Below are 115343 nucleotides of genomic sequence, written 5' to 3'. Positions count from 1 at the left end.
AGGTGAACAGGCGGGGGCCGAAGTCGCGGGCCGGATTGATCGCGTATCCGGCGTTGGTGCCGAAGGTGAGGCCGATCGCGACGACGACCAGCCCGATGAGGTACGGGTGCAGGTTGGACATCGGCGCCGTGTTGCGGGTGTCGATGAGCGCGCAGATCAGCAGGAGCAGGATCCCGGTGCCCACGATCTGGTCGAGCAGGGGACCCCACCAGGAGTCTCCGAAGTACTCTGCGGGGAACGTGGCGAAGATCGAGTACGTGTTCAGGGACGTCTCCCGTGTCTCGCCCGCCTTGGCGATGGCCGCGTCGATCGCCCACCGGTAGCAGGCGTACACGAGCGCGGCGGCGACGAACGCGCCCACGACCTGGGCGAGCCAGTAGGGCAGCACCTTCCGCCACGGGAAGTCCCGCCGTACCGCGAAGCCGAGGGTCACCGCGGGGTTGAGGTGTGCCCCGCTGATGCCCCCGGCCACGTACACGCCGAAGACGACGGCAAGACCCCACCCCCACGAGATGATGAGCCAGTTGGCGGGTCCGAAGTCAGCGGTCTGCCGGCCCGAGCCGGGCAGTCCGGCGACCGCGACGGCCACCGACCCGACGCCGAACAGGATCAGGACGAACGTCCCCAGGAACTCGGCGCACATCTCACCGCCGAGGCCCTTTCGATAACCGCGTCGATGAACAATGCGTTCGGCCACCGGCCCTCCTTCACTGGAAACGGAACAGACCAATCCGCTCCATACCCGCAAAGCGGTCCCTGGGCGGCTCAACCGGGTGAGACCGCGCCATGTCCCCGCGAGACTCCCCCTCGATGGAGCAACACGGGGACGCAAGGTGCAACCGCCAGGTTGCCAATAAACCCTCGACGTGCAACCATCCAATTGCAGTAAAGGTCAGCACTCAGCAGCACGGAGAAGGGACGATGGGACGACTCATGAACAAGTCGGCACATTCCGTGACCGAGACGACCGAGACGACCGAGACGGCCGAGCTCGACCGAATCTCCCGGCAGATCGACATCGACGCCCCGGCCGACCGGGTGTGGGAGCTGGTGGCCCGGCCCGGCTGGTACATCAACGACGGCGCGGTCGAGGCGGACCAGGACGTGCGGTACGAGGGCGACACGGCGGTGGTGCGCCATCCGTCCCTCGGCGAGTTCCGGTTCCGGACGGTGGAGCTGGACAGGCCGCGCTACGCGGCGTTCCGGTGGATCGGCACCCCCTCCCGCGACGAGTCGGCGCCTTCGACCCTGGTCGAGTTCTGGATCGACGAGCGGGACGGTGGCGGGGTGACCCTGCGGGTGGTGGAGAGCGGGTTCTCCGGCCTCGCCGACGACCCGGCGACCTGGCTCGAGCAGCGCGAGGGCAACGACAAGGGCTGGCTCACCGAACTGGCCGCGGCGAAGGCCTACGCGGAGCAGGCCACGCCCGTCACGCCCACCACGGGGCACCGGTGACCGCCCCCGCCCTGCCCGCCGTGTGCGCGGCGCTCGGCGACCCGACGCGCTGGGAGGTACTCGCCCGGCTCGGCGAGGCCCCGGTGTCGGCGTCCGAGCTGGCCAGGGCCCTGCCGGTGAGCCGGCAGGCGATCGTCAAGCACCTTGAGGTGCTGCGCGAGGTCGGCCTGGTCGAGTCCGAGCGGCGGGGACGCGAGGTGGTCCACGTCGCCGTCGGCGCCCGCCTCGGCGCACTGGCCCGCGAGCTCGACCGCATCGGCCGCTCCTGGGAGACCCGACTGCTCCGGATCAAGACACTGGCGGAACGCCCGGCAGCAAACCAACCCGAAGCGAACCGGCCCGAAGCGAACCGGCCCGAAGCAAACCCACCGGACTGAAGGCGCGCGCCTCTCACTCCGGCGAACACGTCGAAGGGCCCCTGTTTCCAGGGGGCCCGTCGACATCGTGCCCGGTGAGGCACTGGCGGAGGATACGAGATTCGAACTCGTGAGGGGTTGCCCCCAACACGCTTCCAAATGTTCGTACGTCCGTACGGTGGGAGCCGTATCTGTCCTGACCTGCGGCGGAGCCGCTTGGATGCCTCCGTGTGAACGGGCCCGGACGGAGGCGAATGCAACCAGAACTGCAACCACGGGAGCCCAGCCGCTGATCACGCCCTGCGCCAGGCGCCGAGCAGCTCTCTGGGCCCGTATGCCGCCTGGAGCCCGGAACAGGTGGTCCCGTTGCGCGAGACCGCTACGAGCGGTACCGGCTCATCGGTGATCGCGGCCCGGTGCTTCTGCAGCGCGACCAGGTCGTGGTTGTCGAACGCGGAGTTCTCCAGCCACTTGACCGACCCGAGGAAGAGCAGTTCCTTGGCCACCGGCTGCCGGTCCGCGCCCACCAGGTCGATCTCGACGTCGTTGCTGCGGGTCCAGTACCCGCCGATCGTGGGGGCGGCGGGCAGGAGCCCGTCCGGCAGGAGCCGGGCGAGGGATTCCCGGACGAGGGGTTCGATCGCACGCCCCCGCCAACTCGTCCACTGCTCCTTGATCCGGCTCAGCGTGAGGTCTCCCCGCATCCGCTCGATCTCCGCCATGTGCGGGTCCAGGAACGCGAGCCAGAACCGGAGGTAGGGGTCGGCCACGCGGTAGCGGCGTTCCTTCGACGGCCTCAGTGAGAGAGGCAGCTCGGCTGCCACCACCCGTTTCTCAGTGAGGACATCAGTGGCTCGGGTGAGGGTGGTGTGGGCGATGCCGCCCGAGGCGCGAGCGATGTTGGTGAAGGTTCTCTCCCCGCTTCCGATGGCCCGCAGGACCTCCCGGCTCATCGCCTGCGGCGGAAACTCGGCGGCCAGTGACCGCTCGGCGGAGACCAGCAGCGCGGAGATGGGGTTGTCCAGTGAGCCGCGGAGGAACTCCCAGACGTCGGCCCCGGGCCGCCACTCCGCGCAGATCAGCGGAAGTCCACCTGTGATCAGGGCGGCGTCGAAGGCCGCGGCCGGCGCGAGGTCGAGCATCTCACCGATGTCGGCCGGGTTCAGCGGCCCCACGACCATCTCCCGGCCCCGCTGGTGGAAGGGGCGGTCGTAGCTGTTCAGCGCCTCCATCATCGACAGGTCGGAGCCGACCAGGAGGAGGAGTACGGGTTTGCGGCTGAGCAGACGGTCCCACGCCCGCTGCAGCATGCCCTCGAAGGCGTCGATGCGGTCCATGAGGTACGGAATCTCGTCCATGACGACCACGCTTGGGCTGTCGTCGGGAAGGATCTCCGCGAGCAGTCTGAATGCCGCGTTCCACTGCTCTGGAGTCTCCTCGGAGAACAGTGCCCGCTCCGGCAGGGTGGATCTGGCGACGGCGTCGAGCAACTCCGTCAGCTCGTCCTCCGCCGTGCCGCCCGCCGCGGTGAAGAACAGATACGGCACCTCGGTGCGCCGGAGGAATTCCTCGACGAGGCTGGACTTGCCGACTCGCCTCCGCCCGCGCATGAGGATGCACTGTCCCGGCTTTGGCGAGCCGACGGCATCCAGGACCGACCGCAGAGCGCTGCCGAGCACGTGCAGCTCCCGGTCCCGACCGATGAAACGCCGCATGCAAGCCTCCCGCGAGCAATGGTATCGGCAGAGATACTATCGCTGTCGCTACCAAGCCCCCTCTTCGTGTGCGGCGCTCATGACGCCTTGGATGCGGGAGAGCGTGAAAACGCGCTCGGCGTCCCGAAGGTGGCACCAGGCTTCGAGACAGGGCGGGTCGAGCTCCAGACGGCTGAGGGTGCGCACGGTCCGGTTGCCTGAGGTGGCGACGTACTCGACGGTGATGGCCCGACCGGTGTCGATGGCGTGGGCGAGCTGGCGGATGTCGCTGTACGGCAGGCGCTTCGCCCACCCTGCGACGATCTCCTCGGTGTCCGTGGCGAAGGGCGCTCCTCCGTCGAACGGTGCCGGTTCGGGAGTCGTGGCCGGGGCGGCCAGCAGTTGGATCGCCAACGTGCTCGGGTCGAGGGCGTCGGATGGCTCCGCCTTGCTCGCGGCAGCGATCCGGCTGCCACTCCTTGCCCCTGAGCCGCGCGGAGCCGGAACGGCGGCGGCGGCGCGCCGAGGCCGGAACTTTTCGATGCGTACGGTTCCCTCGGCGGTCTCGGCGACGGGGGCGTACCCCTCGCCCCGGAGCGCGGCGAGGGTCGTGTCGAGAGGGCGGCGGCTGATCAGCACCGTCGGCGCCAGTTGCCGTAGTCCGAGCTTGGTCAGCTTGCGGTGGGCGGCAATTTCGGCCAGAAGCGCGGGCTCGTCGCCGTGGAGGACGCAGGAGGCGGGGGCGATGCGTACTCGCCCGTGGCCTCGCGCGGTGTCGGCGATCAGATACGACAGGGGCTGTGGCAGCGGTCCAGCGGCGACGGCGGCCAGGTCGGCCGGGATGTCCTCGCAGGTACGGCCGGCGTCGAGAGCCCGGCGGATGCTGCCGGCGCTGAACCGCCACACCGACGCCGTGCCGCTGGTCTCCCGGTCCGCGACGGAGTCCAGGAGTGCGGCCAGCCGCGCGGAAGGTGTGCCGGTGACGACGGCGGTGAGGTCGGCGCCGATCCGGGCTCTCGCGGTGGCCGGGGGCAGCAGCCGCCGGCACTCGGCGCCCAACACCTCCGCGTCGCCGGTCCGCAGGTGGATGCCGATGGCGGAAAGGGCGCCTCGTGCGAGTACGCCGAGGAGTTCGGCCTCGCGGATCACGGTGGCGAACGGCGGTCCGTCCGGCGACGAGTCGGCGAGGGGGCGGTACCAGGCGATCAGCGGCCCCAGATCCGACGCGACCCGCACGCCCCGCCCCGCCGGGATCCGCGCGGCCGCGTCGAGCAGCCCGTGGCGTACCTGCAGGCAGCCGCTGCAAGGCGGCGCGGCGGCGAGCGCGGGGAGCGCCTTGTTGTCCTCGTCGCGCGCCTGAGTGGGAGTGAGCGGCAGATTCCGCCATGCCTGGAGCAGTACGGCGAACTGCTCCGGGGGCTCCCGTTCCGTCCAGGCGTCGAACGCCTCGGTGGAGGCCACGCGATCGCCGTCCCGGGCCAGCAGCCCGGCGGCGTACGCCGTCTCCAGGGTGAGGCGTACGACGGCGTCGTCGGCCTGGGCGGCCTTGCCGATCCGGGCCAGTTCACGTGCACCGATCCCGCCGGACTTCAGCCGGGACGGCGCGGACGCGGAGCAGGCCGACAGGACCGAGGCGGCACCGGCGGCGAACGCCGAGGCGGCGGCCGACGCCTCGTGGTCGACCTCCGTCGGGGTGACGGGCGTCAGCCCCACGGAAGGCGGCGCGGGCTGGAACGGGGCGTGCCGGCCGGGCCCGCGCAACGCGAGCGCCACCTCCATGGGCATGCGGGCCGGGCCGTAGCGGTGACGGTCCTGGACCAGGAACCCCCGTTCCAGCGCCCATCGAGCGCCCGGTTCGGGATCGGGGCCCGGACTTCCGAACATGACGAACCGTGCGGGCTTCGCGGGCCCAGCCCCCGCTCGGTCTTCAAGCAGCTTCTCGGCCGCTGCAGGGGCCTTGGCGACCACGGAGAGGATCCGCTCCGGGGCGCTGTGGTGTTCCACCAGCGCGGCCAGCCGCTGCGCCTTGCTGCCCGGCGGCTTGACGCCCAGTGCCGCCAGCATTTCACGCAGTTCGTCGGAGGTCGTGCCGCGGAGAAGTTCCTCCAGCGGGGCATCCAGTCCCAGAGGCGCGTCCCACGCCTGCCGCAGCGGGCCGGCCATGCGGAGCTTGCCCGTGCTGTCCGGCCAGACCAGAGCATGATCGGCCAGAGCCTCCAGTACGGCCCCCAGTTCGCGGGCGGCTTCGCCGTCTGCCGCTCCCAACAGCTCCGCCAGTGCCTCGCGCGACGCAGGCGCACGCAGGGCCGCCAGCGCTTCGGCTACCTGGAGCTGCGGGAGCGTGAGCCGCGGCAGGGCAAGCGCCACAGATCCGGGGCGCTGAAGACGGTCGGCCAGTTCCCCCACCGAACGTGGCTCCGGAGGGGACGCCGCGTCCCTCCGCGCCTCGAGCACGCGTGCCAGACGACAGCCGTCGAGGCCGCCCAGCCAAGTCGCCAGCATCGATCGGGACTTCATGCCGGGGCACCTCACGAGATCAGGACCAGGGCAGCGGGGGACTCGCCGCGGGCTTTCAAGGATGTCGTACCCCTGTGATCCGCGGATGCCGTACGGGACAGGACTCCCCCGTTGGTGAGCGTCGGCATGCGCGGCGCGGCGGGAGCGGGGCAGCCCGGACTCTCGAAATGTCCGAATCGGGCGCGCGTAAACGCAACCAGAAATACACCCAGAGCATAACGAGAAGCCGAACCGCGTATCGCGGCTCGGCTTCTCGTTTCGCCTGTTCAGGCGGCTGCGGAGGATACGAGATTCGAACTCGTGAGGGGTTGCCCCCAACACGCTTTCCAAATGTTCGTCTGGGGGTTCGAGGATGTGCGTGAACGTCCTGACCTGCGGTGAAACGGATGTCGGTGGAGGTTCCGGATGGTGCTGAACGGAGGTGAATGCAACCAGAACTGCAACCAGAGATGGTCGCGTTCATCCTGGTCAGTAGCGGTGCCGAGGCGGTGCAAGGGTTGCACGGGCGGTGAGCTCTCGCATGGGGATCAGCTGGCGTTCTCCTCGCGGTCCAGGTGGCGCATCGCAAGGGGGAACTCGTCGGGGCGCCGTGCCAGTCGAGCCATTACCCAGGCGGTGCGGGTATCCATACCCGGACCGAACTCGACCGCGAGACGGCGGGCCTGCCACGTTGTTCGAGGTGCGAACACCCAGCGCCACATCTGGAGCCGTAGGCGGCTGGTGCGGGTGGCCGTCGCTCCTGCCGGATTAGCGGCGTTCTGTAGAGGAAGGCGGTTTTCGCCCGATGCATTCACTTTGTCGGCCACTCTGCGAGTGTTGCCGCACATCTGGTGACTGCGGAGTCGGTCAGCGCGGGAACCACCGTAAAGAGCTACGGAGGCTGCCGTCGTTGACGTCCTGGTCCTCGATCCGGCCATGGCCGACTCGCGCCCTACTCGTGCTGCCGTGGTCGACTCACACTACGGTTCACGGACCTTTGGGGGGGAGTGCTGCAGTCATGGCGAGGCGTGGGCGGAGTGTGGCTGCTCGCAGACGGCGAACGGCGCGGCTGAAGACGGTGGCGGTCGGCGGAGGCTTGGCGTTGGTCCTGCTCATCGTGTTCTGGTCGGTCGTGTGGCCGTACGTCATCGGGGCCGTGGTTCTCGGCGGCGTCGCAGCGGCGGGATGGTGGCTGTGGCGTACGGACCGGCTCGCGCGTGGACGGGACCGGCTCTGGCGGCAGGAAGAGGCGGTGAAGGCCGGCCACCGGACGCTCGCCGAGGTAGACGCGATGACCGGGACCGAGTTCGAGGACCTTGTCGCGAGCCTGTGCCGACGAGACGGGTGCACGGAGGTCCGGCGGGTGGGCGGTGCGAACGACAATGGCGCCGACGTCGTCGGCCGTCTCCCGGATGGCCGGAGTCTGGTGATCCAGTGCAAGCGCTATACGCCGACCAGCACGATCGCGAGCCGCGAACTGCGCGATCTGCTGGGCGCCAAGGTGCACTTCGGGGCCGACCTGGCCGTGTTCGTCACGACCACGCGGTTCAGCCGTCCCTCCGAGAAGTTCGCGCTGCAGCACGGAATCCTCGCCGTGCACCGGGACCACTTCGGGCTGTGGAACAACGGGGCCTCGCTGCTGTCCCTGAATGAAGTGAACGGCCGCGGCCAAGGCGACTCCAGGCACCAAGCACGCTGGAAGCGGGCGTACGGGAAGTGATCGGCTTCAAAGGACTCCCTGCCCGCCGCCGGGAAACCACGAAGTGGTGCACGGCGGTTTCCAGGGCCCAACCCCGTTGAGCCCTGGCTCCTGGCCAGCAGTTATTGGGCTCAGAGGTCGGCTGGATCAGGCGCGTCGTCCCACCAGTTCGGCTCTTCATCCTGGAGCTCATCTCGGACTTCCAACGGATGCGTACAGCGCGCCATGGTGATCACCTCGCTCTCCGGATGAACGGTTTCCTTAAGGCCGTTGCGGTCGCAGTGCGGACACGCGTCGATCACCTCACGGTTGTACACCCAGCGAATGTCTGCGGTCAGCCGTCGGAAACTGCTGAGCGCGAGGGGAGACCCGTGCCAGCGAGGAACGTCGTACTCCGGGATGGCATGGTGGAGTTCGATGGCTTTGTCGATCTTCCCATTCAAGGTAGTCACCGACGCGGATGCCGCCTCTGGCGGCCCCATCCGCTGGTTGCGCTCCTTCCAGGCTGCGGCGGAGTCTGCGGCCCGCCACGCGAAACAGAACATCTGTCCAGAGGTGTATCCGTGGCCGAAACCTCTGCGGATGACGTCCGTGAGCTCTTCGCGCCGCGCTTCTGGGACTTCGGGGTAGTCGTACTTCTTTGTGAGCAGGCCGTTGAGGTACGACGCGACGTCGGCGACCTCCATCTCGTCCGTCAACGAGGTGAAGACTTCGCGCTTTGCGGCTCCATGAGGGCCAGGCTGGGTCTTGAAACTGTTCGTGATCTTCTCGGCGCGTTCCTGCGCTGCTGTTCGGTCACCGATGAGACGCCACATGACGTCGTCGACCACGAACCTGACGTCGTCACCGTCCGCGGAGATACTGAAAGCCTGAGTCGAGGTCTCCTGGGAAATGGCGATCGCGTTCGCCTGGTAGAGCGCGCGCAGGAGATCTCTGTCCCGAGACGTGTCGCCAGTCCAACCCGTGGAGCCGATACCCGTAATACTGGGCAGTGGCTTCCCGGGGTTTCGGGTGGCGTAGCTGACCAACGCCACGTACAGGGCCAGAGCCAGCGGGTTGTCTTCGGGGAGGCAGCTGGGGGAGTCGTTCTTTGCCTCCTCGTCCTCGATGGCCTCAGCGATCAGACGTTTGAGTTCTTCGGCTTTCTCCTTCTCGCGCTCCAGCTCGACCCGCTTTTGCTCGGTTGCAATCCGCTGCTGCTCCGCCACCTCGCGCTTCTGGATCGCCGTACAGTCCCAGCAGAGGTAGGAGGGGGAGTCGACGTCGAGGTACTTCCCCCCGACCTTGTTTGCCCAGGACCGGTTGGTGACGGTGATTGGCTCAGAGCAGTTCGCGCAGGGGGTGCCGAGCAGGATGGCGTGAGAGTGCGCAGTTGCTATCGCTCCGATATTGCTGGCCACTCCAATGCTGCTGACGGTTCGGGCCCAGCTGCCGTCGTTCTTGATCTCCCAATACAGGAGGCTGATCCTCTGCGCATCCTCAGGTGCGTCGTGTTTGATCACGATGCGGATGCGGGGGTCAGCCTCCGGGTATTCCCGGATGATGGGCTGCGGAGCAGCGGGTTGCTGCTGCGGTTGGTGCTTCTTCTTGGCTCGTTCCTTCTTGCGACGGCGTTCGCGCTTACCCATAGGCCCCTCCCCAGTTCGTGTACAGATGGTGACGTACTTGCGCGGGGTTAGGGTGGGTTTTCGCCAATCACCGTGGGAGCTGGAGTGGACGCCGGGGTTGATCGCTAGGGCCACAGTCCCTGGGTGAAGCGTTTCACTCAGGGGGGCAGGACCTCATTCCTGACCGTGAGCCTTCAGGAGTTCCGTGGCTGCGTGCTCCGTACCCGCAGGCGGGCAGGGCTACGCGAGCGACCTTCGTACCGCGTTGACCAGCGAGGCCGCACGCACGTCGTCGGCTCCCCCGATGATTTGTTCATCGCGTAACCGAAGGCAATGCCGTGCTCCAAGTCGGCGAAGCCGAGCGAGCCGCCTTGTTCCGTGTGGCCGAAAGAGCCTGCCCCAATCATCGGGTTGGTCTCGGCAGGCAGTATGTATCCGGTGCTGAATCGGCTCGGGATCAGCATCACCTGGTCCTTCCCGCTGGCCTGCTCCTTGGTCGCTGACTCCAAGGTCTCGGGAGCAACCAGGCGCGTACCGTCCACCTCGCCGATCAGCGCGGCGTACATGCGTGCACCGGGACCACCTCGGGGTGTGGAACAACGGGGCCTCGCTGCTGTCCCTGAGTGAGGTGAACGGGCCGCGGGCAGGGCGACTTCCGGCACCAATCACGTTGGAAGCGGGCGTGCGGGAAGTGATCTCCCCCTAAGCAGCCGTCTCCGTCATCGGGTTGGCCGCGCGGCAGGCGTGGACAAACAGGGCCCACGAAGTGGCGCGGAAGACGATCACCCGTTGTTGAGGATCCTTCGAGTCACGGACAACGGCCTTGCCCAGCGGGGGGGGGGTGAGGAATTCCATGCAGTTGTTGTCGTGCCCGCTGTAGCTGCTCTTGACCCATATGCGGGTCGGCGCGGTATCCATCAACGCTGCACGTCCTTGTCATGTCCAGTCTGGGGCACTTCGTCATCGTGAAGGCTTGATCCGAAGGCGTCAAGGTGAGCCTGTCGGCAGGCGACTGCGTCGGGATGTTCCTCGCCGAGGACACGGATGCACGCTTCGAGGTTCAGTACGGCCAGGGGTTGCGCCGCTGCCAGATCGCCGGCGCCGGTGAGGATCCGGATCAGCCCCGTGCGCATGGCCAGAGTGTGCGGGTGCTCCGTGCCGAGCACCTCCTCACGGGCGGTGAGGACCGAGCGCGCTGCGGCTTCCGCCTCCGTCCAACGTTCCTGGGCACACAGGATGCCGGCGAGCAGATCTCGGACGACCAGAGTGCGCGGGTGCTCGGAACCGAGGGTGTGCTCCCGCTCCGCGAGCGTGGCGGAGGTAAGGGCCTCGGCCTCATCGAGGCGGCCCAGTCGGTACAGGGCCCAGGCCAGTGTGTGGCGTGCCGCGAGCGTGTACGGGCTGGTCGGGCCGTGGGCTGCTTCGCTGGTGGCGAGGTTGGTGCGGGCCAGAGCTTCAGCCTCGCCCCAGCGCTGCTGCTCACCGATGGCTTCGGCCAGGCAGGCGGCACTCATGATCGTGTCGGCGTGCTCGGGCCCGAGGGCCCGCCTGCGGCCGTCGACGGCGCGGCGCAGGTGCCGCTCGTCCTCCGCCCACTCGCCCAGCCCGTACAGGGCCAGGCCCAGCGCGTGGGCGCTGTCGAGCGTCTGGACGTGGTCGGGACCGAGCTGTGTCTCGCGGGTGTGCAGGACTTCGCGGTGCATCTCGGCGGCTTCTGCGTAACTTCCCAAGTCCGCCAAGGAACAAGCGAGTTCGTATCGGTCGTCGAGCAATTCGGCCTCCGTGGCGGCGGACACGGACGGGGGGACGCGTGCGGCGGACTCCGCGAGGAGGTGCGCCGAGGTGTAGTCGCCGCGTTCGCGGCTCTGGTCGCGAAGATAGCGGACAAGGCCGAGGGCCTTCGGCGCGGCGGCCGAGTGGGCGGCGGCAGTGCGGCCCAGCAGCGCCAGCGCGTGCGGCGTGAACAGCCGCAGGGTCTGCGCGTCGAGGCAGGTGCCCTCGGCTTCACCGTCGTGTAGCAGGTGGTCCAACAGGAGGGTGGCGGAGGCCAGGACGCCCTCTCGCTGGTCGAGGGGGATGCGGGCGGCCACGGTGTCCAGGAGGAGCGCGTGGGCCTGGAGGGAGGGGACGGTGGGCAGGCCGACGTCTCCCGGAACGTCGAGGTCCGCCACCATGGACTGCGACATCAGGCCCCGCAGGGCGGCGTCCGCCTTCCGAGTGGGGAGCGGCGGCTCGGCCTGGGCGAGGGGGGTGAGCCGAAGCCGCTGAGCGTGAAGCAGGCCGATGGGCAGAGGGTCGGGCGCGTAGCAGGACAGCAGCCACATCAGGGTGGTCGCCTCGGGGACGCCTCGCTCGGTCAGCGCGTCCAGCGAGATCTGCCACGTAGAGCTGATCAGCCGGCGCAGGTCACGTTCGTCCGGGTCGGCGGCTTCGTCCAGGGTGCCGCTCGGATCGTCGCGCAGGCGCTGAAGGAACTCGTCCACGGTGACGGGATCGAGTAGCCGCTGGCCGAGATAGGCGCCGGCGAGGGTGAGCGCGAGTGGATGGAAGCCGAGGCCGTTCGCGAGCCTCTCCAGCGCCGCTTGGTCATAGTTGCTCACGTTGAGGTCGCGCAGGACGCATACGGCGTCGTCCAGGCCCAGCACGTCGAGGCGGCGGCGGTCGGCGTCCTGCCACAGGGGCGCGCTGCCGTGGCGCGTGGTGACGAGCACGGTGCCGCGCCGAGAGCCGCGCAACCATCCGCCGTCGCCGAACACGCTCGGGTCGTCGGCGTTGTCCAGGACGAGCAGCCAGGGGTCGGCGGAGGCATCGAGGCACTGCCAGACGAGATCGGCGGCGGGGCGTTGTCCGACCCGAGCTGCCTCCACCTGGACCGGGTCGGCGCCACGGTCGAGGGCGACGGCCAGCATGCCGGCGCGGAACGCGACCTCGGTGGCCGCGTTCACCCACAGTCCCACCACGCCCCGTGCCGCGACCTCGTGGAACAGTTCCTTGGCGAGGACGGTCTTTCCGCTGCCTGCGGTGCCGTGGAAGACGAACTTCGCGGGCGCATCGCTGGGATGACCGATGGCGTGCAGCACGTCGCGGCGTATGTCGTGACGGTCCCGGACGGGGGAGGGCGATCGCGCGGCGAGCGGCACGCGCACCGAGTCCGGCCCTGACCGGTCGGACGCGGCGGGCCCGGGCCTCGCACCGTGGTGGACGACGTACTGCCCGATCTCCGCGATGTACTGGTCCCGCGAGGCGCTGTTCCAGCGGGCGTGATCCCTGATGACGATGTCGCTGTCCGACGGATCCGGTGTCGTCGGTCTCGATGGTTCGCCCATGGACTACCGCCGCGCCGTCTTGCCCGGAGCCGTGACCGGCCGCTGCGAACGGCCTGCGCTCATCGGGTGGCTACAGGTCATGGTCGGCGAACTCTCCTTGCTGGAGGGCTTGGACGAAGGACACCCACGAGCGATCCATGAAGTCGATCACTGGACCCTCGGGCACCTTTGAGTCGCGAACCGGAGCTCTCTGCGGCGGGGGGGGGTCTGTATCTCTACGCAGCCGTTGTCAGCACCGCTGTAGCTGCTCTTGCGCCAAACCCGTATCGGCCCGGTCACGACTCCTCGTCCTCCTGCTCAACTACTCGGGAATCAACCGATTTTGTCTGGACTGCTGCACCTGCTGCCTCGCACTCCGCACGGCAGGCCAGCGTATCCGGGTGATCGTCTCCGAGCACGCTCACGCAGGCGGCCAGCGTACGAGCAGACAGCTCCCCCGCCTTGTCGGCACGCCCGATGCCGCGCAGGATCCGTGACAGCACGATCTCGATGGAGAGGGTGTGCGGATGCTCCGGCCCGAGAATCTGCTGACGCACAGCTCGTACTGACTGCGCCGCTTTCAGTGCCTTGGGCCACTGACCGAGGTGGGACAGGACATCTGCCAGGCGCTGTCGCGCGGCGAGCGTGCGTGGGTGGTCCGCCCCGAGCACTCGCTCGCTGCCTGCCAGCGTGGCTCGGGTGTGGACTGCCGCCTCTTCCCACTCCCCGGTACCGGCGAGCACCCACGCGAGGGCGATACGACTCAGCAGGGTGTGCGGATGGTCGTCGCCGAGGGTCCGCTCGCTCACTTCGAGGTTCTCGGCCGCCAGCTGACGGGCTTCGGCCCAGCGCTTCTGCTGGCCTATGGCTTCGGCCAGCCGGCCTCGGCTGTCGATGGTGTCCGGATGCGTGGCCCCCAAGGCGAGGGCACGCCCGTCTGCGGCGCGGCGCATGGACCGTTCGTCCTCCGCCCAGCGGCCGAGGCCGTACAAAGCGATACCGAGGGCGTGCGCGCTGTCCAGGGTCTGCGGGTGCTCGCGGCCGAGCAGGGCCTCGCGTGCTTCGAGCGTGGCTCGGTGAACCGTCGCCGCCTCGTCGAAGTGGCCGAGGGCTGTCAGTACCCGGCCGCGCTCGTGGCGGTCGGTCAGGGCTTCTGGGGTTCCCTGGCCGTCGGAGACGTGGGCAGCGTCGTCTGCGAGAGTTCGGGCCGTGGCGTAGTCGCCGCGCACATACGACTGATCGCGAAGACCGCGGACAATGGCCAGGGCCGACGCGATTGCCGCGTCCGCGCGATGCGCGACAGCGTGCTTCAGCAGGGCGGTGGCATGGGGCGTGAACAGCCGCAGGGTGTGTGGATCGACGTATCGGCCCGAGTCCGTGGACAGGAGCCGCCGCAACAGAGCGGCGGCCGATTCCAGCAGCAGCGCACGCTGGTCGACCGGAATGCGCGACGCGACCGTCTCCAGGAGGAGCGGGTGAGCCTGCACGCTGGGCACGGCGGCGCGCTCGGTCCCGGCGTCAGCCTTGATGAGCGAGACCAAGGTGTGTGTTGCCAGCCCTTCGAGTGCGAGGTTGGCGCGTTCGCCGGTGAGCGGCGGGAGGGCGTGAAGCAGCCCTGTGCCCTCCAGGCCGGTCGGTGAGAGCACCCCGACAGGCAGGGGTGCCGCACCGAAGTACGACAGCAGCCTGAGCAACGTCGTCGCCTCGGGAATGCCCTGCTCGGTCAGGGTGTCCAGGGAGATCTGCCACGTACTGGTGATCAGTCGGCGCAGTTCCTGTTCCCCGGGTTCCGCACCGCGATCGAGCAGCGATGGGTCGGCATCAAGGCGCTTCAGGTATTCGTCCACTGAGACCGGCTCCAGGAATTGTCGGCCGAGGTAGGTGCCGGCGAGCGACAGTGCCAGCGGGTGGCCGCCCAGCCGCCGCGCCAGCAGTTCCAGCTTGGCGGTGTCCTCCGCGCTGACCAGGAGATCCCGCAGCACGTCGACAGCGTAGGAGATGTCGAGAACGTCGAGCCGATGCTTGGCGGCCCGGCGCCATACGGCGGCGTCCCGGAGCCGAGTCGTGATCAGTACGATGCCGCGGCTGCTCGATCGCAGCCAGGCGCCATGGCCGAACACGGACGGATCGTCCGCGTTGTCCAGGACGAGCAGCCAGGGCTCGGGCGAGCTGTGCAGATAGTGCCAGACGAAATCCGCGTCCGGACGGCGGCCCTCCCGCGCGGCGTCGACCTCCTGCTGCGAGGCACCCCGGTCGTGTGCCACGGCCAGCATCCCGGACCGGAACGACGAGCGGTCGGAGGCGTTGACCCACAGCCCCACGACTCCATGGTCGGCGACGGCTTCGTCGAACACCGTCTGGGACAACGCGGTCTTTCCGCTACCCGCCATGCCATGGACGACGTGCAGACCGTTTGCCGCGGTCGCAGGGGCGGCGATCGCTTTGAGGAGTGCCTGTCGCACATCGAGCCGGTCCCTCAGCGGCGAACTCAGCGGAGCAGCCAGGGGAGTACGTACCGACTCGGGGCTCGCCCATCCCAACCCGAAGCCTGGAACGGGTGGTTCGGACTGATGGACGGCGTACTCCACGATGATCTGGTTGCCGGCGGCTTGGTACACCCGGCCGTGCCCGTCCGTGACAGCCCGCAGGACGTGGCCCCCGTGAGGAGCGCCCGGGTACCCCGTCACCGCTCGACGATGTGCTGGTCCCGGCCGGCCTGGTAGACCCGTGCGTTCCCGGACGCGTGAGCATGCATCTGCACTGCGGGAATGGCGGGCCGTTCATCCTCGGGCAGGGAGGCACGCGCCTCAGCCAGGACCTCCTCAAGATCCTGAGCGATGGAGGGATCGGCGGCAAGAAGGCGCCTCAGCCTGCGGCGCCAGTCACGCTCCAGGTCCTCGGCGCCTTCGGAGTCGCCCTCGTGCCGGGCTGCGAGGATCTCCTCGCGCGTCTCCTCCAGCGCTGTTCCGATCTCGTCGGCTTGCACAGGGCGTGCCCGACGCCACAGAGCCACCACGCCGTCGCGTGTCCGCTGCCATGCATCGGTGGCCATCAGCCCGACGACGGTGATCCCCGCGGTCTGCGCCAGCAACTCTGGATCCATGACCGACTCCCCCGTACCTCTGGACACTTGACGACGATGATATGCAGCGGTTTGCCGAGCCAGTGGATGATCCGGGCCGTCATCGGCTGGACAGTGGCGTGTCTGGCCGAAACCCACCCCTGGCGTCACGACGCAACCTCACCGGACTCAAGCGGGAAGCCCCGCCTGATCCGTTTTGACGGGCACCCGGGATCACGGGTCCAGTCCCGGGAGGATGTCCGTCATGGAGAGCATGGGGAGATAGAAGCCTCGCCCTCGCCGTTCGTCCACGCTGTATGCAGCGTGTTCTCGGGCTCCGACTCCCACCAGTGGTCCGGGCAACCGTACGAGCTGTCCGGGTCCGCGCCGGCGGCGGATCCGGGAGGAAACTTTGCGCAGCTCAGCCCGGTGCCGTCCGGGGTGACATCGACCCGCCACCAACACGTGTTGGCGCCGAAGTTGACGATGTTGCCGCCGGCGTCCCGGAAGGCGGCGATGTGCCGGCGCGCATTGGTACTCCAGTACTCGTCGTGCCCGGCGGAGACCAGAAGGCCGTATCCGCCGTCCAGGTATCGGCCTTCGTGCAGGTCCAGGTCGGTGCAGAAGTCGCTTTCTATCCCGCTCTCACCCATCCACGCGATGAACGGGGCGTCCCAGTGTGCGAACGTCTGCCGGGGAGAAACGGAGTCGTAGGGGTCGGGCAGTCCCTTGACCGGGCCTCCCACCCCGCCTCCCGGGCGACGCAATGTCACCTTGGAGGCGCTGTACAGACTGCCGCCGCTGCGGTGTTGTACGCCTGGTAGGTGAAGGTCGGGATCTTGTAGAGGACCTTTCGGCCCGAGGGGGTGGCGGGTGTGACGACCAGCAGGATCCGTGCCTCGCGAGAATCCATCGTCGGTGTGCCGGAGTGGACCGTGCAAACGTGGCTTACCCACTGGGTCGAGAACATCGCCGCCGCGCATGTCTCGGAGAACACGATCGACGGTTACCGGGTGGCGGTCTTCCACCACCTCATCCCCGGCCTCGGCGCCCACCGCCTGGAAAGGCTGGAGCCCGAGCACTTGGAGCGCTTCTACAAGAAGATGCAGGACAACGGCAGCGCCGCCGGCACCGCCCACCAGGCTCACCGCACGATCCGCACGGCCCTGAACGAGGCTGTGCGCCGGCAGCACGTGAATGCGAACCCGGCCTCCATCGCCAAGGCCCCCAAGGTCGAAGAGGAGGAGGTCGAGCCATACACGGTCGAGGAGGTCCAGCACCTGCTCGCCGAAGCGGGAAAGCACCGCAACACCGCTCGCTGGGTCATCGCGCTCGCCCTGGGCCTGCGCCAGGGCGAGGTTCTCGGCATGCAGTGGGGCGACGTCGACTTCGAACTCGGAGTCATCCGCGTACGCCGTTGCCGGCTGCGGACCCGCTACAAGCACGGCTGCCGCGACCGTTGCGGACGCAAGCCCGGCTTCTGCCCCCAGAAGATCAACACCCGGCGCGAGACGAAGAGCGCCAAGTCCCGCGCTGGCCAGCGCCCTATCGGCGCTCCCGACGAGCTGCTTCGACTCCTCCGGCAGCACCGGGAGGAGCAGGCGCGCGAGCGAGAACGGGCCCGGGACATGTGGTCGGAGAAGGGGTACGTGTTCACCTCGCCCACCGGCGAGCCCCTGAACCCGAACACGGACTATCACAAGTGGAAGGAGCTGCTGAAGGCCGCGGGAGTCCGCGATGCCCGCCTCCAGGACGCCCGCCACACCGCGGCGACGGTTCTGCTCATCCTCGGTGTATCCGACGCGGTCGTCGACTCCATCATGGGCTGGGAACCCGGCAAGTCCGCCCGAATGCGCCGCCGCTACCAGCACCTGACCAGCCGCGTCCTCAAGGACACCGCCGCCAAGGTCAGCGGCCTCCTGTGGGGCACGGACCAAGTGGCGGGAAGCACCGCTCCGGAGGCCGGGCAGAGCCCCGTACCCGCCCAACTTATGGTCCACGTCGCCCGTCTCGGAGAGCGGCGCGTCGCCTTCTTCCACCGCGAGCACGCCGACGAGGTGGTCGCACGGTGGAGCGAGGACTGGCCTGACCACGCCGCCGAGGTCGAGGAATGGGACCGCTGGCGCTGGGAACACCAGGGCCCCGGCGGCGCGAGCGCCATCCGTGACCGCGTGCCGGAGCGGGGCGTGGATTTTCCACGCCCAAGCTCTGTTCCTCCCCGGCGGGGAACGCGCGGCGACCCGCGTCCCAGAGCAGTGGTCGGTGCCGGCCTGGGACTTCGAGACCGACCGCTACACCGACCGCGCCTCGGCCTGGCGCACGGCCCGGCGCCCCGGCTCGGGCCAGGAGGTCGAGGCCCAGGTGCGAGGCACGGACAAGGACGCCGTGGAGGCGACCTTCGCCGAGGCGCGTGCACAGGCTGTGGACCGCGCTCAGAACCCAGGAAAATACGGGGACACCGACGAGTGGTAGATGCCCTTGTGACACGTTCCTCGGGTTGAAGGTCGGCACAAGCGTGGGGGAGCGAGCGACACCGGTCGGCTGCCCCCACCTCACTTGAGCATCAGGAAGAGACCGACCAAGGATGCTCCGAGGGCCATGGCCCCGGCGAAGGCGATGCCCCCTCGACTGATAGCGGCGGGGACCGTGAGCCCCTCACAGCGCGCGAGGGCCACTGCTGCGCCACCTACTCCCATCGCCAGAAGGGTAATCACCAGCAAGGTGACGAGGAGCAGTCCAACTTGCGTGAGGTGCACGGGAAGTCTCCAAGTTCGGTTCGTGTAGGCGCATTCACGGTCGATGCGCCTACACGATCCACCTGCGCGCTGGCTGGTGATACCGCTTGGATGTTGTTCTGCTGACAATGGCGGGTTGTCGCGGAACAATACGGGGAGTGGCGGTGGGGGAGAGGAAGAAGCGTCCGGGGCGTCCTTGGGCGCCGCCGAAAGGAGCCAGCGCCGAAGCCAATGCGCTGGTGCTGATGATTCGATCGTGGATCGATGAGGCGGGTCTGAGCGTTCGAGACGTCCACAATCGCTTGACCCGGGAACACTTCGCGGCTGGGAGAGTCCCAGACCTCCGCCGTCTGCGCATCCATTTGTCAGGTGAAGACCTCACGTGGGATGTCGTGGAGGCCGTGGCAGATGTGTGCTTCCCTGAGGAGCCGGGCCAGCAGGCGCTGGGTCGTGTACGCGACGCCAAGGCCCTCTGGGACAAGGCACAGAACGCTCCGACCCTGGTTGGCATCGATGACCAGGTGGTCGTTTCGCCGCGCGAGCTCATCAAGGAGAAGGAACGTACAATCGAGGTCTACAGAGACCTCGTGCGTGCGCGCCAGGCATACGAGACGAGTGAGCAGGGGCGTCAGCAGGCACTCCGGATCGCCTCGATGCTCTTCCTTGTCCTCGGCCAGGCACAGGCCAAGGTCGCAGAGTTGTCGCGACGTATCGACGCACTCACCAGGGTCAGTGTGCACTCACGGGACCCGATGCGTTCGCTGCAGCCGAAGCTTGAACGCGCTCGCGATCAAGAGGCGCGCCTGAGCGTCCAGCTTGAGCGTGCGGTAAGGCAGCGCGACGAAGCCCAGCGCATCGCCGACCTCGCTGCTCGGCGCGTGCAGATGTTGGAGGCGTATCTGCTGGACATCGGCCAACAGCCGCTGGACAGCGATGCTGGAGACCTGCCCGCAATCCCCGCTGACGCCATCGCTCACGAAGTACCAGGTGAGGACAGTGCTCTTGACCAAATCGACGAGGTCCTGACGCGGACCGACGATGCCCTGGACCGTGAACAGGAGGCTGTGCAGGACGCCGCAGATGAACTGGGTGTCACCTCAGAGCGCCACGATTCCTCCGGAGTACGCGGCGTCCCCGGAAGCGTGGTTCCCCATCCCAGAGCGCCCGCACGAGACCCTAACCCCGAGTTGTTCCGAACAACCCTGAACAACTCTCACCGGCCGGACGGGGATGCTGGAGGACTTGAGTCTTCTTCAGACGAGATCGTTGCTGTGCTGCGCGAGGGACACAAGACGACGGCCGTTAGCCTCCAGCAGTCCTTGCTCCCGCAGGAGCTGGAGCAGCCCGATGACCTGCGGATCGCCGCCACCTATCAGCCCGGAGACTCTGACGCTGGGGTTGGCGGCGACTGGTACGACGTCATCACCCTCGGCGCCAGCCGCACGGCCTTTGTCATTGGCGACGTGATGGGTCGCGGCGTGCGCGCCGCCGCCGTCATGGGTCAGTTGCGCACCGCCGTCCGAGCCTACGCCCGGCTCGACCTGCCCCCGCACGAAGTGCTCCAGTTGCTCGACGGCCTTGCCGCCGAGATTGCAGCAAGCCAGATCGCCACCTGCGTCTACGCGGTCCACGATCCCAACGAGGGCAAGCTGCTCTACGCCTCCGCCGGCCACCTCCCGATCCTCGTACGGGACGAGGACGGCACCATCCGCCGTGCCGAGGACCCGACCGGCCCGCCCCTCGGTACCGGCGGTTGGCTGCACACCTCCGGCAGCATCGCCCTGCCGCCCGGTTCCACCGCCGTCCTCTACACCGACGGCCTTGTCGAACGCCGTGGTAAGGACATCGACGAAGGCGTGGCTGTACTGGAGCGCGCGCTCGTTGGCGCCCAGGGCACTCCTGCCGACGTCTGCGCCACGCTCCTGGGCGCTCTGGACGTCGACGCATATCTCGATGACGACATCGCCGTAATGGCCCTCCAGCATCCGACCCGCACCGGTGTGGATGCCGAGCTCTTCGGCAAGGCGGCGCTGGAACTCGTCGGCGGCACGGAAACCGCCCCACGCGCCAGGGCATTCACAAGGGACACGCTCACCTCCTGGCGCCTCCCGGTTGAGACGTGCAACCTTGGCATGCTGGCCGCGAGTGAGTTGGTGTCGAATGCTCTCCAACATGGCACCCCACCCATGGAGCTCCGTCTGCGCCGTACCGACCGTCGGCTGATCATCGAGGTCGCGGACGGGGACGATCATCTGCCGCACCGACGGCAAGCTGGACCAGCCGACGAAGCCGGTCGTGGCATCTCGGTCATTGCCGCGATTGCCTCGTCCTGGGGGTCTCGTCGCAGCCCAGGCGGGGGCAAGGCTGTCTGGTGCGAGCTGCCGTTGGGGTTCTAGGACACGCCACGGTTACGAGCACAGCTCTTCCGGATTTCGCCCATAAGGCCGTCCGCGCTACGTCGACGTTCAGAAGCTGTGCTCGAACTACCGTTCTGAATAGCGGTGTTGGTCCCTCATGTGCACTGTTGAGTGTCAGTGGTCGTTCCTATGGTGGAGGGATGGCTAATGGGGTGTGGCACACCGGATATGGCATAGAGATCAATCTGTCCCTGCCCGACCTCGGTCACCCGGACCGTCCCGATCTGCTCCAGGAGATCACCGCCAAGGTCTCTGAGCGCGACCCGCAGCTCCTCGAATGCCTCGCGCACCACGACAAGCGCGAGTGTCTCTCGGAGTCGGGCGGCAAGTCGCCCTGGATGTTCATCCGACGAGGGCGCGTGGGCGGTCAGCGACCGCTCGTCGCCTCGCACCTGCCGATCACGCACAAGGCGACGCCGGCGGAGAGTGCCCAGCACAAGGCCACCAAGGAGCGGATTGTCGAGACCGCCGGGCGGTACGGCCTGGAAGCCGAGGCCGAGGTTCCCGTGGCCAACCGGCGGAGCGTCTCGGACGCCGTCGTCACTGGTCCCGGTGGTCTCAGGATCGGCTGGGAAATCCAGTACCACCACCTTAGCCCCAGCAGCGTGCATCGGCGCTCGGTCAACGCTGTGGAGCATGGCATCACCCCGCTGTGGGTGGCGAAGGACCGGACGGCTTCCCTGATCGACCGGGCACCGTGGGCGCGCGTCGACGACATGCCGTGGAGGGACATCGCCGACGGCAAGGACATGGTGATCCGCGGTGGGTACCGGCACCTCGAAGTCTGGAAGTGCGTGCCGAGCAGCGAGCGCCACTGCCTCATCAGCGAGGGCGCGGGTCACTGTGGCGCGATTCACGCGGACTGGTTCGTGCCCGCTCTGTGCCTCCCGCAGCGGAAGCCTGTCCACATCGAGGACCTGGTCCTGCAGAGCGCGACGGGCGAGAGCGTCCCGGTCTGCGTGCCCAACCGAGGAAGCGGCCGTGCCGGCCGGCACATGTGGGTCTCGGCCGACGACCGCACGCTGTGGCAGGAGCTCATCGGCGAGAAGACTCCTCTCCCGGCGGCCCCAGCCGAAGACGAGGACGACGTGATCACCTTCGCCGAGCAGGAGATCGACCGGACCTGCCGAGCTGGTGAGGAGGGCTGGTTCGTCAGTGACGGCCGGCCCGTCCGCGATCTCGATCAGCCGACCGGCGGCTTCGCGCTTCCCCGTATGCCGGTCCAGCGCTCCCGCGACCCGATGCGGATCACCACCGTGGAACGCGCCGCAGCCTCCGCTGCGCTGGGATGCCCGCCGTGGGAGCTGGGGCTGTGCGCCGGCTGCGGCCAGATGATGCGGCGCTATGGGCGGAACGCCGCCATGTACTGCAACGTGTGCCGCACGATCCTCAATGGCAGCCAGAGACTTTGACAGCTGAGACGGCGTTGGTCAGCAGAAGTCACGCCTTGGCCCTAAGCGACATAGCGCGGTGGGCGATGAGCACTACGTATCAGCCCAGCGGGAGCGGTGCTGCCGGATGTACTCGAGGCGGATCCGGTGCTGAGCATGAACTGTCAGAGGCCCGAGATCATTGCCTGTGGCCGCGTCGATGATGCGGAGTTCATCTGTGAGCAAGCGGGCGCCCATGTCGAAGCGAACATGGCAATTCGGACAGAGGCAGAGCACGTTTTCGATTCGGTCGGGACCATTATGGGGTGCTCCAAGCGCCTGTATGTGTGCAGCTTCGCTGTACGCGAAGGGCGGCGTCGGTAGTTCGATCATCGTTCGGCAGAACTGACAGGTGTTGTTGTACCACGCCTTGACCTGGCGTTTGACCCGGGAATCTCGGTCTTGGGCCTGCACTACTGCGGTTCTCCGCTGGACAGGTGTATCGGGGCAGTCCTGGTCGGCGCTCTCTGCGTTCCACGAAGGCTCCACGCGAACGGCGACCGGGCCTGCGTCGGTCGGCACGGCTACGCTGGCCTCGGCAAGTGGGTCCTCAAGCGGGGCGTTGTCCGCCTGGGCGAGGTCGGCGACATCGCGAATGGAGCGCCACACCAGGGACCAAGCTGCCTCGATCATGTTCGGCTCGATGACGGGTGACATCTCTGCGGCGGCGAGGGCCGCTGCCACTCGAAGGGTGTGCTCCCCCACTCGGATCGTGAAGGCGGCGTCCCTTGGGGCTGGGCTGTCTAGCAGTGTCGAGTCCTCTAGAGCTCTGACCTCGCCCCACTTCTCTGCTGCGGCTCGACTCAGCTTCACTTCCCGTGGGCCTCCGATCGCCCATGCATACGCGTCGACCAACTCGGGAGTTGGCCCGGTGTGCACGGAGCGACCGTTGCGGGGCAGACCGCGGAGCTTGAACGGGAGGAAGCGGGAGTAGAAGGCGTCATCCCCTGGTGCGTACGGACGCTGCTTCCAGCCCACATCCGAGATTCCCCAGAGGACTCCCACCATGGGCGGTATATGGTCCAGCTCCCGCTGGGCAGGGGTCCGCTTCTTCACGTCGGCCCTCAAGAAGTTGCTGCCGTCCCACGCCTGACGCAACGCGTGGTTGAGCTCACTCTGGAGTCGCTGCTTGCCGGCCGGAGTCCTTCGGAACGGAGAACTTTCAAGCAACGTGCTCCGCGGTGCGGAGGTGTGCAGGGAGGGGTAGCGGCGCGCTGATTCCACTGCGCTGAAGAGATGAGCCACGCTGTTGACTGGGTGGCGCCCCGCCAGCGACGTGAAGGAGTCCCGCACGCGCAGTGCGCGTACCACGCTCTGCGCCATCCCCTCGGACGGATTCCAGCTGTCTCCGACAAACGCTGTCCACACCAGCGTCGGACGCGTTCCCGGAAGGTACGAGCGAACTCTCACGGTTGGCGCGATCGCCGTGGACCAGACCGAGACGGTCGCCGCATACATTTCTTCGGCGCTCAGGTCGTCGAATGGGCTCAGCTGACGCGCAAAGTCCCCGATGGGGCCGTGCAGGATGACTCTGTCGGCGGACACCGTCTCTCCTCTGTGACTGGGTATGCGCGGGCCTCGCAGGCGGCCGGCTGCGCAACATGATCTCGTGCGGACGGTGCGCCGATCATGGGAACTGCAACCAAAACTGCAACCACGGAACGACGAAGGCTCCGACCGAGATCCGGTCGGAGCCTTCGTTTGCCCAGGTGGGCGGTTGCGGAGGATACGAGATTCGAACTCGTGAGGGGTTGCCCCCAACACGCTTTCCAAGCGTGCGCCCTAGGCCTCTAGGCGAATCCTCCGCCGAGAACATTACATGACGCCAGGGAGTGCTTGCGAACTCGTTCTGAGGCCCCCACATCGGGTAACGTGTGGCCCAGCCCCTCACGCGGCGCTATCTGACTGAACTCCCCCAGGGCCGGAAGGCAGCAAGGGTAGGTCGGCTCTGGCGGGTGCGTGGGGGGCGTCTCCTTTGCGGGCGGTCCGGTTGTCGGTGGGCGCCTATAACCTCGTATGCGTGTCGTCTCTCGCGCTCTACCGCCGTTACCGCCCGGAGTCCTTCGCCGAGGTCATCGGGCAGGGGCATGTCACCGACCCGCTGCAGCAGGCGCTGCGGAACAACCGGGTCAATCACGCGTACCTGTTCAGCGGTCCGCGCGGCTGCGGCAAGACGACCAGCGCCCGAATCCTGGCGCGCTGCCTGAACTGCGAGCAGGGTCCGACGCCGACCCCGTGCGGCGAGTGCCAGTCCTGCCGCGACCTGGCCAGGAACGGGCCGGGTTCGATCGACGTCATCGAGATCGACGCCGCCTCGCACGGCGGTGTGGACGACGCCCGTGACCTGCGCGAGAAGGCCTTCTTCGGGCCCGCCTCCAGCCGGTACAAGATCTACATCATCGACGAGGCCCACATGGTCTCCCCGCAGGGCTTCAACGCCCTGCTGAAGGTCGTCGAGGAGCCCCCGGAGCACCTGAAGTTCATCTTCGCGACCACCGAGCCCGAGAAGGTCATCGGGACCATCCGGTCGCGGACCCACCACTATCCGTTCCGCCTCGTGCCGCCCGGCACCCTGCGCGACTACCTCTCCGAGGTGTGCGGCCGGGAGGGGATCGCGGTCGAGGAGGGTGTGCTCCCGCTCGTCGTGCGGGCCGGGGCGGGGTCGGTGCGTGACTCCATGTCCGTCATGGACCAGCTCCTCGCGGGCGCCGGAGCCGACGGTGTGACGTACGACATGACCACCGCCCTGCTCGGCTACACGGACGGCTCGCTGCTCGACTCCGTCGTCGAGTCCTTCGTCTCCGGGGACGGCTCCGCCGCCTTCGGGGTCGTGGACCGGGTGATCGAGGGGGGCAACGACCCGCGTCGCTTCGTCACCGACCTGCTGGAGCGCCTGCGTGACCTGGTGATCCTCGCCGCCGTGCCCGACGCCGCCGAGAAGGGGCTCATCGACGCCCCCGCCGACGTCGTCGAGCGGATGCGGGAGCAGGCCCGGTCCTTCGGCGCCGCCGAGCTGAGCCGGGCCGCCGACATCGTCAACGAGGGGCTGACCGAGATGCGCGGTGCCCACTCGCCGCGCCTCCAGCTGGAGCTGATCTGCGCGCGCGTGATGCTGCCCGCCGCGTACGGCGACGAGCGGTCGGTGATGGCCCGGCTGGACCGGATCGAGCGCGGGGTGCAGTTCTCGGCCGGTGCGGGCGCTCCCGCCATGGGGTACGCGCCCGGGCCCGAGGCGCACGCCGGTGCGGGGGCCGGGGCGCCCGTCGCGGCTCAGGTGCCGCCGGGCGGCGGGCCCGCCGCGGCCCGTGCGGCGGTACGGGGGCAGGGCGCCGGGACCCCGGCGGGCGCACCGAGCGGTGGCCCTTCCGCCGACGCGGCTGCCGGGGCCGGTGTTGGTGCCGGTCCCGTTTCCGACGAGGGTGGGGCTCCCACCGGTGGCGGACACCCGCAGGCCGCGCCCTCTTCCGCGGACGTCGCTCCTGCGGCTGCGCCTGTGACGCCTGCGCCTGCGACTCCCTCACCTGCCGCCGCTCCCGCCCCGGCGCCCGCGCCCGGTGCCTGGCCGAGCGCGGCCCCCGCGGGTGGCGGGCGCCGCCCCGGTGGATGGCCCACGGCGGCACCGGCGGGCGGTGGACAGCCCCGGACCCCGGCCGCTCCCGCATCCGGCCCCGCCGCGACTCCGGCGCAGGCGCCGGCTCCCGCGGCGGCCGCCCCCGCCCCCACCCCCGTGCCTGTCTCGCCGCCGCCGGGTGCTTCCGGGGTCGACCCCCGTTCGCTCTGGCCCAACATCCTGGAAGCGGTCAAGAACCGTCGCCGCTTCACCTGGATCCTGCTCAGCCAGAACGCCCAGGTGACCGGCTTCGACGGCACCTCCCTCCAACTCGGCTTCGTCAACGCCGGCGCCCGCGACAACTTCGTGAGCAGCGGCAGCGAGGACGTGCTGCGGCAGGCCCTGGCCGAGCAGTTCAACGTGCAGTGGAAGATCGACGCGGTCGTCGACCCCTCCGGCGGCGGCACGGCACCCCCGCCCGCCGGCGGTCCTTCCGGCCCCTCCGGCGGCTTCGGCGGATCCGGGGGCGGTGGCTTCGGGGGTGGCTCCGGTGGCGGGGGCGGTGGCGGTGGCGGCTTCGGCGGGGGCGCGCCCGCCCAGCGACCGTCGGCGTCCGCGTCCACGCCCGCCGCGCCACCGCGGGCCCCCGCGTCGGCCCCGGCGCCCGCTCCCGCCCCGCGGCCCTCGGCACCCGAGCCGCCCCCGGTCTCCCCCGAGGACGACATCCCCGAGGACGACGACCCCGACCTCGACGAGTCGGCTCTTTCCGGCAAGGAGCTGCTGGTCCGCGAGCTGGGTGCCACGGTGGTCGAGGAGATCACGAACGAATAGCCGCCGTACGCCTGCCGCCGGGCGGCTGGAGGAAGGTACGAGTCTCCGCCCCCGGTCCCTTCGGAAGCCCGCACAAACCGCACCGGCCCGCTCCCATTAGGCTTCACCCCGTGAAGGTCCTTGTCATCGGCGGCGGCGCCCGCGAACACGCCCTGTGCCGTTCCCTGTCCCTCGACCCCGACGTCACCGCGCTGCACTGCGCACCCGGCAACGCCGGTATCGCCGAGGTCGCCGAACTGCACCAGGTCGACGCCCTCGACGGCGCGGCCGTCACCGCGCTGGCCACCCGGCTCGGCGCCGAGCTGGTCGTCGTCGGACCCGAGGCGCCCCTGGTCGCCGGGGTCGCCGACGCCGTCCGCGAGGCGGGCATCCCGGTCTTCGGCCCCTCGGGGGAGGCGGCCCGGCTGGAGGGCTCCAAGGCCTTCGCCAAGGACGTGATGGCCGGCGCGGGCGTGCCCACGGCCCGCTCCTACGTCTGCACCGATCCCGCCGAGGTCGACGCGGCCCTCGCCGCCTTCGGCGCGCCCTACGTCGTCAAGGACGACGGGCTGGCCGCGGGCAAGGGCGTCGTCGTCACCGACGACGTCGAGGCGGCCCGCGCGCACGCGAACGCCTGCGACCGCGTCGTCGTCGAGGAGTTCCTGGACGGCCCCGAGGTCTCCCTGTTCGCCGTCACCGACGGCGAGAACGTCCGCCCGCTCCAGCCCGCCCAGGACTTCAAGCGCGCCCTCGACGGCGACGCGGGCCCGAACACCGGTGGCATGGGCGCCTACTCGCCGCTGCCCTGGGCCGACCCGAAGCTGGTCGACGAGGTCGTGCAGAGCGTGCTCCAGCCGACGGTCGACGAGATGCGCCGGCGCGGCACCCCGTTCTCCGGACTTCTCTACGCCGGTCTCGCGATCACCTCGCGCGGTGTGCGCGTGATCGAGTTCAACGCCCGTTTCGGCGACCCCGAGACCCAGGTCGTGCTGGCCCGGCTGAAGACCCCGCTCGCCGGTCTGCTGATGGCCGCCGCCACCGGCAACCTCGCCGACCTCGAGCCCCTGCGCTGGAGCGACGAGGCGGCCGTCACCGTGGTCGTCGCCTCGCACAACTACCCCGGCACCCCGCGCACCGGCGACCCGATCAGCGGCCTCGACGAGGTGGCCGCCCAGGACGCCCCGCACGCCTACGTGCTGCACGCCGGCACCCGCGCCGAGGGCGACGCCGTCGTCAGCGCCGGGGGCCGCGTCCTGTCCGTCACGGCCACCGGCGCCGACCTGGCCGAGGCCCGCGACCGTGCCTACCGGGCCGTCGCCCGTATCGGCCTCGACGGCTCGCAGCACCGCACCGACATCGCGGCGGAGGCGGCGGGCGCGTAGCCCCGCAGCCTCCCACCCGCTCCCGGTCACCGAACCCGGCAGGCCCCGGCTCCGTCTCAGGAGTCGGGGCCTGACCTTTGCTGTCCGTCTCCACCTTTCCCCAAAGCCATTCCATCGGGTGACCGATGGGCCATACGGCTGACGGGGGCTGGGGCCCCAACTATGGTGCCGCGCAAGCGTTCCGGCACTTGGCCCACCGGCATTGCGATGTCAGTGCCGGGTGCCACAGTGGGTGGAGTGAGCAAGAGCGGAAGTACGCAAGAGCAGCAGGACGGTCCAGGACAGACAGGACAGCGATGAGGGGGTGAGGTCCGGCCGTGACCGGTATCGGTGGTGTGGAGATGGGCGCTCAGGCCGCGCGTGCCCGGGCGCTGGCGGTGCTGCGGGTCCGCAGCCGCGCGCTGGCCGTGGCCCTGCTGCCCGCCGCCCTCGCCGTGATCCTCCTCGTCGGCGGCTCCACCGGGCACCTGGCGGGCGCCGCCTGGGACGTCCTGCGCTGGGTCGTGTCCGTCCTCGCGCTGTTCGTCCTGCTGGCCGCCGCCGGAGTCGCCCTGGTCGTGGCCCGCTCCCGGCCCGCCGTGACCCCCACGGTCACGGTCGCCGAGGAGTCGGCGCCCGACCTCTACCGGATGGTGCGCGACCTGGCCGACCGCCTCGACGTCCCCGTCCCCTCCGCGATAGCGCTCACCCCGGACTGCGACAGCTGGCTGGAGGACCGCACCCACCCGGCCCACGGCCCGCCCCCGGCCAAGAAGCACGACGACGACCTGGCCGGCCTGAGCGACCCGGCCCACCGCCGGAGCGCGGCCGCCGCGCCCGTCCTGGTCATCGGCTCACCATTCCTGTGGTGGATGCGGGTGGGCGAGCTGCGCGCCGTCCTCGCCCCGGTCGTCGCCGGTACGGGGCCCTCGGCGCACCCCGACATAGCCGCGGCCCGGCGTTTCATACGGGGCCTGGACGCCGCGGTGGCGGTGGCCTCGGCGGGCCGACGCGATCCGCTCTCCCGCGTGGCGTGCGCGGGTCTCGGCTGGGCGTCCCGGCTGCTGCTGCGCAGTTGCCGGGGCCACGCGACCGAGATGGAGCGCGGGGTCGCGGCCGCGGCCGCCGAGCGTGCACAGGCTGTGGACTACGGTCTGCGGATCGTCGCGCAGGAGCAGGTCGGGCTCGCGTACGCGGGCTGGGACCGGCTGCTGACCCGGGTGGCGCTGCCGGCCTGGCGGATGGGCCGCTGGCCCTCCCGGCTGGACGTCGGTGTCGTCGCCGCGCTCACCGAGCTGTCGCGCCGGGACCGCCTGGCCGAGGGCTTCGCCTCCCGCCTGGGCGAGCGCCCCGCCTGTGACCTGCTGGAGGAGCCCGGGGTGATGGACGAGGCGGTCTCGCTCCTCGCCGCGCGTCTCTTCCACGGCGGGCCCGCCGAGACCGGCCCGGACTGGTCGCCGGTGGGGTGGGACGAGTATCCCGAGGAGGTCGTCGACCGGGCCTGGCGCACGGACGCGGCCCGCCTGCACCGGGTGCTGGACACCCTGGGCGTCCGCCGCGCCGCCGGGGGCGTCGCACCGGGCACGGACGGCCCGACCCTCGCCCGCGTCCTGGACCACCTCACGACCCCGGACAACGCGGTCACCGTCCCCCCTGTCACCGGCGCCCACACCGAGACCGAAGCGGCCGCCGAGGCGGGGACGGAGGCCCCGGCCGGGGGCGGCACCCCGCATCCACACGTGCCGCACGCCGACCACGAAGCCCCGCACGTGCCGTACGCCGACCACGAAGCCCCGCACGTGCCGTACGCCGACGACGAGACCCCGCACGTGCCGTACGCCGACGACGAGACCCCGCACGTGCCGTACGCCGACCACGAGACCCCGCACGTGCCCCACGCCGACGACGAGACCCCGCACGTGCCGTACGCCGACCACGCCGCCGACGAGGGCGACATGGACGACGTGGACGACATGGACGACGAGGACGATCTCGCCGGTACCACCGCCCGTGGCGCCGCCCTGGCCGCCGGGCTCAGTGCGCAGCTGGCCCGCGAGGAGGCTCAGGCGCGGCCCGCCGCGGCCGGGGCCGCCTCGCCGGCCCCGCAACCGGGAGCCGGAACCGGTCCCGACGCGGCCCTCTGGGACGACCGCGCGCTCCCCCTCCTCCCGCTGCAGCCCCCGCGCACCGGGCGCGAGATCCTCACCGCGCACATCACGGCGATGGTGTGCTGCGCGGCGATGGACACCGCCGGGGCGGCCCCCGGCCTCGACTGGCTCGACGGGCCCTCGCTCCTGTTCGACGGCGCCCGCGCCGCGGACCTGGCGCCCAGCGTGCTCAGCCTCGTCGAGACCGGCGACCCGGGCCCGCTGCGCGCCTGGATGACCGACCTCGGCATACGTCCCGAGAAGCCGGTGCGCCTGGTCTGACCCCGGGCTCCGACGAATCGGACCCTGCCATTCCACTTTCGGCCAGTTCGCGACGAACAGTGACAGCCCGCGTGCGAAATGTGATGTGCTGGGACCGATCGCGCACATGGCAAAGGCGTTCGTCATACGCACGACCACGGGGGCACGAGGGAGGGGACTGTCCCATGGGCTCCGAGCAGATCCGCCGTTGGGAGTCGGGAGCACTCGCGCACGCCGTGACGGACCCCTTCGGCCAGGGGCCGGTCCCCTGGCTGCGCGGCGGCGAGACGTACTTCGGCGACACCGGCCAGGTGGTCGCCTGGTACGCGGACCAGGACCGCACCGGCACCGGCACCGACACCGGCCCCGGCACCGACACGACCACGGGCACCCGCACCCGCACCACCACGGGCACCCGCACCCGCACCGGCCCCGACTCCGGCGGCGGCCCCCGCGCCGCAGACGACGTCCGCCGCCAGATCAAGGGCTTCACCGCGACGGGAGCCGCCGCCCCCGGCGAGGCCATCGACTTCCACGTCACCGTCGACCCGCCGCAGCAGTTCAGCGTCGACGTGTACCGGATCGGGCACTACGGCGGCGACGGCGCAGCCAAGATCACCACCAGCCCCCGCCTGTCCGGCATCGTCCAGCCCCCGCCGCTCGCCGCCGACCGCACGGTCTCCTGCCACCACTGGTGGCTGTCCTGGCGCCTGCAGATCCCCACGTACTGGAACATCGGCGCGTACGTGGCCGTGCTCACCACCGCCGACGGCTACCGCTCCCACGTCCCCTTCACGGTCCGCGACGACCACCCGGCCGACCTGCTCCTCCTCCTCCCGGACGTCACCTGGCAGGCGTACAACCTCTATCCCGAGGACGGCCGCACCGGTGCCAGCCTCTACCACGCCTGGGACGAGGAGGGCCGGCTCCTCGGCGAGGCGGACGCCGCGACGACCGTCTCCTTCGACCGCCCGTACGCCGGCGCCGGCCTGCCCCTCCACGTGGGCCACGCCTACGACTTCATCCGCTTCGCCGAGCGCTACGGCTACGACCTCGCCTACGCCGACGCCCGCGACCTGCACTCCGGCCGGGTCGACCCGGCCCGCTACCGGGGCCTGGTCTTCCCCGGCCACGACGAGTACTGGTCCACCGCCATGCGCCGCACCGCGGAACTGGCCCGCGACCGGGGCACGTCCCTGGTCTTCCTCTCCGCCAACACCATGTACTGGCAGGTGGAGCTGGCCCCTTCCCCCTCCGGTGCCGCCGACCGCCTGCTGACCTGCCGCAAACGCAAGGGCCCCGGCCGGCCCGCGTTGTGGCGGGAGATCGACCGCCCCGAGCAGCAGCTGCTCGGCATCCAGTACGCCGGCCGGGTCCCCGAACCCCACCCGATGATCGTCCGCAACGCAGGCCACTGGCTCTGGGAGGCCACCGGGGCGCACGAGGGCGACGAGATCGAGGACCTGGTGGCGGGCGAGGCCGACCGCTACTTCCCGCGCACCGCGCTCCCCGAGCACGACGAGCGGGTCCTGCTCGCCCACTCCCCGTACGCCGACGTGGACGGCGTCCGGCGCCACCAGGAGACCTCGCTGTACCGGGCCCCGTCGGGCGCCTGGGTCTTCGCGTCCGGCACCTTCGCCTGGTCCCCGGCCCTGGACCGCCCCGGCCACGTCGACCCGCGGGTCCAGCGCGCCACGGCCAACCTCCTGGACCGCATCTGCAAACGGGACTGAGCCGCGCACCCCCGCCGCCCCGCCCGTCGCCCGGCCCGCCGCCCCACCGGTCGCCCTCCCCGCCGGTCGCCGTCCCCGCGGCGTACGGGACAATCGACGTATTGTTCAGAACCACGGGGAGGAACCGTGTCCGGATTCGTTGAAAAGCCCGAGCCGATCCAGGTTCCGGGTCTGGTGCACCTGCACACCGGCAAGGTGCGCGAGCTGTACCGGAACGAGGCGGGCGACCTCGTGATGGTCGCCAGCGACCGCATCTCCGCCTACGACTGGGTGCTGCCGACCGAGATCCCCGACAAGGGCCGGGTCCTCACTCAGCTCTCCCTGTGGTGGTTCGACCAGCTCGCCGACCTGGCCCCCAACCACGTCCTGAGCACCGAGCTGCCCCCCGGCGCCCCCGCCGACTGGGAGGGCCGCGCCCTGGTCTGCAAGTCGCTGCGGATGGTCCCCGTGGAGTGCGTGGCCCGCGGCTATCTCACCGGCTCCGGCCTGGCGGAGTACGACGAGACCCGCACCGTCTGCGGCCTCGCCCTCCCCGAGGGCCTCGTCGACGGCTCGGAGCTGCCCGCCCCGATCTTCACCCCGGCCACCAAGGCCGAGGTCGGCGAGCACGACGAGAACGTCTCCTACGAGGAGGTCGCCCGCCAGGTCGGCGCGGACACCGCGGCCGCCCTGCGCCAGGCCACCCTCGCCGTCTACTCCCGCGCCCGGGACATCGCCCGCGAGCGCGGCATCGTCCTCGCGGACACCAAGTTCGAGTTCGGCTTCGACGGGGACGACCTGGTCCTCGCCGACGAGGTCCTCACCCCGGACTCCTCCCGCTTCTGGCCGGCCGACCGGTGGCAGCCGGGCCGCGCGCAGCCGTCGTACGACAAGCAGTTCGTGCGGGACTGGCTGACCTCGGCGGAGTCCGGCTGGGACCGGGGGAGCGAGCAGCCCCCGCCGCCGCTGCCGCAGCAGGTCGTGGACGCCACCCGCGCCAAGTACGTGGAGGCCTACGAGCTGCTGACCGGCCAGAGCTGGTCGTAGCGGCAGAGGCCGCAGTAGCTCACAGAAGGTCGCAGCAGCTCGCAGAAGGCCGCAGAAGGTCGCACACGAAGAAGCCCCCGGCCAAAACCGGGGGCTTCTCGTCTGGAGCGAACGACGAGGTTCGAACTCGCGACCTCAACCTTGGCAAGGTTGCGCTCTACCAACTGAGCTACGTTCGCACTGCGTGCCGTGGATTTCTCCGTGGCGCGACAGCCACTATACCCAACCGCGCTCCCTCGCGAGCCGCACCGCCGCGTGCCGGTTCTCCGCACCGAGCTTGCTCGCGGCCGACGACAGGTAGTTCCGTACGGTGCCCTCGGCGAGCGCGGCCCGCTCGGCGATCTCCGAGACGGGCGCCCCGTCGGCGGCGTGCTCCAGCACCTCGGCCTCGCGCGCGGTCAGCGGCGAGTCCCCGGCGGAGATCGCGTCGGCGGCCAACTCGGGGTCGACGTAACGGTTTCCGGCGTGCACCGTGCGGATCAGCTCGGCGAGCCGCTGGGCGCTGACCGTCTTGGGGACGAACCCGCGCACACCCGCCGCGAGTGCCCGCTTCAGATGCCCCGGACGCCCGTGACTGGTCACGATCAGCACCTTGCAGGCGGGCAGCTCGGCCCGTAGTGATGTGGCGACCTTCACACCGTCGGCGCCGGGCATCTGGAGGTCCAGTACGGCGACGTCCGGCGCGTGTGCCCGCGCCATCGCCAGTGCCTCGGGACCGGTGGCCGCCTCGGCGACGACGACCAGGTCGTCCTCCAGGGACAGCAGGGCCGCCAGGGCCCCGCGGATGAGGTGCTCGTCGTCGGCGAGCAGAACGCGCACGGTCGTCGTCACGACGCGACCTCCAGCGCGGTCCCGGCAGCGGCGGCCGGCAGCGGCACCTCGGCCGTCAGCCGGAACACGCCCTTGCCGACGGGCCCCGCCTCCAGGGTCCCGTCCACCGCCGAGAGCCGCTCCCGCAGCCCCGCGAGCCCGGAGCCGCCCGGGCCCGCCGGGGGTCTCTCCCCCGTCGCCTCGGCCACCCCGTCGTTCTCCACCGTCAGCACCGCACGTCCTTCCGACATCCGCACCGTCACCGCGACCTGCTTCGCGTCCCCGTGCCGCAGCACGTTCGTGGTCGCCTCCCGCACCACCCAGCCGAGCGCCGACTGCACCTCGGGGGGCAGGCCGGACGTGTCCCCGGTGACCTTCGCGGCGATGCCCGCCGCCGAGAGCACCCCCCGGGCGCCCGCCAGCTCGACCTCCAGGGCGGCCTCCCGGTAGCCGCGCACGACGTCCCGGACCTCGCGCTGCGACTCCTGGGCGATGCGCTGCACCTCGATCATCTGCTCCACCGCCTCGGGCCGCCCGCGCCGGGACAGCTGGACGGCCAGTTCGCTCTTGAGCGCGATCACCGCCAGGTTCCGCCCCATCACGTCATGCAGGTCCCGGCCGAACCGCAGCCTTTCCTCGGCGACGGCGAGCCTGGCCCGGGTCTCCTTGGCGTCGTCGAGCGCGTAGACCGCGTTGAGCAGCCAGAGGGAGAAGATCGAGGTGATGGCGAGGGACCCACCGGTCACCATCACCAGGCCGGCCAGTACGACCGACGCGAGGAGGGGCATCTCCAGCGGGAACGTCAGCAGCCCCGCGCCCACCGCGAAGGCGCCGACCACGCCGACCATGCGCCGGCGGCCGCGCACCCCGAGCGTGATGACACCGGCGGCGAAGCACAGGACTCCGCCGTAGACCGAGCCGGCCGCGGTCTCCACCTCACCGGACGGTCCGCGCTCCGCGATCACGACCGCGGTGATCGAGACGACGGCGGAGACGACGACGAGCGCCCACATCTGGCGAACGGGCTGCGGACGCCGCCCGCGCGTCCAGTCCAGCGCCCGGGACGTGACCAGCATGCAGACGGCGGCGTGCGCGGTGACCAGCAGGCACAGCACGGTGGCGAGCCCCGCGCCGGTCCGGCCGTAGGCGGACACCCCCAGCGCGAGGATCTCGATGACGCCGAAGAAGTGGAACGACCACCGCGTGTACGTCTCCACCTTCTCCGGCGTGCTCTTGAGCCGCCACCATCCGCCCGGCCTGCGCATCCGTCCGCCACTCCCGCTCGACTCGCACGTCAGTGCCGCGGTTCCCACCGGAACCGCCGCCGTACAGCAAACACCGCGAGGACGGTCCAGGCCACCGCCGTCGCCGCGGCGCTCAGCGTCTCGGCCGCCGACAGGTCGCCGGTCCAGCCGCCGCGCACCAGGGTGACGACGGGGGTCAGCGGCAGCAGCTCGCACACCGAGGCCACCCGGTCGGGCAGCAGCTCCAGCGGGAAGAACAGGCCGGAGGCGAGCATCGAGACGAACGTGAACGGCAGCGGCGTGACCTGCGCGCTCTCCCCCGTCCTGGTGAAGCTAGCCGTGACCGCCGCGAGCGCGGCACACATCACCAGGCCCAGCAGCAGGCCGACGACGCTCAGGAGGGGTGCCGACGGCGCCGGCAGGTCGAGCAGGACCGCGCAGCCCACCGCGAGCAGCAGGGACTGCGCGAGCCCGCTGAGCACGGCCGGCAGGGCGGAGCCGGCGAGGATCTCCACGTCCCGCAGCTCGCCGGTGCGCAGCCGCTTGAGGACGAGTTCCTCGCGCCGGACGACGAACACGCCGACGAGGGCCGAGTAGACGGCGAACAGCAGGGAGAAGCCGATCGCGGCGGGCAGCACGAGCGTGCCGATGGTCAGCCCCGCCTTGCCGAGGTCCATCTCCTCGGCTCCCGCCCGCACGCTGAACGGCATCACGAACGGGATGAACAGCGCGGCGAAGACGGTGCCCTTGTTCCGCCCGAGCAGGGTCAGCTCGGCGCGGGCGAGGGCGGTCATGCGGCTCCTCGGCGTGGTGACCGCCCCCCGGGCGGGGCCCTTCGCGCGGGCCGGTGCGTCGGTGGCGCTCATGCCGCGTACTCCTTCTCCGTATTGTCAGTCGGGTCCGTCGGGTCCGTCGGGTCCGTCGGGTCCGTCGGGTCCGTCACGGTGCCGTCCGACCTCGCCGACACCTTCTTGGCGATGCTGAGGAAGGCCTCCTCCAGGGACGCCGAACGCACGTCCAGGCGGCGCAGCTCCACCGCGGCCTGCGCGGCCCACACCAGCAGGCCGGTGGCCGCGCGCTGGAGTTCCCGGGTGCGCAGCTTCACCGTCCGGCCGTCGGTCTCGTGGTCGCTCACGCCCAGTTCGGCCAGCGGCGGCAGGTCGCCCACGAAGTAGCCGTCGGGCAGTTCGAAGGAGATGTGGGACGGCTGTGCGGCGGTCACCTCGGCCGGGGTGCCGGTGGCGGCGATCCGGCCGTCGTGCATGATCGCGAGCCGGTCGGCGAGGTGTTCGGCCTCCTCCAGGTAGTGCGTGGTCAGCAGCACCGTCGTGCCCTGGTCGCGCAGTGCCCCGACCAACTCCCAGGTGTCCCGGCGGCCTTCGGCGTCCAGGCCGGTGCTGGGCTCGTCGAGGAAGAGCACCTCGGGGTCGCCGAGCAGCGCGAGCGCCAGGTCCAGGCGGCGCCGCTGGCCCCCGGACAGCTGCTTCACGCGGGTGTCGGACTTCGCCTCCAGGCCGACCAGCGCCAGCACCTCGGCCGGCGGCCGGGCGCCGCTCACGCACCCCGCCCACATCCGTGCCGTCTCGGCGACCGTCAGCTCGGAGGGGAAGCCGCCCTCCTGGAGCATGACCCCGGTGCGGGAGCGCACGGCGGCCCGCTCGGTGTACGGGTCGTGCCCGAGGACCCGCACCCGTCCGCCGGCCGGGGCGGCCAGCCCCTCCAGGAGCTCGACCGTCGACGTCTTGCCCGCGCCGTTGGTGCCGAGCAGGGCGAAGACCTCACCGCGGCGCACGGAGAAGTCGATTCCGCGCACGGCCTCGAACCCGCCCCCGTACACACGCCGAAGGTCGGTGACCTCAATCACGTGTTCGTGCTCGTTCGTCTGCATGCTTCAAGCATTCCGGCGCACCGGGCGGGACGACAGTGCGAGCCGTCATCACCGGACATGACAAATGTCAGAGCCGCTTGGGCACCCGGGGCCGGGCCGGGCACACGAAAAGACCCCGGTCCAAAGGACCGGGGTCTGATTCCCGAGCGGACGACGAGGCTCGAACTCGCGACCTCAACCTTGGCAAGGTTGCGCTCTACCAACTGAGCTACGTCCGCAGTTGCTCCCGATCAGCTGTTCATCGATCGGTGCGAGCACCAGCCTACCTGATCCCATCGGGTCATCGGTACGGCGGTGCAGAGCGGGTGACAGGAATTGCACACTGCGCCTTCCCCCTGGAAGGGGGATGTTCTACTACTGAACTACACCCGCATGTTCCGTGAGCTGGGCCTTTCGGCCTCGCCCCTCGGCGTGCTCCAGACTTTAGCTGATCACCCGGGGTGCCGCGCAAGTCGGTTGCCGCGAGGGGCGGCTGAGCGGCCGTCGGCCGCTCCCGCCGGACGCCGGCCCACTGGACGCCGGCCCACTGGACGCCGGCCCACTGCACGCACGGCTCACCGCGCCTCGGCGAACGCCTCGTACACCTTCTTCGGGATCCGGCCCCGCGCGGGCACGTCCATCTTGTTCGCCTGCGCCCAGGCGCGGACCGCCGCCGGGTCGGGGGCGACCTCCGTCTGCCGGTAGGCCTTGCCGGACCGGGAGCGCTTGCGGCCGGCCGAGACGTACGGCTCGAGCGCCTTGCGCAGTTTCCGGGCATTGGCTTCGTTCAGGTCGATCTCGTACATCCGGCCGTCGACTCCGAAGGCGATCGTCTCCGCCGCTTCCGAGCCGTCGATGTCGTCAAAGAGAGTGACCACGACACGCTGAGCCACGAATATCGGTCCCTTCGTGCGGCATCTCCGCGATGACGTGCCCGAACGTGCCGAGACGCCGCGATGATGCCGACTGTTCGCCTGTAATTGGGCAAAGTATCGGCTAATGACATTTCATTTGTACAGTGCCCGGCATTGCAATGGGAAGACCGACTAAATCTGCCCGCGTGTCCGTCACGCAATAGGTGTCCGCGTCCGATCCGGGATCTTTCCCGAAGCTTTTCGCGACCGCCCCCTCCCGATGCCGAATCGTGACTGGGCTCACGTAGATTCCTCCAAGGCTACGCGCGTAGAAATTTTGTACGGGTAGTCTGAAGGGACCTGCTCAGCACCACACACCGGGAGTGCCAGTGGCACGCGTCGTAGTCGACGTCATGCTCAAGCCGGAGATCCTCGACCCCCAGGGCCAGGCGGTGCAGCGCGCACTGCCGCGACTGGGTTTCGAAGGGATCTCGGACGTCCGCCAGGGAAAGCGATTCGAACTGGAAGTGGACGGGCCGGTCGACGACGCCGCCCTCGCCCGCATCCATGATCTTGCGGAATCCTTCCTCGCCAACACCGTGATCGAGGACTTCACCGTCAAGGTCGAGTCCGAAGACGTAGTCGCGGGGGCGGCGAAGTGACCGCTCGTATTGGCGTCGTCACTTTCCCCGGCTCTCTCGACGACCGGGACACGCAGCGCGCGATCCGCGTCGCCGGCGCCGAACCCGTCGCCCTCTGGCACAAGGACAAGGACCTCAAGCAGGTCGACGCCGTGGTGCTGTGCGGCGGTTTCTCGTACGGCGATTATCTGCGCGCCGGCGCCATCGCGCGCTTCTCGCCGGTGATGGACAGCGTCATCGAGCAGGCGAAGGCCGGGCTGCCGGTGCTGGGCATCTGCAACGGCTTCCAGATCCTCACCGAGGCACACCTGCTGCCCGGCGGCATGCTGGGCAACGACCACCTGCACTTCATCTGCCGCGACCAGAAGCTGCGGGTGGAGAACGCGGACACCTCCTGGACCAGTGACTACACCGCCGGTCAGGAGATCCACATCCCGCTGAAGAACATGGACGGCCGCTACGTCGCCGACCGGCGCACGCTGGACGAGCTGGAGGCGGAGGGCCGCGTCGCCTTCCGCTACCTGGACATGAACCCCAACGGCTCGCTCAACGACATCGCCGGCATCACCAACGCCGCCGGGAACGTCGTCGGCCTCATGCCGCACCCCGAGCACGCCGTCGAGTCGCTGATCGGTACGGGCCGTACCGACGGACTGCCGTTCTTCACCTCGATCCTCAAGAAGCTGGTCAACGCATGAGCCGGACGCCTCTGGACACGGTCGAGCACGCGACCGCGACCCCCGACGTCGAGCTGCCCTGGGCCGAGCTGGGCCTGAAGAAGGACGAGTACGAGCGGGTCGTGGAGATCCTCGGCCGCCGCCCCACCGGCGCGGAGCTGGCCATGTACTCCGTCATGTGGTCCGAGCACTGCTCGTACAAGAGCAGCAAGGTCCACCTGCGCCAGTTCGGCGAGAAGGCCCCCCAGTCCGAGGCGATGCTCGTCGGCATCGGCGAGAACGCCGGTGTGGTCGACGTCGGCCAGGGCTACGCGGTCACCTTCAAGGTCGAGTCGCACAACCACCCCTCCTACGTCGAGCCCTACCAGGGCGCGGCCACGGGCGTCGGCGGCATCGTGCGCGACATCATCGCGATGGGCGCGCGGCCGGTGGCCGTGGTCGACCCCCTGCGCTTCGGCGCGGCCGACCACCCCGACACCAAGCGAGTCCTGCCCGGCGTCGTGGCCGGCATCGGCGGCTACGGCAACTGCCTGGGCCTGCCCAACATCGGCGGCGAGGTCGTCTTCGACGCCTGCTACCAGGGCAACCCGCTGGTCAACGCCGGTGCCATCGGCGTCATGCGGCACGAGGACATCCACCTCGCCAAGGCGTCCGGCGCGGGCAACAAGGTCATCCTGTACGGCGCCCGCACCGGCGGCGACGGCATCGGCGGCGCGTCGATCCTGGCCTCCGAGACCTTCGACGACGCGAAGCCGTCGAAGCGCCCCGCCGTCCAGGTCGGCGACCCCTTCCAGGAGAAGCTCCTCATCGAGTGCACCCTGGAGGCGTTCGCCGAGAAGCTGGTCGTCGGCATCCAGGACCTGGGAGCGGCGGGCCTGTCCTGCGCGACCAGCGAACTGGCGTCGAACGGCTCCGGCGGCATGCGCGTGACGCTGGACGACGTACCCCTGCGCGACTCGACCCTGTCTCCCGAGGAAATCCTCATGAGCGAGTCGCAGGAGCGCATGTGCGCGGTGGTGGAGCCGGAGAAGGTCGACCGCTTCCTGGAGATCTGCGAGAAGTGGGACGTCATCGCCACCGTCATCGGTGAGGTCACCGACGGCGACCGGCTGGAGATCTTCTGGCACGGCGGCAAGATCGTCGACGTCGACCCGCGCACCGTCGCCCACGACGGCCCGGTCTACGAGCGCCCCTACGCCCGCCCCGACTGGCAGGACGCCCTCCAGGCGGACGACGCGAACAAGCTGCCCCGGCCGGGCACGTCCGACGAGCTGAAGGACCAGGTCCTCAAGCTGGTCGGCTCGCCCAACCAGGCGTCCAAGCAGTGGATCACCCAGCAGTACGACCACTTCGTGCAGGGCAACACCGTCCTCGCCCAGCCCGAGGACTCGGGCATGATCCGCGTGGACGAGGAGTCCGGCCTCGGCGTCGCCATCGCGACCGACGGCAACGGCCGCTACGCCAAGCTCGACCCGTACACGGGCGCGCAGCTGGCGCTGGCGGAGGCCTACCGCAACGTCGCCACGACCGGCGCGAAGCCCCTCGCCGTCTCCGACTGCCTGAACTTCGGCTCGCCGGAGGACCCGGCGGTCATGTGGCAGTTCGCGGAGGCCGTGCGCGGCCTGGCCGACGGCTGCCTCCAGCTCGGCACCCCGGTGACCGGCGGCAACGTCTCGCTCTACAACCAGACCGGCGAGGCGGCCATCCATCCCACCCCGGTGGTCGCGGTCCTCGGCGTCATCGACGACGTGGCCCGCCGCACGCCGGTCGCCTTCCAGGAGGACGGCCAGCTGCTGTACCTGCTGGGCGACACGCGTGAGGAGTTCGGCGGCTCGGCCTGGTCGCAGGTGGTCCACGACCACCTCGGCGGCCTGCCCCCGAAGGTCGACCTGGAGCGCGAGCGCCTGCTCGGCGAGATCCTGATCTCCGCCTCCCGCGACGGCATGATCGACTCCGCGCACGACCTGTCCGACGGCGGTCTGGTCCAGGCGGTCGTCGAGTCGGCGCTGCTGGGCGGCAAGGGCGCGCGCCTGGTCGTACCGGACGGGCTCGACGCCTTCACCTTCCTCTTCTCGGAGTCGGCGGGCCGCGCGGTCGTCGCCGTCCCGCGCTCGGAGGAGGTCCGCTTCAACGACATGTGCGGCGCCCGCGGCCTGCCGGTCACCCGCATCGGCGTGGTCGACGGCGACGCGGTCGAGGTCCAGGGCGAGTTCACCCTCCCCCTGACCGACCTGCGCGAGTCCCACGAGGGGACGATCCCGGGGCTGCTGGCGTAGGAGTCGCAGCTCCCTGAACGTCTGAGGTCCCGTCCGGTTCCGGACGGGACCTCGTCGTCTCAGCGCACGTAGTTCTTGAGGATCTCCGTGTCCAGCTCGATCCCGACGGGATCGGGGAGGACCAACGTCTCGCCGAACTTCGTGACGCGGGCGTTCCGGTAGCCGCCGACCTGCCGGTCGGGGGAGCTGTGCACCGTGATGGTGGAGCCGTCCCGGTCGATCAGCAGGTACAGGGGGATTCCGGCCTGCCCGTACACGGCCGGCTTCTCGTGCCGCACCCGTCGGTCGGTGTCCGGGTCGTACGAGGTGACCTCGACGACCATGAGGGTGCCGTCCGGGTCGGCCCATGCGCCATGTCCGGCGAAGTGAGCCTCCGGCGTGAGTACGGCGTCGGGGCGCGCCCTGCTGTGCCCGCCCGCGTCGGCCCGGAGCCCTTGGGTTCCGTAGAGATCCAGATCGGGTCGGGACCGCATACAGCGTTTGGTCAACCAGGACACGACGGCGCCGTGATCCCCGTCCCTCGCCTTCTTGACCCCGACGCGTCCGTCGATGAACTCGAGGGTGACCGTTGCGGGGGCGCCGGAGGCGATCGTCTCGAAGTCTTCCACCGACATCTGAGGGTTGCGTTCGGCCATGCCGTCATGGTGCTCGGCCACCGGCGCCGCGCGGGAGAGTTGCTCGGACGTGGACCCGTACGGGTGATCCGGACTTCAAGGTTGCGCGAAATTACGTACTTACGTAATTTGAAAGGGTGGAGCGACTGGAACAACGGGTGGCCGACCTCGAACGGCGCCTCGCCGCCCTGGAGGCGGCCGACCGGCCCGCCCCCGGCCCCAAGGAGGGCGACCTCTGGGCCCTGGACGGCCTGAAGGAGCAGCTCGCCGAGCTGGGGGCGGAGGCCGGCGGCGTGCTGTTCACCGGCTCCGTACGGCTGCCGACCGGGGAGCTGTACGCCTGGCAGCACGGCGTGCTGACCGAAGGGCTGCTGGACGCCGACTGGGCGGAGACCGCCGAGGTGTTCGCGGCCCTCGGGCATCCCGTGCGGCTGCGGCTGCTGCGGGAGGTGCTGGGCGGCCGGCGCACCGCCGCCGAGCTGGCGGAGCTGGACGGGATGGGCACGACCGGCCAGATCTACCACCACCTGCGCCAGCTCACCGGCGCCGGCTGGCTGCACACCACCGGCCGGGGCCGCCACGAGGTGCCGCCGGGGCGGGTCGTACCGCTGCTGGTGGCGCTGTCCACCGCACGGAACTGAACGGGACCGCCAAGACGATCAGGACGGTCAGGACGGTCAGGACGGTCAGGACCGTCACGAGCAAGGGGGAACGAATGATGTCCGCACGCAAGCTCGCCATGATCACCTTCCGGGTGCTGCAGCTCGTCTTCCTGGCCCTGGTGGTCGTCGGCGTCCTCTTCGACCCGGGGTATCCGTGGTGGAGCGTCTTCCTGCCGCTGGTCCTCGCCTACGCCCTGATCACGGTGGTCAACCGCTGGAACGGCGGCCCCCCGGACGCGCCCGGCAGGTCCCCCGAGCCCCTCGAGGTCGCCCCGCCCGTCACCGGCCGCTGGTCCGCGCTGAACAGCCCCGCCGACCGCACCCCGAGCCACGGCGTCCACGCCTACGGCCAGACCTTCGCCATCGACCTCGTCGCCGAGCCGGAGCCCGGCGCCCGCCCCGGCTTCCGAGCCCTGTGGCCGCTCGCCCGGCGCCCCCGCGACTTCCCGGCGTTCGGCGCCCCGGTCCTCGCGGTGGCCGACGGCACGGTCGTACGGTCCGACGACGGTCAGCGTGATCACCTGAGCCGCACCTCGCTGCTCGCGCTGCTGTACCTGATGCTCGTCGAGGGCTCGGTGCGGGAGATGGCCGGTGTCCGCCGCATCGTCGGCAACCACCTCGTCCTCGACCTCGGCGACGGCGTTCACGCCCTGTACGCCCACGTCCAGCGGGGTTCCTTCGCCGTCCGCGAGGGCGACCGGGTCCGCGCCGGCCAGGTGCTCGCCCGGTGCGGCAACTCCGGCAACTCCACCGAGCCGCACGTCCACTTCCAGCTGATGGACGGTCCCGACCCGGACACCGCACATGGAGTCCCGTTCACCTGGCGCGGCATCGGCGTCCCGCGCAACGGCGCGTATCTGGACGTGGCGGAGACCCCGCGGGCGGGGATTGACCTCGAGCGCGGTTGAGCTTCTAGAGTCGGCGGCGTCGAGGCCGACGTACCGGAGACGGACCGAAGGCGGACCGAAGGTGTACGGGAGGAGAGCGGTCATGAGGACGCTGGTGCTGGGCAGGACCGGGCTCAGGGTGACGGCGGTGCTGGACACGCTGCGCGCCGACGGGTTCGACGTGGAGGGGGTCACGACCGACGAGGAGGCCCGCAAGCTCCTGCAGTCGCGGGAGTTCGGCGTCATGGTCATCGGCGGGGGTGTGGGACCGGACTCCCGCGCCGTCCTCAAGGAGCTGGCGGGCGAGTGCGGGGTGCGGCGGGTGATCGACGGCGCTTTGACGGAGCCGTTCGACGTCTATGTGCGCCGGGTGTTCGAGCCGTTGATCCGGGAGGCCGCCGCCGAGGGGTGAGGCGCCCACTCGCGGGGCTCGCCTAGGCTCACCGCCATGCCGCCCGCCAGGAAACGCCCCCGCGCCTACGACCCCGCCCGCACCCGCACCGCCGTTCTCGCCCAGTTCGGCCACGTACGGGCGGCCGTCCGCGCCCTCGCCCCCGAGCAGCTCGGCCTGCCGACCCGGCTCGGGGAGTGGAGCGTGCGGGAGCTGGTCGCGCACGTCGGGATGGCGCTGACCGCCGTGGACCGGCTGCTGGGGGAGCCCGAGCCGGTGCGGCAGGACGGGCGGCTGCTCGACTGGCCGTTCGCCATCGCCGCCGACGCGGACGCCATCGCCGGGACGGCCCGGCGGCTCGCCGCCGAGCACCCCGACCTCGACGCCCACCTCGCCGAGGTTGAGCGGCGCTTCACCGAGCGGCTCGACACCCACCCCGGGAGCAGGCTGCTCCCCACCAGCGCGGGCGCCCTGCCGCTGGCCGACTACGTCGTCACCCGCACCGTCGAGCTGGTGGTGCACACCGACGACCTGAACGCCGCGGTCCCCGGCCTCGACATCCCGTACGACCGGCAGGCGCTGGCCGCCGCCACCCGGCTGCTGGCCGACGCGCTCGCCGTGAAGGCGCCCGGCGGCTCGACGGAGGTGCGGATCCCGCCGTACGCGGTCGTGCAGTGCGTCGAGGGTCCCCGGCACACCCGGGGCACCCCGCCCAACGTCGTCGAGACCGACCCGCTGACCTGGATCCGGCTCGCCACCGGACGGCTGGCCTGGAAGGACGCCCTGGACGGGGCGAAGGTGAGCGCGAGTGGGGAGCGGGCCGATCTCGGGGCGCTGCTGCCGCTGCTGGGCTGAGCGCGGGGCGGGGAGGCAGCGAGAACCGGACGGACGACGGAACCGGGCCCTCCCCGTCTCCGTCGAATCGGCATGTACAGGCAGAAGCAGCAGCAGAGGCAGCAGAGGCAGCAGAAGCGGCAGCGCAGCATGACCCTTACCGCGGCGGCCGTCGTCGCGCTCGTCCCGCTCGCCGCGGCCTGCGGGAGCGAGAAGGCCGACGGCACCGGCAGTGGTTCCGTCGGCGCGGACGGACCGCGCGTCACCGGCGTCCGGTGGAGCATCGACAGCGTCACCGTCGACGGCACCACCCACCGGGCGCCGGACGCGGCACACGTACGGATCGACGACGGCGGCGAGGCCGCGGGCAGCACCGGCTGCAACAGCTTCAGCGCCCGCGCCGCCGTCGAGGACGAGGGCGAGGGCGACGGCGAGGGCGACGGCCAACGGGTCCGGCTCAGCGACGCCATGTTCACCGAGAAGGCCTGCGCCAAGACCCCCGCCGGCTTCGAGAAGTCCCTCGGCCGCGCCCTCACCACCGGCCCCCTCACCACCGCGAGCGAGGGCGACCGCCTGACCCTCACCACCGCCGACGGCGACACGGTCCGGCTCAGCAGGTCCGAGGACGCCTCGCTCCACGGCACGAAGTGGGTCGTGGACGCCCCGGGCCAGAAGGGCGGCAAGGGCCGCGCCCACCTCACCTTCGACCAGGGCGCGAGGACCGTCTCGGGGCGGCTCCCCTGCAACCACGTCAACGCCAGGGCCACCGTCAGCGACGGGCGTATCACCCTCGGCGCCCCGTCCACCACCCGAATGATGTGCGAAGGCTCACTCATGGACGCCGAGAAGCGGCTGCTGGGCCTCTTCGACGGCAAGATCGACTACCGGATCGATCAGGAAACCCTCACGCTGACCAGCGAAGACGGTGTCACGGTCCGCGCCGTCGCCGACCGGTGATCCACGGGTGGCCCCCGCATCCCCAATTCGGACCAGTGGTCGATCTCGCCTACACTCGAAGGCGTGCCACGTGGTGACGGTCGACTCAATCACGATCTGCTTCCCGGCGAGAAGGGCCCCCAGGACGCTTGCGGCGTCTTCGGTGTCTGGGCTCCGGGTGAAGAGGTCGCAAAGCTCACGTACTTCGGGCTGTACGCCCTCCAGCATCGGGGCCAGGAATCCGCGGGAATCGCGGTCAGCAACGGCTCCCAGATCCTCGTCTTCAAGGACATGGGCCTGGTGTCCCAGGTCTTCGACGAGACCTCGCTCGGTTCGCTCCAGGGTCACATCGCGGTCGGTCACGCCCGCTACTCGACCACCGGCGCCTCCGTGTGGGAGAACGCCCAGCCGACGTTCCGTGCCACCGCGCAGGGCTCCATCGCGCTCGGGCACAACGGCAACCTCGTCAACACCGCCCAGCTCGCCGAGCTGGTCGCCGACCTGCCCAAGCAGGACGGCCGCTCCACGCGGGTCGCGGCGACCAACGACACCGACCTGATCACCGCGCTGCTCGCGGGTCAGGTCGACGAGGACGGCAAGCCGCTGACCGTCGAGGAAGCGGCCGGCCAGGTGCTGCCCCAGGTGCGCGGTGCCTTCTCCCTCGTCTTCATGGACGAGCACACCCTCTACGCGGCCCGCGACCCGCAGGGCATCCGCCCGCTGGTCCTCGGCCGCCTCGAGCGCGGCTGGGTGGTCGCCTCCGAGTCCGCCGCTCTCGACATCTGCGGCGCCAGCTTCGTCCGCGAGATAGAGCCGGGCGAGTTCGTCGCCATCGACGAGAACGGCCTGCGCACGTCCCGATTCGCAGAAGCGAAGCCCAAGGGCTGCGTCTTCGAATACGTGTACCTGGCCCGCCCGGACACCGACATCGCCGGCCGCAACGTCTACCTCTCGCGTGTCGAGATGGGCCGCAAGCTGGCGAAGGAGGCCCCCGCCGAGGCCGATCTCGTCATAGCGACCCCGGAATCCGGCACCCCCGCCGCGATCGGCTACGCCGAGGCCTCCGGCATCCCCTTCGGCAACGGCCTGGTGAAGAACGCCTATGTCGGCCGGACCTTCATCCAGCCCTCACAGACCATCCGCCAGTTGGGCATCCGCCTGAAGCTGAATCCCCTGAAGGAAGTCATCAAGGGCAAGCGGCTGGTCGTCGTCGACGACTCCATCGTCCGCGGCAACACCCAGCGGGCCCTGGTCCGCATGCTCCGCGAGGCGGGCGCCGCCGAGATCCACATCCGGATCTCGTCCCCGCCCGTGAAGTGGCCCTGCTTCTTCGGCATCGACTTCGCCACCCGCGCCGAGCTGATCGCCAACGGCATGAGCGTCGAGGAGATCGGCACCTCGATGGGCGCCGACTCCCTGGCGTACATCTCCATCGACGGCATGATCGAGGCGACCACCATCGCCAAGCCGAACCTGTGCCGGGCCTGCTTCGACGGCGAGTACCCGATGGAGCTTCCCGACCCCGAGCTGCTCGGCAAGCAGCTCCTGGAGACCGAGCTGGCCGCCGGGCCCGCCGGTACGGCCGCCGCCGACGCCATCCGTCGCCCGTAGCCGTCCGCTTCCCCGGATCGCCCGGCTCCCCATGGTTTCCCTGGCCTCCCTGCCGTACGACACGAAGGTTCACATCGTCATGCCTGACACAACTGGTGCCAGCTACGCAGCAGCCGGCGTCGACATCGAGGCGGGCGACCGCGCCGTCGAGCTCATGAAGGAATGGGTCAAGAAGACGCGGCGTCCGGAGGTCCTCGGCGGCCTCGGCGGCTTCGCCGGCCTCTTCGACGCCTCCGCCCTCAAGAACTACGAGCGCCCGCTGCTCGCCTCCGCCACCGACGGCGTCGGCACCAAGGTCGACATCGCCCGGCAACTCGGCGTGTACGACACCATCGGCCACGACCTGGTCGCCATGGTCATGGACGACATCGTGGTGTGCGGCGCCGAGCCGCTCTTCATGACCGACTACATCTGTGTCGGCAAGGTCCACCCCGAGCGCGTCGCCGCCATCGTCAAGGGCATCGCCGAGGGCTGTGTGCTGGCGGGATGCGCCCTGGTGGGCGGCGAGACGGCCGAACACCCCGGCCTGCTGGGCGCGGACGACTTCGACGTCGCCGGCGCCGGTACGGGCGTCGTGGAGGCCGACCGCCTGCTCGGCCCGGATCGCATCCGTACGGGTGACGCGGTGATCGCCATGGCGTCCTCCGGGCTTCACTCGAACGGGTACTCGCTGGTCCGCCACGTCCTGCTGAACGAGGGCGGCCTGGCGCTCGACGCCCACCTGGACGGTGTCGGCCGCACCCTCGGCGAGGAGCTGCTGGAGCCGACCAAGATCTACTCCCTGGACTGCCTGGCCCTCATGCGCACCGCCGAGGTCCACGCCTTCAGCCACGTCACCGGCGGCGGACTCGCGGCCAACCTGGCCCGCGTGATCCCCGACGGCCTGCACGCCGTGGTCGACCGCTCCACCTGGACCCCGGGGGCGATCTTCGACCTGGTCGGCCGGACCGGCAAGGTCGAGCGCCTGGAGCTGGAGAAGACCCTGAACATGGGCGTGGGCATGATCGCGATCGTGCCCGAGGAGTCGACGGACGTGGCCCTGACGACCCTCGCCGACCGCGGTGTGGACGCCTGGGTGGCCGGCGAGATCACCGACCGCGCGGACCACGAGAGCGGCGCGGCACTGGTGGGCGACTACGCCGCCTGAGGTGTCGCAGGTGCCGCAGGTCCCCCGGATGCCGCGGGTAGCACAGAACCCGGTCGGTGACAGAGGTCACCGACCGGGAAGGTGTTCAGTGCAAGGTCAAGCGCCGCGTCGCTGTTGGGACGGGGACTGGCCGTCCTCGTCCTCGTCGTCGTCCTCATAGAGGTCGGCGTACTTTGCGTACACGTCGTCGTCCTGCTCATCGTCCTCGAATTGCTCGCCATTCGGCGGTTGCGAATTCGACGGCGATGCGCCCAGCTCCTCGGCCAGGCGGGAGAGATCAGTCCCACCGCTGTTGTACTTCAGCTGGCGGGCGACCTTCGTCTGCTTGGCCTTGGCCCGGCCGCGCCCCATGGCTCGACCCCCTCAACGACGGGGCTCGACGGCCCCAGAGTCTTGACACGCGTTCATGGTCCGGAACGGGCTCTCCGCAGAGAGACCGGTCCGTAGGGCTTCCACGGTACCTGAGCCCACGCCCATACGGTACGTCGCCCGCAGCACGTGGCCCTGCCCAGGACCGTCGAGGCGCCCCGTCCTCGCTGGTCAAAGGCGATTTTAACCACCTTTCGACGGTCGACCCGCCGGGATAAGTGAGAGTTCTCTCCAACTGCCCCCCGACGGGTACCGGTCAACCCCGCGAAGACCCTGCCGGGCCACCGTCCGCGACCGTCGGATCACGGCCGGGGACGGGCCTCCGCCATCCGCTGCTCGGCGATCCGGTCGGCCGCCGCGGCCGGCGGAATACCGTCTTCCTTCGCACGTGCGAATATGGCCAGCGTGGTGTCGTAGATCTTCGAGGCCTTCGCCTTGCACCGGTCGAAGTCGAACCCGTGCAGCTCGTCGGCGACCTGGATGACACCGCCGGCGTTCACCACGTAGTCCGGCGCGTAGAGGATCCCGCGGTCGGCGAGGTCCTTCTCGACGCCCGGGTGGGCGAGCTGGTTGTTGGCCGCGCCGCACACCACCTTGGCGGTCAGCACCGGCACGGTGTCGTCGTTCAGCGCGCCGCCGAGCGCGCAGGGCGCGTAGATGTCCAGGTTCTCCACCCGGATCAGCGCGTCGGTGTCGGCGACGGCGACCACCGACGGGTGCCGCTCGGTGAGGGCCCGCACGACGTCCTTGCGCACGTCGGTCACGACCACGTGCGCGCCCTCGGCGAGCAGGTGCTCGACCAGGTGGTGGCCGACCTTGCCGACGCCCGCGATGCCGACGGTGCGGTCGCGCAGCGTCGGGTCGCCCCACAGGTGCTGGGCGGCGGCCCGCATGCCCTGGTAGACGCCGTAGGAGGTGAGCACGGAGGAGTCGCCCGCGCCGCCGTTCTCCGGGGAGCGACCGGTCGTCCAGCGGCACTCGCGGGCCACGACGTCCATGTCGGCGACGTAGGTGCCGACGTCGCACGCGGTGACGTACCGGCCGCCCAGCGAGGCGACGAACCGGCCGTAGGCGAGGAGCAGTTCCTCGCTCTTGATCCGCTCCGGATCGCCGATGATCACGGCCTTGCCGCCACCGTGGTCCAGCCCGGCCATGGCGTTCTTGTACGACATCCCGCGGGCGAGGTTCAGCGCGTCGGCGACGGCCTCCGCCTCACTCGCGTACGGGTAGAAGCGGGTACCGCCGAGCGCGGGGCCCAGGGCGGTGGAGTGGATGGCGATGACGGCCTTGAGGCCGCTGGCACGGTCCTGGCAGAGCACGACTTGCTCATGTCCCCCCTGATCCGAGTGGAACAGGGTGTGCAGTACATCAGCAGGTGCGCCGTTTACGTCGGTCACGGTGGTGACTCCTGTGTAGGTGCGGCGATGGGTGGCAGGCCCCGTGAAGGTGGCGGGGACTGTGGCACGAGATTAGAGCCTGGGGGTACCGGCCCGCCGCACAGTGCTCAGGATCACCTCCGCACGGAGTACGGGCGTGCGACGATTTGCAGAGATTCCCGCGCGTTTGTGATCCGTTTCCACGGGTTTCCGCAGGTTTTCGCGCCGGTGCGCGGGGGAGGGAGCAGGCGTGCCCAAGGTGTCCTCGGTGATCGTCCCGTACGCGGCGTATCTGCGCGTGTACGAGCCGCTGGCGGCCTTCCCCGACGAGGAGCGCGCCCACTGGACCCGCTACGCCCGCCGCCCCGACCGGCCCTCCTACCAGGACGAGCTGCGCCGCTCGCTGGCCGACCTGCTGCCCACCCCGCCGGTGGCGGTGCCGGTGCACGAGAGCGCCGACGCCTTCGTGACCGAGGTGGACGGCGTGGTCTGCGTCTGCCCCTGGCGGACCCGGCTGCGCGGCTGGCAGGCCCTGGGCGAGGTGGCCGAGGACTTCCCGGAGCCGGTCCTGGACGCCCTGATCCCACCCGTCGTACGCCGCCAGAGCGCGCAGGACTACGAGCGCTGGCTGGAGCGCAACCCGGACGCCAGGCCCTGGATCCGCACGGCCACCTGGCAGGTGCCGATCAACTGGTTCGTGCTGGTCTCCGACGCGGAGCGGGAGTACGACGGGGGCGGCGGCGACGAGGCGGCGGCCGCACCGGTGCTGCGCTACCGCACGCCCATGGTGCAGGCCCGCCGGCGGGTGGCCCGGGGGCTGCGGGCCCTGCGGGAGGCCGTGGACGAGGGACCGCTCATCGACGGCCTGGTGGATGTGGGGCGCTGGCTGGAGGAGTTCCACCCGCGTTCGCTGGTCGAGCTGGACTACGGCGGACTGGTGCACGCCCTGCCGGCCGGCGAGTTGGCGGCGGACCACTCCGCGGCCGACGTGGCCGAGGGGATCGAGGCGCTGCGCCACGGCGACGGGGTCACCGCGGGGGCGGCGTACGGGCGGCTGGTGGAGCGCTGGCGGGCGGTCCGGGACCGGCGCTCGGCGAACTGACGTTTGACGTACCGCCCGATGTGGGGTTTCGTCTTCCGCTCCGACACCCGCCCGGTGTGGGCTGATCCCTTGCCGACAAGGGACGTAGGTCCCGATCCGGGCGTTTGCGTCAAGCGTGATGGACCGCACGTACATCACTCTTGCGCCGCTTCCCCCTCCTCATGCCAAAATAGGACAAGGAGCCCGGGGAGGGCTCCTTCCGTCCTGCCGTGATGCACTGTGGGTGGAATCTCAGCATTGCACGCTTTGGGGGGTCTGGTGACTCCTGATCGCTCCTGTGACTGATCGTCACAGAGGCGTGACTGTCCGCTATGGCATGGTCCATCGGCTTCCGTCGCTGATGAACACCTGGGAGGGCAATTCCATCGGTTTGGCCGACGCGGCTGGACAGATGGTGTAGTTGTAGTGCCGAGGACAAGCCGTTCGTCCTATAACCGACTCGACTCGCGTCCGCCATTTCGGGCAACGCGGGTCAAGGTGCAGAATTTAGAGGAATGAACCGAGAAGGTTCGGTTCTCCCGAGGAGGCCGCTCATGACCGCTCGCACCCCTGATGCCGAGCCGCTGCTGACCCCGGCTGAGGTCGCCACCATGTTCCGCGTCGACCCGAAGACGGTCACGCGCTGGGCGAAGGCCGGCAAGCTCACGTCGATCCGCACGCTCGGCGGGCATCGCCGCTACCGCGAAGCCGAGGTCCGCGCTCTGCTCGCGGGCATTCCGCAGCAGCGCAGCGAGGCCTGAACAACTGAATAACCGGGCAGAACGGCGGGTCCCCCAACCTGTCGCGGCGCCCGGAACCACAGCTCCAAGCGACGCCGTCCCTGCCCCAACAGAGGTGCGTCGTTGATCGCGCTGGACTCCGCCGGGTCCAGCGCGATTTTTTTGTGCCCGGGCCCGGATCTGTGTCCGGGCTTGTCGGAGTCTGGGGAGGGGTGTCGGATCGGCTGTGCGAGCGCTGCGAAGGTGGTGCAATTGCACATATTAAATTGATCAGTTGTAGGAGAGTCGTAAGTGCCGCGGTTCCAAAAACTCATGCGGTGACACCCGTCACACTCCGCGGCGGTTGTTGGATCCGGCGCCTGTGCGCTAATGGAGGCGAGGCCTCCAGGAGGTCTGCGGGGCAAGGGCGTTGGGGGCGCGCGGTTTCATGCCGTGGACGCGCCTCCGTCGTCGACGCCCTCTTGACGGCCCGTCGGAGACTGCGGGGCCGGTGAGTCCAGTGCGAGCCGCAGGAGCCGGTGACAGATCGGACAGTGGCGCGTCACGTGACCGTATGACGACGCGGCCGACAGATGCGCGCGGAGCAGGGCCCGCGTCTCGTGCCTGACCGATGTCGCCATACGCCACCTCCAGGGGTCACACGGGGGTTGTGCCCTGTCTTTGGAGTACCGAGCGAAAGTGACGCCGTCAAGGCCGCGAGAGACGCCCTGAGGGCCCCTCAGGGCGTCTGGCGGTCCCGGACCGACCCGGGCAACGAAGAAGCCCCGCGCCGATTGCTCGGGCGGGGCTTCCTCTACTGCGGTCCTGACGGGATTTGAACCCGCGGCCTCCACCTTGACAGGGTGGCGAGCACTCCAAACTGCTCCACAGGACCAGGTTTCGCGGCGCTTCTTGTGCGTTGCGCTGCGAGAAGAGACTGTACAGGAGGGTGGGCCGCCGGTCGAACTCACCCTCCGTACGGGCTTCGTCACGGTGCGAGGGCGTCGATGGCCTTCACGATCCGCTTGTCGGAGACGGGGTACGCCGTGCCCAGCGCGTGGGCGAAATAGCTGACCCGCAGCTCCTCGATCATCCAGCGGACGTCCAGGACCTGCCGGGGCACCGGCCGCCCCTGCGGCATCTGCTCGAGGAGCCACGCGTACTCGTCCCGCATCTCGTGGACCTTCTCCATGCGGGACGTGTCCCGCTGCACACCGGTCGGCATCTGCTGCAGCCGGCGGTCCGCGGCGACCAGGTAGCGCATCAGGTCCGGCAGCCGCCCGATTCCCGCCTCCGTCACGAAGCCGGGCTTCACCAGCGCGTCCAGCTGCCCCCGCACGTCCTGGAGGTTCGCCAGCAGCGCCGGGCTGCGTACGGCCTTCAGGCGGCGCTCACAGGCCTGCCAGGCCGCCAGCACCTGCTGCACCTGGCCCACCGTACGGACGGTCGTGTCGACGATCTCCGCGCGGACCTTGTCGTAGAGCTTGCGGTACGACTCCTCGTCCCAGGCCGGGCCGCCGAAGTCCGCGATCAGCCGGTCCGCCGCCGCCATGGCGCAGTCGTCGAACAGGGCCTGGATCGAACCGTGCGGATTCGCCGACAGGCCCAGCTTCTGCTGGTTGGTCAGCTTTTCGGACGCGAACTTCGCGGGGTTGACCGGGATGTTGCGCAGGATCAGCCGCCGCGTGCCCCGCCACATCGCCTGCGTCTGCTCGGCCTCGGTGTCGAAGAGGCGGACGGAGACGGTGTCCGCCTTCGGCCCGTCGTCCACCAGCGCCGGATACGCCTTCACCGGCTGGCCGGCCCGGCGGGTCTCGAAGACCCGCATCAGCGTGCCGATCGTCCAGTCCGTCAGCCCGGAGCGCTCCACGGACTCGCCGCCGCTGCGCTCCGCGGTGGCCGCGGCGGCCTGCGAGAGCGCCTTGCGGGCCTTGGGACGCAGCCGGAGCTTCAGCGCCTCCAGGTCCTTGTCCTCGGCGAGCTTGCGGCGCCGCTCGTCGACGATCCGGAACGTGATCTTCAGATGGTCGGGCACCTTCGACCAGTCGAAGTCCTCCGCGTCGAACGGCACCCCCACCATGCGCTTCAACTCCCGCGCCATGGTCACCGTCAGCGGCTCCTGAAGGGGCACGGCACGGTCCAGGAACGCCTGGGCGTAGTTCGGCGCGGGCACGTAGTTGCGGCGGACCGGCTTGGGCAGGGAGCGGATCAGCTCCGTGACGACCTGCTCGCGCAGGCCCGGGATCTGCCAGTCGAAGCCCTCGTCCGTGACCTGGTTGAGCACCTGGAGCGGCACGTGCACGGTCACGCCGTCGGCGTCCGCACCCGGCTCGAACTGGTACGTCACCCGGAACTTCAGCGGCCCCTGCCGCCAGGAGTCCGGGTAGTCGTCCTTGGTGACCGCCCCCGCCTTCTCGTTGATGAGCATCTCGCGCTCGAAGTCGAGGAAGTCGGGCTGCTCGTGCCGCTTGTGCTTCCACCACGAGTCGAAGTGCGCACCCGAGACGACGTGTTCGGGCACCCGCTGGTCGTAGAAGTCGTACAGCGTCTCGTCGTCGACCAGGATGTCCCGGCGCCGCGCCCGGTGCTCCAGCTCCTCGACCTCGGTCAGGAGCCTGCGGTTGTCGGCGAAGAACTTGTGGTGGGTGCGCCAGTCGCCCTCCACCAGCGCGTTGCGGACGAACAGCTCGCGGCTGATCTCCGGATCGATCCGCCCGTAGTTCACCTTGCGCTGCGCCACGATCGGTACGCCGTACAGCGTGACCTTCTCGTACGCCATCACCGCCGCCTGGTCCTTCTCCCAGTGCGGTTCGCTGTAGGTGCGCTTGAGGAGGTGCCCGGCGAGCGGCTCCACCCACTCGGGCTCGATCTTCGCGTTGACGCGGGCCCAGAGCCGGGAGGTCTCCACCAGCTCCGCCGACATCACGAACCGCGGGGGCTTCTTGAAGAGCGCGGAGCCCGGGAAGATCGCGAACCTGGCGTTGCGCGCGCCCAGGTACTCGTTCTTCCCCGTGCTCCTCCCGCCCTCCCCTCCGGCGTCCTTCACGTCCTTCATGCCGACGTGCGAGAGCAGCCCGGCCAGCAGGGACACGTGGACGCGGTCGTCGGGGGCCGCCTGGTCGGCGTCGTTGAGGTGGATGCCCATCTGCCGGGCGACCGTGCGCAGCTGCGTGTAGATGTCCTGCCACTCGCGGATGCGCAGGAAGTTCAGGTACTCCTGCTTGCACATCCGGCGGAAGGACGACGAGCCGCGCTCCTTCTGCTGCTCGCGCACATAGCGCCAGAGGTTCAGGAACGCGAGGAAGTCGCTGGTCTCGTCCTTGAACCGGGCGTGCTGCTGGTCGGCCTGCGCCTGCTTCTCCGCGGGGCGCTCCCGCGGGTCCTGGATGGACAGTGCGGCGGCTATGACCATGACCTCGCGGACACAGCCGTTCTTGTCCGCCTCCAGCACCATCCGGGCCAGCCGCGGGTCGACGGGCAGCTGGGCGAGCTTGCGGCCGGTGTCGGTCAGCCGCTTGCGTACGTCCTTCTGCGCCGGGTCGAGCGCGCCCAGCTCCTGGAGCAGTTGCACGCCGTCGCGGATGTTGCGGTGGTCCGGCGGGTCGATGAACGGGAACTTCTCGATGTCGCCGAGGCCGGCCGCAGTCATCTGCAGGATGACGGAGGCGAGGTTGGTCCGCAGGATCTCCGCGTCCGTGAACTCCGGGCGCGCGGTGAAGTCGTCCTCGGAGTACAGCCGGATGCAGATGCCGTCGGACGTACGGCCGCAGCGGCCCTTGCGCTGGTTGGCGCTGGCCTGCGAGACCGGCTCGATGGGCAGCCGCTGGACCTTGGTGCGGTGGCTGTAGCGGGAGATGCGGGCGAAACCGGGGTCGATGACGTACTTGATGCCCGGCACGGTGAGGGAGGTCTCGGCGACGTTGGTCGCCAGGACGATCCGGCGCCCGGTGTGCTGCTGGAAGACACGGTGCTGCTCGGCGTGCGAGAGCCGCGCGTACAGCGGCAGCACTTCCGTGAACCGATACTTCTTCTTCTCCAGCGCGTCCGCCGTGTCCCGGATCTCGCGCTCGCCGGAGAGGAAGACGAGGATGTCACCCTTGCCCTCGCCCATCAGCTCCTCGACGGCGTCGGTGATCGCCGTGATCTGGTCCCGGTCGGCGTCGTCGCCGTCCTCCTCCAGCAGCGGCCGGTAGCGCACCTCCACCGGATACGTACGTCCGCTGACCTCGACGATCGGGGCGTCGCCGAAGTGGCGCGAGAAGCGCTCCGGGTCGATGGTCGCCGAGGTGATGACGACCTTCAGGTCCGGCCGCTTGGGCAGCAGCTGGGCGAGGTAGCCCAGCAGGAAGTCGATGTTGAGGGACCGCTCGTGGGCCTCGTCGATGATGATCGTGTCGTAGGCGCGCAGCTCGCGGTCGGTCTGGATCTCGGCGAGCAGGATGCCGTCCGTCATCAGCTTGATGAAGGTGGACTCCGGGTTCACCTGGTCGGTGAACCGCACCTTCCAGCCGACGGTCTCCCCGAGCGGGGTGTCCAGCTCGTCCGCGACCCGCTCGGCGACGGTGCGCGCGGCGATCCGGCGGGGCTGGGTGTGCCCGATCATGCCGCGGACACCACGGCCCAGCTCGACACAGATCTTCGGGATCTGGGTGGTCTTCCCGGACCCCGTCTCACCGGCGACGATCACGACCTGGTGATCACGGATGGCCGCCGCGATCTCGTCCTTCTTCTGGCTGACCGGGAGCTGCTCGGGGTAGCTGACGGCGGGCACGCGCGCCCGGCGTTCGCCGATGCGCTGCTCGGCCTTGGCCACCTCCGTCTCGATCTCGGCGAGGACGGCGGCGCGGGCCTCCGGCTTGCGGATCTTCCGCGCACCTTCCAGCCTGCGGCCGAGCCGGTGCGCGTCGCGCAGCGACAGCTCGGTCAGCCGGGGGGCGAGGGTGCCGAGGGCGGGGGCAGGATGCGTAGACATACGGGTTCCAGGATCTCATCCTCGGGAAAAACCTGGCGAACGCTTTTGCCGCGGCGTCGGTCCAGGCAACGCAGGCAACTACAACAAGGCCCCGATCCGAGGATCGGGGCCTTTGCTGTGGCTGGGGCCGGGGTCGAACCGGCGACCTATCGCTTTTCAGGCGATCGCTCGTACCAACTGAGCTACCCAGCCGCGAGGTTTCACGTGAAACCTCAGCGGTCCTGACGGGATTTGAACCCGCGGCCTCCACCTTGACAGGGTGGCGAGCACTCCAAACTGCTCCACAGGACCAAGCTTCGTACGACAGTGTCGCACATGTACCGCGTGCCCCCAACGGGATTCGAACCCGTGCTACCGCCTTGAAAGGGCGGCGTCCTAGGCCGCTAGACGATGAGGGCTATCGGCCCGCCTGGGCGCTTCGCAGCGCGTCGGGGACAGCAGAAGCATATGGGATGGCGGGAGGTATCGCCAAAACGGTTTACGGAGTGCTGGGGGCGGGGCTTTCCGGGGTGGCGGGAGAGGGGCTGCCGGCGGAGCGGGAGGCGCCCGGGGCGGAGGGGGAGGAGCCGGGGACGGAGGGGGACGGGCTGGTGGGGGAGGGGGACGGGGTCGCGCCCGGCTGGTTCTCCTTCGGCAGGTGGCGGCTCACCTCGGCCGTCGTCAGGCCCAGACCGCCGAGCTTGATCTCGTCCCACGCCTGGAGGCGCCGGGAGTCCCGGTCGAAGTAGAGGATGGACGCCTGGATGGGGTCGGGGTACTTGCCCTCGACCGCGCGCAGGCCGCTGCCGCCGGTGGAGCCCTCGGTGCGCAGCCGGGTGCCGTACTTCATGACCTCCATGTCCTCGTGGTGGAGGTGCCCCGCGAGGACGAGGGGCACATCGCCGTCGACCTCGCGGGCGGCCGACGGCTCGTGGGTGACGGCGATGTCCACGGGGGTGCCGGCCGCGCTCTGGTCGCGCAGGGCGGAGGCGAGGCGGGCGCCGGCCAGTTCCTGGGAGGCCTCGGCGCCGTCCGCCTTGGAGCGGTCGGGGGTGTACTGCGGGTCGCCCATGCCGGCGAAGCGCAGGCCCGCGACGGTCCGGGCGTGGCCGTCGTCCAGGACGTGCACGTTCTTCAGGTGTTTCAGGTACTCCTGGGTGCCGCGCGAGTCGTGGTTGCCGCGGACCCAGACGTAGGGCGCGCCGAGGTCCTCGATCGGGTCCAGGAAGCCGTTCTCCGCGGCGGTGCCGTGGTCCATCGTGTCGCCGGAGTCGACGATCACGTTCACCTTGTACTGCTCCACCAGCGAGCCGATGATCTTCCAGCTCGCCGGGTTCAGGTGGATGTCCGACACGTGCAGGACGCGGATCGTGGTCGGGTCGGGCTGGTAGGCGGGGAGCGTCGAGGTGACGTCGTAGAGCTTGGTCACGTTGGTGACCAGCCGGGCCAGCTCCTTCTGGTAGACGTCGAACTCGGTCACGATGCTGCGCGCGTCGCCGACCAGGGAGGGCGCGGAGGAGAGCAGGCCGGAGAACTTCGGCTCCAGGACGGAGTCGGGGTTCCAGGTCGCGTAGGCGGTGCCGCCGGAGGCGACCAGCAGGGTGAGCGCGAGTCCCCCGGCGGCGAGCGCGCGCCGGGGGCGGCGGTAGACGACGAGGCCGAGGGCCGTGGCGCCGGTGACGACGGCCACGCAGGAGCGGACGGCCAGGTCGAGCGTGCCGTGCTCGACGTCCTGGGCGACCTCGTCCTGGAGCCCGGAGAGGCGTTCGGGGTGGTCGACGAGGGCCTGGGCGCGGGCGGGGTCGAGCTGGTCGACGTTGACGTCGAGGCGGACCGGGGCGACGTGGCTGTCGAGCTGGAGGGCGCCCAGCGGCGAGACGTTGATCTTCGTGCCGCCGGCCAGCGACGGGCGCAGGGTCATCGTCGTGTTCATGGGGCCGACCGGGGCCCGGACGTTGCCGACGACCAGCAGCCCCAGCCAGGCACCGAGCAGGACGACGGCGACCAGACCCGCGGCCCGGGTCCAGGGGTGTGAGCGGGCGGCGAGTTCGGGGGTGGCGGACGCGGGCCGGCCGCGGCGTGCGCGCCGGTCGCGGTAGCGGCGGGTGAGGATGCGCGAGACGTTGCGGATGGGGTTCATCACCTCGGCCAGGGCGTGCGGGGCTGCGGCGGGGACGCGGGCCATTGGTCCCGTATGCCCGTGGCCCGGGGCGGATATGCGGGTCGTACTCCACGGTCGTACCCGACAATGGTCCTGTGCTGGAGATGACGCGCGAGGAGTTCGAGGAACTGGTCGCCGAAGCCCTGGACCGGATCCCGCCGGAGCTGACGCGGCTGATGGACAACGTCGCGGTGTTCGTCGAGGACGAACCGCCGGCGGACGATCCCGAGCTGCTCGGGCTGTACGAGGGGACGCCGCTGACGGAGCGCGGGGAGTGGTACGCGGGCGTGCTGCCGGACCGGATCACCATCTACCGGGGGCCGACGCTGCGGTTCTGCGCGACGCGTGAAGACGTGGTCGCCGAGACCGAGGTGACGGTCGTTCACGAGATCGCCCACCACTTCGGGATCGACGACGCGCGGCTGCACTCCCTCGGGTACGGGTGACGCGCTCGGGTCAAGTCCGCCTCGCCGGGCGCGTGTCCTCTTGTGGGTGACGGGAGTTGGGCACGTCGACTCCTTGACCCCCGGAGGTGGCCGCCCGTGCGCCCCTTGTACGTACCTGTCCGTATGGCGGCCACCGCCCTGGCCGTCGTCGCCGCCGCCGGCTGCATGAGCGTCGGCGACGGCGGGTCCGGCGGGGGCGCCAGGCCGTCCCGGTCCGCCGGGGAGCGGGGCGGCGAGGCGCCGGAGGGCGGCCCCGCGGTCTCCGGGGGGAACGCCGGGTACGGCGCGGCGGCCGCCGACGAGGGGCACGGCAAGGGGAAGAAGGGCGCGGGCGGGGACCGGGCCGGGGGCGCCGGCAAGGGGAAGGGCGGCGAGGGCGGCAAGGGGAAGGACGCGTCCGCCTCGGCTCCTCCCGCCGCGCATCCGACGGGGGCCCCGCCGCCGAACGGCGGGAACCACGGACCCGAGCCCACCCGGACGCCGCCCGCGGAGCCCACCCGGACGGCCGAGCCGGAGCCGACGCCGACCGAGGAGCCGCCCGCCTCCCCGACGCCGGACCCGACGGTGGCCGAGCCGTCCTCGTCGGCGCACGAACCGCCCGGGACCCAGCTGGAGCAGCGGGAGCCGGCACCGGCGGCCGGGACGCCGGCGTAGGGCGGGGTGGACGGGGCGCGGCTCGGTCGGGCAGGCCGGCGGCCGGGGGATCCACAGGCCGCTGAGATCCACAGGCTGCTGAGATCCGCAGGCCGCTGAGCTGGGGCTGAGCCGGGCGTGTGCTGCCGGTTTGCCTTCGGGGGTGGAGGGTGCGTATGGTGGTAGATCGTTTGATCCCATTTGCCCGGCGCCACCGCAGAGCGCGCCGTGTGGCGCGTACTCTCCCCTTGCCGTGGTGGACCGCATCGAGGCGGTCGTATTGCGAATCGCGATTCACGGAGTTGACGGGCGCGTGCCGACGAGAGACTCCGGAAGGTTTCGCATTCGCATGTCCATGACCAGTACTGACCACGTCGTCGTGCCCGGAAACGCCGAAGGCGTAGAGGGCGCGCCGGAGGCCGTCGAGGCCGTAGCCGCCTCCGCGACCACCGAGTCCCCGGAGGCCGTCGAGGCTCCCGAGGCGGCTCCCGAGCCGACGTTCGCCGACCTCGGTCTGCCCGAGGGCGTCGTGCGCAAGCTCGCGCAGAACGGCGTGACCACCCCCTTCCCGATCCAGGCCGCGACCATCCCGGACGCGCTGGCGGGCAAGGACATCCTCGGCCGGGGCCGCACCGGCTCCGGCAAGACCCTCTCCTTCGGTCTGCCGACCCTGGCCACGCTGGCCGGCGGCCGCACCGAGAAGCACAAGCCCCGCGCCGTCATCCTCACCCCGACCCGCGAGCTGGCCATGCAGGTCGCCGACGCGCTCCAGCCGTACGGCGACGTCGTCGGTCTGCGGATGAAGGTCGTCTGCGGCGGCACCTCCATGGGCAACCAGATCTACGCCCTGGAGAAGGGCGTCGACATCCTGGTCGCCACCCCGGGCCGCCTGCGCGACATCATCAACCGCGGCGCCTGCTCCCTGGAGAACGTGCAGATCGCGGTCCTCGACGAGGCCGACCAGATGTCCGACCTGGGCTTCCTGCCCGAGGTCACCGAGCTGCTCGACCAGGTCCCGGCCGGCGGCCAGCGGATGCTGTTCTCCGCCACGATGGAGAACGAGATCAAGACCCTCGTCGACCGGTACCTGAAGGACCCGGTCCACCACGAGGTCGACGCGGCCCAGGGCGCGGTGACGACCATGTCGCACCACATCCTGGTCGTGAAGCCCAAGGACAAGGCGCCGGTCACCGCGGCCATCGCCTCCCGCAAGGGCCGCACCATCATCTTCGTCCGCACCCAGCTGGGCGCCGACCGGGTCGCCGAGCAGCTGCGCGACGCCGGTGCCAAGGCGGACGCGCTGCACGGCGGCATGACCCAGGGCGCGCGCACCCGCACGCTGGCCGACTTCAAGGACGGCTACGTCAACGTCCTGGTCGCCACCGACGTCGCCGCCCGCGGCATCCACGTCGACGGCATCGACCTGGTCCTGAACGTGGACCCGGCCGGCGACCACAAGGACTACCTGCACCGGGCCGGCCGTACGGCGCGCGCGGGCCGTACCGGCACGGTCGTGTCGCTGTCCCTCCCGCACCAGCGCCGCCAGATCTTCCGGCTGATGGAGGACGCGGGCGTCGACGCCACGCGCCACATCATCCAGGGCGGCGCCGCCTTCGACCCCGAGGTCGCCGAGATCACCGGCGCCCGGTCGATGACCGAGGTCCAGGCCGAGTCCGCGGGCAACGCGGCGCAGCAGGCCGAGCGCGAGGTCGGTCAGCTCACCAAGGAGCTGGAGCGGGCCCAGCGCCGCGCCAACGAGCTGCGCGAGGAGGCGGACCGCCTGGTCGCCAGGGTCGCGCGGGAGCGCGGCGAGGACCCGGAGACGGTACTGGCCGAGGTGGCCGCGACCGTGGCCGAGCCGGAGGTCTCGCTGCCCGAGCAGTCCGGCGCCCGGGACGTGGAGAAGGCGGAGCGCGGCGGCAACGACCGCGAGCGCTCGTACGACCGCCGCGACTACCGTCGGGACGACCGCGGTGACCGCGGTGGGCGTTCGTTCGACCGGCGTGACGACCGTGGCGGTTTCCGCCGCGACGACCGGGGCGACCGTGGTGGCCGTTCCTTCGAGCGTCGTGACGACCGGGGTGACCGTGGTGGGCGTTCGTTCGACCGCCGCGACGACCGGGGCGACCGTGGTGGCCGTTCCTTCGAGCGTCGTGACGACCGCGGTGACCGTGGTGGGCGTTCGTTCGACCGCCGTGACGACCGTCGGGACGACCGTGGCGGCCGTTCCTTCGAGCGCCGTGACGACCGCGGTGACCGCGGTGACCGCGGTGGGCGTTCGTTCGACCGGCGTGACGACCGTGGCGGTTTCCGCCGCGACGACCGGGGCGACCGTGGTGGCCGTTCCTTCGAGCGCCGTGACGACCGCGGCGAGCGCGGCGGGCACCGTGGCAGCGACCGCCCGTTCAACCGCGACCGTCAGGGCGACCGCCCCGGCTTCCGCTCCGGCGGTCACGACCGTCCGTACGGCCGCCGCGACGACCACCGGGGCGACCACCGCGGTTCGTCCTTCGGCCGCCGTGACGACAAGCCGCGCTGGAAGCGCAACGGCTGACGTCAGAACGTCAGAACGTCTGAACTTCTGAACGTCTGAGAAGCGCCGTGGCCTCCGCCCCGCCGGGTGGAGGCCACGGCGCTTCGCGTTGCGGTCCGGTTCCGGCCACGAAGTCCCCGGCGTGACGCATGTCACGCTCGCCGCAAGGGAATTGCTGGGGGCATGACAGATGACGCCAAGGCGAGTGGGCTGTCGGACGAGGAACGGCTGGCCCAGCTCGGCTACACCCAGGTTCTGGCCCGCCGCATGTCGGCGTTCTCCAACTACGCGGTCTCGTTCACGATCATCTCGGTCCTGTCGGGCTGCCTGACCCTCTACCTCTTCGGCATGAACACGGGCGGCCCCGCCGTCATCACGTGGGGCTGGGTCGCCGTCGGCCTGATGACGCTCTTCGTCGGCCTGGCGATGGCCGAGATCTGCTCGGCGTACCCCACCTCGGCGGGCCTGTACTTCTGGGCGCACCGCCTGGCACCCCCGCGCACGGCGGCGGCCTGGGCGTGGTTCACGGGCTGGTTCAACGTGCTGGGCCAGGTCGCGGTCACCGCCGGCATCGACTTCGGCGCCGCGTCCTTCCTGGGCGCGTACCTGAACCTCCAGTTCGACTTCGAGGTGACACCGGGCCGCACCATCCTCCTCTTCGCCGCGATCCTGATCCTCCACGGCCTCCTCAACACCTTCGGCGTCCGCATCGTGGGCCTGCTGAACAGCGTGAGCGTGTGGTGGCACGTCCTGGGCGTCGCGGTCATCGTCGGCGCCCTGACCTTCGCGCCCGACCACCACCAGTCGGCGTCCTTCGTCTTCGGCGAGTTCGTGAACAACACGGGCTGGAGCAGCGGGGTGTACGTCGTCCTGATCGGCCTCCTGATGGCCCAGTACACCTTCACCGGCTACGACGCCTCCGCCCACATGACCGAGGAGACGCACGACGCGTCCACGGCCGGCCCCAAGGGCATCGTCCGCTCCATCTGGACCTCCTGGATCGCGGGCTTCGTCCTCCTCCTCGGCTTCACCTTCGCCATCCAGTCCTACGACGGCGCCCTGACGTCCCCGACCGGCGCCCCGCCCGCACAGATCCTGCTCGACGCCCTCGGCGCGACGGCGGGCAAACTCCTGCTCCTCGTCGTGATCGGCGCCCAACTCTTCTGCGGCATGGCGTCGGTGACGGCCAACAGCCGCATGATCTACGCCTTCTCCCGAGACGGCGCGCTCCCCTACTCCCACATCTGGCACTCGGTGAACCCGCGCACCCGCACGCCCGTCGCAGCAGTCTGGCTGGCCGCCCTCGCCGCCCTGGTCCTCGGCCTCCCGTACCTGATCAACGTCACGGCATACGCCGCCGTGACGTCGATCGCGGTCATCGGCCTCTACATCGCGTACGTCATCCCGACCCTCCTCCGCGTCCGCAAGGGCGCCGCCTTCGAACGCGGGCCCTGGCACCTGGGCCGCTGGTCGCAGGTGATCGGCGTGGTGGCGGTGACGTGGGTCGGCGTCATCACGGTGCTGTTCATGCTGCCCCAGGTCTCCCCGGTCACCTGGGAGACCTTCAACTACGCGCCGATCGCCGTCCTGGTCGTGCTGGGCTTCGCCGCCACCTGGTGGCTGGCCTCGGCCCGGCACTGGTTCCTCAACCCGGACCACGAACGCACCCGCGCCCGCGCGGCCTCCCGCGCGAACGCCCCCGAGCCGGTGGACCCGTAGCCCGCCCTGCTCCCGCCGCCCTCCGACGCGGCCGGGACCCCGATACCCGATCGGCGTCCCGGCCGCGGCGGGCTATGCTCGGTGTGGCAACATCACGCAGCACCGCACGACACACCGCCTGGGCCCTTAGCTCAATTGGCAGAGCAGTGGACTTTTAATCCATTGGTTGTGGGTTCGAGTCCCACAGGGCCTACCGAGGCCAGGGCCGTTCTGTGGCTCTGACCAGTGGTTTCGTGGCCCCGACCAGTCCTCCTGGCCGGGGCCACGCCCACGTGTGGAGTTCAGCTGCCGCGTCCTTTCTCAGGGTTCGCCGCCCCAGGCGTGGTCCCCTTTGTGGCATCGAAGGCGTTGGTGAGACCGTCGAGGCGGTCGGCAAGCTCCCGGAGCCGATCCGCGTGTGCCGTGAGGGGCTCCGAGAGGCGGCGCACATCGTCGGAACTGTGCGGGTGCCAGTCGCCATCCATCTCGACGTTCATGAAGGGGACGTGACCGGGTGGGCGGTCGGTGAAGGTCAGGGCTCGCGTGCGTGATGTCGACGCGGCAGCCGCCGGGCTGATGCTCTGCGGATACCCCTCACTGTTGACCCTTGCTTGTGGGAGCGGGCAGTTGCCATTGGCCGGCGAGTCCTGTGGCTGCACACCTACGGCGAGCGGTACGTCGACGAGACGGCCGGGAGGCCGTACGGGAGGGTGCTGCTACCACGCGACCGCCCTCGATGCGTCGAGGAGATCCCGGACGATGCGGAAGCCATGCCGGAGAAGCCGGCGTACGACCCCGTGTCAGAGGATCTGTGGGTCGGCAGTGGACGGATCAGTCCGGTGCCACGCGCGGTCCGGGAGTACCAAGTGTCCGGGATGAACGTTCTCGACAAGTGGTTCGGCTACCGTCGGAGGAACCCCGCAGGCAAACGACACCTCGAACTGGACCACGAGGTAGCTCGGCGCTGGCTTCCCTCATGGACAACGGAACTGCTGGAGTTGCTGAATGTCCTCGGCCTGCTCGTGCGAGAGGAGCCGGCACAGGCCGATCTCTTCAATGACGTGTGCGCAGGTCCACTGATCACGGTGTTGGACCTGACCGCAGCGGGGATCCTCCCCGTTCCCACAGAGGCAGCCAAGGCGCTGAAGGCGACATCGGACGCGGGCGACACACTATTCGACCTGTAAGCGAGAAAGCGGCCCCCGAACTACGTGCAGCTTCCCGGCGGGCCTGCCGCCTGCGGCGAGGCAGGCCAACTTGGAGACTAGGGTGAGGTGTTACGTGCGGCACCCGGGGCGGCCGGGGTTCTGATGTGAAGGGCGGGTCGGCGCCGTGACAGTGCAGCTTCCTCCTGAGCCGGTGTGCTTCGTCGACCGCGAGGAACCGCGAGAGCGGGTGCTGAGCGCGCGCAGGGAGTGGACGGGGCGGTCGCGGCCGATGCTCGTGACACTCAGCGGACCGCAGGGCATCGGCAAGACCGAACTGGCGCGGCTGCTCGCCCGAGTCCTGCGCGACACGTACGGCTACCCCGACGGGATCCTCTCCGTGGACCTGGACGACTTCCGGCAGGGCAGCGGGGCCGATCCCGGGAACGTGCTCACGGAGCTGCTCGTGGCGCTGGACGCGGAGCCCGGCTTCGTCGCGCAGGACTTCGCGGCACGGTGCAAGCAGTACTGGAACAGGACGGACGGCGCGCGGCTGATCCTCGTCGTGGACAACGCGCGCTACGCCTCGGAGATCGTCCCGCTGCTGCCGGCGTCCGGGGACAGCCTCGTGATCGTCACCAGCCACGCGCCGCTGCGCGACCTGGTGGACGGCGCCGCCCTGGGCATCGCGCTGCCGCCGCTGGAGGAGCGGGCCGCCACCGAACTGCTGGAACTGGTCGTACGCGACCCCCGGCTGGCCGCCGAACCCGAGTCCGTCCGGGCGCTGGTCCGCCTGTGCGAAGGCCACCCGGCCGCACTGCACGTGGCCGCCGGGTGGGTGCGCGAACACCGGTTGCGCCCCCTGTCCCGCCTCGTCTCGCGGCTGCGGGACGTGTGGGCGGAGAACGGAGTGCCCGGCGTGGAGCGCTTCTGGGACACCGTGTACGAGGGTCTGTCGCCCGCCGCCACGCGGGCGTACCGGCTGCTTCCCCACCATCCCTCCACCACCTTCACCCTGGACTCCGCCACCGCGCTGCTGGGCCGGGGGCCGGAGGAATGTGAGGAGGCGCTGGAGGAGCTGGACCGGGCCGGGCTCCTCGACCTGAGCGACGTGTTGGCCTCGGCGAACGGGCGGATGCGGCTGCCCGGCCCGCTGCGCGCCCACGCGCTGCGCCGCTCGCGTCAGGACGCCCGGCCGGACGAGACCCGCGAGGGCGTGGAACGGCTCCTGCGGTGGCTGGTCCGGCAGTTCCAGCGCGCCGACCGGTTCGCCGCCGGTCCGCGGCTGCTCGTCGGTGCCCCGTTCCCCGCCGTGGAGGGCGCGCCGGACGCCACGCTGGAGGATCCGCGCGCGGCGGCCGACGAGACGGAGAGGACGGCGCGTACCGACCGCGCCTCCGCCTGGCTGCACGACGAGCGGCATGTGCTGTTCGCGTCGCTGCGCCTGGCGCACGAGCGGGGGATGGACGCCGAGGTGGTGGCGCTCTCCGAGGCGGTGTGGACGTACGCGCTGGACCATCCGCACCGGGCGGATGTCGTCGGGGCCCTGCGGCTCGCCGTCGACTCGGCGGTCCGGGACGGTGCCCGGGCGGCGTGGCTGGTGCGTACGCGCTGCCAGCTCGCCCGCCACCTGTGGGAGGCCGGGCTCCTGGACGAGGCGGCGGCACAGCTCGACCGTGCCGGTGCGGTGCTCGGGCTGCTGGGTGACGACGAGGTGGGGCGCAAGCTCGCCGCGTCGTTGCTCGAGTCCCGAGGCATGCTCGCCGGGGCCCGGGACGACTGGGACGCCGCGGTCGCCGAGTTCGCGCGGTCGCGCCAGATGCACGCCGAGATCCCCAATCCCTACGGAGTCATGCTCCAGACATACCGGATGGGGTTGGCCAGGGCGAAGCTCGGTGAGCTGGAACCGGCCCGTGAGCTGCTCGCCGAGGCCCACGGCATGGCGGTGGCGCAGGAACGGGAGCGGATGAGCCGCCGTACCGGTTTCGCGCTCGCCGGTGTGCTGTGCCGGCTCGGCCGGACGGAACAGGCCCGCCCGTTCTACGAGGAGTCCCTGAACGCCGCCCGCCGTCGTCGGTCGGGATTCGACCAGGCCCGGGTCCACGACGCGCTGGCCGAGCTGTGCCGGGCGGAGGGGCGGAGTACCGAGGAGGCGGAACACCGTGCGGCTGCCGCCGACATCAGGCGTCTCAGCGGGCTGGACGGGTAGCGCGACGGGGAGCGGGGGCGACGCGTCCGGCGTCAGAAGAGTCCCGCGGTCTCGTCCGCGGTGGCCCGGCGCAGCACGAGGGCGTAGGCGCGGTCCCCGGCGACGCAGCTCAGGCGGCTGGGCGTCGCGGTGTCGGCGGGGGACCGGCGCAGCAGCCAGGCGTGGACCGCCGACGCCGCCGCGGCCGGATCCGGGCGCGTCACCCGGCCGTCCTCGGTGTGGGGCTCGACCTCGACGGCGTACGCATCGCTATGGCCTCGCGTTCGGAACAGCAGCAGGCCCGACGGAAGGATCGCGGCGGCCGAGCGGCATCCCGGATATGTCGACAGGGCGTGGCGCGTCCAGCCGTCCGACGTCCAGGAGAGCGCCGACCGGTCCGCCGGGGCCGGGAGCGGACGCCGGTACAGCAGTCCCGCGGAGCGGACGAGTGCCTGGCTCGCGGCTCCGTCCTCCGCGGCGAGGTGATCGCCGGGCGGGCCGATTCCGACGGGCCGCCGGACGACGCGAACGCCCCGGTCGGTCGCGTCGGCGTCCACGTCGAAGGCCGTGGGGAGGCGTTCGGCGGGGAGCGGCCGGGGCAGCAGACGGGGCGCGCAGGGGACGGCGGGCGGCGTCATGCCGAGGAGGGCGTACAGCTCCGCGCGCAGCAGGTTCAGTGCCCTTCCCCGGTGCGCGAAGGCGGCTCGGGCCGCCGCTTCGCCCGTTCCCGGCCGGTAGTCGGCGAAGGCCTGTTCGACGGTGTCGGCGGGACCGAGTCTCGGTATGCGGCTCAGGAGCTGGTCCATGGGGGTGCCCGGGATCAGTTCGGACTCGCCCCGGCAGGCGCTGACGACGGGCCGGTCCTGCGCGGCGCAGTAGTACAGAGCGGCGGATCCATGGTCGGTGACCAGCGCGTCGGCGGCGATCAGGAAGGACGCCCACTGCTCGTGCGGCCGGACGAGGATCACGCCCGCGTCGAGGGCGGGGGCGAGCCGCTCGGTCAGCTCGTAGGTGCCCAGCCGGCTGTGCTCGTTGGGGTGAACCAACAACGCCAACTGATGGGTGTCGTACGAGAGGTGGGCCGCCAGTTGAGCGGGCAGGTCGGGGCGGCGGCCCAGCAGGGACTCCGGGCCCCAGGTCGATGCGAGTACGAGGAGCTTGCGGGGCCCCGTTCCCAGCGCTGCGCGGTACCGAGCACGTAGCGGAAGCGAGGCGAGGAGGCGCTCCAGGGTGGGGTCGCCGACGACCTTCGCGCCGTCGGCGGCGCGCGGGTCCGCGGCGGCCACGCGGGTGAGCTGGTCGGGGTGGGCGAGCGCGTGGAGGGCGATCGGGACGTCGTCGCCGCCCTCGCGGAGCAGCAGCTCGGGGTCCAGCCCGGACGCCGAGTCCGAACCCTCGTCGGGGATGGCCTTGTTGTAGCCGGCGCCGTGCGGCAGCAGCACCTGCCGGCCGCGGAGAAGGCGCAGTTCACCTTTGGGACTGGCCGCGAGGACGAGGTCGTAGGAGCGGGTGGGGGCCTCGCTCCACGGGATCAGGGTGCCACCGACGCGTTCGATCGCGGAGAACACGTCGACGCCGAAGTCGGATCCGGGGACGAGGGTGAAGAGCCGGGTGATCCGGGCGTCGCCGGAGAGTGCGGGGAGTACGTCAAGTAGCCGATACAGAGCCACTGTCGAGCGGGCGGCGAGCAGCACCGTCGCCCGTCGCCCGTCGCCCGTCGCCCGTCGCCCGTCGCCCGTCGCCCGTCGCCCGTCGCCCGTCGCCCGTCGCCCGTCGCCCGTCGCCCGTCGCCCGTCGCCCCAATGATCAATTCTATTCGAGGCCGGCAGCCGATGAGTGCTGTTTGTGCAGGTTGGGGCGACCTTATCGGCGTCCTCGTGAGCCATGTCCCGATCGTACCGGCCTCGGCGGAACTGGATTGTGGCGGATCGGAGGACATAGGTGGCCCGAACCAGGCACCGCACTGCGCGGGTGCTTAATGCTGGATGCATGAGTGAATGGGGAATCGCACTGCTGGCCGCGGGCGCAGCGATCGTGGGGAGCGTTGTCACGGGTTGGTACGCCAGAGGCGCCGGCCTGCGCCAGGCACAGGCAGCCCGTGATGCGGCGGACCGCCAGGCGGAAGCGCTACTGGAGTCGGTCCGCATCACGCTCCGGGGCGCCGACGGCCAACGTGCGATCGCGCTCCGGCGCCAGGTCTATGCCGAGTTTCTCTGCGCCGTGGAAGCGAGGCTCCTCGCGGAACGAGGCGGCCGGGGCACCGGTGATGAAGAGCTGGTTATGCAGCGAGCCTACGCCGGTGTCGCTCTCGAAGGGCCCGCGGAAGTCGCGGTCGCCGCAAAGGGATTCATCGACAGTATGCTGCGCCACGAGGCACTGGATCAGTTGCAGGAGGCCCGGACGGCCTTCATCGTCGAGGCGCAGCGAGCAGTGGCCGGTCTGGGCAGCCTGTAACGGATCTCGATCTTCCATGCCACAGCCGCCGCGCCGTCGGGCAGACCTGCAGCGCTGCTTCGTTTTCGAGGCGGGGTCCGGCAGACCTGCCGCAGCCGAGCGGGTCCGACGGCACCGAGGGTGTGCAGGCTGCCCACGGGGAAGGAGTGGGCAGAGGCCTTGGCGGTGTCGATCTGAAGCACGGTGGTTCACGGCTCTAGGGGGAGGCGCGATGGAAGCGTTGGCGGCGGACGACCCACGGCAGATCGGTCCCTATGCTCTGCGCAGGCGGCTGGGCGAGGGCGGGATGGGCCGGGTGTACCTGGGCACATCTCCCTCCGGCCGGGCGGTGGCGGTGAAGGTCATCCATCCGAACCTGGCCTGTCAGGCCGACTTCAGGCGCCGGTTCGGTCATGAAGTCGCGGCCGTCCGATCCGTCAGCGGGGCCTTCACCGCCCCGATCGTCGGCGCCGAAACCGAAGGCGACCCGCCATGGCTGGCGACGGTGTACGTGCCGGGGCCCGACCTGGCCTCGGCGGTGGCCCAGACCGGACCGCTGCCGCTGCAGTCGTTGTGGCCGCTGGCCGCCGGGCTGACCGAAGCCTTGCAGGCCATCCATGCCGCCAGGGTGCTGCACCGCGACATCAAACCGTCCAACGTGCTGCTGGCCGCCGACGGGCCGCGGCTCATCGACTTCGGCATCGCCCGTGCGGTGGACGGCACGGCGCTGACCACCACCGGCATGGTCATGGGCACCCCCGGCTTCATGTCCCCCGAACAGGTCGACGGCGCCGTACAAGGGCCTGCCAGCGATGTGTTCGCGCTCGGTGCCGTGTTGACCTTCGCGGCCACGGGGGTGGGTCCGTTCGGGGAAGGCCAGCCCCTGGCCCTGCTGCGCCGCATTGTGGACGGCGCCCCCCGCCTGGACGACGTCCCCGACGGCTTCCGCGATCTTGTGGGCTCCTGTCTGGCCAAGGAGCCGGGCGACCGGCCCACCCTCACGCAGATCCTCCAGACCATCGACTCGGCCTGGAGCCCGCCGGAGCAGGACCCGACCACCACGCCCTGGTCCGACGCGATCACCCGCCTGTTGTCGCACCACGCACCCCCCAGCTCCGGTCCCCAACCAACCCGCGCCGCCACGGCCGGCTCCGCCACACAGGAGCCGACCCGCCGCTACACCGAGGCACAGCAGACGGCCAAGGCCGGTGGCCCGCTGGCCGCAGCCCGGCTGATGGAGCAACTGGCCGCCGACCAGGCCCGCACCTTGGGCCCGGACCATCCCGACACCCTTCACAGCCGTCACCATCAGGCCTTGTACCTCGGCCGGGCGGGGCGGGAGGCGGAGGCGGCGGTGGTGGTGGAGCGGGTGGCCGCCGACCGGGCCCGGGTGCTGGGGCGGGACCACCCCGACACCCTCCAGAGCCGTCACAACCTCGCCATGAACCTGAGTGGGGCCGGGCGTCACGCGGAGGCGGCGGAGTTGATGGAGGGGGTGGCCGTCGACCGGGCCCGGGTGCTGGGGCAGGATCACCCCGCCACCCTCCACAGCCGCCACAACCATGCCTTGTACCTCGGCCGGGCCGGGCGTGAAGCGGAGGCGGCGGAGGTGGTGGAGCGGGTGGCCGTCGATCGGGCCCGGGTGCTGGGGCGGGATCATCCCGCCACCCTCCAGAGCCGTCACAACCTCGCCATGAACCTCGGTCGGTCCGGGCGTCACGCGGAGGTGGCGGAGGTGGCGGAGCGGGTGGCCGCCGACCGGGCCCGCGTGCTGGGCCCGGACCACCCCGACACCCTCCACAGCCGTCACGAACACGCCTGGAACGTTTCCCGGGTGGGACAATCCTGATGATTCCGCTCGGCGGATCGGTCCGGCACCGGACCCGGCGCAGCTGACCACCGAGCGGGCTCGGCGGTACAGGCGGAGCTGACCGAGATGGTGCGCGCCCACTACGACAGCGAGCCGGTGCTGCGGCTCGCCGGTGAGATCCACTTCGACGCCGAGCCGAGCCGAGCCGTGCCGAAGTCCGGGCAGCCGTACGGGTGTACGGCGCGCCGCTCCCGGACCTGGTGTACCTGCCGGGTGCCGGGACCCTGCGCCACCCGGCCGCGCTCCTCGCGGAGGGCGCGCGGCAGGTCGCGGCGGTCGACCTGTCCGGGCCGAGCCCGACCGGCCGGGCTCGGCCGCAATGTCCCCGCCGGTCTGCGCGGCCGGGCCACGGCGTACGAGGGTGACGTGCGCGACGCCGGGCAGGTGCTCCCCCCCCCACGGCTCGGTGCGCCTGGCCTTCCTCGGCGGCAGCAGCCTGGGCGACATCGCCACCCCACAGGGCCACCAGCGGTTCCTGCGCGCCCTGGCCCGGTCGCCGGCCCCGGGCGGGGTGCTGGTCTTCGCCCGGACTGGAGTTGACCAACGCCGGTCCCGTCGCCGACTGGTCCCCCTGGCGGCCCTTGAGATCACCGTCGACTACACCTGCGGCGGCACCAATCCCCTGTGGTTCGACCCGGTCCGTAGCTTCACGCGGGCGGCCTCCCGGTGTCCCGTGCGCTCCGTGCGGCGGCCTGCTCCAGTTCCGTGACGGTGCCCGACATGATCGTCCGGACGTGCCCGGTGATCTGCTCCACGGGCCAGTCCCACCAGGCCACCGCGAGCAGCCGTGCGACGTCCCGCTCCGAGTGGCGCGTGCGGATCAGCCGGGCCGGGTTGCCGCCGACGATCCCGTAGTCGGGCACGTCGCTCGTCACCACGGCCCCGGTGGCGACGATCGCGCCGTGGCCGATGCGGACGCCGGGCATCACGGTGGCGCCGTTGCCGAACCAGACGTCGTTGCCCACCACCGTGTCCCCGGGGTTCGGCAGGCCGGTGAGCAGGTCGAAGTGCTCGGCCCAGGAGCCGCCCATGGTGGGGAAGGGGAAGGTGGACGGGCCGTCCATGCGGTGGTTGGCGCCGTTCATGATGAAGCGGGTGCCGGTCCCCAGGGCGCAGAACTTCCCGATCACCAGCTTCTCGGGCCCGTAGTGGTACAGCACGTTGCGGGTCTCGAAGACGGTCGCGTCGTCCGGGTCGTCGTAGTACGAGAACGCGCCGACCTCGATCAGCGGGGACCGCACCAACGGCTTGAGCAGGACGACCCGGGGCTGTTCGGGCATCGGGTGGAGCACGGTGGGATCGGCGGGGAGAGCGGGCATCGGCAAGGCGGATCCTCTCGGCGGCGTCACTAGTGCGACAGGTGTAGCGTTAGGAGGGTGGCACGAGCCAGTCGTATCGATCAACCGGATAGTGGGCTGCCGATGACGGATTCGAGGGATTCGAGGGATTCGATGGAGCCGGCGGATGCGACGGATGCGACGGAGCCGACGGTCGCGGCGCCCGAGCGCCGTCCTGGCGGTCGTACCGCCCGCGTCCGCGCCCAGGTCCTGGACGCGGTGCGCGCCGAACTCGCCGAGAACGGACACGAAGGACTCACCGTGGAAGGGGTCGCCGCCCGCGCGGGAGTCCACCGCACCACGGTCTACCGGCGCTGGCGCGACGTGGGCGGGCTGCTCGTCGACGTCATCGACGCCGCCGGCGAGATGGACTGGCAGCCGCCGGACACCGGCTCCCTGCGCGGCGACCTGACCGCGCTCAACCGGGAGATCCAGGAGTCGCTCGTCGTACGGCCGTCCTTCGCCGTCGCGCTGATGGCGGCGTCCTTCCACTCCGAGCAGGCCGCGCGGGCCCAGACGAGACTGTGGGCGGACCGGTACGCACAGTGCGAGATCCTCGTGGAGCGCGCCGTCGAACGGGGTGAAGTCCCCGCACGGGCCGCAACGGACCTGGACGCCCGCAGCCTGCTGATCGCCGCCACGGCGCCGCTCTACCACCGGTTGGTACTCCTGCGCGCCGATCCCGACCCGCGGCTTCCGGAACGTGCAGCGGAGGCCGCGGTGCTGGCGGCCACCGCCGGCGCCTTCTCCGTACGCCGGGACGTGGACGTGGACGTGGACGTGGACGTGGACGTGGAGGCGGGGCCGGGGGCCATCGGACCGACGGATAGAGTCCCCCGGCATGAGCAGAACTCCCCCCGACAGCGGACTGGTTGACTTACGGCCCCGCCGGTTCACCCCGCGCCGCCTCGGCGCCGCCGCCGTGGTCTACGGCGTGTTCGTCGCGGGCTGGTACCTGGGGCAGCCCGTGACCCCCGAGTGCCGGGTCGACCAGGCCGCGCTCGACCGGCGGGCCGAACACACGGGGCACGTAGCGGTCTCCACGTCCCCGCCCGTGTCCGGCCCCATGTCGAAACCATCGGTGATTCCGCTGGACGGCTTGCGCGAGGACACCCGCAGCATCCACACCCTGACGGTCACCATCCACTCCGTCACCTGCGACAACGATACGAGCGAACGGCGCCGCCTCCGAGCCTGGTTCGACGGCGACTGGAGGTAGAGCGGTATGCCCGCCTGGATAACCCTGCGCCGCCTCGGCGTCGTCACCGCGCTGTACGCCGTGTTCCTGGCCGGATGGTGGCTGGGTGAGCCGGTGCGGTCCGACGGCTGCCTGGAGGACCTGCCGGTCGCCGGTTCCGAACCTCGCCCCGCACCGGTGGAACCGGCCGATCCTGGCCGGTACTTCGAGAACCTCGGCCTCGTCTCGGGTCTCCTCGACTGGGCCGACGACATGGACGGCTCCCGCGACGGTGAGTACGGTCCCGGCGACCGCGGGTACGAGCTGCGGTACGGGTCGGGGCCGTACGCCGCGTCCGGCGCGGACCACACCTTTTGCTACTACACCAAACGCGCCCGCCTGCTCGCGTGGGTCAACGGCGACTGGGGCTGACCCGGCCGCCGGGCCGGCGAGGTGCCCGGAGGGCCTGGACCATCCAGGGCTGGAAGGGCAGGTGACCGGGGACCACCTGCCAGTCGTTGACGGTCCACACCAGGCGCCAGTACCGCTCGACGAGTGGGTCGTGTCCCGCCGCGAACCGCCCGGCCAGCCACTCCCGCAGCTCCGGGCCGTCCGGGCGGTCGAGTACGGCGGCGATGCGCGCCACGACGGCGTCGACGACCGGGACGGCCTCGTCGCCCTCCGGGTCGATGCCCGCCGCCCGTGCGTCGGAGACGGTCTGCCGGACGAAGGGGATGAGTTCCGCCACCGCCTCGGGGGCCAGCCCCGGCAACACGTCCTCGTCGGCGGGCGGGAGGGCCGCACGGGCCATGCGCCCGCGGAAGTCGTCGTCGGCCACGAGTTCGGCCAGCTCCACCCACGCGGCGAGCTGGGCGTCCGAGGGTTCGCCGGGGAGTTCGGGCAGGGCGGTGCGCAGGGCGGCGGCGGCGTCGCGGGCGTGGGGCGTGCCGGCCTCCAGCGCGGCGATGAAGTCGGCGATCACGCGCCGTCGTTCGTCGGAGGTGAGGCGGGTGATCCGGTGCATGAGAACTGTCTCCTCGGGGCTGGCGTCGCGCCGGGCGACGAGCCGCAGCACGCTGTGCCGCAGCCGCAGCGCGCGGATCTGCAGGGCGGTGGCGTCGGCGTGCGCGGCGGCGACCTCGGCGACGGAGAGGCCACCGTCCAGGACGCGGCGGACCGTGGTCAGATCGACCTCCAGCTCCCGCAGGACGCAGATGAGGTGGAGCCGGTCGAGGGCCGCGTCGTCGTAACGCCGGTACCCGGCCGGGGTGCGGTCCGTGGGCGGCAGCAGCCCGGTGTCCGAGTAGAACCGGATCGTCCGTACGGACACGCCGGTACGGGCCGACAGTTCACCGATCGAGTGCGGGGGCGTCGCGCCGTTCATGGCCCCCACCCTGCGGTCTCCAGCCACTGGAGAGTCAAGCCGTACGAACCTGCCCGGTTCCTAGGTGGCCCGGTCGCCGAGCCAGGCCAGCGCGGCCACCGTCAGCGCGCTCACGCCCGTGTCCAGGGTCGGCTGGACGACGGGGGCGAAGGCGGCGCTGTGGTTGACCGGGATGTCCTGGGCGACGGTCCCCTTGCGGGCGGCCTCGGCGTAGCGGTCCGGGTCGGTGCCGCCGATCGCCCAGTACGTGAACGGCACCCCGAAGGCCCCCGGGATCTCGCTCATGTCCTCGCTGGCGGTCTGCAGCTCGACGGTGTGCGCGTCGTCGCCGAAGTACGCGCCGAACGCCTCCGCGACGCGCCGGGTCGGCTCCTCGTCGTTGACGGTGGGCGGGAAGGACGAGAGCCGCTCGAACTCCGGTTCCTCGGGGGAGCGGGACGCCTCGCACTCGGCCCGGACGATGCGCTTGATCGCGTCCAGGACCTGGGTGCGGGTGGCGTCGTCGTACGTGCGGACGTTGAGCTCCAGGACGGCCCGGTCGGGGATGACGTTGGGGCCGCTGCCGGCGTGGATGCTGCCCACGGTCACCACGGCGGGCGTGGTGGCGGCCAGCTCGCGGGAGACGACGGTCTGCAGCCGTACGACGATCGATGCGGCGATCACCACGGGGTCGACCGACGCCTGGGGCGCCGAACCGTGGGCGCCCCGGCCGTGCACGGTGACCCGGAGACTGTCCGCCGCGGACAGGAAGGAGCCGGCCCGGGTGCCGACGTAACCGGCCGGGTAGGGCAGGACGTGCTGGGCGAGGACGACGTCGGGGCGGGGCGACCGGTCGGTGAGACCGTCCTCGACCATGGCGCGGGCGCCGGCGCCGTTCTCCTCGGAGGGCTGGAAGAGGGCGACGAAGGTACCCCGCCAGTCGTCCCGCTGCGCGGCCAGCAACCGCGCGCATCCGACCAGGGAGGTTACGTGCACGTCGTGGCCGCAGGCGTGCATCACCGGCTGCTCCCTGCCGTCCCCGTCGGTCACCGTCGCGGTGGAGGCGTACGGCAGGCCGGTCCGCTCGCGCACCGGGAGGGCGTCCATGTCGGCGCGGGCCATGACGACCGGGCCGTCCCCGTTGGCGAGGACCCCGACGACGCCGGTGCCGCCGACGCCCTCGGTGACGTCGTAGCCGCTCCGCCGCAGGGCGTCCGCCGCCTTCTTCGCCGTACGGTGCTCCCGCAGGCCGAGTTCGGGGTGCCGGTGCAGGTCCTGGTAGAGGTCTTCGAGGTCGGAGCGGACGGAGTCGAGGTCGGCCAGGACGGTCCGCGCGGGGTCACTCATCTTGGGTGCTCCATTCCTTTCGAGGCTACTCACGGCGCCGCGTCCCGCCACCGGACGGACGCGTCTCGGGCGGTTCCGGAGCGTTGAGGCCGAAGTGCAGGCCGAGCATGCGGATCAGGAAGCAGACCGCCGCCGCTCCGAGCGCGGCCGGGAGGCCGTACAGCCCGGTCTCGGTGGTCGCGACCGTCACCGCCGCGCCCACCAGCGCGGGGATGGCGTACAGCCCGGTGCGCAGCACCGTCGGGATCCGGCCGACCAGGATGTCGCGGATCGTCCCTCCGCCCACCGCGGTGATCACGCCCAGCAGCATGGCCGGTACGACGGCCAGCCCGGCGTCCAGCGCCTTGCTCGCGCCGATCACCGCGAAGGTGCTCAGTCCGACCGCGTCGAGCACGGTGATCGCGGGCTCCAGTCGGCGCAGGTGCCTGCTGACGGCGAAGGCGAGCAGGCCACCGGCGGCGGCGAGCGTGTAGTAACGCCAGTCCAGGAACGTGGCGGGCGGCAGCGAGTCGATGAGCACGTCCCGGATGACCCCGCCGCCCAACGCGGTGATCATCCCGAGCACCACCACCCCGACCACGTCCAGCCGCGCGGCCCGCACCGCGGTCAGCGCCCCGTTCAGCCCGAACGCGAACGTGCCGGTCAGGTCCAGGGCGAGCAGCGGAGCGGGTTCGGTGCTCATGGGGCGCCGGGTACCACGAGGTCGGTGGTGAACACCGCGCCCTCACCGTGCCGCGGCCGGTGACCCCTCCTCGCGGTGCGCGAGGGCGACCGCGCCCGCCGCCGCCAGCGCACACGCCCCGGCGACGAGCCACAGCACCACGTAGGCGCGCTCGCCGGGCGCCTCGCCGTCGGCGGTGAGCAGGGTGCCGAGGACCGACGCGAACACGCCGCCCGCGACGGCGCCGCCGAGTGTCTTGACGTTGTTGTAGACGGCGGTCGCGATACCGGAGCGGGACGGGTCGCCGGCCTCGACCACGACGGTGGGCATGGCCCCGAGCGCCAGACCGACCGCGAAGCCCAGCACGGCGTACGTCAGCGACATCTGCCACCACGCGTCGTGCAGGACCGCGAACGACCCGAAGGAGAGCGCGACGAGCGTGAACGCCCCGACGAGCGCCCGGCGGTAACCGGTCCGGCCGGCGATACGGGCGGTCAGCGTCGAGCCGACCACGCTGCACACCGCCCCCGGCAGGGACATCAGGGAGATGGACAGGGCGCCGAGGGCGAACCCGTAGCCGGTCTCGGCCGGATCCGCCGCCCAGAACGTCGCGTTGGGCGCCTGACTGCCGAAGAAGAACACCCCGAACAGGAACGAGGCCAGGTAGAACGGCGCGCTGCCCCGCCCCTTCATCGCCCGCAGGTCCAGCAGCGGGTCGGCGCTGCGCAGTTCCACGGCGGTGAAGACGGCCAGCAGGACCGCACCGGCGCCGATCGGCACGAGGACCGGTGCGGTGAGCCAGCCCTGCTCCTCGGCGGCGGACACCCCGAGCAGCAGACCGATCATGGCCGCGCCGAGCAGGACGATCCCGGGCAGGTCGACGCGCCCCGCCGCGAGGCGCCGGCTCTCCGGGACGCTCAGGAAGGAGACCGGCACGCAGACGACGGTCAGCACCGCGGGGAGCAGCAGCGCCAGCCGGACGTCGCCCAGCGCCTCGTCCGCCGCGCCCATGACCAGCGCGCCCAGGAGCGAGCCGACGGTGAGGGCGCCCACCAGCCGGGCGATGGCACGGCGGGCGAGATCGACCGGGAGCCGGTCGCGGACCAGCGCGATCTCCAGCGGCAGCAGGGCGGCGAGCGGCCCCTGCAGGACCCGGCCGAGGAGCAGCACCTCGAACGACGGCGCGAGGGCCACGAGGCAGGTCCCGGCGGCCACCGTGGCGAGGGAGATCCGCAGCAGCAACCGGTGCCCGTGGAGGTCGCCGAGCCGCCCGAAGGCCGGGACGCAGACCGCGGCGGCCAGCAACTGCACGGCGACGACCCAGGACAGGTCGGAGTCCGTCGCCCCGAGCCGGTCGCCGATCTTCGGGAGCAGCGGCACCATGCCCATCTGCAGGAAGCCGCTCACGAACTCGAAGAGGACGAGCAGTCCGACGACGGCCTTCACGGAGGCGCCGGTCCCGGTGCCGGACGGATTCCGTGTGGTGGGCGCGGCGCTCACCTGGACTTCTCCGCGGGCGACGGAGTCGGTACGGCATGCCCGGCGGCGGCGAGTGCGAGGCGGTCGGCGGCGAGCCGGGCGAGCAGCGCCGCCGCGTCGGTGAGCACCGCGTCGTCGTAGACGGCCTGCGGCGAGTGGTTCATCGGCGCGGTCGACGGGTCGCGGTCCGGCGGGCAGGCGCCGAGGCCGAGGAAGGCGCCCGGTACCTCCTGGAGCACGAAGGAGAAGTCCTCCGAGCCCGCGACGGGCTGCGGCGCCTCGACGGCACGCCCGGCGCCGAAGAGGTCGCGGGCGGTCCGCAGGGCGAAGGCCGCCTCGTCCGCGTCGTTGACCGTGGGCGGGTACAGGTCCTGGTAGTCGACCTCCGCCTGGACGCCGTGGGCGGCCGCGACGCCCTGGACCGTGCGGTGCACGCCCTCGCGGACCGCCCGCTGCGTGGCGGCCGAGAAGCTGCGCACCGTCGCCTCGAAGCGGGCGGTCTCCGGAATGACGTTGTGCGCCGTCCCGGCGTGCAGCGAGCCGACGGTGAGGACGGCCGGGTCGAAGACGTCCACCGTGCGCGTGACCATCGTCTGCAGGGCGGTGACCATCTCGCAGACCGCCTGGACCGGGTCGGCGGCGGCGTGCGGCGACGAGCCGTGGCCGCCGCGCCCGGTGACGGTGACCGTGACGGCGTCGGACGCGGCCAGCAGCGGTCCGGGGCGGGTGGCGACCACGCCGAGGGGCAGGACCGTGGAGAAGACGTGCAGCCCGTAGGCGGCGACCACGCGCGTCCCGGCGGCGTCCAGCACCCCGTCCTCGACCATGAGCCGGGCCCCGCCGTAGCCCTCCTCACCCGGCTGGAACATGAACACCACGTCCCCGGCCAGCTCGTCCCGCCGGGTGGCCAGCAGCCGCGCGGCGCCCACCAGCGCGGCGGTGTGCACGTCGTGGCCGCAGGCGTGCATCACGCCGGGGACCTCGGAGGCGTACGGCACCCCGCTCTCCTCCCGCACCGGCAGCGCGTCCATGTCGCCGCGCAGCAGGACGGCCGGCCCGGGGCGGCCACCGCGGAGCACGGCGGTGACGGAACCGAGGCGCTTGCCGGTGCTGATCTCCAGCGGCAGCCCGTCGAGGGCGGCGAGCACCTTCGCGCGGGTGCGGGGGACGTCGAGACCCGTCTCGGGCTCGCGGTGCAGGGCGTGGCGCAGCCGGACCAGGTCGTCGTGCAGGCCGTCGGAGTGGGCTTCGGTTTCGGCGTCGGCGTCGCCGTCGTGGAGTGCGTTCATGTGGGGTACGGTCGGCGCCACCCACCGATCACCCGGGCAAAGTACCCAGGATGCGCCATGGGAGCGCTTCTGATGCAGACATCCGCCGAACGGGACGAGCTCGACGAGCTGGACCGCATGCTCGTCACCGCGCTCCAGGCCGCGCCTCGTGCCGACTGGCGGCGCGTCGGCCGGGCCCTGGACGTGGACGCCTCCACCGCGGCCCGGCGCTGGGCCCGGCTCACCGAGGCGGGACTGGCCTGGCTGAGCTGCCACCCGGCGGTCGGCCCCGGACTCGCCCCGCTCGTGGCGTTCATCGAGATCGACTGCGCGCCGGGGCTGCTGCGCCAGGTCGCCGCCGGGATCGCCGCCGACCCGCACGTCTTCACCGTCGAGCACGTCACCGGTGCCCGGGACCTGCTGGTCACCGCCGCCTTCCAGGACCAGGCCGCGCTCGCCCGCTACCTCGGGTTCCGGCTCGGCGCCCTGGACGGGGTGACCGCGACACGCAGCCAGATCGCCACCATGGTGCACGTGGAGGGCAGCCACTGGCGCCTCGACCGGCTGGCCGAGCGCCGCCGAGCCGTCCTCGTCGACCGTGCGCCGGCGGAGCGCTCCGCCGGTGCCCCGACCCCCGCCGCGCCGGACGCCGCGGACCTCGCCCTGTTCACCGCGCTCAGCGAGGACTGCCGGATGCCGGCCGCGAGGCTCGCGGAGCGTACGGGGCTCAGTCCGACGACGGTCCGCCGCCGCCTCGCCCGGATGCGGGCCGAGCGGGCCCTCGTCTTCCGCTGCGAAGTGGCCCGCCACCTCTCCGGCTGGCCGGTCTCGGTGACCCTGTGGTGCGCGGCCCCGCCGGGCGACGTCCCGAAGATCGCCGCGCAGCTCATCGGCACGCGGGAGACGCGTCTGTGCGCGTCGCTGTCCGGCCCGCACAACGTGATGGCCACGGTGTGGCTCCGCTCGGTCGAGGAGATCCAGCCGTACGAGGCACGGCTGGTGGCCCGCTTCCCCGGCCTGGTCATCGCCGACCGCGCGGTCGCGCTGTGGCCTCTCAAGCTCGGCGGCCACATCCTCGACCCCTACGGCCGCCACGTCCGGGCCGTACCGGTCGCCCTCTGGGAGGACACGGCGGCGGCTACGGCGGAAGAGTCGTTGCTGGCGCGGTTCCGGTCATGAGGTGCCGTCGGGCTGCCCGATGACGTACGTCCCCTTGGCGGGCAGTGTGGCGACGAGACCAGCGCCGCACCCTGCGGCAACCGCGCTACGGCTGCTGCCCTGGCTGTCGGCCGAGGGCAAGTCCTGCTTCCTCGCTCCCGGCGACGGCAGCGGATTCGTGTCCCGGCTCGCGGACGAGACGGAGGCCCGGCAGCTCGCCGAAGGGCTGGACGTACTCCGCTCAGCGCGCGGCGTCCTGGACGACCCCGTCTCCCCGAACGCCGAAGTCCGCTACACCGCGATCCGCCTGACCGAGTACCTCGCGGACGCGCTGCGGGTCGCGGAGTCGAGGGGGCGGCGCCTGTCCACGGACCACGGTGAACCGTAGGAGCAGCGGCGCGCTTCGACGTCGTGCCGGTGTCACTGGACGACCTGTTCCTCACGGCGCTGCGGGAACTGGCCGCCGAGAACGGCGTCGACTGGAAGGCACTGCTGCGCGCGGACGCCGAGTTCGCCACCGGGCGCACGGTGCTCTTCGCCGACCAGGTGAGCGAGTGGGTCCGCGTGAAAGGGCTGTTCCTGAAGGAGCTGAAGCGGACTGTTGATGCCTGACCGTCGGTGTGCAGCCAGAACGGCTACTTGGCCCGATAGCAGGATGATTGGACTGTCACCTCGATAAGCGAGGGGTCGTCTCCGTATTTTCGTTCATCGAGCAGTCGCACATCCACCGCATACTCCTGGCCCTTGGACTCGGCGACGATCTGCGGGCTCTTGGCGGGGCTGTCGTCCACGCCGTCCTTCACGACTTTCCAGCCCATCTCCGGGAGTTCGGCACGGAGGCGGTCCATGGCTTTTTCCATGTCAGGTACGGGAACCTGGTACACGCTCCACGGATGCCGTGCACGGTACACTTCCTCGCTTGAATCATAATCCGCGCACCGAATGGTCAAGGCGCCGGTATCGGTTACCTTTCCATTGAGTGCCATCATTTCCAGGATGCGACTGGACGCTTGTTCAACCTGCTTTTTGACAGTTTCCCCGTCTCGCACTTCCACGTTGGCCGACTCACTTCCCTGCGAACAGGCGGCCAAAAGAAGACCGGCCGCAACGGTGTGAGTGAGTCCCGAAAACCTTCTATTCAAGATCAGTGACTCCCCACACCCAGTGGGTCCGCTTGCCCCCGCGGGCTAGACAGCGGTTCTGGGTGACGAACCGGCCGTCACCGCGACGCGTACAGCGCCGGTGGTGGACGGAGACACTTGGACGATGCTCCCGTCCCTGGGATCGCGAGCGGCGATCGCAAGGCCGGCAGCCCCTGCCGATATGCGCGTGATCCATCCTTCGGCCTCGAGAAAGTGCCGCGCACGTGCCATCGCCAGGGCGGTCTCCTCCGCCGTGAGCGGTCGAGTGGACCAGGAGTGGTGTGAGTACGTGTCCGCCCCGTCCTGGTAGGTGCCGATGCCCTCGCCGCCCCGGGTTGGTGCGTGGGGGACTCGAAGCGCGTCGTAAAGGCGACTGGAGTGCCTCAGCGCCCGGCGCTCCGCCTCTTCGTCGGAGGTAGTCCTGAAGAAGGCGGGGTCGGCAGAGGCGGAGCCGTCGTCGACGAAGCACGGTGAAGTCACGCTGATGGACGCCAATCCATCCCCTTTCGCCCGGTCCACGACCCCAGTGAGGGCGGTCATCCAGAAATCGTCGGGCACCGTGCGCATGCTGACTGCAGGGAATGGGTCGGACCAGTCGGCATCCGAGCCCTGGAACTCGTATCCGCGATTCACCCAGGTGTCCCGGGCCTGACGCACCAGCTTCTTCGCCGCGTCACCCGGTACATCAGTCAGCTGGTAGGTGATGCGGACTTGAACACGTTCGCCGCTGGAGTGCTCGTCGGCCAGGCAGGGGCCGACTGGCCGCAGCCCGCTTCGCTTGAGCGTTGGGCGGGGAGACATGCCATCCACAGCTTGGTGGATGATTTCTTCCGCGCGTCGGGTTGCCTGCTGCTCGTCCATGGTGACCTGTCTCGATGGTTCCCTGCCACTCGTGTTCCCCGACTGCCCCGATCCGCACGCCGCCGTCGCGATCGTCGTGATCAGTACGACGATGACAAACTTCATTCGGCACTGCCTCACGGGGTTCCTCCAGTCACGATCCTCGCCATGTGATTCAGTGAGTCTCCCTCCCAGTACTGCGAGTGAGCAGGCATCAGGCCGTCCGAGCCCGGCAGCCCTCCGCCAGCTACTTGGAACGTACGCCCGCCGAACTCGTCGGATGTCGGGTCGTTCCCGTACATGATCGAGTGGTCGTCGAAGAGTCGCATGTACGCCTTCGGGTTCAGTGGTGCCAACGTGCCGGCTGGTGGTGGGGCCAGGTTCACCAGATCGTTCTGGGCGGTGGCCGCGAAGACGTGGTCAGCTCCGATGTTGAGATCCTTGGCATGGTCGGCACCCACACCGGGACTGCCCACCAGGATCGCATTGTCCACAGGCAGGTCGGGATGGTCCCGCATGGTCTCCCCGGCTACCAGGGTGCCGTAGCTGTGGCCCAGAACCGTGGAGTTCACCGCGCCGTCGTGAACTGTGTCGATGCCGGTCAGAAAGCTGCTCAGCGGTTCACGGGCGTCGTCGGCGTACTTGGGGTCGGTAGCGTCACTGAGGAGACCCTGTGGCGCGTCGTAACCCAGCCACATGATGGACGCCGTGCTGTGGGCGGGGTCCGTTGCGCTCGCTCGGTCCTGGAGTACTTCCGCGCGGCTGATGTCGCCGTCGATGCTGCTCAGTTTGCTACCGGTCCCGGGAACGTACGTGACGACGTTGTCCGCGGTGTCGGGGTTGCCGACGGAGACGATGGCACGGCCATTGTTCCTGTCGTCGAAACCCAGCAGGTAAGGGCGAGTGCTCTCGTTGACGTAGTTGTCGAACCGGCTCTGGATCGCGTCCATGCCATTGAGGGGTTCTTTGAGTTCCTTCCGCTTCTTCTCCCACTCGCGCCATTCATCGGTGGGGACCTTCGCAGTCCATCGCTCACCGGTTTGGGCGTTGATGATCTCCCGCTCGACGTAGGCCGGCTTGGGCTCCTGAGCAATCCAGGAGTCGAGGCGGGTCTGCGCGGCGCCACGGGCCTCGGCAAGCACGGTCCGATTCGACTCGTCACGCACGGTGGCAGGGAGTCCGTCCATCCACCCGATTGCCTCGGGATGCACTGCCATGTATGCGGCTTGCTGCTCCTCGGACAGGCCGTGCCACCACTTGGCATTTTCCTCGGGTGTCCCCTGCTTGGGCGGCTCCCTGAACGACTCCAGGTAGTCGTCTGCTCCCTTGAGAACACCAGCGGTGTCTTCCTTCACATCGACCCAGTCCCCGCCGGACACGGTGAGGTCGTCGTCCGCCCTCAGGGCCCGCAGTTTCGGTGCCCACTTCCCGTCGGCTTCCGTCGCCTCCTTGAGGGCGGTGGCGATCAAGTCGGCGCAGTCCTGGGCAAGGCGGTGGTGCGGGTTGGGGTCGAAGTTGGCGGCCTGCCTGCCGACAGCCGAGGCGGTACTGTCCGTCAGGCCGCCCACCGTGCCTCCTTCAGGGATCTTGCCGTCCTCGCCCTTCTTGCCGCCGGGCGGGTAGGTGACGGATCCGTCGGAGTTCACGGTGAGGTTCGCAGCCTTGGCGTTGTCAAGGGCCGTGTCGAGTTTCCGCTTGGCCGCTTCCGTCTCGTACGAGAACGCTTCAAGGGCGGTGCTGACGAGGCCGCACTGCACTTGGACGTAGTGGAAGTTCTGGCTCAGTTCTCCCAGCTGCTTGCCTGCCGCTGTGGCGGCGTTTCCCTTCAGCTGGTTCCTCAAGGCCACCGCTATCTGGTTGTCGATGCGGTCCTTGGCCGCGCTCGCCATGTCGGAGGTGCTGCGGTACCCGTCGGCCGCTTCGGAGTACTCGGTGGGCTTGAGAGCCTTGAGCGTCGCGAGATCCATGACGTCTGGTTACCGCCCCTGGCCCTGACCGCCGACAGCCGGCGTATCCCCGTAAGCCACCTCCAGTTTGGCGACCTCGGCCTCGACCGACTCGTCAGTCCTCACCTGGTCGCTGCCCGCCTTCACCAGAAGGCCGGAAAGCTTTCCGCAGCGACCGCTGAGGCGTTCCACGTAGGTGGCCCAAGACTCGTGGACATCCTTCTGGGCAGCAGCGGTCAGGCAGCCGGAGTCGCTGCCGAGGCCTGTTTGACCGACTTTGAGCTTCGCTGTTGCCTTGCTGATGTCCTCACGCAGCGAGCCGACGTCCGTACCGATCCTCGTCCAGGCCGGTTTGTTGGAGATGAGGTCGCCCTCACTGGCTCCGCGGTCCGCTGGCAACTGGTTCAGCTGCATGTGTGTGCCGTGCCGCTCGGCCGCCGCGGCCTTGAGCCGTTCCCATTCGTCCCACGCCATGATTGCCCCCTCCCCTGTCCTGCTCCGCCAAGCAGGTCGGAACGTACGGTCGCCACGCCGCGGCGATCGACACGGACGGTAGCCGCCCGCGACCACCTGCCCCATCCGTATCGGCCACCATGCCGTCTGAGTACGTCTACTCAGACGGCATCCGGCCATGGTGCGGACAGGTGGTGCTTTCCACCCTGATGAGGGAGGCGTGGGGACGCCAGGCGGTTCATCCCTCCCTGCTCCTGGGCTGGGCCGGCTGGAACCACCGGGATCAGGCCGAGGCCCTCGTCAACCTCATCAGTGACCGTGTCGAGCACGACGGTTGGAAGCGGGAGGATCCCAGGTTCGTGCCGCTGCTGGCCGGGCTGCTGGAGGTTATTCCCTGGGTCCAGGCGGCACTACTCAGTCACAGATTGAGTACTCGTGCCCGTGATCGTGGGCAGGAGTGATTCCTAGTGTGACCGGCATGGACACGGACTCGGCCTCTACTCCCGCCTCGACCGGGGAGAACAAAGGGTGTGTTACCGGCTGCACGCTCGTGCTGCTTTTCCTCACTCTGCTGGTTGCCGCGGGAGCCTGGGCGCTGGACGAACTCGACAAGAGCCTGGACGGTGACGGGCAGCTCGAACAAACCGGTGCCTCTGGCAGCGTGGCAGACCCCCTCAGCGCTGGTGTGGTCGCCCGGTACGAGGATGGTCTGAACGTCACGGTCGATCCTCCGCAACGGGAGTCCGACGGCACGTACAGCTTCACCGTTACCTACGACAACGGCACGGACGAGAAGATATTGCCGGGCGGAGAGTCGGTCGAGGACAGCATCAGCGAGTTGGGGCCCGCTCACCTCACCGTTCGCGCCGGCGAGTCTCTCGACGACTACTCCGAGTACACCCTGACGTGGCTGAACCAGCAGGAGTCCGCCTTCCTTCTCATCCTGCCTCTCGACGCGGGTGAGACCCGGAGCATCCCCGTCACGGTCCAGCCGAGTGAGCGAGGGATTCCTGTCACCGTGGAGGTCGCGCCTCCAGACGACGGGTATCGCTCAACTGCATATTTCCATCTCGTCTTGGACTGACGGACGTGTTCTGCCCGGAGCCTTCAGCCGGCGGTCCCGGCTTCACTTTCGGGGAAACCGGTCGGTGGCTGCTCCACGACGAACGACCCCTTGCCGCGAACGGTGACGATGAGTCCCCGTTCCCGGAGCTCCTGCGCGGTCCGGCGCGCGGTGAGTCGCGCTACGCCGTACTCGTCGGCGAGATGGTTCTCCGATGGGATGGGCCGATCCGGCGCCAGCTCTCCCGACTCGATCATCTTGGCGATGACGTCGGCGAGTTGAACGTAGAGAGGTCTCGCGCTCATCGGGTCCAGGGGCGTGCGATCCGTATCGCTCATATGTCCAATGTATGCATGCCCTGCCTTACTCGAACGAGTGGATTCCGCTGTACTTGTATGTAGAGGGCTGTATCCCTCGATAGCTTTCCAACACGCAAGACCCCGGCGAGGTGTCCAGACCTCCCGGGGCACGGCCAACGCTTACGCAAGGAGCGTCGACATGCACGACCTTATCCACCGCATCGCCCATTGGCTGACCCTTCTCCTCGGTCCCGGCACCGGAATGCACCGCGCGGGCGCCCCACGCCACCGAGCCCGGAGCACCCCTCGCCCCACCGCCCCCGTCCGCCTCCCCCTCCACCACTCCCCGTACTGCCGTCACCTCCCCCTCGACGGCGCCGCCTCCCGCCTCGTCCGCCCCTACGTCGCCGCCCACGAGCAGGAGTTGGACCAGCACGTCGTCGGCGCGCGGAAGGCGGCCGCCTGATGGAGGGGTTCACCGCGCTACGGCTGCTGCCCTGGCTGTCGGCCGAGGGCAAGCCCTGCTTCCTCGCCCCCGGCGACGGCAGCGGATTCGTGTCCCGGCTCGCCGACGAGACGGAGGCCCGGCAGCTCACCGTGGGGCTGGACGTACTCCGCTCGGCGCGCGGCGTCCTGGACGACCCGGTGTCCCCGAACGCCGAGGTCCGCTACACCGCGATCCGCCTGACCGAGTGCCTCGCGGACGCGCTGCGGGTCGCGGAGTCGAGGGGGCGGCGCGCCTGGCCGAGGACCACGCCGAACCGTAGGAGCAGCAGCGGAGCCTAGTGTGTGCCCGCCGGAACCCGCCGCCCGTCTGTCTCCCGGAGTGCCGCCCATGCCCCTCCCCCACGTCCTCCTCTCCGCCGCCGTCTCCCTCGACGGCTACCTGGACGACACCGGACCCGAACGACTCCTGCTCTCCAGCCCCGCCGACTTCGACCGGGTCGACGAGGTGCGGGCGTCGGTCGACGCGATCCTCGTCGGGGCCGGGACGGTCCGGGCCGACAATCCGCGGCTGCTGGTGAACTCGGCCGAGCGGCGGGCCGCCCGGGTTGCGGACGGACGGGCGGAGTACCCGCTCAAGGTCACCGTCAGCGGCAGCGGTGAGCTGGATCCGGCGGCGCGGTTCTGGCACACGGGTGGGGACAAGGTGCTGCTGACCACGGACGACGGGGCTCACCGGGCCCACGCGCTGGGGATCGGCGCCGACGTCGTGTCCCTCGGGCCGGACCTCGACTGGCGGGCGGCGTTGGAGTACCTCCACGACCGGCGGGGCGTGCGGCGGCTCATGGTGGAAGGGGGCGGGACCGTCCACACCCAGCTGCTCCAGCAGGAACTCGCCGACGAGCTGCAGCTCGTGCTCGCGCCGCTCCTGGTCGGGGACCCGGCCGCGCCCCGGCTGTTCGGGCCCGGTGCCTACCAGGGCGGGCGGCTGCGGCTGGTCGAGACGCGGCGGATCGAGGACGTGGTGCTGATGCGGTACCTCCCGACCGCACCCGGCACCGGTGACCGCGTCGCCGCCGCCGACCGGCACTGGCTGGCGCTCGCCTGCGAGCTGGCCGAGCTGTGTCCGCCGTCGGACACCGCCTTCAGCGTGGGGGCAGTCGTGGTCGCCGCCGACGGAAGCGAGCTGGCGCGGGGGTACTCGCGGGAGGGCGGTGATCCGGTCGTGCACGCCGAGGAAGCCGCGCTCGCGAAGGTCGACCGGGAAGACCCGCGGCTGGCCCGCGCCACCGTCTACAGCAGCCTGGAGCCCTGTGCCCGCCGCGCCTCCCGGCCCGCGCCCTGCGCCCGGATCATCCTCGACGCCGGGGTGCGCCGCGTCGTCACCGCCTGGCGGGAGCCGGACACCTTCGTGGCGGGGGCGGACGGCAGCGGGGTGCTCACCGCCGCGGGTGCCGTCGTCGTCGTACTGGCCGAGTACGCGCGGCGGGCGAAGGCGCCCAACCGCCACCTGGAGGGGTAGGGAGCGCGGGGCGAGGAGATACCGATGTGCATTCCGCCCCCGGGATGACGTACAGTGGTGAGCACAACGACGCGGGGTGGAGCAGCTCGGTAGCTCGCTGGGCTCATAACCCAGAGGTCGCAGGTTCAAATCCTGTCCCCGCTACTGAAGGCCGAGGGCCGGAATCCGAAAGGGTTCCGGCCCTCGGTGCGTTTCCGCAGGTGCCCCGTGTCATCCGGTCGGCCCCTCACCGCTCGCCGCCCGTCCCCGCCCCCGCAACCCTGGAGTGCGGGACGGCAAGCGGCGCGGACGTACGGGGCGGCGGGAGACGAGTGGTGCGGCCAGGTGACGTGGACGACGAGGGAGCGGCCGCCAGAGCCGGTGGCCGGCTCCCCGGCGATCCCGTGCCCGACCCCGGCCTCGGCCTCGACGACGAGCCCCAGCCCGTGCCGCCCCCGGGGCCGCCCCGACGGCGGGTCGCGTACGGGCGCGCCTTCGTGCACGCGCTCCCCGTGCTGCTGATCGCCGTCGCCATCCTGTACGACATCTTCACCCCGAGGTATTTCACCGCCGGCCCGCTCTACACGGCCGCGCCCCTGATCGCCGCCCCGCTCTACTCGCGGCGCGGCACGGCGCTCACCGGCGCCGCGGTGGTCGTCGCGGTCATCGCGCTGCAGCTCGGCAAGGGCGTCATCCACTACGTCGACTCCCTCACCGAGCTGATCACCATCGCGACGGTCGCGGTGCTCGCCGTCCTCGTGAACGGCATGGTCCGCCGCAGCAGCGAGCGCCTCGTCTCCGTCCGCGAGATCGCCGAGGCCGCCCAGCGCGCCGTCCTGCCCGAACCCGCGGAGCGGATCGCCGGCTTCGAGATCGCCGTCTGCTACGAGGCCGCGCAGGCCGACGCCTTCATCGGCGGCGACCTGTACGCCGTGCAGGACAGCGCCCGCGGCGTCCGGCTGATCGTCGGGGACGTGCGCGGCAAGGGCATGGGCGCGGTGGCCGCCGTCGCCGTGGTGATCGGCGCCTTCCGGGAGGCGGCCGAGCAGGAGGCGACGCTGGAGGCGGTGGCCCAGCGCCTGGAGCGGGCGCTGGCGCGCGAGGGCACCCGGCGCGACGGACTGGACGCCTTCGAGGGCTTCACCACCGCCGTCCTCGCCGAACTCCCGCACGGCGACGGCACCGTACGCATCGTCAACCGGGGCCATCCCCCGCCCCTGCTGCTCCACGGCGACGGAACCCTCGGCCCGCTGCCCGCCCACGAGTCGGCGCTGCCGCTCGGCATGGGCGAGCTGGGCGTGTGGCCCGACCGGGCGGAGGAGGTCGCCTTCCCCGGCGGGGCCACGCTGCTGCTCTACACCGACGGGCTGACCGAAGCCCGGGACGCGAAGGGCGAGTTCTACGATCCGCAGACGCGGCTGGCCGGCCGCGTCTTCCCGCATCCGGCGACCCTGCTCGACACCCTCGCCGAGGACGTGCGCCGGCACTCCGGGGGCGGCATGGCGGACGACATGGCGCTGCTCGCCGTCCGGCGTCCTCGGCGCGCTGATCATGATCATTGTCACGAGCCGTGACAGCGCGACCCCCCTCCGCATAACAACTGATACACCGTCAGAAGAAAGTGCCGCGAAGGGGAATACCGAGGCCCGGCCAACTCGCCCGGTTTTCACCGGTCGTGAGGCGTACGTCCCGGCCGTATTCGGTAATGATCAAGAGGAACGGCTTGGAATCGGAGCCTCGCGTCTATTAACGTTCGATAACGCAGCGCGGTCGTCCCAGCCGTCACAGAAGGCGGCTCCGTGCGCACGCGCCGAATCCCGCAAGGGAACCGGGGAACCACCACATTGGGGTGAATCGGGCGTATGCCGCCGTGGAAACACGGTCGGCAGGCACCCGTAGGAGACCTTCCTGCTCCGAACCCGTCAGCTAACCCGGTAGGCGAAAGGAAGGAAAGGAGTACGCCCACGTGGCGTCAAACCGGCCTGCCCCCGAGGCCCCGTCCGCGCCCAGTGGGCACGGCACCGACACCTTCGGCTACGACGGCTACCGCGCCGAAGAGGGTCCCTGGGAGGAGTGGAATCCCACCGCGGAATCCATCCGCCCCGTACGCGGCCGGCACCGCGTGGCCAAGCAGCGCGGCGGACTCGCCCGCAGCTCCACCGTCCTCGGCGTCGGTGTCATAGCCGCCGTCGGAGCGGGCGGCATGGCCAGCGCGCAGACCGGCAAGCCCCCGGTGTCCATCTCCATGCCGGACCTGCCGAACGTCGGCTCGCTCATGCCCGGCGGTGACGAGCAGTCGGAGCCCGAGGGTTCCGCCACCCCGCTCAGCGGCATCACCCAGGCCGTCGCCGCCGACAGCGCGGAGGGCGCCGACACCACCGGCGCCGGTGAGTCGCTGCGGGCCCGGATCATGGCGCAGGCCGAGCAGCAGCAGGCGCAGGTCGAGACCAAGGCCGCCGCCGAGGCCCAGGCCGCAGCCGAGAAGAAGGCGCAGGAAGCCGCCGCCAAGGCGGAGAAGGAGGCCGAGGAGAAGGCCGCCGCCGCCAAGAAGAAGGCGGAGGAGGAGGCCGCGAAGAAGGCCGAGGCCGAGCGGCTCGCGAAGCTGGCCAAGCAGTACACGCTGCCGACCTCCTCGTACACGATCTCCTCCACGTTCAACCAGGCCGGCTCCCTGTGGGCCTCCGGCCACCACACCGGCCTCGACTTCGCCGCCCCCACGGGCACGCTGCTCAAGGCGGTGCACAGCGGCACCATCACGTCGGCCGGCTGGGACGGGTCGTACGGCTACAAGACCGTCCTCACCCTCGACGACGGCACCGAACTCTGGTACGCGCACCAGTCGTCCATCAACGTCAGCGTCGGCCAGAAGGTCACCACCGGTGACGTCATCGGCCGCGTCGGCGCCACCGGCAACGTCACCGGCGCCCACCTCCACCTGGAGGTCCACACCGGTGACGGCTCGGGCATCGACCCGATGGCCTGGCTGCAGAGCAAGGGCTTGACCCCCTGATCCACCCGCTGGACCATGACGGTCCTGACGGCAACCGTTCCTTTGGACTGGACGGAGGCAGCCCGCTCAGCCGCACGCCCCGAACGGTCTTGGGCGCACTGGTCCCCGGCGTACTCAACCCCGAGGCGGCGACACGGATCCCGTCCGTGGTCCGTTCTCGGGAGGCCAGTTTCCTCACGACCTGGCCAGTTGGACACGGCCAGAGGCGACGGGGAGGCCCCGAACCATCACTCCGGTGGAGCGGGGGCCCCGCACGCTGGCGCCGTACCCGGCGTCCCAGATCGCGCTGACCACGTTAGCCCGGTCGGCCCGCGACAGCGCAACCCAGGACCCCGACGATCACACGATCGAGCTACATCGCCGGCAACCGAGACGACGTCGTCCTCGCCACCAAGGTCAGCCAGCACCCCGAGTACCCGGGCCTGTCCGCCGCGAACATCAAGGCCGCGGCCGACGCCTCGCTGCGCCGCCTGGGCACCGATCACATCGACCTGTACTACACCCACTTCGACAAGCCCGAGGTGCCGGTCGAGGAGATCGTCGGCGCGCTCGACGAACTGGTGAAGGCCGGCAAGGTACGGCACATCGCCGCCTCCAACATCTCCGCCGAGCGGCTCGCGGCGTCCCTGGAGTTCTCCGACCGCGAGGGCCTCGCCCGCTACGTCGCCCTCCAGCCGCACTACAACCTCGTCTCCCGCGACACGTACGAGGGCGAACTGCGCGACCTCGCCGAGCAGGCATCTCTCGCCGCCGTGCCGTACTACGCCCTCGCGGCCGGCTTCCTCACCGGCAAGTACCGGCCCGGCACGGAGGTGGACAGCCCGCGGGCGGGCGGTGCGGCCCGGCACCTGGAGACCGAGCGGGGCCGCCGGGTGCTGGCCGCCCTGGACGAGATCGCCGCGGCCCACGAGGCTCCCGTCGCCACGGTCGCCCTCGCCTGGCTGGCCGCCCGGCCGACGGTGGCGGCGCCGATCGCCTCCGCGCGCACGGTGGAGCAGCTGCCGGCGCTGCTGGGTGTGGCCGAGCTGAGCCTGACGGAGGACGAGGTCGGGAGGCTGACCCGGGCCTCCGCCTGATCGGGCGGCCGTCGCGTCGCGCACCTACGGCCGGTGCGGGCCGGGCGGCGCGTACGGGTGGTACGACGGTGCGTACGGCGGTACGGCCGGCGGTGCGTACGGGTTGTGCGGGGCCTGTGTGGTGTAGGGGGCCTGCGGGGCGTAGGGGCCGGGTGCCGTACGGAGGCCGTACGCGCCGGGCGTCCCGCCGTACGGATACGCCCACGGCGGCACCGCCACCGGCATCCGCACCGGCACGGGCGGCGGGGCGGTGGCCCGGGCCGCGTGGTCCAGGGCCGGGCGGGCCAGGTCCCGCAGGTGCCACAGGACGTCCAGCAGCGCCCGCTCCCGTGCGGCGAAGTCGGCGCCCGCCCGGCCCCGGCGGCCCCGCTGCCGCAGGAACGCCACCGAGGTCGCGCAGGCCTCGTACCGTGCCACCGCCCGCGCCCCTTCCTTCCCGGCGTGCCGGCGGGCGTACTGCCGGGCGATGCGGCGGGCCCGCATCGAGCCGAGCGCGTAAGGCTCCGCGGGCGTGAGCCATCCGGCCATGACGTACGCGGGCAGCTCGGCCCGCACGGTGCCCAGTTCGCGCTGCCGGGTCCAGATCACCAGCCAGGTCAGCAGGCCGAAGGACGGCACCATGAACGCCGCGTAGACGGCGAAGAAGCCGTACTCGCCGAACGCGGCCGAGCCGTTCCACAGGGCGTGCATGCCCATCGCGAGCAGCAGCCCGGCCAGCGGGAGCAGCGCCCGGCGCAGGCGGTGCCGGCCCGTCGAGAGCGCGGCGACGCCGAAGCCGATGCCGGTGAGCACGGTGAACAGCGGGTGCGCGAAGGGCGACATCACGACGCGGACGAAGAAGGTCGCGGCGGTGACCGAGGCGAAGCCGCTGTCACCGGTGAGCTGGTCGGTGCCGAAGGCGGTGCCCAGGTAGAGGATGTTCTCGGTGAAGGCGAAGCCGGTCGCGGTGACCCCGGCGACGACCACGCCGTCGACGATGCCGGTGAAGTCCCGCCTGCGGAACAGGAAGACCAGGAGGACGGCGGCCGCCTTGGCGGACTCCTCGACGACCGGCGCTATGACCGTGGCGCCCAGGGTGTCCGCGCTCGCCGGGTCGGCGGTCGCGGTGGCTATCCAGCGGGTCGCGAAGCTGTTGGCGACGATCGCTATCAGCGCCGCCGCGCAGGCCCCCCAGGCGAAGCAGAAGAGCAGGTTCCGCCAGGGGCCGGGGTCCACCCGGTCCAGCCAGCGGAACGCGGCCATGAGCAGCGGCACCGGCAGCACCGCCAGGCCCAGCCCCACCAGGAACCCCTGCGTGCCGGTCTGTTCGCGCACCAGGGCCAGGATCACCAGGCCGGAGAGCGCGAGCAGCGTGATCAGCGCGCCGTAACGGACCCAGGTCCGCTGCCACCAGTGCGTATGCCGGTGCACACGGGTCGGATACGGGGGACAGGTGGCCACGGCAGGACCCTAACCGGTGGGGAGCGGCTCCTTGTGCTGTACGCGACGGAAGAGCAGGTCGTTCACCACATGTCCCTTGTCCAGTCCCTGGCCCTCGAAACGGGTCAGCGGCCGGTGCTCGGGGCGCGGCGAGAATCCGCCGCCGGGCACGGTGTTCTCGAAGTCGGGGTGCGCGGTCAGCACGTCGAGCATCTGCTTCGCGTACGGCTCCCAGTCGGTGGCGCAGTGCACCACGGCCCCCGGGGCGAGCCGGGTCGCGGCCAGGGTCAGGAACTCCGGCTGGATCAGCCGGCGCTTGTGGTGCCGCTTCTTCGGCCACGGGTCGGGGAAGTAGACGCGCAGCCCGGCGAGGGAGTCGGGGGCGAGCATCTCGCGCAGCAGGATGATCGCGTCGCCGTTGGCCACCCGGATGTTGGACAGCTCCCCTCGCTCCGCGAGGCCCAGCAGGTTGCCCTGGCCGGGGGTGTGGACGTCGGCGGCGAGGATGTTGGTGTCCGGGGCGGCGGCGGCCATCCGGGCGGTGGCCTCGCCCATGCCGAAGCCGACCTCCAGGACGACGGGGCGGGCGTTGCCGAAGAGTTCGGCGAGGTCGACGACCCGCTGTCCGTCGATGTCCAGCCCCCACAGGGGCCACAGCCGTTGCAGCGCGTCCGCCTGCCCGGCGGTCACCCGGCTCCGCCGGGGCTGGAAGCTGCGGATCCGCCGCTCGAAGTGCGACCCGGCGGGATCGGCCTTCGGCCCGTCGGGGAAGCGGGGCTCGCCCTTGGCGCGGACGTGCCGCAGGGAAGCGGATGCGGCCTCGGGGGTGTGGTGGGAGTCAGACACAATGCGTCGATTTTAGACCGCGCCACGCGCCCGTGGTTGCGACAGGCCGTAGATGTAGTTAGAGTCTATAACGCAAGCGATTGGCTGAAGCGCCAGTTGAAGTGACAGTCGTACCCGTGGGGAGAGACACCGTGATTCACCACCAGATCCGCCTTGCCATGCGCCCCGACGCACCCCGGGACAAGGTCGAGGAAGCACTTGAGATGCTCCGCAGGATGGGGCGCGAGATCGATGCCGTCGCGTACTGGACGGTCGGGCGCGACGTGGGCGGCGACTTCGACTACGGAGCGATGTTCGCCGTCGAGGACATCGAGGGCTACCGGGCGTACATGCACGCCCCGCTGCACCGGCGGGTCGACGAGATCGGGCTGCCGCTGGTGCGCAACATGGTCTCCCAGGACCTGACCGACGACGAGGACCCGGCCACCGGCGACCGCATCCGCCAGATCCACGCCGAGCGCTTCGCGGGCGACCCGGCCCTCGTCGCCCTGATCGAGGGCCTCGGCTCGTACGAGGGCAGCAGCGCTCCCGGGCGCGGTTAGCCGGCCCGCCGCCCGCCGCCCGCGCCCGACGGGGTGCCGGGCGGTCGGGTGGTTCCTAGTCCGCCAGCATCGCCAGCGTTCTGCGGGCCACCTCCCGGCCGATGGGCAGGGACGCGGTCGCCGCGGGCGACGGCGCGTTCAGGACGTGCACCGCGTGGGCGCCCTCCTTGATCAGGAAGTCGTCCACCAGCGTGCCGTCCGCGAGCACCGCCTGCGCCCGGACCCCGGCCGGGGCGGCGACCAGGTCGCCCTCCGCCACCGCCGGCAGCAGTCTGCGGACCGCCGTGGTGAAGGCGCTCCTGGACAGGGACCGGCGCAGCTCGCCCGCCCCGTATCTCCAGTGCCGTCGGGCTATGTGCCACGAACCCGGCCAGGCCAGGGTGGCGCCCAGCTCGCGGGGGCGCACCACGCCCCAGCCGTATCCCTCGCGGGCCAGCGCCGGTACCGCGTTCGGCCCGACGTGGACGCCGCCGTCGATCCCGCGGGTCAGATGCACGCCGAGGAACGGGAAGGCCGGGTCCGGCACCGGATACACCAGTCCCCGCACCAGCTCCGGCCGCGCCAGCTCGTAGTACTCGCCCCGGAACGGGACGATCCGCATGCCCGGGTCGTCCCCGGTCAGCTGGGCGATCCGGTCGCAGTGCAGCCCGCCGCAGTTGACCAGAGCCCGGGCCCGGAGCACGTCCCCGGTGCGGGTCTGGACGGCGACGCCCAGGCCGGGGCGCCGGTCGACGCGGTGCACCTCGGCGCCGTAGCGGATCTCCGCCCCGGACGCCCGCGCGAGCTGCCGGGCCACGGCGCCGTAGTCGCAGATCCCGGTGGTGCCGACGTGTATGGCGGCCAGGCCCCGCACCTCGGGCTCGTACTCCTGGATCTGGGCGCCGCTCAGCTCGCGCACCGGTATGCCGTTCTCCCGGCCGCGCTGCACGAGGGCGTGCAGGCGGGGCAGCTCGGCGCGGTCGGTGGCGACGATCAGCTTGCCGGTGACGGCGTGGTCGATGCCGTACTCGGCGCAGAACTTGACCATCTCGGCGGCGCCCCGGACCGCGTAGCGCGCCTTGAGGGAGCCGGGGCGGTAGTAGACACCGCTGTGGATGACGCCGCTGTTGCGGCCCGTCTGGTGGCGGGCGGGGCCCGGCTCCTTCTCCAGGACCGTGACCTGGGTGCCCGGTGCCGCGCGCGTGATCGCGTACGCCGTGGACAGGCCGACGATCCCGCCGCCGATCACCAGCACGTCGCAGTCGTACACGGGGCTCCGAACGAGCCCGGCCCGCACTTCTTCCATGTCCCGGCCCACCTCCCACTTCGATAGTGCACTGCGCCACTGACAATGCCCTCAAACCCGTCAGGGGCGGGCGATCGGGCGATCAGGCCGGAGTCACCAGCAGGGGGCGGGCGCGCTCGCGCAGTTCCACCACGCGCGGCTCGTCGCCGTAGGGCTCCAGGCGGTGCAGGAGGTCCTTCACGTACTCGGTGGTACGGGCCGAGGAGATGCGCCCGGCCACCTCGACCGCCCGCACGCCCTGCTCGCAGGCCGCGTCCAGATTGCCGGACTCCAGCTCGGCCACCGCCGAGACGACGAGTCTGAGGCCGTGCGAGCGTACGAACTCCTCCGTCGGTTTCGACAGCGCCTGCTCGGTGAAGCGGCGGACCTGGCGTGGTGCCTTCAGGTCGCGGTAGCACTCGGCCGCGTCGGCGGCGAACCGGTCGTAGGAGTAGAAACCCAGCCACGTCGGATCGCTGTCGCCGGGGCGGGCGCGCTCCAGCCAGCTCTCGGCGGCCTTCAGGGCGGCGCCGGCCGCCACCGCGTCGCCCGCGCGCGCGTGGGCGCGTGCCTCGACCAGGCGGAAGAAGCTCATGGTGCGGGCCGTGGCCAGGCCGCGGTTGCGCTCCAGGGCGGCCTGGGCCAGGTCCACGCCCTCGTCGCCGAAGCCGCGATAGGTCGCCTGGAGGGACATGGAGGCGAGGACGTATCCGCCGAGCGGGACGTCGGCGGCCGCGCGGGCCAGGCGCAGGGCCTGGATGTAGTACCGCTGGGCCGCCTCCTGCTGGCCGGTGTCGAAGGCCATCCAGCCGGCCAGCCGGGTCAGCTCGGCCGAGGCGCCGAACAGGGCGCGGCCGACCTCGTCGGAGTAGGAGCCGAGGAGCAGCGGGGCCGCCTCGACGCGTAAGCACTCGGGGACCATCGAGGAACGCCAGTCGCCGCCGCCGTACTTGGAGTCCCAGCGGCGGGCGTCCTCGGCGGCCTCGCGCAGCTTCTGCACATCGCTGTGGCCGACTTTGAGCGGTGCGCCGGAGCCCTCCGCCGGGCCCACCTCGCGCGCCACCGAGCTGTCGGCCGGGGTTATCAGCCATCGGGAGGCGGGCGTCGCGTACGCGCTCACCGCGAACGAACCGGCGAGCGACTGCCAGATGCCGCCGCCGGTGCGGCGGCCGGCGAGGTCGAGACGGTACAGCTCGGTGGCGGACCTGACCGCCTGGCCGACGTCCCGCGGGAAGGCGAGGCCCACCTCGGGGGCGGGATCCGCGTCCGCCAGACCGATCTCGTGGAGCGGCACCGGGCGGCCCAGCTTCTGACCTATGGCCGCCGCGATGAGGTGCGGCGCGGCGCCCTGGGGCACCATGCCCTTCGACACCCAGCGCGCCACCGACGTCTTGTCGTAGCGAAGTGTCAACCCGCGTTGGGCGCCGAGGTCGTTGACGCGCCGGGCGAGTCCTGCGTTGCTGATTCCCGCGAGGGCGAGAACGGCGCCGAGCTTTTCGTTCGGCCCGCGTTGCTCCCTGGACATGCGCCACCCCTCGACACAGACGGCTGCCGCGCTGGCATAACCACGCGGCATTCGTAAACCCAGCGTAGTTCGCCGCATCCCAGGCGTTAAGAGGCATTGTTCCGGATGGCGGGATTGTGGTCCGTACTCAAGTGCGGTGCATGCACGGTCTGTTGCCGCGTGCTCCCGATGTGTGGCCGTGCGCCCGTGCGTGCGCTCTTCTCCGGCCACGGCGGGAGCGATTCCATGGGCGGTGCGTGGGTCGGCCCGCTGTACTGGATCCAGTGGGCTGGGGGACGCCGCCGCCTACATCCCCGCGGGCGGCGGACCGGTCCGGGGGGCGAGTCCCGTCCCCCGGACTGCGCGCCGCCGGTGACCTCACGGGCGGTGCGCGGAGTTTGTACGGAGCGTGTTCGAGTGCGGCCGCGTGGCGCCGATTTGGCTGAAAATCACCGTTGGTGATTTCGGGGTACAACCGCCCCCACCATGGGAGTTGAGGGCGCGTTGGGGAGCCAAAGGGCGCGTTGCGGGGGCGCATTCGCGTCGTCTTCGCCGCGGGAGAACGGGAGTTGACGGTCCCGCGGCGATGTCCCGGCGTTCTCGCGTGGGTCTCCGCGAGGCGCATTCGCGGAGCACACGCGGCTCCGCCGACGCTCCGTGGCGCGCCCTTCATGGCAGCATGGGGAACCAGTTCGTACGGTGCACTGGTTGTCCCCAGCCTGTGGAGGCGTCGATGCGGTGGTTGGTGGGGTGGAGCAGCGCCGCCGTGGGAGTGGGAGCAGCAGCGGGGATCGCCGGGGCGGGCGGCTCCGCCGGGGCCACCGGCTACGACGGTGAGACCGTGCAGCCCGTGGGCGCCCAGCCGTTGTGGGGCGACCCCGATCCCCTCTGGGCGGTGGGCGACTGGCGTCCCGACGAGGTGCGCGTCGTCGCCGCCGACGCGCAGACCCGGATCGCCGTGCTCGGCATCTGCGGTGCGAGCGACGAGCAGCTGCGGGTCGCGCTGTTCGCCGCGCGCGGGGGCGCGCTGCGGCATCTGACGGCGTGGCCCGGCAGCTACACGGCCGTCGTCCAGGTGGGCCGGCGGATCACCGTCTGCGGTGACCTCGCGGGCGCGCGGCCGGTCTTCCACACCCCCTGGGCGTCCGGCACCGCCTACGCGACCGCCGCGCTGCCGCTGGCCGACCTCGTCGAGGCCAACCTCGACTTCGGCCACCTCGCCGCGCTGCTCGCCACGCCCGACGTGCCGGCCGCGCTGGACGACTCCACCCCGTACGACGGCGTGAAGCGTGTTCCGCCGGGGCACGCGCTGATCCTGCGCGCCGGGGCGCGGGAGATCGCCGGGTACGAACCGGTGGCCTCGCTCGCCGTCGCGGCGCCCTCGGCCGACCCCGACCGCGCGGTGGACGGCGTGCGGGACGCCCTGGTGGACGCGGTGCGCACCCGGCTCGCCGCGCCGCGGCACGTCCCCGGGGACGGCATCGACCCCGGGCCCGTCCCGGGCATGGGGCCCGCGGAGCGGCGGGCGGCGCGGGGGATGCCGGTGCCGGGGATCGGGGCCGATCTGTCCGGCGGGCCGGCCTCGGGCACGCTGGCGCTGCTGGCGGCCGGGCTGCCGGGGATGCCGGGGACCGTGCTCGGGCACGGCACCGGGGCGGGGGAGCGGCTGCTGGCCGTCACCTTCAACGACCTCGCCGTCGGCGGGCAGGAGCCCGAGCTGGCGCGGGCGGGGGCGCTCGCGGCCAACCCGCGGCTGCACCACGTGGTGGTCACCGGCGGCGAGGACATGCTGCCGTACGCCGCCATGGACGGGCCGCTGACCGACGAACCGGGCTCGTCCCTGGTCGTCGCGGCGCGGCACCGGGCGCGGCTGGCGGCGGGCAGCGCGGACCACTTCACCGGGTACGGGGCGCGGCAGGTGCTGGACGCGCATCCGGCGCGTCTCGCCGATCTGCTCATGGACCGCAAGCGGCGCCATCTGGTCCGGCCGGTCGCCGCACTGGCCAAGGCCGACGGGTCGGTCCTGGTCCCCGCGCGCGTGTACGGGGCGGCGCGGCGGCTGGCGCGCACGCCGTACCGGAGCGGGCTGGAGGTGCTCGCCGAGCGGCTGCTGCGCAGACGGTTCGACACGCCGGGCGACGGGGCGATGGACGCCTCTTTGGCCGCGCTGACCTGGGCCGGGGCGGGGCCGGCGGCGCGGTGGCTGACCGGAGAGGCGCTGGCTGAAGTATCGGTTCGCCTGCAGACGTCCTCGCAGCGGTCGGGGGTGGGGCCGGGGCAGCGTCCGGGGGACTTCCGGGCGCGGGCGGCGCTGGCGCGGCAGGCGGCGGAGGTGCGGGTGCTCGAGCAGGCCGCGGAGATCCGCTTCCAGCGGCTGCACACGCCGTTCCTGGACAACCAGGTAGTGCGGGCCTGCCGGGCCCTGCCGGAGGCGCTGCGGGTGCAGCCGGGGGCGCGGGCGTCGATTTTGCGGACGGTGCTGGAGGGGGCGGGGGTGAGCGAGCTGCCGAGCGGGTGGGGGGCGCCCACGCAGGCGCTGGCGGCCTCCACGGCGCGGACGGGGCTGCGGGTCGCCGCGGACTCCCTGCTGGGGCTCTTCGACCGGCCGCTGCTCGCGGAGGCGGGGCTCGTGGAGGCGCGGGTCGTGCGCAAGGCGGTGCGGGCGGCGGCCGCGGGTGAGCCGCTGCCGCTGGACGGGCTGGCCGACCTCGTCTCGCTGGAGCTGTGGCTCGGCCGCCTGCTGGCCCGCCGCGGCACCTGCTGGACCGGCACCCCGGCCCGCCAGCGCGCGGTACCCGCGGGCATCGCGCCGCAGCGGGGGGCGCTGGGCGGGGCCGGGGCGGTCGTGCGGCGGGTCTGAGGCGGGCGGGTGCCTGCGGCGCCTGTGCGGCTGCGGTGGGGGTGCGCGTAGCGCCGTTTGTCCGGTGGGTGGGTCGGGGCCGCGCCGGGGGGTGTCCGTCCTCGGAACGGCGCGAAATCGGTCGGCCACAGAAGCGAACTTTGTTGACGCGCCAACCGCTGCGGGCGGACACCCCCCGACACGCCCCCTCCTCGCCGTACGCGGCTGACCGCTCGTCGTCCTCCGGCGCCCCTTCTCGCCGTACGCGGCTGATCGCTCGTCGTCCTTCGGCGCCCCTTCTCGCCGTACGCGGCTGCGGTCCGTCATTCTCCGGCGCCCCGTCCCGCCGTACGCGGCTCACCCGCCGCGCCGCCACCGCCCCCCCCTCCGCAGCTGCGGGCAGTCGTGCCGCTGGGGCGGCACGGGTGGGCGCAGCGGCACCCCGTTACGCAGGGCCGCGTCCCCCCTCACGCCCGCACCCACGCCGGGCCACGCGATCCACCACCCCCGCACCCACGCCGTGCACCAAGTACAGCGCCGGACCACGCGCCCCCGCACCCACCCCGCGTGCCATGACCACGCCGGATGCCCGCACCGCACCGGTGCGGCGACAATGTCTCCGTGCGGTACAGAATCCTGGGCGTCACCCAGACGGAGGACCACGGCACCGTCGTCAACCCCGGCGGTCCCCGCCTGCGCGCGCTGCTCACCGCCCTCGCCCTGCGCCCCGGCGACGTCGTCACCCCCACCACGCTGATCGACGAGGTCTGGGCCGAGGACGACCCTCCGCAGGACGCCCCCGCCGCCCTCCAGGCCCTGGTCGGCCGCCTCCGCCGTACCGTCGGCAAAGCGGCCGTCGCCTCCGCCCCCGGCGGGTACCGGCTCGCGGCGACTCGCGACGACGTGGACCTGTTCGTCTTCGAGCGCCTCGTACGGCGAGGCACCACCGCCCTCGCACGCGGCGACGCCCCGACCGCCGCCCGGCACCTGGACGAGGCGCTCGCCCTCTGGCGCGGCCCCGCCCTGGCCGACCTCCCCGGGCACGCCGCCGGCCCCGACGCCCTGCGCCTGGAGGCGACCCGCGCGCGTATCGAGGCCGGTCTGCGCCTCGGCGACGCCCACGACGCCGTACCGCGGCTGCGCGAACTGACCACCGCGCACCCGTACGACGAACCGCTGCACGCCCTCCTCATCGCCGCCCTGCGCGCCTCCGGCCGCGACGCCGACGCGCTGGCCGCCTACGAGAGCGCCCGCCGTGTCCTTGCCGACGGCCTCGGCACCGAGCCCGGCCCCCGGCTGCGCGCCCTGCACGCCGAACTGCTCGGCACCGGGGGCGCGCGGCGGCCCGCCCCGGCACCCGAGCGGGCCCCCTCCGGCGGACGCAAGGGCAACATCAGGCCTCGGCTGACCACCTTCGTGGGGCGGGAACTCGAACTCGACGCCCTCCGTACCGAACTGCCCGGGGCCCGCCTCGTCACCCTCACCGGACCCGGCGGATCCGGAAAGACCCGCCTCGCCGAGGAGGCCGCCGCCGGGCTCGAACAGGCATGGCTCGTCGAACTCGCCCCGCTCGACCGGCCGGAGGCGGTGCCCGGCGCGGTCGTCAACGCCCTCGGGCTGCGCGAGACCGTGCTGTTGACCGGCGACCGGCCGGCCGTCCAGGACGACCCCGTCGCGCTGCTCGTCGAGTACTGCGCCCCGCGCAGCCAACTCCTGGTCCTCGACAACTGCGAACACGTCATCGGCGCGGCGGCCCGGCTCGTCGAGACCCTGCTGACCCGCTGTCCGGGCCTCACCGTCCTCGCCACCAGCCGGGAACCCCTGGGCGTGCCCGGCGAGTCGGTGCGACCGGTCGAGCCGCTCACCCAGGAGCAGGCCCAGCGCCTGTTCACCGCGCGGGCGGGCGCCGTGCGTCCCGACGCGGACGCGGTCCTGCGCGACGAGGAGGCGGTCGCCGAGATCTGCCGGCGCCTCGACGGACTGCCGCTGGCCATCGAGCTGGCGGCCGCCCGGCTGCGGCTGCTCACCCCGCGGGAGATCGCCGACCGGCTCGACGACCGCTTCCGCCTGCTCACCTCGGGCAGCCGTACCGTCCTGCCCCGCCAGCAGACGCTGCGCGCGGTCGTCGACTGGTCCTGGGACCTCCTCGACGAGGCGGAACGCACGTTGCTGCGCGAACTGTCGGTCTTCGCGGGCGGCTGGGACCTGGCGGCCGCGGAGGCCGTGGGCACCGGGTCCGCCGCGGACCTCCTCGGGGCCCTCGTCGACAAGTCCCTCGTCGTCGCCGACCCGGGCGCGGACGGTGCCGCCATGCGCTATCGCCTGCTGGAGACCATTCACGAGTACGCCGGGGAACGCGCCGCCGAGACGCCCGGGCTGCGCGACGCCGCCGAACGCGCCCACCGCGCGTGGGCGCGCGCCCTGGCCCAGGAAGCCGACCCGCTGCTGCGCTCGGCCGGGCAACTGCCGTACATCTCCCGCCTGGAGACCGAGCACGACAACATCCGCGCGGCCCTCGAACGCTCCCTCACCGCGGGCGACGAGCCGGAGGCCGCGGCCCTCGCGCTCGCCATGGGCTGGTTCTGGTGGCTGCGCAACTACCGGCACGAAGGCGTCAGGTGGCTGGAGCGGGTGCTGCGCCTCGGCGCCGCCCTGGACGCGGGGGGCGGGCGGGTACCGGCGGCGGACGTCCTCGCCCGGCGTACCGCTGCCGCCGACCTCGTCGGCGCGCTCCTCGCCGGGAGCGGGGACGGTCCGACGCACCCACTGCACGCCCTGCGCATGCAGGTGCGGATGATGCACATCCTCCTCACCTTCGAGACCGAGCCGAGGGAGGGGCTGCTGGACGAGCGCATGCGGCGCTACGTCCGGCGGGTGCGGGACCACTTCGCGGCGGGCGGCCCCGAAGCGGCCCGGGTGCCCGGTCTCGTCTGGCCGCTGACCGAGTTCTTCGTCAGCGACTCCGGCGACGTCCAGGGATCCATGGACGCCTCCGTCGCCAACTGCCGTGCCTACGGCGGCGAGTGGGAGATCGCCGCCAGTCTCATGTTCCGTACGCACGCGGTGGTCGACATCTCGGGCACTTTGGCGGGCATCGACGCCGACCTGGCGGAGATGCGTGTGCTCAGCCGTCGGGTCGGCGACCGCCTCGTGGAGGCCCAGGTGTGCAGCGCCTTCGGCGAGGCCGCCATGGTGCGCGGCCGCTACGAGGAGGCCAGGGCCGAGTACGCGGAGGCACTGCGGCTCGCCGAGGAGGTGGGGGCCTTCGCGGAGGCGCCGTTCCTCATCGCCCGGCTCGCCGAGATCGCCTACCGCGAGGGGGACCACGGCACGGCACTGGGCGTACTCGACGAGGCCGGTGCCGCGGCCGACCGGTACGGCGTGGTGGACTCCAAGGCCTTCGTCCTGATGCTGCGGGCCGGACTCGCGGTGGTGGACGAGGAGTTCGCGCGGGCCCGCGTCCTGTGGGAGGCGGCCCGCGAGGAGTGCCTGCGCGGCACGCCGCCGCCGCAGTTCCTGGCCATGCTGGGGCTGGTGGACGCGCTCGTCACGGCGGGCGAGTCGGGACCGGGCGCCGCCTTGCCGTTGCTGGCGGACACCCTGCGGGCGGCCGTCGAGGAGCGGTGCGCCGAGCTGGTCCTCGCGACGCTGGTGGACAGCGCGGCCGGACTGCTGAGCGACCTCGGCGACCAGGCCCGTGCGGGGCGGCTGCTGGGCGCGGCCGGACACTGGCGCGGCGACCGCCCGCGCCCCATGCCGGACCGGGCGCACGCCGAGCGGGCCGAGGCCGCCGCCCGCGGTGTCCTCGGCCCGCAGCGGTACGCCGCCGAAGTGGCCGCGGGCGCCGGCCTCACGCCCGGGGACGTCGTCGGCGAGCTGGAGACGGCGGTGCGGCGGCCGGTCCCCGAGGCTCCTACGCGCAGGTGAAGCGGGACTGGGCCCAGTCCGCGAGCGCCAACGAGTCGAAGGGGCTGTGCGGCTCGGTCACCAGCCGCAGCGTCTCGCGTCCGGTGATGTCCACGTGGACCGGTACCGCGGGGTCCCCGCCCTTGACCGTCCCCGAGTTCCACAGCCGGACGTCGTCCGCGTACACCGAGAAGTGGACCTTGCCCAGCTTCATCGTCAGGTCGTCGACGCCGGCCAGCGCGTCGTAGGACGAGCACTCTCGGTTGAGGTCGATGGTGACCGAGGAGCGTCCGTTGACGGTGACGCCGTGTGCGTACGACACGTCGTCGACCGACAGGCCGGAGCGCTGCCACACCCAGCTGCTACCGGCCAGCCGCATCTCGGGTCCGGTGCCGTCGCCGCTCACGTCGTACGCCAGCTCGCTCCACTGGTAGACGGTCGGGGCGGGCGGCGGTGAGGGCGGAGGGGGCGGGGGAGGTGTCGGGGTGGGGGTCGGCTTCGGCTTCGGCGGGGGAGTCGGGGTGGGGGTCGGTTTCGGTTTTGGCTTCGGGGTGGGGGTGGGGGTGGGGGTGGGCGTCGGCTCGGGGGCCGCCACCGGTTCGGGTGGGCGGGGCGCTCGGGTCGAGGGCGTGGGGGTGTCCGGGGCGGGCTGCGCCACCGGTGAGGAGGCGGGCGGGGCGGCCCGCGGCGGCTCCTTGTCCGGGGTTTCGTCGCCGATCAGGGCCAGGGCCAGCGCCGCCGCCGCGGCCACCGCGACCACACCGGCCGCGATCCCCGCCTTCACCGGCGCGCCCAGCCCCTCGGAGGCCGCCGCACCGGCCCCGGCGCCCGCTCCGCCGGACGCACCGCCGCTCGCCGCGGCCGCCGCGCCCGCGGCTCCCGCCGCACCGGCGCCCGCGCCCCCGGCGATGAGCCCCGCCGCCTTCGCGTACCCGGCGACACCGAACCAGCCGATGACCGCGACGGGCACCACGGCGGGAATGCCGCTCGCGACCTCCTTGATCTGGGTCGCGGCCAGCCGGCACCGCGCGCACTCCTCCAGGTGTTTGCGCAGCCCGCGTTCGGCCCGGACGCGCAGCCTGCCGCGCGCGTACGTGCCGAGCTGGTCGGCGTAGCGGGCGCACTCCTCGTCGGTGGCGAGGGCATCGCTGACGTGGGCCTGGAGGTAGGCCTGCTTGAGCCCCTCGCGGGCGCGGCTGGCCAGGACACGGGTGCCGTTGGCGTCCAGCCCGAAGAGCATGGCCACCTCGCTCGGCGACTCGTCCTCGACCTCGGTGTGCCACAGCACGGCCTGCCACCGCTCCGGCAGCGACCGGAACGCCCGCATGGCCATCGACTGCTCGGCCTCGTGCATCGCGCGGACGTCGGCGCCCAGCTCCAGGGTGTCGTCGTCCGGCACCTTCGCGGTGTGCGCGGCCTGCGCGGCGAACACCGCGAAGTCCTCGACGAGTTGCTCCCGCCCGGCCGACCGGGTCCAGCCGGCGGCGACCCGCCGGACCGCGGTGAGCAGGTAGGCGCGTACGGCGTGCTCGGGACCCGAACCGCCGCGCACCGCCTGGAGCATGCGGGCGAACACCTCGGCGGTGAGGTCGTCCGCGGTGTGGGCGTCGCGGCAGCAGGTGCGCGCATACCGGCGTACCGCGTCCGCGTGGCGCCGGTACAGCTCCTCGTAGGCCGTGTCGTCGCCCGACCGCATCCGCCCGATCAGCTCGGCGTCGGACGCCGGAAGCTCGCGCGGCGGCGGCAGGATGCCGTCGTCGTACAGGTCGCGCGGCGGCGGCAGGACGCTGTCCTCGTGCAGCTCGCGCTGGGCCGGGACACCGGTCCCGGCAGGGCGCTCGTCCTCGGCGGGACCCTCGCGGCCACCGTCCCGGCCGGGGCCCCGCACGCCGTCCCGGGCGGGAGCGGCGTCCCGCCCGGCCCGGGGCGGACCGCTCTGGCCCGGCACCTGCGGCGAGTCGCCCGCCCGGGCGTCACCGTCCCCGGTGCGGCCGCCCCGGCTCTCGCCGGTCCCGACGTCACCGGGACCGCTCTCGCCGTCACCGAGTGACCCGTCCCGCCCGTCAACGCTCATCGCGGAAAGCCCCCGCCAACCTGCCCAGCCAGTCCGAACACCGGGTCAGCGTGCCATATTGGCTTTTGTTCAGGACCCCCCTGTGCCGACCGTCACTCGTCTGTGCGGACTTCACGGGCCGCGGTAATAACGCTCAGCCGTTCGGGGAAGGAGATACGGGCCCCCGACGGCGCCGCCGCGTCTCACACCGGCCGCGACCGCAGCCCTTCCAGCAGGATGTCCAGCAGCCGGGCCGAGGCCGCCGCCTGCTGGGCCGGGTCCGGCAGCGAGGGCGCCGCCGTGGCTATGACCAGCAGTACGTCCGACACCGATACGTCGGGCCGCAGCTCGCCCGCCGTGCGCGCCCGCTCCACGAGCCGGCCCACGACCTCCAGCAGCGCCGCGGCACCGTCGTCGCCGACCATGGAACCCGCTCCAGAACCCGCTCCAGAACCTGCCACAGCTCCTGCCGCAGGTCCGGTGGCAGAGGTTGCGACAGGGCCCGCGGCGTCCGGGACGGAACCTCCGACGGCGGCCGACGCCCTGGCCGCGGCCGACTCCTCGGGCACCAGCCGCAGCTCGCCGGTGCCCGGCTGTATCCGCTGCTGCGGCACCCGCGGATCACCGGCGGCCGCACCACCGGAACCGCCCACGCCACCGTCGGTCTCCGCGTCGTCCGCCACCCCGACCCGCAGCACCTGCGGCGGCAGCAGCCGGCCGGCGCCCGAGGCGACCGACGTCCGCAGGAAGCGGGACAGCGCCGACCACGGCTCGTCCTCCTGCCCGAGCGCCGTGCGGGCCTGGTCGGTCAGCCGTGCCGTCTCCTCCTCGGCTATCCGGCGCACCAGCACGTCCTTGCTCGGAAAGCGCCGGTACACCGTGCCGACACCGACCCGCGCGCGCCGCGCCACGTCCTCCATCGGCGCGCCGTACCCCAGCTCGCCGAACACCTCCCGCGCCGCGCGCAGCACGTGCTCCAGATTGCGCTGGGCGTCCACGCGCAGGGGCGCGCTCCGTGCCACGTCTCCGCGTGCGCCGCCCGCCGCCGTACTCATCGCACCGCCGGGCGCGACGGCCGACGCGGACGACCAATGAGAATCCTGAACATGCATAGACAATCCCCCGGTAATGACGTCTCCCCCCGGAGACACTCCCCGCCATCGAAAACGGAGTGCGTGGAACGGGCCCGGTTGCGCGGCCCGCCCGTCGCGGACCCCATGAGCACATCCCCCTGCACGCCGTGGGAAAGAACATAGTTGAGCGGGAGTCAATTCAGAAGGGGCACGTTCCGCACGGAGCGCCCCCCGATCGGAGCACGGATCGCACCCGCCCCGAACGTGCCGCCCTCCGAGCCCCCACGCACCCACGCTGACCTGCGTGATCAGGCCGTGCGAGGTTGATTCCCGCGGCTGGGCGCCCAGACGATCTCCGGTCACACAAATTGACGAGCCTGTGGACAAACGCAAGCGCCGGGTGCGTCATGGGATGGTGAAGGAACGTGCGCGCATTCTCGTTGTCGGCGGTGGCTACGTCGGGATGTACACGGCCCTGCGGCTGCAACGGAATCTCAAGGGCGAACTGCGGCGGGGCGAGGCCGAGATCACGGTCGTCACGCCCGACGCCTACATGACCTATCAGCCGTTCCTCCCCGAGGCGGCGGCCGGTTCCATCTCCCCCCGGCACGTCGTCGTGCCCCTGCGCCGGGTCCTCGGCCAGTGCGACGTCGTCGTCGGCGAGGCCCAGTCCATCGACCACACGACCCGCACCGCCACCGTCACCACCCTCGCCACCGACGAGGCGAAGACAGGCGCCCGCCGGCTGACCTACGACGAACTCGTCCTCGCCCCCGGCTCCGTCTCGCGCACCCTGCCCGTGCCCGGACTCGCCGACCACGGCGTCGGTTTCAAGACCGTCGAGGAGGCCATCGGCCTGCGCAACCACGTCCTCGAACAGATGGACATCGCGTCCTCCACCCGCGACCCCGCCATCCGCGACGCCGCCCTCACCTTCGTCTTCGTCGGCGGCGGCTACGCGGGCGTGGAGGCCCTCGGCGAACTGGAGGACATGGCCCGCTACGCCGCGCGGTACTACCACAACGTCACCCCCGAGGACATGAAGTGGATCCTCGTCGAGGCCTCGGGCCGCATCCTGCCCGAGGTCGGCGAGGAACTGGGCCGCTACACGGTCACCGAACTGCGCCGCCGCAACATCGACGTACGCCTGGACACCCGCCTCGAATCCTGCGCCGACCGCGTCGCCGTCCTCAGCGACGGCTCCCGCTTCCCCACCCGTACGGTCGTCTGGACGGCCGGCGTCAAACCGCACCCCGTCCTCGCCGCCACCGACCTGCCCCTCGACGACCGAGGCCGGCTCGCCTGCACCGCCCACCTGTCGGTCGACGGCGCCCCGCACGCGTGGGCGGCCGGTGACGCGGCCGCCGTCCCCGACGTCACCGCGGCGGAACCCGGCCGGAACTGCGCCCCCAACGCCCAGCACGCCGTCCGCCAGGCCAGGGTCCTCGGCGACAACGTCACCCACGCCCTGCGCGGCGAGCCCCTCGACACCTACGCGCACCGGTATGCGGGCTCCGTCGCCTCCCTCGGCTTCCACAAGGGCGTCGCCCACGTCTACGGGCGCAAGCTCAAGGGCTACCCCGCGTGGTTCATGCACCGCGCCTACCACCTCAGCCGCGTCCCCACCGTCAACCGCAAGGCCCGCGTACTGGCCGAATGGGTGATCGCCGGGCTGTTCAAACGGGAGATCGTCTCCCTGGGATCACTCGAACATCCGCGGGCGGAGTTCGAACTCGCGGCCGGTGGAAAGCCTTCCCAGGAGCCCCCGCACAACCCGAAGGGGTCGTCCTGAGCGGACTCAGGAACTCCCCCGGCCAGTGGGGCGTCTGACGGATGTCGGCCAGGCGGGCACCCTGCCAGACTGGTCCACCACCGCGGGCGCGCCGCCGCTCGCCCCAGCGCGGCCCCCGGGGCCCGGGCCGCCCCGGCCCGCCCCGGTCCCCGGCCGCCGACAACTACACGAGGCAAGGATTCGTGAACTTCACGCGCTGGAGCGCCCGACTCCCCGGAACACAGCGCCGCGCCGCCGCGCGGACCGACACGGCCCTCTCCCCGGACCGGCGGGCGGACGGCTCCGTACCCGCCGCCCGTGCCGAACAGCTGACCGACGAGGCCCCGCTCGCCGCCGACGTCCCCGGCGTCGACGAACTGCCCGTCCGCGACGTCCTCGGCCGGGTCCCGGCCCTCGTCGCCCTCCTGCACGGCCCCGAACACCGCCTCGCCTACGTCAACGACGCCTACGTCGCCGCCTTCGGCATCCGCGACCTCGGCGCCCGCGCCCGCGAGGCCCTCCCCGAGCTGGACGAGCCGGGCCTCTTCCCGCTCCTGGACCAGGTCCAGCGCAGCGGCCGGCCCCGCACCCTCAAGTCCCGCAAGGCCCCGGACGGCCGCTCCTACACCTTCACCTGCACCCCGGTCACCGCGGGGCACAACGGCGACGGCCGCGGAGTGCTCGTCTTCGCGACCGACGTCACCGACCACGCCGAAGCCGCCGGCCGCCTGCGCGCGAGCGAACGCAGCCAGCGCGAGACCGCCGTCACCCTCCAGCGCTCCCTCCTCCCGCAGGAGCTGGAGGAGCCCGACGACCTGCGCGTCGCCGCCACCTACCACCCCGGCGGCACCGAGGCCGCGGTCGGCGGCGACTGGTACGACGTGATCACCCTCGGCGGCGGCCGCACCGCCTTGGTCATCGGCGACGTCATGGGCCGAGGCGTCCGCGCGGCGGCCGTCATGGGCCAGCTCCGCACGGCGGTCCGGGCCTACGCCCGCCTCGACCTGCCCCCGCACGAGGTGCTCCAGCTCCTCGACGGCCTCGCCGCCGAGATCGACGCCAACCAGATCGCCACCTGCGTCTACGCCATCCACGACCCGAACGAGGGCCGGCTGGTCTACGCGTCCGCCGGCCACCTCCCCATCCTGGTCCGCGACGAGGACGGCACCGTCCAGCGCGCCGACGAACCCACCGGCCCGCCGCTCGGCACCGGCGGCTGGATCCACGCGTCCGGCTCGATCGCCCTGCCCCCCGGCTCCACGGCCGTCCTCTACACCGACGGCCTGGTCGAACGCCGCGACGAGGACCTCGACGAGGGCATCGCCGGCCTGGAGCGCGCCCTGTCCGGCGCGACCGGTACGCCCCAGGTGGTCTGCGACCGGCTGGTCCGCTCGGCGGGCGTCACCCCGGACCACGACGACGACGTCGCCGTCCTGGTCCTCCAGCACCCCGCCCGCAAGGGCGCCGAGGCCGAGCTGTTCCGCAACGCCGCCCTGGAGCTGCTCGGCGGCGTGGAAGCGGCCCCACGCGCGCGTGCCTTCGCCTCCGGCGTCCTCACCAGCTGGCGCTTCCCCACCGAGCTGCACGACCTCGGCGTCCTGGCCACCAGCGAACTGGTCGCCAACTCCCTCCAGCACGGCACCCCGCCGATGCGGCTGCGGCTGCGCCGTACCGACCGCCGCCTGATCATCGAGGTGACCGACGGCGACGACCACCTGCCCCGCCGCCGCCGCGCGGAGCCGGGGGACGAGTCCGGCCGGGGCATCGCCATCGTCGCGACGATCGCCACCAACTGGGGATCCAGACGCACCCCGGGCGGCGGCAAGGCCGTCTGGTGCGAGTTCGTCCTGCAGAAGCCCTGACCGACGGCGAAGCGGGTACCGAAGGACCCCGGCCCCGCCGCTACCCGCCCGGCCCGCTCACGCCTCCGCGGCCACCACGGCGTCGGCCGGCGCCCCGCCCTGCGTGACCACCCGGCTCCTGGCCAGCGACGGCTGATTCTGCACATCGGTGAGCTGCCGCCCCAGCCGCACCGCCAGCACCGTGATGCCCAGCGAGAACAACAGGAACGCCACGATGTACGGCGCGTGCAGCGAGGCCCCGAGCGGCCCGCCGACCGCCGGGCCGATCGCCAGCGCGAGCTGCTTCACCAGGGCGAAGGCGGAGTTGTACTGCCCCGCGAGACCGGTCGGCGCCAGGTCCGCCACCAGCGGCGCCAGCGTCGGCGACAGCATCGCCTCACCCAGCCCGAACAGCGCGTACGTCGAGATGAAGGCGGCCGTCGCCATCGTCTGGCTGCCGTGCCCCAGCCCGGCGTACCCGGCCACGGCCCACGCCACGGCCCAGATCAGCCCCACGGACGCGATGACCCGGGACCGCTTGCGCCGCTCCACGAACTTCAGCACCGCGAACTGCGCGATCACGATCATCAGCGTGTTCGCCGCCAGCGCGGTCCCCAGCGCGGACGTGGAGATCCCGGCCGCCTCGACGCCGTACGCGCTCAGCCCCGACTCGAACTGCCCGTAGCAGGCGAAGAACAGCACGAAGCCCAGGACGCACAGCTGCACCATGGCCCGGTTGCCGAGGAGCTGCTTCCAGCTTCCGCCGCCGGCCTGTCCCGGCGCCCCCTCGATCCGCGGCGCACGCGGCGCACGCACCGTCGCCATGACGGCCACCAGCACCAGGAACATCGCCGCCTCGATGGCGAACAGCAGCGTGAAGGACGACGCGCTCGTGGTGTCGACCAGGTGACCGCCGATGAGCCCGCCGACGCCGAGCCCCAGGTTCTGCAGGAAGAACTGCGTCGCGAACGCACGCGACCGGGTCTCCGTCGTCGAGCAGTCCACGATCATCGTCGCGAGCGCGGGCTGCATCACGGCCTGCCCGGCTCCCAGCGCGGCGGCGGACAGCAGCACCGTGCCGGCCGAGGCCGACAGCCCGAGGCTCAGCGCGCCGAGCGCGGCGGTGACCAGGGCGACCAGCAGCACCGGCAGCGGACCCCGCCGGACGATGGCCCGCCCGGCGAACGGCAGCACGATCAGCGCGGCCACGGCGAAGACGGCGAGCACGAGGCCCGCCGTGACAGAACCCAGTCCCCGTACCTGCGCCACATAGACGTACAGGTAGGGGACCGTGAAGCCGAGTCCGAACGCGCTGAGTGCGTTGCCCACGTGGATCCGGCGCATCGCCGCGCCCATTGCCCTGGTCACGTTCACCCTCTCTTGATCTCTCGGATCGTCCGCTCCAGCCCTTAGAGCTGAAGACTTAGAAGCTAAAGTTCGAATGTAAAGAGTACATACCGAAGGACTTCAAAGCAAAGGAGCCGCGTGCCATACTGCAGCCATGGGCGACACCTCCGGCGCCGGCGAGCCGACACTCGAAGAGCAGATCGCCGCCTACCAGCGCGAGTTCCAGGACCTCGACCCCCAGGTCGAGAAGATCGTCTCGGCGCTCTCCCGCCTCAACCGCCGTATGAACGTCGCGTACGGCCGTCAGACCGCCGAGCTGGGCATCAGCAACACGGACTGGGAGGTGCTGAAGGCCCTCGTGCTCTCCGGCGCCCCCTACCGGCTCGGCCCCGGCGACCTCGCCAAGCGCCTCGGCCTCACGCCCGCCGCGATGACGCACCGGATCGACCGCATGGTGACGGAGGGCCTGGTCACTCGGGAGCGCGACGAGAACAACCGGGTGCGGGTGATCGTCGCGATCACGGCGGAGGGGCGGGAGAAGTGGCTGGCGGCCATGCGCCTCGCCACGGTCTTCGAGGAGGACCTGCTCCAGGACCTCTCCGCCGACGACCGCACCGCCCTCGGTGAGGTGCTGACCCGCCTCCTGCGCAGGGTGGAGCACGCACAGCCGGACGCCGGTGGCCGGCTCAGCGACCTCGATTAAAGATCTTGACAGCGATGCTTGACAGTCCCCTACGGGATCCGTAAAGTTCTTCGGGTTGCCACCGGACCGTAACGGTTCTGCGGCAGCACCTCCCGCCGCAGCAGCGGCAATCAAACCACCAGCACGATCCCCAAGTGGGAATGGCTTCGGCGCGCCCGAATTCAATTCCGCTGGGCACTCGTCGGCCCGATCGACCCCGATTGGGAATCGCCGAGAGGGTCCGCTAAGGTTTGAGACGTCGGAACGGCCCAACAGCCGGGACGACAACCCCCCTCTGACGGGGAATCAGGACCCGAAAGGATCTGATAGAGTCGGAACCGCCGGAAAGGGAAACGCGAAAGCGGGAACCTGGAAAGCACCGAGGAAATCGGATCGGAAAGATCTGATAGAGTCGGAAACGCAAGACCGAAGGGAAGCGCCCGGAGGAAAGCCCGAGAGGGTGAGTACAAAGGAAGCGTCCGTTCCTTGAGAACT

The 115343-nt window shown here is 71.3% G+C and carries 94 protein-coding genes, 10 tRNA genes, 1 other RNA gene, 3 pseudogenes and 1 riboswitch (1 of these 109 running past the window's edge); of the genes and pseudogenes, 54 read left to right on the top strand and 54 right to left on the bottom strand.

Annotated features, from left to right (window positions below):
* Positions 1-643 carry the 5' portion of an MIP/aquaporin family protein gene (locus tag ACFV9J_RS26525; RefSeq protein ID WP_385357945.1) on the bottom strand. 194 nt of this gene lie to the left of the window's left edge, so 643 of the gene's 837 nt are visible here — the first part of the coding sequence; its start codon is at positions 641-643; its stop codon lies beyond the left edge, outside the window.
* 278 nt (positions 644-921) lie between these two features.
* Between ACFV9J_RS26525 and ACFV9J_RS26520 the strand changes: the two genes are divergently transcribed.
* Both ACFV9J_RS26520 and ACFV9J_RS26515 read left to right on the top strand, forming a co-directional pair.
* Complete coding sequence (locus ACFV9J_RS26520) at positions 922-1455, top strand: ATPase (RefSeq protein WP_385357810.1); 534 nt, start codon at positions 922-924, stop codon at positions 1453-1455.
* A complete protein-coding gene (locus ACFV9J_RS26515; protein ID WP_385357807.1) occupies positions 1452-1832 on the top strand; it encodes an ArsR/SmtB family transcription factor in 381 nt (126 codons plus the stop codon). Before ACFV9J_RS26520 ends, ACFV9J_RS26515 begins: the two co-directional genes overlap by 4 nt.
* A 272-nt stretch (positions 1833-2104) precedes the next feature.
* Here ACFV9J_RS26515 and ACFV9J_RS26510 read toward each other — a convergent pair whose 3' ends face one another.
* The 3 genes from ACFV9J_RS26510 to ACFV9J_RS26500 form a co-directional block, all read right to left on the bottom strand.
* A complete protein-coding gene (locus tag ACFV9J_RS26510; RefSeq protein ID WP_385357805.1) occupies positions 2105-3526 on the bottom strand; it encodes an ATP-binding protein in 1422 nt (473 codons plus the stop codon).
* A 48-nt stretch (positions 3527-3574) separates the two neighbouring features.
* Positions 3575-6022, bottom strand: coding sequence for a helicase-associated domain-containing protein (locus ACFV9J_RS26505; protein ID WP_385357802.1), 2448 nt, complete (start codon positions 6020-6022; stop codon positions 3575-3577).
* A 527-nt stretch (positions 6023-6549) separates the two neighbouring features.
* The gene (locus ACFV9J_RS26500; protein ID WP_385357799.1) at positions 6550-6828 is read right to left on the bottom strand and encodes a hypothetical protein; all 279 of its coding nucleotides are present in this window, start codon (positions 6826-6828) and stop codon (positions 6550-6552) included.
* A 275-nt stretch (positions 6829-7103) separates the two neighbouring features.
* Between ACFV9J_RS26500 and ACFV9J_RS26495 the strand changes: the two genes are divergently transcribed.
* Positions 7104-7721, top strand: coding sequence for a restriction endonuclease (locus tag ACFV9J_RS26495; protein WP_385357797.1), 618 nt, complete (start codon positions 7104-7106; stop codon positions 7719-7721).
* 110 nt (positions 7722-7831) lie between these two features.
* Here the strand turns inward: ACFV9J_RS26495 and ACFV9J_RS26490 are convergent, their stop codons facing one another.
* The 9 genes and pseudogenes from ACFV9J_RS26490 to ACFV9J_RS26450 all read right to left on the bottom strand — a co-directional run bounded on the left by ACFV9J_RS26490 (position 7832) and on the right by ACFV9J_RS26450 (position 16419).
* Entirely contained in the window at positions 7832-9328 is a 1497-nt protein-coding gene (locus ACFV9J_RS26490) for a hypothetical protein (protein ID WP_385357794.1), read from the bottom strand.
* 219 nt (positions 9329-9547) lie between these two features.
* A pseudogene (locus tag ACFV9J_RS26485) lies at positions 9548-9879 on the bottom strand (serine hydrolase); the annotation flags it as partial.
* Between the two features lie 130 nt (positions 9880-10009).
* The gene (locus tag ACFV9J_RS26480) at positions 10010-10225 is read right to left on the bottom strand and encodes a DUF397 domain-containing protein (protein ID WP_381379656.1); all 216 of its coding nucleotides are present in this window, start codon (positions 10223-10225) and stop codon (positions 10010-10012) included.
* Positions 10225-12633 carry a tetratricopeptide repeat protein gene (locus ACFV9J_RS26475; RefSeq protein WP_385357791.1) on the bottom strand — a complete coding sequence of 803 codons (2409 nt, stop codon included), beginning with the start codon at positions 12631-12633 and terminating at the stop codon, positions 10225-10227. The genes ACFV9J_RS26480 and ACFV9J_RS26475 overlap by 1 nt, the downstream gene beginning before the upstream one ends.
* Before the next feature lie 70 nt (positions 12634-12703).
* Positions 12704-12784 carry a hypothetical protein gene (locus tag ACFV9J_RS26470; protein ID WP_385357943.1) on the bottom strand — a complete coding sequence of 27 codons (81 nt, stop codon included), beginning with the start codon at positions 12782-12784 and terminating at the stop codon, positions 12704-12706.
* Positions 12781-12912, bottom strand: coding sequence for a DUF397 domain-containing protein (locus ACFV9J_RS26465; protein WP_385357789.1), 132 nt, complete (start codon positions 12910-12912; stop codon positions 12781-12783). The genes ACFV9J_RS26470 and ACFV9J_RS26465 overlap by 4 nt, the downstream gene beginning before the upstream one ends.
* A complete protein-coding gene (locus ACFV9J_RS26460) occupies positions 12909-15230 on the bottom strand; it encodes a tetratricopeptide repeat protein (RefSeq protein ID WP_385357787.1) in 2322 nt (773 codons plus the stop codon). The genes ACFV9J_RS26465 and ACFV9J_RS26460 overlap by 4 nt, the downstream gene beginning before the upstream one ends.
* 65 nt (positions 15231-15295) lie before the next feature.
* Positions 15296-15715 carry a hypothetical protein gene (locus ACFV9J_RS26455; RefSeq protein ID WP_385357785.1) on the bottom strand — a complete coding sequence of 140 codons (420 nt, stop codon included), beginning with the start codon at positions 15713-15715 and terminating at the stop codon, positions 15296-15298.
* A gap of 221 nt (positions 15716-15936) precedes the next feature.
* Positions 15937-16419 carry a N,N-dimethylformamidase beta subunit family domain-containing protein gene (locus tag ACFV9J_RS26450; protein WP_385357783.1) on the bottom strand — a complete coding sequence of 161 codons (483 nt, stop codon included), beginning with the start codon at positions 16417-16419 and terminating at the stop codon, positions 15937-15939.
* A gap of 183 nt (positions 16420-16602) precedes the next feature.
* On the opposite strand from ACFV9J_RS26450, the pseudogene ACFV9J_RS26445 reads away from it, so the two are divergent.
* The 3 genes and pseudogenes from ACFV9J_RS26445 to ACFV9J_RS26435 all read left to right on the top strand — a co-directional run.
* Positions 16603-18145, top strand: a pseudogene (locus ACFV9J_RS26445) (tyrosine-type recombinase/integrase); the annotation flags it as partial.
* Positions 18146-19292: 1147 nt separating this feature from the next.
* Positions 19293-20804, top strand: a complete 1512-nt coding sequence (locus ACFV9J_RS26440) for a SpoIIE family protein phosphatase (RefSeq protein ID WP_385357940.1) — start codon at positions 19293-19295, stop codon at positions 20802-20804.
* Positions 20805-20977: 173 nt separating this feature from the next.
* Positions 20978-22237 carry a hypothetical protein gene (locus ACFV9J_RS26435; RefSeq protein WP_385357781.1) on the top strand — a complete coding sequence of 420 codons (1260 nt, stop codon included), beginning with the start codon at positions 20978-20980 and terminating at the stop codon, positions 22235-22237.
* Positions 22238-22309: 72 nt separating this feature from the next.
* Here the strand turns inward: ACFV9J_RS26435 and ACFV9J_RS26430 are convergent, their stop codons facing one another.
* A complete protein-coding gene (locus ACFV9J_RS26430) occupies positions 22310-23800 on the bottom strand; it encodes an HNH endonuclease (RefSeq protein WP_385357779.1) in 1491 nt (496 codons plus the stop codon).
* 175 nt (positions 23801-23975) lie between these two features.
* Positions 23976-24060: transfer RNA gene (locus ACFV9J_RS26425), tRNA-Ser, on the bottom strand.
* A 73-nt stretch (positions 24061-24133) separates the two neighbouring features.
* On the opposite strand from ACFV9J_RS26425, the gene ffs reads away from it, so the two are divergent.
* The 6 genes from ffs to ACFV9J_RS26395 all read left to right on the top strand — a co-directional run bounded on the left by ffs (position 24134) and on the right by ACFV9J_RS26395 (position 33143).
* Positions 24134-24230: signal recognition particle sRNA small type (ffs, locus tag ACFV9J_RS26420), an RNA gene on the top strand.
* A gap of 45 nt (positions 24231-24275) precedes the next feature.
* On the top strand, positions 24276-26636 hold the full coding sequence (locus tag ACFV9J_RS26415; RefSeq protein WP_385357776.1) for a DNA polymerase III subunit gamma and tau: 2361 nt from the start codon (positions 24276-24278) through the stop codon (positions 26634-26636).
* A 110-nt stretch (positions 26637-26746) separates the two neighbouring features.
* Positions 26747-27997, top strand: coding sequence for a phosphoribosylamine--glycine ligase (gene purD / locus ACFV9J_RS26410; protein WP_385357774.1), 1251 nt, complete (start codon positions 26747-26749; stop codon positions 27995-27997).
* 317 nt (positions 27998-28314) lie between these two features.
* Positions 28315-30405, top strand: coding sequence for a hypothetical protein (locus ACFV9J_RS26405; RefSeq protein ID WP_385357772.1), 2091 nt, complete (start codon positions 28315-28317; stop codon positions 30403-30405).
* A 164-nt stretch (positions 30406-30569) separates the two neighbouring features.
* Entirely contained in the window at positions 30570-32117 is a 1548-nt protein-coding gene (locus ACFV9J_RS26400) for a N,N-dimethylformamidase beta subunit family domain-containing protein (protein WP_385357770.1), read from the top strand.
* Between the two features lie 126 nt (positions 32118-32243).
* Positions 32244-33143: a phosphoribosylaminoimidazolesuccinocarboxamide synthase gene (locus tag ACFV9J_RS26395; protein WP_385357768.1), complete on the top strand. Its 900-nt coding sequence runs from the start codon at positions 32244-32246 to the stop codon at positions 33141-33143.
* A 103-nt stretch (positions 33144-33246) separates the two neighbouring features.
* Here ACFV9J_RS26395 and ACFV9J_RS26390 read toward each other — a convergent pair.
* The 8 genes from ACFV9J_RS26390 to ACFV9J_RS26355 form a co-directional block, all read right to left on the bottom strand.
* Positions 33247-33322, bottom strand: a tRNA-Gly gene (locus ACFV9J_RS26390).
* Between the two features lie 37 nt (positions 33323-33359).
* Positions 33360-33974: a response regulator transcription factor gene (locus ACFV9J_RS26385; protein ID WP_016326755.1), complete on the bottom strand. Its 615-nt coding sequence runs from the start codon at positions 33972-33974 to the stop codon at positions 33360-33362.
* The gene (locus ACFV9J_RS26380) at positions 33971-35218 is read right to left on the bottom strand and encodes a sensor histidine kinase (RefSeq protein WP_385357765.1); all 1248 of its coding nucleotides are present in this window, start codon (positions 35216-35218) and stop codon (positions 33971-33973) included. The genes ACFV9J_RS26385 and ACFV9J_RS26380 overlap by 4 nt, the downstream gene beginning before the upstream one ends.
* A gap of 29 nt (positions 35219-35247) precedes the next feature.
* Positions 35248-36063, bottom strand: coding sequence for an ABC transporter permease (locus ACFV9J_RS26375; protein ID WP_385357763.1), 816 nt, complete (start codon positions 36061-36063; stop codon positions 35248-35250).
* Positions 36060-37085, bottom strand: coding sequence for an ABC transporter ATP-binding protein (locus ACFV9J_RS26370; protein WP_385357760.1), 1026 nt, complete (start codon positions 37083-37085; stop codon positions 36060-36062). The genes ACFV9J_RS26375 and ACFV9J_RS26370 overlap by 4 nt, the downstream gene beginning before the upstream one ends.
* Before the next feature lie 145 nt (positions 37086-37230).
* A tRNA-Gly gene (locus ACFV9J_RS26365) sits at positions 37231-37303 on the bottom strand.
* 82 nt (positions 37304-37385) lie between these two features.
* A tRNA-Gly gene (locus ACFV9J_RS26360) sits at positions 37386-37457 on the bottom strand.
* Positions 37458-37639: 182 nt separating this feature from the next.
* Positions 37640-37957 carry an Lsr2 family protein gene (locus ACFV9J_RS26355; protein ID WP_003974896.1) on the bottom strand — a complete coding sequence of 106 codons (318 nt, stop codon included), beginning with the start codon at positions 37955-37957 and terminating at the stop codon, positions 37640-37642.
* A gap of 350 nt (positions 37958-38307) precedes the next feature.
* On the opposite strand from ACFV9J_RS26355, the gene purS reads away from it, so the two are divergent.
* From purS to purL, 3 genes are read left to right on the top strand one after another with little or no spacing between them, the layout of a single operon-like run.
* Positions 38308-38580, top strand: a complete 273-nt coding sequence (gene purS / locus ACFV9J_RS26350) for a phosphoribosylformylglycinamidine synthase subunit PurS (protein WP_003974895.1) — start codon at positions 38308-38310, stop codon at positions 38578-38580.
* Positions 38577-39257 (top strand): phosphoribosylformylglycinamidine synthase subunit PurQ, encoded by a 681-nt coding sequence (purQ, locus tag ACFV9J_RS26345; RefSeq protein ID WP_385357756.1) that lies wholly within the window; start codon positions 38577-38579, stop codon positions 39255-39257. The genes purS and purQ overlap by 4 nt, the downstream gene beginning before the upstream one ends.
* Positions 39254-41512 (top strand): phosphoribosylformylglycinamidine synthase subunit PurL, encoded by a 2259-nt coding sequence (purL, locus tag ACFV9J_RS26340; protein ID WP_385357754.1) that lies wholly within the window; start codon positions 39254-39256, stop codon positions 41510-41512. The genes purQ and purL overlap by 4 nt, the downstream gene beginning before the upstream one ends.
* Before the next feature lie 59 nt (positions 41513-41571).
* Here the strand turns inward: purL and ACFV9J_RS26335 are convergent, their stop codons facing one another.
* Positions 41572-42147: a Uma2 family endonuclease gene (locus ACFV9J_RS26335; protein ID WP_385357752.1), complete on the bottom strand. Its 576-nt coding sequence runs from the start codon at positions 42145-42147 to the stop codon at positions 41572-41574.
* A gap of 137 nt (positions 42148-42284) precedes the next feature.
* Between ACFV9J_RS26335 and ACFV9J_RS26330 the strand changes: the two genes are divergently transcribed.
* The 7 genes from ACFV9J_RS26330 to purM all read left to right on the top strand — a co-directional run bounded on the left by ACFV9J_RS26330 (position 42285) and on the right by purM (position 48594).
* A complete protein-coding gene (locus tag ACFV9J_RS26330) occupies positions 42285-42767 on the top strand; it encodes an ArsR/SmtB family transcription factor (protein ID WP_385357938.1) in 483 nt (160 codons plus the stop codon).
* A 77-nt stretch (positions 42768-42844) separates the two neighbouring features.
* Positions 42845-43696 carry a M23 family metallopeptidase gene (locus tag ACFV9J_RS26325; protein ID WP_385357749.1) on the top strand — a complete coding sequence of 284 codons (852 nt, stop codon included), beginning with the start codon at positions 42845-42847 and terminating at the stop codon, positions 43694-43696.
* Between the two features lie 82 nt (positions 43697-43778).
* Positions 43779-44087: a hypothetical protein gene (locus ACFV9J_RS26320; RefSeq protein WP_385357746.1), complete on the top strand. Its 309-nt coding sequence runs from the start codon at positions 43779-43781 to the stop codon at positions 44085-44087.
* Positions 44088-44123: 36 nt separating this feature from the next.
* The gene (locus ACFV9J_RS26315; protein WP_385357744.1) at positions 44124-44921 is read left to right on the top strand and encodes a sterol carrier family protein; all 798 of its coding nucleotides are present in this window, start codon (positions 44124-44126) and stop codon (positions 44919-44921) included.
* Positions 44922-44993: 72 nt separating this feature from the next.
* Entirely contained in the window at positions 44994-45857 is an 864-nt protein-coding gene (locus tag ACFV9J_RS26310) for an META domain-containing protein (RefSeq protein WP_385357742.1), read from the top strand.
* Between the two features lie 63 nt (positions 45858-45920).
* The gene (purF, locus tag ACFV9J_RS26305; protein WP_385357740.1) at positions 45921-47447 is read left to right on the top strand and encodes an amidophosphoribosyltransferase; all 1527 of its coding nucleotides are present in this window, start codon (positions 45921-45923) and stop codon (positions 47445-47447) included.
* Between the two features lie 79 nt (positions 47448-47526).
* Complete coding sequence (gene purM, locus ACFV9J_RS26300) at positions 47527-48594, top strand: phosphoribosylformylglycinamidine cyclo-ligase (protein ID WP_385357738.1); 1068 nt, start codon at positions 47527-47529, stop codon at positions 48592-48594.
* A 96-nt stretch (positions 48595-48690) separates the two neighbouring features.
* Here the strand turns inward: purM and ACFV9J_RS26295 are convergent, their stop codons facing one another.
* On the bottom strand, positions 48691-48945 hold the full coding sequence (locus ACFV9J_RS26295) for a DUF3073 domain-containing protein (RefSeq protein ID WP_003974884.1): 255 nt from the start codon (positions 48943-48945) through the stop codon (positions 48691-48693).
* 320 nt (positions 48946-49265) lie between these two features.
* The gene (locus tag ACFV9J_RS26290) at positions 49266-50360 is read right to left on the bottom strand and encodes a Leu/Phe/Val dehydrogenase (protein WP_385357735.1); all 1095 of its coding nucleotides are present in this window, start codon (positions 50358-50360) and stop codon (positions 49266-49268) included.
* A 229-nt stretch (positions 50361-50589) separates the two neighbouring features.
* Here ACFV9J_RS26290 and ACFV9J_RS26285 point away from each other — a divergent pair, with 229 nt between their 5' ends.
* Entirely contained in the window at positions 50590-51441 is an 852-nt protein-coding gene (locus tag ACFV9J_RS26285; RefSeq protein WP_385357733.1) for a hypothetical protein, read from the top strand.
* A 533-nt stretch (positions 51442-51974) separates the two neighbouring features.
* Positions 51975-52181, top strand: coding sequence for a developmental transcriptional regulator BldC (gene bldC, locus ACFV9J_RS26280; protein WP_003949541.1), 207 nt, complete (start codon positions 51975-51977; stop codon positions 52179-52181).
* 404 nt (positions 52182-52585) lie between these two features.
* Here the strand turns inward: bldC and ACFV9J_RS26275 are convergent, their stop codons facing one another.
* The 7 genes from ACFV9J_RS26275 to ACFV9J_RS26245 form a co-directional block, all read right to left on the bottom strand.
* Entirely contained in the window at positions 52586-52780 is a 195-nt protein-coding gene (locus tag ACFV9J_RS26275; protein WP_385357731.1) for a DUF6274 family protein, read from the bottom strand.
* A 179-nt stretch (positions 52781-52959) separates the two neighbouring features.
* Positions 52960-53034: transfer RNA gene (locus ACFV9J_RS26270), tRNA-Asp, on the bottom strand.
* A gap of 93 nt (positions 53035-53127) precedes the next feature.
* Positions 53128-57111 (bottom strand): ATP-dependent RNA helicase HrpA, encoded by a 3984-nt coding sequence (hrpA, locus tag ACFV9J_RS26265; protein ID WP_385357729.1) that lies wholly within the window; start codon positions 57109-57111, stop codon positions 53128-53130.
* Between the two features lie 118 nt (positions 57112-57229).
* Positions 57230-57303: transfer RNA gene (locus tag ACFV9J_RS26260), tRNA-Phe, on the bottom strand.
* Positions 57304-57327: 24 nt separating this feature from the next.
* Positions 57328-57402 (bottom strand) — tRNA-Asp (locus ACFV9J_RS26255).
* A gap of 34 nt (positions 57403-57436) precedes the next feature.
* Positions 57437-57509, bottom strand: a tRNA-Glu gene (locus ACFV9J_RS26250).
* Positions 57510-57589: 80 nt separating this feature from the next.
* A complete protein-coding gene (locus ACFV9J_RS26245; protein WP_385357726.1) occupies positions 57590-59275 on the bottom strand; it encodes a metallophosphoesterase in 1686 nt (561 codons plus the stop codon).
* Between the two features lie 71 nt (positions 59276-59346).
* On the opposite strand from ACFV9J_RS26245, the gene ACFV9J_RS26240 reads away from it, so the two are divergent.
* The 5 genes from ACFV9J_RS26240 (at position 59347) to ACFV9J_RS26220 (ending at position 64775) form a co-directional block, all read left to right on the top strand.
* Positions 59347-59697 (top strand): metallopeptidase family protein, encoded by a 351-nt coding sequence (locus ACFV9J_RS26240; protein ID WP_011029427.1) that lies wholly within the window; start codon positions 59347-59349, stop codon positions 59695-59697.
* Between the two features lie 96 nt (positions 59698-59793).
* Positions 59794-60351, top strand: coding sequence for a hypothetical protein (locus ACFV9J_RS26235; RefSeq protein WP_385357723.1), 558 nt, complete (start codon positions 59794-59796; stop codon positions 60349-60351).
* A gap of 328 nt (positions 60352-60679) precedes the next feature.
* Positions 60680-62884, top strand: a complete 2205-nt coding sequence (locus tag ACFV9J_RS26230; RefSeq protein ID WP_385357721.1) for a DEAD/DEAH box helicase — start codon at positions 60680-60682, stop codon at positions 62882-62884.
* A 162-nt stretch (positions 62885-63046) separates the two neighbouring features.
* Positions 63047-64582, top strand: coding sequence for an amino acid permease (locus tag ACFV9J_RS26225; protein ID WP_385357719.1), 1536 nt, complete (start codon positions 63047-63049; stop codon positions 64580-64582).
* A 120-nt stretch (positions 64583-64702) separates the two neighbouring features.
* Positions 64703-64775 (top strand) — tRNA-Lys (locus ACFV9J_RS26220).
* 88 nt (positions 64776-64863) lie between these two features.
* Here the strand turns inward: ACFV9J_RS26220 and ACFV9J_RS26215 are convergent.
* Positions 64864-65220, bottom strand: coding sequence for a DUF6907 domain-containing protein (locus ACFV9J_RS26215; protein WP_385357716.1), 357 nt, complete (start codon positions 65218-65220; stop codon positions 64864-64866).
* On the opposite strand from ACFV9J_RS26215, the gene ACFV9J_RS26210 reads away from it, so the two are divergent.
* A complete protein-coding gene (locus ACFV9J_RS26210; protein ID WP_385357936.1) occupies positions 65143-65748 on the top strand; it encodes a type ISP restriction/modification enzyme in 606 nt (201 codons plus the stop codon). The two genes, ACFV9J_RS26215 and ACFV9J_RS26210, sit on opposite strands and share 78 nt — an antisense overlap.
* A 250-nt stretch (positions 65749-65998) precedes the next feature.
* The gene (locus ACFV9J_RS26205) at positions 65999-67915 is read left to right on the top strand and encodes a hypothetical protein (protein ID WP_385357714.1); all 1917 of its coding nucleotides are present in this window, start codon (positions 65999-66001) and stop codon (positions 67913-67915) included.
* A gap of 32 nt (positions 67916-67947) precedes the next feature.
* On the opposite strand, the gene ACFV9J_RS26200 is transcribed toward ACFV9J_RS26205, so the two are convergent.
* Complete coding sequence (locus ACFV9J_RS26200) at positions 67948-69564, bottom strand: translation initiation factor 2 (RefSeq protein WP_385357712.1); 1617 nt, start codon at positions 69562-69564, stop codon at positions 67948-67950.
* A gap of 319 nt (positions 69565-69883) precedes the next feature.
* Here ACFV9J_RS26200 and ACFV9J_RS26195 point away from each other — a divergent pair, with 319 nt between their 5' ends.
* Both ACFV9J_RS26195 and ACFV9J_RS26190 read left to right on the top strand, forming a co-directional pair.
* Positions 69884-70348 (top strand): hypothetical protein, encoded by a 465-nt coding sequence (locus tag ACFV9J_RS26195; protein WP_385357710.1) that lies wholly within the window; start codon positions 69884-69886, stop codon positions 70346-70348.
* A gap of 211 nt (positions 70349-70559) precedes the next feature.
* Positions 70560-72176, top strand: coding sequence for a tetratricopeptide repeat protein (locus ACFV9J_RS26190; protein ID WP_385357708.1), 1617 nt, complete (start codon positions 70560-70562; stop codon positions 72174-72176).
* Between the two features lie 101 nt (positions 72177-72277).
* Here the strand turns inward: ACFV9J_RS26190 and ACFV9J_RS26185 are convergent, their stop codons facing one another.
* A complete protein-coding gene (locus ACFV9J_RS26185; RefSeq protein WP_385357706.1) occupies positions 72278-72430 on the bottom strand; it encodes a hypothetical protein in 153 nt (50 codons plus the stop codon).
* Positions 72431-72844: 414 nt separating this feature from the next.
* Positions 72845-73516, bottom strand: a complete 672-nt coding sequence (locus tag ACFV9J_RS26180) for a CatB-related O-acetyltransferase (protein WP_385357704.1) — start codon at positions 73514-73516, stop codon at positions 72845-72847.
* A 132-nt stretch (positions 73517-73648) separates the two neighbouring features.
* Between ACFV9J_RS26180 and ACFV9J_RS26175 the strand changes: the two genes are divergently transcribed.
* From ACFV9J_RS26175 to ACFV9J_RS26165, 3 genes are read left to right on the top strand one after another with little or no spacing between them, the layout of a single operon-like run.
* A complete protein-coding gene (locus ACFV9J_RS26175; protein WP_385357702.1) occupies positions 73649-74410 on the top strand; it encodes a TetR/AcrR family transcriptional regulator in 762 nt (253 codons plus the stop codon).
* Complete coding sequence (locus ACFV9J_RS26170; protein WP_385357700.1) at positions 74376-74753, top strand: hypothetical protein; 378 nt, start codon at positions 74376-74378, stop codon at positions 74751-74753. Before ACFV9J_RS26175 ends, ACFV9J_RS26170 begins: the two co-directional genes overlap by 35 nt.
* A 6-nt stretch (positions 74754-74759) precedes the next feature.
* Positions 74760-75143, top strand: coding sequence for a hypothetical protein (locus ACFV9J_RS26165; RefSeq protein WP_385357698.1), 384 nt, complete (start codon positions 74760-74762; stop codon positions 75141-75143).
* Here the strand turns inward: ACFV9J_RS26165 and ACFV9J_RS26160 are convergent.
* Genes ACFV9J_RS26160 through ACFV9J_RS26140 form a run of 5 tightly spaced genes read right to left on the bottom strand, consistent with a single transcriptional unit; the run spans position 75124 to position 80850 of the window.
* Positions 75124-76095 carry a MerR family transcriptional regulator gene (locus tag ACFV9J_RS26160; RefSeq protein ID WP_385357695.1) on the bottom strand — a complete coding sequence of 324 codons (972 nt, stop codon included), beginning with the start codon at positions 76093-76095 and terminating at the stop codon, positions 75124-75126. The genes ACFV9J_RS26165 and ACFV9J_RS26160 overlap by 20 nt on opposite strands.
* A 60-nt stretch (positions 76096-76155) precedes the next feature.
* Positions 76156-77421, bottom strand: coding sequence for a M20 family metallopeptidase (locus ACFV9J_RS26155; RefSeq protein WP_385357694.1), 1266 nt, complete (start codon positions 77419-77421; stop codon positions 76156-76158).
* A 25-nt stretch (positions 77422-77446) separates the two neighbouring features.
* Complete coding sequence (locus tag ACFV9J_RS26150; protein ID WP_385357692.1) at positions 77447-78103, bottom strand: trimeric intracellular cation channel family protein; 657 nt, start codon at positions 78101-78103, stop codon at positions 77447-77449.
* A gap of 42 nt (positions 78104-78145) precedes the next feature.
* The gene (locus tag ACFV9J_RS26145) at positions 78146-79582 is read right to left on the bottom strand and encodes an MFS transporter (protein WP_385357689.1); all 1437 of its coding nucleotides are present in this window, start codon (positions 79580-79582) and stop codon (positions 78146-78148) included.
* Positions 79579-80850 (bottom strand): M20 family metallopeptidase, encoded by a 1272-nt coding sequence (locus ACFV9J_RS26140; RefSeq protein WP_385357687.1) that lies wholly within the window; start codon positions 80848-80850, stop codon positions 79579-79581. Before ACFV9J_RS26140 ends, ACFV9J_RS26145 begins: the two co-directional genes overlap by 4 nt.
* A 57-nt stretch (positions 80851-80907) precedes the next feature.
* On the opposite strand from ACFV9J_RS26140, the gene ACFV9J_RS26135 reads away from it, so the two are divergent.
* Genes ACFV9J_RS26135 through ACFV9J_RS26125 form a run of 3 tightly spaced genes read left to right on the top strand, consistent with a single transcriptional unit; the run spans position 80908 to position 82599 of the window.
* Entirely contained in the window at positions 80908-82008 is a 1101-nt protein-coding gene (locus tag ACFV9J_RS26135) for an Lrp/AsnC family transcriptional regulator (RefSeq protein ID WP_385357685.1), read from the top strand.
* Positions 82009-82054: 46 nt separating this feature from the next.
* Positions 82055-82375: a hypothetical protein gene (locus ACFV9J_RS26130; RefSeq protein WP_385357683.1), complete on the top strand. Its 321-nt coding sequence runs from the start codon at positions 82055-82057 to the stop codon at positions 82373-82375.
* 29 nt (positions 82376-82404) lie between these two features.
* Positions 82405-82599 (top strand): hypothetical protein, encoded by a 195-nt coding sequence (locus tag ACFV9J_RS26125; protein WP_385357681.1) that lies wholly within the window; start codon positions 82405-82407, stop codon positions 82597-82599.
* Positions 82600-82622: 23 nt separating this feature from the next.
* Here ACFV9J_RS26125 and ACFV9J_RS26120 read toward each other — a convergent pair whose 3' ends face one another.
* The 4 genes from ACFV9J_RS26120 to ACFV9J_RS26105 form a co-directional block, all read right to left on the bottom strand.
* The gene (locus ACFV9J_RS26120; RefSeq protein ID WP_385357679.1) at positions 82623-83042 is read right to left on the bottom strand and encodes a hypothetical protein; all 420 of its coding nucleotides are present in this window, start codon (positions 83040-83042) and stop codon (positions 82623-82625) included.
* Positions 83043-83174: 132 nt separating this feature from the next.
* Positions 83175-83990, bottom strand: a complete 816-nt coding sequence (locus ACFV9J_RS26115; RefSeq protein WP_385357676.1) for a hypothetical protein — start codon at positions 83988-83990, stop codon at positions 83175-83177.
* A 116-nt stretch (positions 83991-84106) separates the two neighbouring features.
* Positions 84107-85936, bottom strand: a complete 1830-nt coding sequence (locus tag ACFV9J_RS26110) for an alpha/beta hydrolase (protein ID WP_385357673.1) — start codon at positions 85934-85936, stop codon at positions 84107-84109.
* Between the two features lie 9 nt (positions 85937-85945).
* The gene (locus ACFV9J_RS26105; RefSeq protein ID WP_385357670.1) at positions 85946-86389 is read right to left on the bottom strand and encodes a hypothetical protein; all 444 of its coding nucleotides are present in this window, start codon (positions 86387-86389) and stop codon (positions 85946-85948) included.
* Between the two features lie 170 nt (positions 86390-86559).
* Here ACFV9J_RS26105 and ACFV9J_RS26100 point away from each other — a divergent pair, with 170 nt between their 5' ends.
* Positions 86560-86829 (top strand): DUF7008 domain-containing protein, encoded by a 270-nt coding sequence (locus ACFV9J_RS26100; protein WP_385357667.1) that lies wholly within the window; start codon positions 86560-86562, stop codon positions 86827-86829.
* 17 nt (positions 86830-86846) lie between these two features.
* Positions 86847-87452, top strand: a complete 606-nt coding sequence (locus ACFV9J_RS26095; RefSeq protein ID WP_385357933.1) for a hypothetical protein — start codon at positions 86847-86849, stop codon at positions 87450-87452.
* Positions 87453-87475: 23 nt separating this feature from the next.
* Here the strand turns inward: ACFV9J_RS26095 and ACFV9J_RS26090 are convergent, their stop codons facing one another.
* Positions 87476-87769: a GntR family transcriptional regulator gene (locus ACFV9J_RS26090; protein ID WP_385357664.1), complete on the bottom strand. Its 294-nt coding sequence runs from the start codon at positions 87767-87769 to the stop codon at positions 87476-87478.
* Between the two features lie 160 nt (positions 87770-87929).
* Here ACFV9J_RS26090 and ACFV9J_RS26085 point away from each other — a divergent pair, with 160 nt between their 5' ends.
* From ACFV9J_RS26085 to ACFV9J_RS26055, 7 genes and pseudogenes are all read left to right on the top strand, one after another.
* Positions 87930-88196, top strand: coding sequence for a hypothetical protein (locus ACFV9J_RS26085; protein WP_385357661.1), 267 nt, complete (start codon positions 87930-87932; stop codon positions 88194-88196).
* A complete protein-coding gene (locus tag ACFV9J_RS26080) occupies positions 88196-88516 on the top strand; it encodes a hypothetical protein (RefSeq protein WP_385357658.1) in 321 nt (106 codons plus the stop codon). Before ACFV9J_RS26085 ends, ACFV9J_RS26080 begins: the two co-directional genes overlap by 1 nt.
* A gap of 49 nt (positions 88517-88565) precedes the next feature.
* A complete protein-coding gene (locus ACFV9J_RS26075) occupies positions 88566-89696 on the top strand; it encodes a dihydrofolate reductase family protein (protein ID WP_385357656.1) in 1131 nt (376 codons plus the stop codon).
* 70 nt (positions 89697-89766) lie between these two features.
* A tRNA-Met gene (locus ACFV9J_RS26070) sits at positions 89767-89840 on the top strand.
* Between the two features lie 185 nt (positions 89841-90025).
* The gene (locus tag ACFV9J_RS26065) at positions 90026-91249 is read left to right on the top strand and encodes a PP2C family protein-serine/threonine phosphatase (protein WP_385357654.1); all 1224 of its coding nucleotides are present in this window, start codon (positions 90026-90028) and stop codon (positions 91247-91249) included.
* A gap of 224 nt (positions 91250-91473) precedes the next feature.
* A riboswitch (cyclic di-AMP (ydaO/yuaA leader) is annotated at positions 91474-91630 on the top strand.
* 11 nt (positions 91631-91641) lie between these two features.
* Entirely contained in the window at positions 91642-92685 is a 1044-nt protein-coding gene (locus tag ACFV9J_RS26060; protein WP_385357652.1) for a M23 family metallopeptidase, read from the top strand.
* 362 nt (positions 92686-93047) lie between these two features.
* A pseudogene (locus tag ACFV9J_RS26055) lies at positions 93048-93761 on the top strand (aldo/keto reductase); the annotation flags it as partial.
* 24 nt (positions 93762-93785) lie between these two features.
* Here the strand turns inward: ACFV9J_RS26055 and ACFV9J_RS26050 are convergent.
* Both ACFV9J_RS26050 and trmB read right to left on the bottom strand, forming a co-directional pair.
* Complete coding sequence (locus tag ACFV9J_RS26050) at positions 93786-95201, bottom strand: PrsW family intramembrane metalloprotease (RefSeq protein WP_385357650.1); 1416 nt, start codon at positions 95199-95201, stop codon at positions 93786-93788.
* A gap of 9 nt (positions 95202-95210) precedes the next feature.
* Entirely contained in the window at positions 95211-96026 is an 816-nt protein-coding gene (trmB, locus tag ACFV9J_RS26045; RefSeq protein WP_385357648.1) for a tRNA (guanosine(46)-N7)-methyltransferase TrmB, read from the bottom strand.
* A gap of 131 nt (positions 96027-96157) precedes the next feature.
* Between trmB and ACFV9J_RS26040 the strand changes: the two genes are divergently transcribed.
* Positions 96158-96568, top strand: coding sequence for a Dabb family protein (locus ACFV9J_RS26040; protein ID WP_385357646.1), 411 nt, complete (start codon positions 96158-96160; stop codon positions 96566-96568).
* Positions 96569-96623: 55 nt separating this feature from the next.
* On the opposite strand, the gene lhgO is transcribed toward ACFV9J_RS26040, so the two are convergent.
* Together lhgO and ACFV9J_RS26030 are read right to left on the bottom strand one after the other, a co-directional pair.
* Entirely contained in the window at positions 96624-97853 is a 1230-nt protein-coding gene (gene lhgO / locus ACFV9J_RS26035) for an L-2-hydroxyglutarate oxidase (RefSeq protein WP_385357644.1), read from the bottom strand.
* Between the two features lie 82 nt (positions 97854-97935).
* On the bottom strand, positions 97936-99357 hold the full coding sequence (locus ACFV9J_RS26030; protein WP_030404821.1) for a hypothetical protein: 1422 nt from the start codon (positions 99355-99357) through the stop codon (positions 97936-97938).
* Between the two features lie 712 nt (positions 99358-100069).
* Here ACFV9J_RS26030 and ACFV9J_RS26025 point away from each other — a divergent pair.
* Entirely contained in the window at positions 100070-102196 is a 2127-nt protein-coding gene (locus ACFV9J_RS26025) for an asparagine synthase-related protein (protein ID WP_385357642.1), read from the top strand.
* Positions 102197-102796: 600 nt separating this feature from the next.
* On the top strand, positions 102797-106102 hold the full coding sequence (locus tag ACFV9J_RS26020) for a BTAD domain-containing putative transcriptional regulator (protein WP_385357640.1): 3306 nt from the start codon (positions 102797-102799) through the stop codon (positions 106100-106102).
* On the opposite strand, the gene ACFV9J_RS26015 is transcribed toward ACFV9J_RS26020, so the two are convergent.
* Together ACFV9J_RS26015 and ACFV9J_RS26010 are read right to left on the bottom strand one after the other, a co-directional pair.
* Complete coding sequence (locus ACFV9J_RS26015; protein ID WP_385357638.1) at positions 106089-108155, bottom strand: sigma-70 family RNA polymerase sigma factor; 2067 nt, start codon at positions 108153-108155, stop codon at positions 106089-106091. The two genes, ACFV9J_RS26020 and ACFV9J_RS26015, sit on opposite strands and share 14 nt — an antisense overlap.
* 182 nt (positions 108156-108337) lie before the next feature.
* Positions 108338-109246, bottom strand: coding sequence for a TetR/AcrR family transcriptional regulator (locus ACFV9J_RS26010; RefSeq protein ID WP_385357635.1), 909 nt, complete (start codon positions 109244-109246; stop codon positions 108338-108340).
* A 373-nt stretch (positions 109247-109619) separates the two neighbouring features.
* On the opposite strand from ACFV9J_RS26010, the gene ACFV9J_RS26005 reads away from it, so the two are divergent.
* Together ACFV9J_RS26005 and ACFV9J_RS26000 are read left to right on the top strand one after the other, a co-directional pair.
* Positions 109620-110999 carry an NAD(P)/FAD-dependent oxidoreductase gene (locus tag ACFV9J_RS26005; protein ID WP_385357632.1) on the top strand — a complete coding sequence of 460 codons (1380 nt, stop codon included), beginning with the start codon at positions 109620-109622 and terminating at the stop codon, positions 110997-110999.
* A 182-nt stretch (positions 111000-111181) separates the two neighbouring features.
* Positions 111182-112840 (top strand): SpoIIE family protein phosphatase, encoded by a 1659-nt coding sequence (locus ACFV9J_RS26000; protein WP_385357630.1) that lies wholly within the window; start codon positions 111182-111184, stop codon positions 112838-112840.
* A gap of 57 nt (positions 112841-112897) precedes the next feature.
* On the opposite strand, the gene ACFV9J_RS25995 is transcribed toward ACFV9J_RS26000, so the two are convergent.
* Positions 112898-114175, bottom strand: a complete 1278-nt coding sequence (locus tag ACFV9J_RS25995; RefSeq protein WP_385357930.1) for an MFS transporter — start codon at positions 114173-114175, stop codon at positions 112898-112900.
* Positions 114176-114320: 145 nt separating this feature from the next.
* Here ACFV9J_RS25995 and ACFV9J_RS25990 point away from each other — a divergent pair, with 145 nt between their 5' ends.
* Positions 114321-114869 carry a MarR family winged helix-turn-helix transcriptional regulator gene (locus tag ACFV9J_RS25990; protein WP_102929878.1) on the top strand — a complete coding sequence of 183 codons (549 nt, stop codon included), beginning with the start codon at positions 114321-114323 and terminating at the stop codon, positions 114867-114869.
* The last annotated feature ends 474 nt before the right edge of the window (positions 114870-115343 follow it).

This window comes from Streptomyces sp. NPDC059906 (assembly GCF_042730645.1).
In the GTDB taxonomy this organism is placed as follows: Bacteria; Actinomycetota; Actinomycetes; order Streptomycetales; family Streptomycetaceae; genus Streptomyces; species Streptomyces rubrogriseus.
The sequence above is the reverse complement of the archived record's forward strand: the minus strand, read 5'-3'. Positions and strand labels throughout refer to the sequence as shown.

Coding starts and splice junctions, on each gene's coding strand:
- ACFV9J_RS26320 (WP_385357746.1), top strand. CDS start 43,779: ATGAGGACGCTGGTGCTGGGCAGGACCGGGCTCAGGGTGACGGCGGTG.
- ACFV9J_RS26005 (WP_385357632.1), top strand. CDS start 109,620: ATGGTGAAGGAACGTGCGCGCATTCTCGTTGTCGGCGGTGGCTACGTC.
- ACFV9J_RS26205 (WP_385357714.1), top strand. CDS start 65,999: ATGCTCGTGACACTCAGCGGACCGCAGGGCATCGGCAAGACCGAACTG.
- ACFV9J_RS26150 (WP_385357692.1), bottom strand. CDS start 78,103: ATGAGCACCGAACCCGCTCCGCTGCTCGCCCTGGACCTGACCGGCACG.
- ACFV9J_RS26175 (WP_385357702.1), top strand. CDS start 73,649: ATGGAGCCGGCGGATGCGACGGATGCGACGGAGCCGACGGTCGCGGCG.
- ACFV9J_RS26490 (WP_385357794.1), bottom strand. CDS start 9,328: ATGGGTAAGCGCGAACGCCGTCGCAAGAAGGAACGAGCCAAGAAGAAG.
- ACFV9J_RS26335 (WP_385357752.1), bottom strand. CDS start 42,147: ATGGCCGAACGCAACCCTCAGATGTCGGTGGAAGACTTCGAGACGATC.
- lhgO (WP_385357644.1), bottom strand. CDS start 97,853: ATGGAAGAAGTGCGGGCCGGGCTCGTTCGGAGCCCCGTGTACGACTGC.
- ACFV9J_RS26030 (WP_030404821.1), bottom strand. CDS start 99,357: ATGTCCAGGGAGCAACGCGGGCCGAACGAAAAGCTCGGCGCCGTTCTC.
- ACFV9J_RS26295 (WP_003974884.1), bottom strand. CDS start 48,945: ATGGGGCGCGGCCGGGCCAAGGCCAAGCAGACGAAGGTCGCCCGCCAG.
- ACFV9J_RS25995 (WP_385357930.1), bottom strand. CDS start 114,175: ATGGGCGCGGCGATGCGCCGGATCCACGTGGGCAACGCACTCAGCGCG.
- ACFV9J_RS26380 (WP_385357765.1), bottom strand. CDS start 35,218: ATGCGCAGGCCGGGCGGATGGTGGCGGCTCAAGAGCACGCCGGAGAAG.
- ACFV9J_RS26015 (WP_385357638.1), bottom strand. CDS start 108,155: ATGAGCGTTGACGGGCGGGACGGGTCACTCGGTGACGGCGAGAGCGGT.
- ACFV9J_RS26010 (WP_385357635.1), bottom strand. CDS start 109,246: ATGCATGTTCAGGATTCTCATTGGTCGTCCGCGTCGGCCGTCGCGCCC.
- hrpA (WP_385357729.1), bottom strand. CDS start 57,111: ATGTCTACGCATCCTGCCCCCGCCCTCGGCACCCTCGCCCCCCGGCTG.
- ACFV9J_RS26505 (WP_385357802.1), bottom strand. CDS start 6,022: ATGAAGTCCCGATCGATGCTGGCGACTTGGCTGGGCGGCCTCGACGGC.
- ACFV9J_RS26190 (WP_385357708.1), top strand. CDS start 70,560: ATGGAAGCGTTGGCGGCGGACGACCCACGGCAGATCGGTCCCTATGCT.
- purL (WP_385357754.1), top strand. CDS start 39,254: ATGAGCCGGACGCCTCTGGACACGGTCGAGCACGCGACCGCGACCCCC.
- ACFV9J_RS26375 (WP_385357763.1), bottom strand. CDS start 36,063: ATGAGCGCCACCGACGCACCGGCCCGCGCGAAGGGCCCCGCCCGGGGG.
- ACFV9J_RS26090 (WP_385357664.1), bottom strand. CDS start 87,769: ATGAGCGATACGGATCGCACGCCCCTGGACCCGATGAGCGCGAGACCT.
- ACFV9J_RS26440 (WP_385357940.1), top strand. CDS start 19,293: ATGTTGGAGGCGTATCTGCTGGACATCGGCCAACAGCCGCTGGACAGC.
- ACFV9J_RS26105 (WP_385357670.1), bottom strand. CDS start 86,389: ATGGCGTGGGACGAATGGGAACGGCTCAAGGCCGCGGCGGCCGAGCGG.
- ACFV9J_RS26160 (WP_385357695.1), bottom strand. CDS start 76,095: ATGAACGGCGCGACGCCCCCGCACTCGATCGGTGAACTGTCGGCCCGT.
- ACFV9J_RS26315 (WP_385357744.1), top strand. CDS start 44,124: ATGCCGCCCGCCAGGAAACGCCCCCGCGCCTACGACCCCGCCCGCACC.
- ACFV9J_RS26135 (WP_385357685.1), top strand. CDS start 80,908: ATGGGAGCGCTTCTGATGCAGACATCCGCCGAACGGGACGAGCTCGAC.
- ACFV9J_RS26140 (WP_385357687.1), bottom strand. CDS start 80,850: ATGAACGCACTCCACGACGGCGACGCCGACGCCGAAACCGAAGCCCAC.
- ACFV9J_RS26170 (WP_385357700.1), top strand. CDS start 74,376: ATGAGCAGAACTCCCCCCGACAGCGGACTGGTTGACTTACGGCCCCGC.
- ACFV9J_RS26275 (WP_385357731.1), bottom strand. CDS start 52,780: ATGGCGACATCGGTCAGGCACGAGACGCGGGCCCTGCTCCGCGCGCAT.
- ACFV9J_RS26520 (WP_385357810.1), top strand. CDS start 922: ATGGGACGACTCATGAACAAGTCGGCACATTCCGTGACCGAGACGACC.
- ACFV9J_RS26095 (WP_385357933.1), top strand. CDS start 86,847: ATGGACACGGACTCGGCCTCTACTCCCGCCTCGACCGGGGAGAACAAA.
- ACFV9J_RS25990 (WP_102929878.1), top strand. CDS start 114,321: ATGGGCGACACCTCCGGCGCCGGCGAGCCGACACTCGAAGAGCAGATC.
- ACFV9J_RS26110 (WP_385357673.1), bottom strand. CDS start 85,936: ATGGATCTCGCGACGCTCAAGGCTCTCAAGCCCACCGAGTACTCCGAA.
- ACFV9J_RS26080 (WP_385357658.1), top strand. CDS start 88,196: ATGGAGGGGTTCACCGCGCTACGGCTGCTGCCCTGGCTGTCGGCCGAG.
- ACFV9J_RS26325 (WP_385357749.1), top strand. CDS start 42,845: ATGTCCGCACGCAAGCTCGCCATGATCACCTTCCGGGTGCTGCAGCTC.
- ACFV9J_RS26310 (WP_385357742.1), top strand. CDS start 44,994: ATGTACAGGCAGAAGCAGCAGCAGAGGCAGCAGAGGCAGCAGAAGCGG.
- purM (WP_385357738.1), top strand. CDS start 47,527: ATGCCTGACACAACTGGTGCCAGCTACGCAGCAGCCGGCGTCGACATC.
- ACFV9J_RS26180 (WP_385357704.1), bottom strand. CDS start 73,516: ATGCCCGCTCTCCCCGCCGATCCCACCGTGCTCCACCCGATGCCCGAA.
- ACFV9J_RS26400 (WP_385357770.1), top strand. CDS start 30,570: ATGGGCTCCGAGCAGATCCGCCGTTGGGAGTCGGGAGCACTCGCGCAC.
- ACFV9J_RS26225 (WP_385357719.1), top strand. CDS start 63,047: ATGACAGATGACGCCAAGGCGAGTGGGCTGTCGGACGAGGAACGGCTG.
- ACFV9J_RS26085 (WP_385357661.1), top strand. CDS start 87,930: ATGCACGACCTTATCCACCGCATCGCCCATTGGCTGACCCTTCTCCTC.
- ACFV9J_RS26025 (WP_385357642.1), top strand. CDS start 100,070: ATGCGGTGGTTGGTGGGGTGGAGCAGCGCCGCCGTGGGAGTGGGAGCA.
- ACFV9J_RS26155 (WP_385357694.1), bottom strand. CDS start 77,421: ATGAGTGACCCCGCGCGGACCGTCCTGGCCGACCTCGACTCCGTCCGC.
- ACFV9J_RS26480 (WP_381379656.1), bottom strand. CDS start 10,225: ATGGATACCGCGCCGACCCGCATATGGGTCAAGAGCAGCTACAGCGGG.
- ACFV9J_RS26475 (WP_385357791.1), bottom strand. CDS start 12,633: ATGGGCGAACCATCGAGACCGACGACACCGGATCCGTCGGACAGCGAC.
- bldC (WP_003949541.1), top strand. CDS start 51,975: ATGACCGCTCGCACCCCTGATGCCGAGCCGCTGCTGACCCCGGCTGAG.
- ACFV9J_RS26165 (WP_385357698.1), top strand. CDS start 74,760: ATGCCCGCCTGGATAACCCTGCGCCGCCTCGGCGTCGTCACCGCGCTG.
- ACFV9J_RS26510 (WP_385357805.1), bottom strand. CDS start 3,526: ATGCGGCGTTTCATCGGTCGGGACCGGGAGCTGCACGTGCTCGGCAGC.
- ACFV9J_RS26230 (WP_385357721.1), top strand. CDS start 60,680: ATGTCCATGACCAGTACTGACCACGTCGTCGTGCCCGGAAACGCCGAA.
- ACFV9J_RS26195 (WP_385357710.1), top strand. CDS start 69,884: ATGAGTGAATGGGGAATCGCACTGCTGGCCGCGGGCGCAGCGATCGTG.
- ACFV9J_RS26245 (WP_385357726.1), bottom strand. CDS start 59,275: ATGGCCCGCGTCCCCGCCGCAGCCCCGCACGCCCTGGCCGAGGTGATG.
- ACFV9J_RS26075 (WP_385357656.1), top strand. CDS start 88,566: ATGCCCCTCCCCCACGTCCTCCTCTCCGCCGCCGTCTCCCTCGACGGC.
- ACFV9J_RS26455 (WP_385357785.1), bottom strand. CDS start 15,715: ATGGATCCAGAGTTGCTGGCGCAGACCGCGGGGATCACCGTCGTCGGG.
- ACFV9J_RS26370 (WP_385357760.1), bottom strand. CDS start 37,085: ATGCAGACGAACGAGCACGAACACGTGATTGAGGTCACCGACCTTCGG.
- ACFV9J_RS26115 (WP_385357676.1), bottom strand. CDS start 83,990: ATGGACGAGCAGCAGGCAACCCGACGCGCGGAAGAAATCATCCACCAA.